Raw genomic sequence first — 115,343 nt, 5'->3', positions numbered from 1 at the left:
GGACCAGCGCCCATCCCGCCGAATTCGATATTTCGAGCGAGCCCAGTATACGGTCCGCCAGCTGCAACCAGGCGCGAGACACCGGATTGAGTTGGGTCGCAAATTCGTGAAGGAGGGCGAGTCGGTCGGTCATGGAGACGGTTAGTTAGGCTCCTAACTATTTCACCGCAACGGGAGGCGTCTTGCGATTTACAATCCAGCAATGCCGTAAATTGCAATCGGTGCAAGCAGAGTTGGCACCATCAACCCAGGTTGGCGCTTAGGGATCGATATGGATCGGCGTGCCATCGGCCACCGCTTTCCAGAGCTCCTCCATCTCCGCATTGGAAACGGCGATGCAGCCGTCCGTCCAGTCCCCTGGCACGCGCTTCGCGAAGCGGTCGCCCGGCTGTCCGTGGATCATGATCATCCCGCCAGGCGATCGGCCTTGCGCTGCCGCATAGGCCCGGTCCGCACGGTTGGGATACGAGATATGGAGCGAGAGGTGATAAGCGCTGTCGGGATTGCCCCAGTCGATGGTGTAGCGCCCCTCCGGCGTGCGTTCGTCACCCTCGAAGTGCTTGGGGCCAACGGGCTCGTCGCCGAGCTGCAGTCCTTCGATGACACGGACGATCCGCCCGCCGGACCACAGCTCCATCACCCGCGCCGCCTTGCGCACGTGGATCAGATCGATTTCGGGAAGGCCGTGCCCAGCCTCTCCGGCCGGGGCACCGCCTCCGAGCAGCAGCAGGAGCGGGGCGAACCATCGTGCGCCCCGCACGACAATCAGTCCGCGAAAGGATCACGCACGAGGATCGTATCCTCGCGCTCCGGGCTGGTCGATACCAAGGCCACGGGGGTCTCGATCAGTTCCTGCACGCGCTGGATGTACTTGATCGCCTGCGCCGGCAGGTCCGCCCACGAGCGCGCACCTGCGGTGGTGCCCTGCCAGCCATCCATTTCCTCGTAGATCGGCTCCACCGCGGCCTGATCGGCGGCGTGGCTCGGATAGTAGTCCAGAACCTTGCCGCGCAGGCGATAGCCGGTGCAGATCCTGACCTTCTCGAAGCCGTCCAGCACGTCGAGCTTGGTGAGCGCGATGCCGGTCACGCCCGAGATCGCGCAGGACTGGCGCGTGAGCACCGCGTCGAACCAGCCGCAGCGGCGCTTGCGGCCGGTCACGGTGCCGAATTCATGGCCTCGCTCGCCGAGGCGCTGGCCGGTCTCGTCTTCCAGCTCGGTCGGGAACGGCCCTGAGCCGACGCGGGTGGTGTAGGCCTTGACGATGCCCAGCACGAAGCCCGTCGCCGACGGGCCAAGGCCCGAGCCAGAGGCGGCCGTGCCGGATACTGTGTTCGAGCTGGTGACGAAGGGATAAGTGCCGTGATCGACGTCGAGCAGCACGCCCTGTGCACCCTCGAACAGGATGCGCGCGCCCGCTTTCTTCACCTTGTTCAGGCGGCGCCATACCGGCTGTGCGAACTGCAGAACGAAAGGCGCGATTTCGCGCAGTTCATTGAGCAGCGCCTCGCGGTCGATCGGCGGCTGTCCGAAGCCCGCGCGCAGCGCGTCGTGGTGCGCGCAGAGACGATCGAGCTGCGGCTCCATGGCATCGAGGTGGGCAAGGTCGCACACGCGGATAGCCCGGCGTCCCACCTTGTCCTCGTAAGCCGGACCGATGCCGCGCCCGGTGGTCCCGATCTTGCCTGCCCCGGCCGCTGCCTCGCGAAGACCATCCAGTTCGCGGTGGACGGGCAGGATCAGCGGACAATTGTCGGCGATGGCGAAGTTCTCGGCGTTAATCTCGACGCCCTGTCCGCGAAGCTTTTCGACTTCGCTCTTCAGATGCCAGGGATCGAGCACCACGCCGTTGCCGATGATCGAGAGCGTGCCGGTGACGATGCCCGAAGGCAGCAGGCTCAGCTTGTAGACCTGCTCGCCCACGACAAGCGTGTGCCCGGCATTGTGACCGCCCTGAAAGCGTACCACGGCATCGGCGCGGCTTGCCAGCCAGTCGACGATCTTGCCCTTGCCCTCATCGCCCCACTGGGCGCCGATCACGGTTACGTTGGCCATGGATATACTCCTCCACCCCGCCAAGGTGGATCCGGCATCGCCCTTCGACAGGACTCGGCGAAACGGATTGTCATCGGGGCACGGGCGCCCCAGCTTTTCGGAGGGCGCACTAAGGGGAAGGCGCCCCGCTAGTCAAGGGCGGAGAATGGTCCCGCTCAGAGCGGGACCGCTTCCGCCCCTTCCAGCCGGTGCGAACAGCCAAGCGCGATGGGCTCGTCCCCGTCGGCAAGCGCCGCGACCGTGACCCAGCCGATGGCGCGCTGCCGGGCGGCGACTTCACGATCATGTCCGAGGGGCAGGAACAGGCGGCGCTCCTCTCCCGCACCTGCCGCCAGTGCCTCTATCAGTGGATCGGGATATAGCGAGAAGCCCGTGGCAGCCTCCGGATCGCGGCCGGCCTGGCCAAGGATGGCGTAGGTGCCGCCGCGCCCCAGGCTGCCGGAAACACCGTCGGCGTAGATCGTGAAGCCGAACCATGACTGGTACTCGAAGCCGTGGCGCTCCGAGGGATCGAGGGTCAGGCGCGCCTTGTCGCCGACGCGCGCCGCGATGGCGCGAAGGCCCGCGATGCGGCTGGCAAGGACCCCGCGCTCCTCAGTTCCGTTCAAGTCGAAATCCTGCAGTCGCTCGATCGCGGCATCGAATGGGCCCACGGCGTAGAGCAGCGGGAGATAGGCCGCGCCGCCCGCATCCACGAGCCCGCCCGCGTCCTTGGCATCGAGCATCCGGCGCACTTTTTCGATCGACGAAGCCGGCAACGGCAGCGCGCCCGCACTCAAGGTGTCGACAAGGTCAGGCAGCGTGAAATCGACCGAAACGCCTGTAGCGCCGGCCGCACGAAGAGCCTCGATTGCGAGCTCCACGATCTCGGCTGCCCCGTCCGGGGAATCGGTCCCGATAAGTTCGGCGCCCACCTGCAGCCGCTCGCGCGCGGGGTCGAGACCGTCGCCCTTTACCGTCACGACCTGTCCCGAATAGGAAAGCCGCAGCGGACGGGGCGCCTGCGAGAGCCCGGTAGCGGCGATGCGCGCAACCTGCGCGGTCATGTCCGAACGCATCGCCAGCATGCGCAGCGACACCGGATCCATGAAGCGGAACATGCGGCGCACCTGCACGCCCGCCATGCGGCTGGCGAGAGCCTTCTCGAATTCGAGCACCGGGGTTTCCACGCGGGCGTAGCCATGGCTCGCCAGCACATCATGCGCGGCGCGGCGCACTGTCTGGGAAGCCCATGCCTGCTGCGGCAGACGGTCGCCCAAGCCCTCGGGCAGAAGATCGCGGTCGTTCTCGTGCATAGTGGCGGCGCCTTAGCGAGGCGCGGGCAATTTGTCGAATGGCGAAGCGGCTGCGGGGTGCCTTCGCCTGCCCCCTGCATGCGGCAATCCGCAGCAACCTTGCGCGCAAGCCGGGTGTTGCATTCTCATACCTCGAAACAGGAGACAGAGCATGCCCATGGATCCCGACGACAAGGACACGATGCCAGAGGATCAGGACGAAAACGCCATGGAAGAGGCGCAGGAAGATGCCGCGCAGGAGCGCGAAGAAGAAGGCGGCTACCAGTAAACCCGCCGTCTGCTTGCGAGACAGCGGAAAAGAGGGGCCGGCGTTCGCACGCCGACCCCTCTTCCGTTGAGAGCCTGAATTAAAGGTCAGGTCAGAACGACAGCGCCTTGACCGTCTTCACACCCGGGAGGGCGCGAGCCGCTTCGAGCACTTCCACCCCGACCGGGCTGTCGACCGAGAGGAGCAGCACCGCCTCGCCGCCGGCCTCGCGGCGACCGAGGTTGAAAGTGCCGATGTTGATGCCGTTTTCACCCATCAGCGTGCCGATGCGGCCGATGAAGCCCGGCGCGTCCTCGTTGACGATATAGAGCATCGAGCCCTCGAGCTCCGCCTCGACCTTGATGCCGAACATCTCGACCAGGCGCGGCTCGACGTTGTTGAACAGCGTGCCTGCGACCGAGCGCTCACCCGCCTCCGTCTTCACCGAAACGCGGATGAGCGTGTGGTAGTCGCCCTCGCGCTCGGTCTTGACCTCGCGCACTTCAAGGCCGCGCTCCTTGGCGAGGAACGGGGCATTGACCATGTTCACCGTGGCCGACTGCACGCGAAGGAAACCCGCGAGGACGGCCGCGGTGATCGGCTTCTGGTTCAGCTCTGCGGCGGCGCCTTCCACGTGGATCGAGATGCGCGGCACCGAGTCCACCGTCAGCTGTCCGACCATCGAGCCCAGCACTTCGGCAAGCTTCATGTAGGGCTTGAGCTTGGGCGCTTCCTCGGCGCTGAGCGAAGGCATGTTGAGCGCGTTGGTGACACCGCCGTTGACGAGGTAGTCGGCCATCTGCTCGGCCACCTGTAGCGCGACGTTGACCTGCGCTTCGGTGGTCGATGCGCCAAGGTGCGGCGTGCAGATGAAGTTCGGCGTGCCGAACAGGGGCGATTCCTTGGCCGGCTCGGTCTGGAACACGTCGAGGGCGGCACCGGCGATGTGGCCGGAATCGAGGCCCGCCTTGAGCGCTGCCTCGTCGATCAGGCCGCCGCGCGCGCAGTTGACGATCCGCACGCCCTTCTTCGTCTTGGCAAGATTCTCGGCCGAGAGGATGTTGCGGGTCTGGTCGGTCAGCGGCGTGTGCAGGGTGATGAAATCGGCGCGCGCCAGCAGCGTGTCGAGGTCGGCCTTTTCCACCCCCATTTCCACGGCGCGCTCGGGCGTCAGGAACGGGTCGAAGGCAACGACCTTCATGCGCAGACCAAGGGCCCGGCTGGCGACGATCGAGCCGATGTTGCCCGCGCCGATGAGGCCCAGGGTCTTGCCGGTGACTTCGACGCCCATGAAGCCGTTCTTCGGCCACAGGCCCGCCTGGGTCTGTGCATTGGCTTCGGGGAGCTGGCGGGCCAGCGCGAAGATGAGCGCGATGGCATGCTCGGCGGTGGTGATAGAATTGCCGAACGGAGTGTTCATCACGACGACGCCCTGCGCCGAGGCGGCGGGAATATCGACGTTGTCGACCCCGATGCCTGCACGGCCGACGACCTTCAGGTTCTTGGCCGCAGCGAGCACTTCTGCGGTCACCTTGGTCGACGAACGGATCGCGAGGCCGTCGTATTCGCCGATGCGGGCGATCAGCTGCTCGGGCGTCTCGCCGGTGATGACGTCTACGTCGCAGCCCATCTCGGCGAAGATGCGGGCGGCGTTGGGGTCCATCTTGTCGGAAATGAGGACTTTGGGCTTGGTCATGGGAATATCCTTGTCGTCATCCCGGCACAGGCCGGGATCGCAGGCCGCAGTTGCGGCGCCATGTGGAGAGCGGTCCCGGCTTTCACCGGGACGACGTTAAACTTTAGGCGGTCGCCCGCGCTTCTGCCTTGACGGTGGCATAGGCCCAGTCGAGCCAGGGACCGAGATCCTCGATGTCCTGGGCATCGACGGTGGCGCCGCACCAGATCCGCAGCCCCGCAGGCGCGTCGCGGTAGCCGGCAACATCGTAAGCGGCGTCCTGCTTCTCGAGCAGAGCGGCGAACTTCTTGATGAAGTCCGCGTCGGCGCCTTCGACCGTCAGGCAGACCGAGGTCCTGGAGCGGCTCGCCTCGTCGATGGCGAGATGGCCGAGCCAGTCACGCTCCTCGACGATCTTGCCGAGCGCGGCCGCATTGGCGTCGGAGCGGGCTTTCAGGCCCTCGAGACCCCCGAGCGACTTCGCCCATTCCAGCGCGAAGATCGCGTCCTCGACCGCGAGCATCGAAGGCGTGTTGATGGTCTCGCCCTTGAACACGCCCTCGGCGAGCTTGCCCTTGGAGACGAGGCGGAACACCTTGGGGAGCGGCCAGGCCGGAGTGTAGGTTTCAAGCCGCTCGACCGCGCGAGGCCCGAGGATCAGCACGCCATGGCCGCCCTCGCCGCCAAGCACCTTCTGCCACGAGAAGGTGGCGACATCGATCTTGGACCAGTCGATGTCGTAGGCGAAAACGGCCGAGGTCGCATCGGCGAAGGACAGGCCTTCGCGGTCGGCCGGAATCCAGTCGGCGTTGGGGACGCGCACGCCCGAAGTGGTGCCGTTCCAGGTGAAGAGCACGTCCGTGCTCCAGTCCACCTGGGTGAGGTCGGGAAGCTGGCCGTAGTCGGCGCGGATCACAGTGGGGTCAAGCTTGAGCTGCTTGGCGGCGTCCGTCACCCAGCCCTCGCCGAAGCTTTCCCAGGCGAGCGTTGTCACGCCGCGCGCGCCGAGCATGGTCCACATGGCCATCTCGAAAGCGCCGGTGTCCGAGCCGGGAACGATGCCGATGCGGTGGGTCTCGGGCAGCTGCAGCACTTCGCGCATCAGTTCGATGCTGTAGGCGAGGCGCGACTTGCCGATCTTCGCGCGGTGCGAACGACCCAGCGATTCGACGTTCAGTTTTTCGGGGGCATATCCGGGCGGCTTGGCGCATGGACCGGACGAGAAGTGCGGACGCGCAGGCTTGCGCGCAGGTAAGCTAATTACATCAGTCATTTCTGACTCTCCTTGCAGAGAGCTCGCGCGGCGTTGGGACCGCGTGGCCCGGAGCCGCTCCTAATGTGAGCACAGGATATGTCAATCGCCTTGCAGGCCGTGCGGCTGTGCAAAACGACCGGCCGCGTATGGCGCAGGGCCAAGCGGTGGGGCACGGGTAAGCGCAGGTTAAGCGGAGCCCCCGGAAGTTTGACCCCATGCGGAAATTTCTCCTCACCCTTCCCGTGATCGCCCTGGTGAGCGGATGCATCGACAGCCCGGAACCGCCGCGGCGCAAACCGTCGCGCACGGCGAATCGGCCTGCAAGGCAGCCGGATGCGAACGTGCGGCAGTGCCTTTCGAAGCTGGGCGGGCAGCAGGCAGTGTTCACGCCTGTTGAAGACAGGCACTACGGCAGCGCCTGCTCTACCGTCGGCACGGTGAAGCTGGCGGCGCTAAACACCGACAACGCCACCGTTTCCCTTTCCGGACTGGGCCCAGTGACCTGCAGCATGGCGACGCCTTTCGCCGCCTGGGTCCGCTACGGGGTGGACCGCGCGGCGCAGCAGATCCTGGGCAGCCGGGTTATCAAGGTCGAAACGTTCGGAAGCTACTCCTGCAGGAACGTCGCGGGCACCAACCGCCGCTCGGGCCATGCCACGGCCAATGCGATAGACGTATCGGGCTTTGTCCTGGGCGATGGCCGCCGGATCACCGTCCTCGACGACTGGAACGGCGGCACCTCGGCTGAACGGCGGTTCCTGCGGGTGGTGCATGACAGTGCCTGCAAGCGGTTCGGCACCACGCTTGGGCCCGGGTACAACGCAGCCCACGCCAATCACCTGCATCTCGAGGCGGACGGCGCGGATTTCTGCCGCTGAGCGGGGTCATGACGAAAAGCGCATGTTTCCCCGGGAAAACACCGCTATGGTCCCCTAATGGCATCTTCCTCGCCCTACGCGCTGGCCGTGCGCAGCTACGGATCGGCAAGCACGCTCGACCGGCACGGCTTCGCGCAGATCGTGCTCCCGCTGACCGGGGCGCTGGAGATGGAGATCGGCGGGCGCGGTGCTGCGATCGCGCGGGGTGATCTTGCCTTCGTGGAGGCCGAGACCGATCACGACCAGCAGGCGGACCGGGCGAACAGCGCCTTCATCCTCGATCTCGATCCAGACAACCTCGCACCTGCTTTGCGCGACAGGCTCTCGCTTCTGCCCTTTCGTCCGCTGCCGCCAGCGGCGACCAAGCTGGTCGACTTCATGGCCCTGACGATGGGAGATGGCCTTCCTCCCGCCAACCTCGAGCGCTGGGTGCCCCTGCTTCTCGACACTCTGGAGGGCTGCGCGCCGCGTGCGCAGTCGCGGCTTGCGGTGCTTCTGGCAGCCGTGGAGGCAGCTCCAGGCGCCGAGTGGAGCGCGGCCGCCATGGCGGCGCATGCTCGCCTCAGCGTCAGCCGGCTGCATGCGCTGTTCCGCGAGGAACTGGACACCACTCCGCGCGCATGGCTTTCCGCCTTGCGGCTGGCCCGGGTGCGTCATGAACTCGCATCGGGCACGCAGCCGATCGCGCAGCTGGCCCATCGCTTCGGTTACTGCGACCAGAGCGCTCTCAGCCGAGCGGTGCGGGAGGCGACGGGTCTTCCGCCGGGAGCATACCGCAGGCGCATGCAGGACCAGGCGAAGGCGACGCAGCCTTTTGAGGAGCCAGCGCCAAGAACCCGATAGGATACGCCAAGACACCTGCCCCCCGCGCGTGGGACCGCCCGTCATCTCGCGAAATGCGCAAAGGAGCAGGAAATGACGCAGAGATCGGACAGGGCGGAAGGGATCGCCTGCGGAATCGGCGCCGGGGCGCTCTGGGGTCTGGTCTTCCTCGTGCCGGAAGTGGCGCGCGATTTCGGAGCGCTGCATCTCGCCGCCGGTCGTTATATCGCGTACGGCGTGATCGCATGCGCGCTGCTGGCCCCGCGCTGGAAGCGCATCCTGCCTCATCTCGCGCTTCGTGACTGGTGGATACTGCTGGCGTTGGGGATGCTTGGCAACACGTTCTACTACGTGCTGCTGGTTAGCGCGGTGCAACTGGCCGGGATCGCGCTCACTTCGCTCGTAATCGGCTTCATCCCCGTCGTGGTCACGCTTGTCGGCAGCCGTGACAAGGCGGCGCCTTCGCTTGCGGGCCTGGCGCCGTCGCTGCTGCTGGGGACGGCAGCCGCGCTTTGCATCGGCTGGCAGGCCGCTCGCGGCAGCGCCGCAGGCGGCGAGGCTGCCGGACAGCTCGCAGGCCTGCTCTGCGCGATAGGTGCGCTAGCCTCGTGGGCAGGGTTCGCGGTCGCGAACAGCCGTTGCCTGTCGCGACTGGTCGCGATTTCCGCGCACGACTGGAGTCTGCTCCTGGGTGTCGCCACGGGCGCTCAGGCACTGCTGCTCGTACCGGTCGCCCTTGCGCTGGAGCCGCAGGGTCACGACGCCATGGCCTGGACTCGGTTCGCTGCTCTCAGCCTTGGCGTCGCGGTCTTCGCCTCCATCGTAGGTAATGCGCTGTGGAACAGGATGTGCCGGCTTCTGCCGCTCACGATGGTCGGACAGATGATCCTGTTCGAGACGCTCTTCGCGCTGCTCTACGCCTTCCTGTGGGAACAGCGCCTGCCCACCGGCGCAGAAATTCTGGCGATCGTCCTGGTAATCTCCAGCGTCTTGTCGTGCCTTTCGGTTCACCGCTCGCCGGGTGCACAGGATTCCGCAGGCCCGTCCACGCCTGAGAAACAATCGGCGCGGGCGCGGCGTTCCGGAGGAGAAACCTGCAAGGAAGCCTCATGACCCGAACGCTCGAACAACTCTCGGAGAAGATGCGCGACATCGACTTCGCGTTTCTTTCCACCCGAACCAGCGGCGGTGCCATCGCCGCACGGCCCATGAGCAACAACCGCGAGGTGGACTACACCGGCGATGCATGGTTCTTTGCCGAAGATACGACCCGCATGGTTAGCGACATCGAAGCCGATCCGAACGTGGGGCTGACCTACCAGGGGAGTGCGGGCTTTCTCGGCATGCGCCCGTTCTTCCTTGCGGTGGAAGGCCACGCCACCCTGATCCGGGACAAGGCGCTGTTCGCCGACCACTGGACGCGCGGCCTCGAACGGTGGTGGCCGGACGGCATCGACACTCCCGGGCTCCTTCTCATCCGGGTGACCGGCGAGCGGGCGCATTACTGGGACGGCGAGGACGAAGGCGAACTGGAACTGCCCCGACGATCCTGAAGAGCACGGCGGGGCGAGCGATCAGGCAGCGAGTTCGGATCGATTGCGCCCCGCGTTCTTGGCCCGGTAAAGGGCGAGGTCCGCGTTTCGCAGGGCCTCGTCGTCACCCTGCCCGCGAGCCAGCGGAGCGATCCCGGCGCTTACGGTGACGTGGATGATGCCATCGGCACGATCGTGGACTTCCGCCCGCTCGGTCCGCTTGCGAATGCGCTCGCAGACAAGCCGCGCCTGCTCCGGCCCCATGCCGCCCAGCACAACGGCAAACTCCTCGCCTCCGAGCCGGGAAACGAGGTCCCCTTCCCGGACCGATGCACGCAGCACATCGGCGAAACGCTGCAGCACAAGGTCTCCGCAGGCATGCCCGAAGCGGTCGTTGATGCGCTTGAAATGGTCGAGGTCGAACACCGCCACGCAGCCCAGTGCCTCGCTTCCATCGCCGGACGCAAGCAGGGCCGGCAGCGCCTCCTCGAAGGCGCGACGATTGTAGAGGCCCGTAAGCGGATCGGTCATCGCCTGGTGGGTGAGGTCTTCCATCAGCTTGCGGCGTCCGGTGACTTCGCGCACGATGCTGACGTTGCCGATCACCGCCCCCTTCTCGTCGAGGACCGCGCGCATGTGGCTTTCCATCCAGATCCAGTCGCCGTCCTTGCACAGCACCCGGTACTCCGCGATCGCGGTCTCGTCGGGGCTGGCCAGGACTCGTCTTCGCGCCTCGAGAACCGCCGGGAGGTCTTCGGCCGAGACAAGGTGGAACATGATCCGGCCGGTCAGTTCATCGGGGCGATAGCCCCACACCCGCTCGGTCGAGGGAGAGGCGTAGCGAAGAGTGCCGTCCACGCCCAGACGAATGATGATGTCGCTGGTTCGGTCGAGCACGACCCGGTGCAATGCCTCGGCAGCGTTCATCCGCTCGAACAGCCGCCTACGGGTGCGCAGTTCGGCCGCAAGCGGAAGGAGGATGAGAACGATCGAGGCGAAGTATACCTGCAGCACCTGCAGCCTGACCGCTATGTCTCCGCGCAGCAGCATCGTCGGCCCGTGCCCGGCGATCGAAAGCGGCAACGCGATCGCCAGAAGCACCACGATGGACACTATGGCGCCAAACCGTCCCAGCCTCAGCGTGGCGGCGATCATCGGCATGAAAGGAAGGATGACCAGCGGGATCCTCTCCTGTCCGAACGCCGCCAGCGATGCCGCGGCTACGAGGCCGATCAGAACCAGCGCCTCGCGCATCCGGCTGCTGCCCGCCGTCGCGATCCACTGACGCGTCTGCCCGCGCAGGGTGAGCAGCATGGGCGGCGCGAAGGCCACGAGCCCGAGCGCGTGTCCGGCGTACCAATCGCGCCACGCGATCCCGAACGATATGCCCCGCGCCTGGTGGACGCACCATGCTGCCAGCAATGCGGTTGTCGCGGGTACCGCAAAGCCTCCGATCGCCAGGAACCAGCCCACCTCGGGGACGGACTGGAATCGTCCGAAACGGGGATAGGCTCGTTTTATCAGCCACGCGGCGAAAACAGCCTCCGCCACGCAGATCAGCGGCAGAGGGATCGAGGCCCAGCCCCGCATCCCGAAGAGATGCGAAGCAAGCATCGCAGTTGGAAGGCAGAGCAAGACAATGCCCGTCCACCTTCGGCGCGGCCGCGCGCAAAGCGCCGCGAACAACACGCTGCTCGCCAGCCAGACGATCGCCACACCCCCGTCGAAGCGGGTCAGGATCAGCGTTGCAGCCGCACATGGGAAGTATGCGATGGAAGTGAGCGCCGCTTCGCGAAAGTGTCGAAAACCAGGATGAGCGGCGGAACGGTCCATGCCTTTCTTATAGGAAACCATGATTAGAATTCAGTAAAGACCCTCTCTTGCGTCTCGCCGCCCAAGCACAGGCGATGAACGGAGGAGAACGGGACCTCGCTCTTCGCGCCATTCCGGATCTTTGCGACGGAACCCATGCACTCCGGCCGCTTTTCCCCTACCTCTAGGATCGCCGGAGTGTTAGAAGAGGAAACGTGAGCACCGCCATTCCCTATCGCTATCAGGTCGGCATCGAGTCCGACGACATCGACTTCATGGGTCATGTCAACAATGCCTCTTACCTCAAGTGGGTGCAGGCCGCCGTGCTTGATCACTGGAAGGCCCTGGCACCGTCGGAGGCAGTGGCCCAGCACCTGTGGGTCGCCCTGAAGCACGAGATTACCTATCGCAAGCCCGCCTTCATCGACGACGACGTGATCGCAACCGTCCTGCTCGAAAAGGTGCAGGGCGCGCGTGCCATGTACGAGACCGTGATCCGCCGCGGCGAGGAAGTGCTCGCCGAGGTCAAGTCAAGCTGGTGCTGCGTTGATGCCGAGACGCTCCGCCCTGCCCGGATCGCGCGGGACATCATTCAGCGCTTCTTCACCAGCGAAAGCGCCGATCCGGCCTGATCCCGGCGGCGTCGATTGTCAGGCGGGCGAGCCGGGATGATCCCACGGCCGTCTCGTCCTGACCCGTTTCAGTCTTGCGCCGATCGTCGGAATCGCGTCAGGTCCTTCGCCCTGCCCAGAGATTCCAGGTAAATGCCCTTTTTCCTCCGCATCCTCCTTTCCATCGCCCTGTTCACGGTATCGTTGCCGGCCTGGGCGCAGCAGACAACCCCAGCCGATCTCACACGCCAGATTGCCGAGGCCGAGGAAGCGCTGCGCAGCGTCGATTCCGCTCTTGATGGAGCGGCCGATGCCAAGGATCGGGCAGAGCTGCGCACCAAGGCGCTGACAGCCCAGCAATCGGTTCGTTCGTCCGAAGCGCAGTTGACCGATCAGCTCGCGCTGGTCGACGCCCGCATCGCCGGCCTTGGCCCCGTGGCCGAAGGCACTTCCGAAGCACCTGACATCCAGCGGCAGCGTCAGCGCCTCGGCCGTGATCGCACACGGCTGGACGCGGCGATCAAGCGCAGCCGTCTTGCCGAAGTGGAAGCGCAGCAGCTCGTCGACGAGATCGATCGCAGCCAGGCGGAGCAGTTGAACCAGACGCTATCGACGCGCGTACACTCTCCGCTGGCGCCCGCGTTCTGGAGCGCGCTGTTCGCATCGATGCCGCGGGACCTGCGCCGGATCGACGTTTTCGTGACGCAGGGCTTCGCGCAGATACGCCAACAATGGCACGGCGGCCTGCCCTGGCAGGCGCTGGCCGGCGTGGCGCTGGCCTTCGCGCTTCTGTTCCCGCTGCGGGTAACGGGCCGTCGGCTCGGCCAGCGCTATCTGATCGGCACGGCTCCGGGCCACCGCGTGCGACGTTCCGTCTACGCGGTCTGGCGGGTTCTTGTCGGTACCGTCTGTCCGCTGCTCGCCGCCTTTGCGCTGGTCCAGGGTTTCCGCTGGGCAGGCCTGTTCCCCGCGCGCTGGGATGAGCTTCTGGACGGCTTCATCGCCGCGAGCACGTTCACAGCTTTCATCGGCGCGCTTGCAGGCGCCCTGCTGATGCTTCGGCAGCCCTCGTGGCGCATCGCGCCACTGACGGACGAGACGGTCCGGCGCCTTCACCCCATGATCCTGCTGCTGGCGGGCATTTCCTTCGCCAGCATCCTCCTGGATTCGTTCAACGCCGCAGTCCGCGCCAGCCGAACCGCCATCGCCGCATGGCAGATGATCGAAGCGATGGTTCACCTGGTCTGGGTGGGGGCATTCCTGCTGCTTCTTGCTCGCCTGCGCGCGAGTCACGCAGCGCGGGAGGACGACCAGAAGCCTGCCGCCGGTGCCGGCATCGCACTGGCGACGCTGGTGACATGGGTCCTTGTGATCGCCGCGCTTGTGGCCCTCGCCGTGGGCTATGTCGGGCTCAGCCTGTTCGTGGCGCGCCTGATGATCTGGGTGACGATCCTGGGAGCAGCGCTTTACCTGCTGCTGGGCACCGCCGATGATGTCGCCACCACGCTGTTCAACCGCGACAGCCCATTGGGCGAAACCCTGACGCGCAGCGTTGGCCTTCGCCCCAGCCTGATCGACCAGTTCGGGGTTCTCGTATCGGGAGCGCTGCGGATCATGCTGGTGCTTGCCGCGCTTGGCCTGCTGATGACGCCGTTTGGAGGGAACGGCGGTTTCGGCACCCTTTTCGGAAGCCTTGGCACCTTTGCGCGCGGGATCGAAATCGGCGGCGTGTCCATCTCGCCCGGCGCGATCATTCGGGCTCTGGTCGTGCTTGCCATCGGCCTTTCGCTGGTGCGCGCCTTCTCAGGCTGGCTGGAGAGGCGCTACCTTCCGGTGACGGACCTCGACGGATCGGCGCGCAACTCCGCCGGGCTTGTCGCCCGGTATGTGGGCATCGCGCTGGCCATCATCTGGACGCTGGCTTCGCTGGGCATCGGCGTGGAGAAGATCGCGCTGCTGCTTTCGGCGCTGTCGGTCGGCATCGGCTTCGGCCTTCAGGCCATCACCCAGAACTTCGTCTCCGGCCTGATCCTGCTGGCCGAACGCCCGATCAAGATCGGGGACTGGGTGCGCGTGGGCACGGACGAGGGCGACGTCAAGCGGATCAGCGTGCGCTCAACCGAGATCACCCTGGCCGATCATTCCACGCTGATCGTCCCGAATTCCGAGCTGATCACCAAGTCGGTGCTGAACAAGACGCTGTCGAGCCCACTCGGACGGATCCAGATCCAGTTCTCCGTCCTGCTCGGCACCGAGGTGGACAAGGTGCTGGGGATCGTCCTGAGCGCCTTCGCCGAGGAAACCGCCGTACTCGACGATCCCGCCCCGTCCGCCTTTGTCGATTCGATCGCCGACGGCCGTATCCTCTTCAACTGCTTCGCCCATGTCGGCTCGCCGCGCGACGTGTACGGCGCCCGCAGCCGTGTCTTCCTCACGCTGCTGCGCCAGTTCGCCGCCAACGATATCGACATCGGCACCGTGCCGCAGAAGCTGGAGCTTCTCGCCGATCATGCGCTTCCGGCAGTGATGCCGCGGCAGAAGAACGAAGACCCGGGCGAGCCCTCGCCATCCCAACCTTGAGGTTGCCCTTGCCATAATGCGGTGCGATAGGGGGCGCGGGTGTCCGCTCCTTAGGGACGGGCAGGTTCTTGCGATGGTCGGGCCGCCATCGCCGCAGACCCGTGCCCGGAGCCTTCATGATGCCACCCCGCCGCAAATACGTGAGCGCCCTTCGTCGTTTCCTGACCGGGCAATCCTCGGCCGGACTGGTCCTCATGGCTGCGGCAGCGCTCGCGCTGGTAGTCGCCAACTCACCCTTGGCCCATGACTACGAGGCGCTGTTCCACGCCCAACTCGGGCCCTTGTCGCTCCACCAGTGGATCAATGACGGCCTCATGGCGGTGTTCTTCCTGCTCGTTGGGCTCGAAATCAAGCGCGAGGTCATGGACGGACAGCTTTCAAGCTGGCCGCGGCGGGTCCTTCCCGGAATCGCAGCGGCAGGCGGCATGGCGATCCCCGCGCTGATCTACGTGACCTTCAACCCCGGCCCCGGGATCGAAGGCTGGGCCATCCCGTCTGCCACCGATATCGCCTTTGCGCTTGGCGTCATCGCCCTGCTGGGAAGCCGGGTTCCGGTGTCGCTGCGGGTGTTCCTGACCGCGCTCGCGATCATCGACGATCTTGGGGCGGTCATCATCATCGCGCTCTTCTACACCAGTAAACTTTCCTGGCCCGACCTGGCGGGCGCAGCAGTCGCCGTCGCCCTGCTTTTCGCCATGAACCGAATGCGCGTGTACAGGCTCCTGCCCTATCTCGTGGTCGGCGCCATCCTCTGGGTGCTTGTCCTGCGCTCGGGCATCCATGCGACGCTTGCCGGTGTGATCCTTGCTTTCGCGATCCCGCTGCAGGGTACGCCCGGCCGTCCGGACGCGGAGAGCGAGAGCCCGTTGCACCGGCTTGAACATGCCCTGCACCTGCCCGTGGGCTTCCTCGTGGTTCCCATCTTCGGCTTTGCGAACGCAGGCGTTCCATTCCTGAACCTCTCGGCCGAAGCCCTTGTCGCACCAGTGACACTCGGCGTCGCGCTTGGTCTGCTCCTTGGCAAGCCGGTAGGCGTCATGGGATTTTCCATGCTGGCGATCCGTTTGGGAGTGGCGGACATGCCCGCCCATGCCGGACGGTTGCAGATGCTCGGCGCGTCACTCCTGTGCGGGATCGGCTTCACCATGAGCCTGTTCATAACGCTGCTCGCCTTTCCCGCTTCGCCGCTTCTGCAGGCGGAGGCGAAACTCGGCATCCTGGCTGGCTCGCTGGTTTCGGGATTGCTGGGCTACGGTCTCCTGCGCGTATCCCGCCGGGACGAGCCCGTCACCCCGAGCCGCTGAGCACGATCCGGGCCCGGTCCGCATCGTGACCCATTGGGCTGGCAAGTTGTTGGACATACGCGCTTCATAGTGCACTATCCGCTGAGCCGATCGCTGAAAGAGGCATATCGAGATGCGCAATATCCAGATGAGGATGGCGGACGGGCGCGTCCAGAACGTCGTCGACAGCGGCACTTACAAGGGCTGCAGGTGAAATCGGGATGCGCGTCGCCGTATTTGGAGTACGCAGTTACGACAGGCAGTTCCTGACCGCCGCGAACGCGCGGCACAGTCACGACCTGCTGCTGATCGATGCCGGGCTTTCCCCCCTCACCGTCTCCCTCGCCGCGGGGTGCGAGGGCATCTGCGTGTTCGTCAACGACAGTCTCGATGAACCGGTGATCGAAGGACTGGCGGGGCTGGGCGTGAAGATCGTGGCCTTGCGCTGCGCCGGTTACAACAACGTCGATCTCGCCGCAGCGGCGCGGGCCGGTATCGCTGTGACACGCGTCCCCGCCTACTCGCCGCACGCCGTCGCCGAATTCACCGTCGGCCTGCTCCTTGCCCTCGATCGCAAGATCCACCGGGCATGGTCGCGCGTGCGCGAGAACAACTATGCGCTCGACGGCCTGGTGGGGCGCAACCTGCACGGCCGCCTGGTCGGCGTTGTCGGCACGGGGCAGATCGGCGCCCTCGTAGCAAAGACGCTGCGGGCCGGCTTCGGGTGCGAGGTTCTGGCGAGCGATCCGGTGGCGGACCCGCAACTGGAAGCCATCGGCGTGCGCTATACCTCTCCGGAGGTTCTCCTGCGCGAGGCAGAGATCGTCACCCTTCACTGCCCGCTTACGCCCGAGACCCGCCACATCGTCAACGCCCGCTCAATGGCGGAAGCGCAGCCCGGCCTCGTGCTCGTCAACACCAGCCGCGGCGCGCTCATCGATACCCGCGCCCTGATAGACGCGCTAAAGAGCCGAAAGGTCGGCGGCGTTGCCCTCGACGTTTACGAGCAGGAAGCCGGCATTTTCTTTGATGACCTTTCAAGCGAAATCATCGACGACGACGTCCTGCAACGGCTCCTGACCTTTCCGAACGTGCTTGTCACCGGGCACCAGGCCTTCCTCACCGAAGAGGCCCTGACGGCCATCGCCGAGACAACTCTGACGAGCCTGTCGGATTTTGAAGCCGGGCGCCCTCTCGTCAATGCCGTGGTGGTGCCTTCGGCAGGGTGATCCTCGTCTGGTCCGCACGAAATTCGTGCTGCCGCTCCCGGAATTTGCGCTAGTGTGGTAATGCGTCGCAAACTGCAAGGACGCAAGGACCAAGGGAGCCTGCCATGAATGCCAAGTACTTCGCCCCGCTGCTCGCGCTTTGCGCTTTCTCCACTGCGCAGGCCCACGAGGTGTGGATCGAACGCGATGGCACAGGGCCGGCCCGGATCTATCTTGGCGAACCCGCCATGGCATTGCCGGAAGGCGGCGACCCGGAGTTCGAGAACCTGAAGGCTCCTCGGCTGCTGGGTGGCGGCAAGGCTGCCCTGGTTCGCAAGGCGGGCTACCTTGAAGTTGCGGCACCCGCCGGAGATGTTCGCGCGCAGGATGACGCCGTCTTCAAGCCCTGGGGCGCGGACGACAAGAAAGAAGGCATCGTCTACTATGCCCGCGCCGGCCGGGCCGAGCCGCGCGCAGTGATGCCCTTCGAGATCGCGCCGGTTACCGCGGGCGGCAATACGTTTACCCTCGTGCGCGATGGCAAGCCGGTGGCCGGCGCCGACGTGACGGTCATCTCGCCGGAAAAGTGGTCCAAGACGTTCAAGACGGGCCATGACGGCACTCTCACTGTCCCTATGCTGGGCAAAGGCCGTTATCTGCTGACGGCCTCGCACAAGGAGGAAGGCAGCTTCGACACGTCGCTGGGCAAGGTGGCGGTGCTCTACCGCACGGCGACGACGACCTTCGTCGCGGAGTGACCGTGAACGGCAGCGCCACCGCCGGGCGCTGCCGCAACCCGACCATCCTCGAGGCGTTCTCGGCGTGAAGGGAACTGTCTCATGATCACTGTCCACCACCTCGAGAACTCGCGTTCGCAGCGCGTCCTGTGGCTGCTGGAAGAGCTTGGCCTGCCTTACGAGGTCAGGCGTTACGAGCGGAATAAGGCGACGATGCTGGCGCCGCCAGAACTGCGGGCGGTTCACCCTCTCGGCAAATCGCCCGTCATTGTCGACGACGAGGACGGTGTTTCGCGGACAGTGGCCGAGACCGGCGCCATAATCGAGTACCTGGTCGACAAGGCAGGCAAGGCACTGCGTCCCGCCGGCGATGTCGAGAAAGCGCTGCGGTACCGGTACTTCATGCACTACGCTGAAGGCTCGCTCATGCCGCCGCTGCTGATCAAGCTCGTGCTCGGCCGCGTTCCGCTTTTCGGCCGGAGCGCCCAGAAGCGCATCCAGCCGATGATCGATGTCCATCTCGATTTCGTGGAAAGCGAACTCGCATCGCGTCCCTGGTTCGCAGGCGAAACATTCAGCGCCGCGGACGTGATGATGAGTTTTCCCCTTGAGGCCGCGCGCGGCCGTGCGGGCCTGGACCGGTCACGACCTGCGACGATCGAATGGCTGGCGAAAATCCATGCCCGGCCTGCGTACCAGGCCGCACTCGCCAGGGGCGGCCCTTACAGCTACGCCTGACGCGTACCGGCTTATGGCAGGCGCAGATGCTCTGCCAGAAAGTCGAGGAACGCCCGGATGCGCGAGGCAAGGCGCTGGTGTCCCACGTACAGCGCATGAATTTCCTCGTGATCGCCGGGATTGAAGGGGCTGAGGATCTCCACCAGCCTGCCCGCGGCGAGGTCGGCGCCGACATGGAAATGGCCGAGCCGGGCAATGCCGCCTCCCGCGACTGCCATGAGGCGAACGACCTCGCCCGAGTTGCCGAGAAAGGCGGCTTCGATGGGCCGCTGCGCGATCGCCTCGTCGATCCGGAACGGCCAGGTGTCGATGGATCGCCGGAAGCTGAACTGCAGGCAGGCATGGCTCGCCAGGTCGCGCGGGTGGACAGGTTCGCCATGTTCGCGAAGGTAAGAAGGCGCGGCGACCACCGCCATGGCACTGCGGCCCAGCTTCTTCGCCTTGAGCCCGGTATCGCGTAGCGGCCCGATGCGGATCGCAACGTCGGCCTTTTCCTCCACCAGATCGACCAGCGTGTCCGAAAGGGCGAGATTGATGGTCACCTGCGGATGAAGCGCGCGGAACGCGGGGAGAATGGGTATGAGGCACTGGGTCCCGAACGGGACTGACGCGTTTATCCGCAAAGGACCGCGGGGCGCATCGCCGGCCTCCGCTAAGCCCCGCTCCGCCGCGTCGATCTCGGCGACAAGCCCGGCCACGCGCTCGCGGTAGAGTTCCCCTTCCGCCGTCAGCGCAAGTGCCCGCGTGGTGCGCGACACGAGTTGCGCACCGAGGCGTGCCTCCAGGCGCGAGATCCCGCGGCTTACCGCCGATGGCGTCAGCCGCAGCGCCTTGGCGGCACCTGCAAAGCTGCCGTTCTGCGCGACCGCCAGGAATATCTGCATCTCACCAAAACGATTGTCCATTATCGATCCGTGATTTCGACTCAGTTCTAAGATGCCCGCATCATCCCTGTTCATCAATCGGTGGCACCTCTAAATCTCCGGTTCGTTATCAGGAAAGGACCACTTCCATGGATCTGAAGCTTACGGGCAAGACTGCTCTCGTCACCGGCTCCACTGCTGGCATCGGTCTTGCCATAGCCGAGCGCCTTGCTGCGGAAGGCGTCGAAGTCATCGTATCCGGCCGCAATCAGGGGAAGCTCGATGCCGCAGCGGCAAGGGTGGGAGCCCTCGGCAAAGTACGCGGAGTCCTCGCCGATGCGGCTACCGCTGAAGGCGCGCAGGCCCTGATCGCCGCCGCGCCTGAAGTCGACATCCTCGTCAACAACCTCGGCAGTTACGAAGCCAAACCCTTCGTAGAAATCACCGACGAGGACTGGCACCGCTTCTTCGAAGTCAACGTCGTCAGCGGCGCACGCCTGGCACGGCACTATTTCCCGCGGATGCTTGCGAACGACTGGGGCCGCGTCATCTTCATCGCCAGCGAGAGCGCACTCGTGATCCCGGGTGAGATGGTCCACTACGGCATGACCAAGACGGCGCAGCTCGCCATCGCACGCGGCCTTGCCGAACAGACCCGGGGTACGGGTGTCACCGTCAACTCGGTGCTGCCAGGCCCCACGCGCTCGGAAGGGATCGTCGACTTCATCCGCTCCGTCGTCGACAACAAGGACGCACCGGAGGCCGAACGCGAGGCCGAGTTCTTCGCCAAGCTGCGCCCGCTCTCGCTCATCCGCCGCCTTATCGAGGCAGATGAGATCGCGGCACAAGTGGCCCTTCTGGCCAGCCCCCTCGGCGCCATCACCAACGGCGCCTCGATCCGGGTGGAAGGCGGCATCGTCCCGACCATCGCCTGATGCCGGGTCGGGGCGGTAAATGGAGACGTTGCTCCGCCCCGACCTTCGCCTCGTCGCAGATATTTGCGCAAATCGTTTGCAAGCGGGCGTCGATTGATAAAGGACGCAAACCACCATTTACGGAGGTTCCCTTGGTCGGGTCGCTGTCCAACCGCATCGTAATGCTCTGTGGTATCCTGTGTCTGCTGCTGGTCGTCTCGGCGGCTCTCCTGCTGGAAACCGCTTCGCAGACGCACGACAGCCTCACCTGGGTGACACATTCGGGAGAGGTCACGCAGACGGCGAACGCCACTCTGCAGCACCTCCAGCAAGCCGAATCGGGTCAGCGCGGGTTCACCCTGACCCGCAATCCGGAGTTCGGCGAAGCCGTTCAAACGGAGCTTGCCGCAGCACAGCGCGCCGCGAACGAATTGATGATCCGCACGGCTGACAACCCGGCCCAGAATGCAAGGGCCGCGCATATACGCACCCTCGTCTCGCAACGGGTCAATGAGCTGGAAGGCAATGCGCGGCTTGCCCGTGCCGGGGATTTCTCAGGCGCGCAGGCCAGCGTCGCAACCGGGCGCGGCCGATATCTGATGCAGATGGTCGATGCTCGGGTGGACGACTTCCTCAACGAAGAAAGCGCCCTTGCGGCCCAGCGCACCCACCTCGTCGAACGGCGTGTCAGCCAGAGCCGCTGGCTAGTCCTGGTGGCCACACCCGTGATGATCGTCTTCATCGTCTACATGGCGGTGGCGCTGATCCGCCGTATCCGCACACCGGTGGACAGGATGATGGCGGTGATGGAACGGCTGGGCTCGGGTGAGCGGAACGCCCGGATTGATGGCGCCATGAACTCCGACGAGTTCGAGCGCCTCGCAAACGGCCTCAACGCCATGGCCGGTGAACTCGAGCACGCCGTGGCCGACCAGATCGACAGCGAGGAGCGCCTTCGCATCGCCAATCTGGAGCTGAGCGAGAACAGCGAAGTGCTGCGCGAACGCGGCGAGGTGATCGAGCTGCTCGGCGGCATGGCCCACCGCATGCAGGCGGCGCGGACCGACGAGGAGCTCGCCTCGATCATTCGCGTTTTCGTGCCGCGCGTCCTGCCCGAGATCCCGGGGGCGCTCTACGCTCACAACAATTCCCGCAACCTGCTCGTCCCGATTGCTGCATGGGGTGGCCTTGAGGTCGCCAGTGCGGGGTTCGCTCCCGACCAGTGCTGGGCGCTTCGCCGGGGACAGAGCCACTTCGTGGTGGAGCCCGGTTCCGACATCGTCTGCGCTCATGCCGTGCACGGAAACGATGCGGCTCACCACTACCATTGCGAGCCGCTGCTGGCCGGTGGCGAGGTGATCGGCGTGCTTTACCTGAGGGGCGTGGTCGGTGCCGAAAACCGCTTCCGCCTGACCGTCCTCACCGAAAACATCGCATCGGCTCTCGTGAACCACCGGCTTCAGCGCGGTCTGCGCGAGCAGACCATCCGCGACCCGCTGACCGGGCTGTTCAACCGGCGCTACATGGAAGAAACGCTGGCCCTGGAGATCGCCCGGGCCTCGCGGTCGAAAAGTCCACTCAGCCTGGTGATGTGCGACGTCGACCACTTCAAGCGGTTCAACGATGAATTCGGACACGATGCCGGTGACGCGGTCCTGCAGGCCGTCGCCGCGGAAATGCGCGGTCGCTTCCGCGACGGGGACGTGATCTGCCGCTTCGGCGGCGAGGAGTTCACGATCATCGCTCCCGGAACTTCGGCGCGAACGCTGGCCCACCGGGTGGAGATCGTTCGCCAGGGGATCGGCGAGCTGATGGTCCAGCAGGGCGGACGGACGCTGGGGTCGCTAACGATGTCCTTCGGCATTGCCACGTGGGAGGAAGCCATGGAGCGGGACGGCTCCACTCTCATCAAGGCCGCCGATGCCGCGCTGTACCGAGCCAAGCGCGAAGGCCGCAACCGCGTGATCCTCGATGCGCGGTCCGAGGCTTTGCCGGATACGCAGCCTGAAATATGATCAAGAACTTGCGATCTGATTGGATACTGCACATATTGCATCCGAAAGGATCGTCATGGCTACCGCATTCCTTGCTCCCGCGCCCGATCGCAAGAACCTGACAGGCCCTGCCCTGCGGACCTTCTTCCGCATTGCGGATGCGTGGGGCCTCAAAGAGCAGGAACAAATGCGGCTGCTCGGACTGGATAGCCGTTCGACCTTCCAGTCCTGGAAACGCGGTGCGGTATCGGCGATCCCCAAGGATGCTCTTGAGCGCATTTCATATGTCCTGGGCATCTACAAGGGCCTGCAGATCCTGTTGCCCAAAACGGCGGACGAATGGGTTCGCAGGCCTAACGCCCATCCGCTTTTTGGCGGCCGGTCGGCGCTGGACCGCATGACATCGGGCAACGTCGCGGACCTTTTCGTAGTGCGTCAGTACATAGATGCCCAGCGCGGCTGATCGGCCGCGGTCGATGGATATCCCGCTGTCGTCCGTTCGATGGAGGCCATGCTACCGCATCGTGCCAACCCGGTTCCCGCCCGTCTCCGTGTTCGACGACGTTGCTGATCCCGCCGATCTCGAGGCGGTCTTCCTGCTCGAGGCAATGACCAACGACCGGCTCCGCGAGGAAGCTGGCGACCTCTCGCTCGTCCCGCCGGAGGAGCGCGTTTCAGGGCCGGGCTCTACCCCGGTCATGGCTGCGTTCACCCATCTCAATCCTGGAGGCGACCGCTTTACCGATGGCAGCTTCGGCGTCTTCTACGCTGCCCGGTCGATTGACACTGCCCTTGCCGAGACGAAGTTTCACCGCTCGCGGTTCATGGCCTGGACCCGCGAGCCCGGGCAGGAACTGGACATGCGGGTCTACGCGGTGAATCTGGATGCCCGCATGCATGACATCCGCCGACTGCGGGATGCTCTCCCCGACGTCTACGATCCAGACAGCTACGGAAGTTCGCAAGCGCTCGCCCTGAAGCTGCGCGCCAAACGCTCCGACGGGATCGTCTACGGCAGCGTGCGCCATGAAGGCGGCGAATGCGCGGCGGTGTTCCGGCCGCGACTGTTGTCGAACTGCCGACAGGAACGGCACTTGTGCTACGTCTGGAACGGAGAGGCGATCACCACCGTCTACGAGAAACGCGCCTTCGAAGGACCGAACCTCGCCTAGCTTTGCTGGCGAAGCTGGTCCTCGAGATAGTCGACCAGCGGCTGCTCGAACTGCGGGTTGATGGCGAGGAAATGACGCCGCCGATCCTGCTCGTCGGGCAGGCGGCACAGCACGCCCTCATCCACGAGGCGGCGTACAAGCCGAAGGGCGGTGCTCATGGGTGCGCCCGAGGCAATGCAGGCGCTCGACACGGAAACGCGCCGCCCTTCTATCTTCGCAAGGTGCAGGTCGAGCAGCATGGCCCAGGCCGGATCGCCAAACAGCTCTCCGCCGCCGATCTCGCGACGCTTCGTCTCCTTGCGCAGCAAGTCGCGAATGAAGCTGTTGAGCGGGCGTGGGTCTGCGGCATCCTTGGGAGCGGGTTGGGGAACAGCACCGGACCGATCTGTCTCCGCCGCCGACCTGTCTGCTTCGTGCGACAGCGCAAACCGTACCGGATCGTCCATCAGTTGGGCGATCCGCTGCAATTCCTCGCTCAGGTCGGAAATCCTGTCGAGCAGGATACGCCGCGCGCCGGGCGCCGCGGGCACGCCTTCTATCCGCTGCAAGGCCCGGCGCAGGTCCACCCGACTGATCGGCTTTTCCAGAAAGTCGATCGCCGAAGCCCGCATAGCGTCGATGGCCACGTCCTTGGTGGCATAGCCCGTCGCCATGATGAAGCGCAGCTGGCGGCCGTCCGCCTCCGCCCTTTGCGCCATCTGCTGGATCAGCGTGATGCCATCGAGCCCGGGAAGGTTGTAGTCCACGATGGCAATCGAGATGCCATGGTCGGAAAAGAGGCTTAGCGCTTCCGCAGCCGTCGACGCCACGAAGGGCTCGTACCCCATCTGGCGAAGACTGAAGGCACACTCCGCGCCCCAGTCCGCATCGTCGTCCACGATGAGGACGGGTTCTATCTGCTGGAAGTAGCCTGCCTCGATGGCCTTCGGGATTTCCGAAGGCGTAGGCCCCGGAACATGCGAGGCAAAGGCGCCGGACGCGCCTTCGTCACTGTCCGGACCGTTCGGCCCCAGTATCGACCCCAGTCTCGTTCGCCAGTTCTTCGGCATGCACCATCCCGCCTGTTTATCGTTAGCGAATGCCTTATCACATTCCCGGCAAGTAATGCTGCATGGCTACGAAGACATTTGCAACAGCTACGATGGCTGAAGTGTCCGTTCTTCGCGACATTGCCCCTGCCCTGTGGCTCGCAGCCAACAGGAACAGCGCGAACGCGAGCTGCGTTGTTATCGCGTTCGCGCTCGCGATGACCAAATCCCATGACACTGGCGGCCAGCGACTTGATCTGCCAACCGGTGAAGGTGCGCGCGCTAAGCCTGGATATCCATGAAAAGTCGTGCACTTGATTGTTCGGCTTTCGTCAATCAATCAAGAGACGAGAGCCTATCGTCGCCGTGGTGCAGCGATCAGCCGCGAGCTGGTCTGTGCGAAAAAGTGCGGGAGGATTGCAGCATAACGCCGTTCCATTTGTCCGAGCGCACGTCAAAGCTGCTGGAGGATGGCACGCGCCTCTATCCGGTGGCCATGGCTCTTTGCGCGGCAGTCCTGGGCCTTACAGCGCCTCAGGCGCCAGGTGCCGGCGTTCTGGGCGCAGCTGCGGCCGGGGCTCTCTTCGTGCTGGACAGTGCTTTCCTTGTCCTCTGCGTCGGCGCGGTTCTGACGACCGGGCTCTTCCTGGTGCCCGATGCCCAGACATCGACCGCTTACTGGCTGGACCTTCTCATCGTCCTGGCGGCTGCCGCAATGCCGCGCCGTTTTGCGCCTGCACTGCTTCAGGCCTCCCGCTGGTCGTGGTTGGCCGCGATGGTGACCGGCAGCATCGCCCTGAGCCTCTACTTCACCCTGCCCAGCCCCTTCGAGCATGCGGCGCTCGCTTTGGCCTGTATCTGCGCTGCCTTCATCGGAGCAGGCATCACCCGTCACCTTGCGGTCGTGGACGCCCGGTTGCTGGCGTGGGGTGACCGGGGCCTCTCGGAAGTAACCCGAGACCTGCTGCTGGGCCGCATCACAAGCGGCATGCTGCATGATCTGGCACAGCCGCTGAACGTAATCTCGATGGCGAACGCCAACATGGACTACATCATCTCCCATCTGGAGATCGATGACGAGAACAGACACCAGCTAGAGGAGCGCGTGAAGCGCATCGCAGGCCATACCGAAGGCGCTGCGGGGATTCTCAGCCTGTTCCGCTGGTTCGGGCGTGACGGTGGTGACGGCGATGCCACGCTGACGGTTCGCAGTTCGCTGGAACGTGCGCTCGCAGCAACCAGGTCGAATGTGCGCCACCAGGGCGTAACGATCAGACTTCAAGGCGATGCGCTCGACTGGCCGGTGCCGGAGCAGCATGGAGCCTTGGAAATGATGGCGGTGGCAGCGCTTCTCAGTGCATTTGCCGGCTTCGTCTCGAAACGTGGAGAGAAGCTGGCGGGAGACGTGATCCTGCAAGCCACGACGACGCCCGCCCACATCGTGATCACGGTCGAGTGCACCGACGAGGACGGGCGCCCCCTTCCAAGCCGCCGCATCGACGAAGCCACGCTCTGGCTTGTAGAACAGGTCGCCCGTCAGGCCTCGAGCCAATTCCGGTGTCTTGTGCGTGACAGTCGGCCGGCCCGCTTCATCATCAGGCTGGGCCGCACCGATATCTGACTTATCATCTGCCCGAGCCGCCCGAGAAGTGAAGCGGCAGTTCCAGCTCGACCCTGGCACCCTCCCCCTCCCCTGCAACGAGCCGTACGGTCCCGCCTGCTCTTTCCAGCGCCTCCCTGCAGATCCGCAAGCCCAGCCCCGTGCCGGTCTGCGGCTTCGTCGTGAAAAACGGCTCGAACAGCAAAGCGGCAGTTGCATCGGTCAGCCCTGCACCATTGTCGGAGACTTCGCATCGGACCGTCCCGTCCTCCACCTTGATGTCCACCAAGATACGAGGAGCGCCCTGCCAGCCTTCCTGCTGCCTCAATTCGATGCTTTCCGCCGCGTTGCGCAGTATGTTGACGAAGACCTGCTCGGCCTCGATCTGGCACATGCCCACAGTGGCGACCATGTCGGTTCCATGCTCCTGGACTGCGATCTCGGCCGCTTCGAGAACGGGTTCCATGAACTCAATCGCCTGGCGCGCGGCGATGCCGAGGTCGGCAGTGGATTCGTCTCTGCTTCGACCTGATGCATAAGCCAGCGTGCGGTCGATGATCGTTTGAGCCCGTTGCACCTGCTCGGCGATGCGTTCGATTGCCCTTTCAAGCTGAGATCGGGAAAGCTCAGGGTGAGCTAGCATCAGGCGCATGTTCTCGTTCGCCATGGCGATCGAGAACAAGGGCTGACGCAGTTCGTGAACAAGCGCGGAAGATCGTTCCCCAAGGTCCGCGAGGCGGGACCTGGTGGCAAGCGCCTCCAGCAATTGCTTGGCATGTGGAACATCGAAGTCGCTGCAGGTCGCGGACAGCGGGGCGCCGAAATCGAAGTTCGCCGGTATACTGCCGTTCAAGTCGTCGCTCCCAACTTATGCGATCTCATTCGGCTTCATGGCAACGGTGCCGCCTGTGCTGCGGGCTCTTCAGTTTCACCCATCATGTTGCGCAGCATGGCAATCAGCACCTGCGGTCGTACGGGTTTGGTGAGGACATGATGTTCCGGCATTGGAAGTGAGGGATCTCTGGAAAGGGGATCGCCCGAAATGAACAGGTACTGGAAAGGCCGGGCCCGAAGGTCCGGGCTCTGCTCTATGCGATCGATGATCGACAGCCCGGATTCGCGCCCCAGCCGCACATCGCAGGCGAGCACGTCGATGGCCGGATTGTCTATGAGGGCCTGCATCGCCTGATCGAGATCGGCTACACCGATAGCGGGAATGTGGTGAATATCCATAAAGGTAAGCAGTTCCTCAAGAATCGCGCTGACATCGTCGACGAGGAGAACCCGTGCTTCTTTGTTATCCATGCCACCCTCCTCTGGCCGGAAACGCGAGCGGCTTTGGACAAGCGTTTACGCAGCGGCAGGAGAACCCCGTCGATATCGAGGCCCCGACCTTCGTGAATCCAAACTGCAAGACTGCCGCCCATGCGTTGGCCTTCGCTGCCCACCTTCGGCAAAGGTATGTATCGCAAACGGCTTTCGACTGCTGCCAGGACTAAGTCCGCTCCGGCTGTTTCACTTTGTTCATGTGCAATTTGACCTTCCGCAGTTCCGCTGACGTCATGGCCTACTGCGCTTGCCATGGTGTGCACCGAGATCATCGGTCGCATATATGCCGTTTGACGATCCTTATACCCGTAGCGCTACGGCGAAGGAGGGACGGAAGGCGTGGCCGCAGGACTGATATTCAGGCCGTCCGAGTCCAGCCGCACATCCAGAGGCACGCCTTCGACCTTCGTGCTGAGCACTGCCTGCCCGTCCTCTATACGGACGTGGCTATCCTGGCCCACCGGGATGTCGCTGACTTCGGGTACATCCAGCGGCTGCACCGGTCCTTGTGGATTGGCCGGTCTTGCAGGAGGCGGCGATCTTTCGCCCAGCGCCGAGCGCATGAAATCACGCCATATCCGCGCAGGCACGGTGCCGCCGGAAATGCCCCGAAGCGGCGAATTATCGTCGTTCCCGACCCACACGCCCACCACCAGATCGCCCGAGTAGCCGACGAACAGCGCATCGCGATTTTCCTGGCTGGTGCCGGTCTTCCCGAAGTTGGGTCCGCGCAACATGGCGCCTCGCCCTGTCCCGCGGTTGATCGTGGCGCGCAGCATCTCCTCGATTGCTGCATGATTGCGCGAGGAAAGGCTGCGCTTTCCGTCGAGCAGCCAGTCGAACCATCCCGCTTCCGGAACCGGAAAGGCGCGCGGTGCAACCGGGAAGCTGTTTGCAGCAACGCCTGCATAGGCCGCAGTCAGTTCCAGCAAGGTCATGCTTGCCGTTCCCAAGGCGAGGCTTGGATCGCCTGCAGGCAGGGGCGCCTTGATGCCAAATCGCCGGGCGACGTCGATCACTGCCTCATCCCCAACCTGCGAGAAAAGGCGCACAGCCGCGACGTTGCTCGATCGCGCGAACGCTTCTCGCAGCGTGATCACGGGCGAATAAACCCCGCCCGCGTTCTGGGGGCGGTAGGAGCCAGTTTCGATCGGCGTATTGGCGATGGTATCATCCGGAGACATGCCGGATTTCAGCGCTGCAAGATAGACAAAGAGCTTGAAAGTGGATCCAGGCTGACGCCGCGCCTGCGTCACGCGGTTGAAGGGGCTTTCGGAATAGTCCTTCCCGCCTACCATCGCCACGACTTCACCATTTCGACGCATCGCGACCAGGGCCACTTGCGCCCTCCCCGCGCCGCCTTGGCGAATGGCACGGTGCGCGGCGGCCTGGAGCCGGGAATCCAGCGTTGTGCGATAGGTCTGGCCGGCGTAGCCAGCTGCTTCGATCTGCCGGGCCTGCGGCAAGGCCCAGTCTGCAAAGTAAGTGCCTGTCGGCAGTTCGCTTCGCTGCCGCACGTCCAGCTTCGGGGTAGCCACTGCCCTGGCTTGCCGCGCCGTCATGTAACCAGCTTCCACCATCGTATGCAGCACCAGCCGCATGCGCTTTTCGGAGGCGGCAAAGTTGTTCGTAGGAGCAAGGCGCGACGGAGCCTTCATGAGCCCGGCCAGCAATGCCCCCTGCCCTGCGGTCAGTTTCTCCGGCTGCCGGTGGAAGTAGTGCATCGAGGCCGCACGCAGACCATACGTGTTGTCGCCGAAGTAGGCATTGGAGAGATACCGCTCGAGGATCTCGTCCTTGGTCAGCCACGCCTCCAGCCAGAACGCGATCAGAAGCTCGCGGGCCTTGCGGCTGAGCGACCGCTCGGCGGTCAGGAACGTGAACTTGGCAAGTTGCTGGGTGATGGTGCTGCCGCCCTGCGTGCTGCGGCCCGTCAGATTGCTCCATGCCGCTCGCGCAATACCCCGGGGATCGATGCCCCAGTGCTGATAGAAGCGTCTGTCCTCGATCGCCAGAAATGCCTCGACCACGTGCGGCGGCAGCCGCGACACGCTGACGGGTGCATCGATGATGGCGCCGTTGCGGGCGATGGGCGTCCCGTCAGCCGCAAGGAGCGTGATTTCCGGCGGTGCGATCGGCTGTAGCGACTTGGAAAGGGGAGCCGTAATCGCAAGGTAGCCGACCGCGCCGATGAACAGGAAGAGAAGGATTGCAATGCCAAGCCGAACCCGTTTCCAGATAGATCGTCTGTCACGGGCAGTGGCGGCAACCACGCCCGGTGCAACGGGTTCTTCCGGTCTTACCGGTTCGGCAATGACATGTCCTGACAGCTCCATGGCTGCCCACAGCTAGACGATTCTTCCGCGCCATGCATCCATGAAGCGCTCTGCCTCCGGATGGCCGTCGATGACAGCCTTTAGATACGGCCTCAGGTCCCAGCCACTGTCGCGTGCTGGGGATAGGGCATGACCAGCGTTCCGTCCGGAGCGGCAGTATAAGTCGTCTGCGTGGGGTATGGTATGGAGATGCCTTCTGCCGCAAAGCGCTTCATAATCGCGACGAGCAGCCGGTCGCGCAGTGGATGGGCGACCCCCCAGTCCTTTCCGGGAACGTCGACAAGCAGGGAGAAGTCCAGCGAGCTTGCGCCGAAGGCTTCAAACCCGGCGCGCGCGGCCTTGCCGCCCTCCGCCTCAACCAGCTCGGTCAGGATCGCGGGAATTCGCGACAGGACCTCTGGCGGCGTCTCGTATGCGACGCCGATCGTGAATGGTAGCCGGATATGATCCCGCCCGCTTACGTTCAGGATTTCCTTGTCCAGCAGGTTCTTGTTGGCAATGATCCTGAGTTCCCCGGTGTAGGCCCGGATACGCGTGGATTTCAGCCCGATGGCCTCGATCGTGCCTGAACTGCTGTCGAAGCTGATTTGATCGCCCTTGCTGAACGGACGATCGAAGATGATCGCCAAAGCCGCGAAAAGGTCCGCGAAGATACCCTGCGCTGCAAGGCCGATAGCGATGCCGCCAACACCCAGGCCCGCGACCAGGCCGGTTACGTTTACACCCAAATTGTCGAGCAGCACCACCGCCGCCACGGCGAACACCACGACACTTACAAGGAGGCGGATCAGCCCCATCGCATTGATGATCGCCTCACCCTGGAAGTGCTCTGCCGAGGTGCGGTGCTCGATGGCACCCAGAATGAACTCCCGCGCCCAGATCGCCCCCTGCACCACTGCTGCGAGCGTGAAGAAGAAGGTGACGAAGCGGTCAAGTGTGGGCGGAGTTTGAGCATACCCATCCACGGCGCGGATCGCGACCATGATGATGAAGTAGTTGGTCGTCTTCGAAACGACGCGGCCGACGATCAATAACCAGTCACCGCGTCCGCGCTCCGGGCTGCACAGCTTCGTTCCAAGCCGCCGCAAGGCATAAAGCGCAATGACGATTGTAACTGCGATCACGCCCGCCACGATAATCTGTAACCAGTATGTCTCGAACCACGAGAGAGTGGAGGCCCATATCTCCTGCATCTGGGCCGAGAAATCCCGGGCAACCTTGCCGGCGGAAGCGGAAACGGAGGATGGTTGGCTTTGGGTAACGCTCATCGCGTAGTCATCGTCCTGCACTGCGCCGCCGGCCTCACCGGCGACAGCTGGAATCATGCCGACCGCACATATGTGGGCCGTCCCAGATGATGCCGCAGAAGGCGGTCACCTAGGGTTGCGCGGACCAATGCAAGCGTTCTGCGTACGCCTTGGTTCCCATTCACAAGGCCAGGGTTCGGAACAGGGCCCGAGATCGGGGCATTTCCTCCCACGTCCCGGCTGCCGGATTGCCGATGCCGAAAGAAGGCTTCCGATGGTCTTGAACCCTTCATCGGAGCCCCTGAGCAAGACGAGGACGCTGCCATTCCGACGTTGTCGTTCCATGTGAAACAATGGGTTCACCGAGATGTACAGGTAATTGTATAGTTTTATAGAACTAGTTATACATGACAGAATAAAGTGCTGATATTCCGGCCTTAATCTGACGAGGGAACGATGTGAAAACTGCGGAAAGAGCCTTCCCTGCTGCAGCCCTAGCCATTGGACGGCTAGACGGAGCGCTCAGTCTGGCCTCAGAGACGACGCAGTCGATTTTCGCATCAGCGCTCCTGCGCGGCATAACCACGACTGCCCTGCAACATGAAGGTCACGCCTTTACTCAATCTCGGTTCTACGCGTGGTTCGCCGGGCTCACCACTCTCACGGACGAGCCTGCACATACCGCCCGTCCTCCCAAGGTCGTCTGCGAGGCGGTCTTGACCGAACTGGCGCACAGTAGCTGGGGTCCACTCGCAACGGCGGCAACCCGGTTGAAGTGCCTGCTTCTCGCGCCGCATGATCACAGCGGCGATGACGCGCACAAGGATGTTCATCTCGTGATCGAGGAGGCAAGGCGGATCGTTCGCGAGAGCACGGACAATCGGTCGCCTTTTACTGCGCTAGCCTCGCTCCGCAATGCAATCCTTGAACATCCCACCTTCGCTCCTTCGGAGACGGCGGATCCTTTCTCGTGGAGCGGTGAAGCAGGCCTTCGGCTCTCACCATTCTGGGCTGTCGATATCTTTGCGGGAGAATGTCTTTCGGCTGCAGGGTGGCTGCGTCCTTCCCTTCCGCTGACGGGCCTGATCCGCCGGGAAATATTGTGCCGGAGCGATCCGGCGTCGGCAGATACAATGCAGGCTCATGCGCTGGAAGAAGCAGCCTCTCACCTGAACAGGCAGCTGCTCGAAGCCGTGCACGCGGAAGAGACGATCCGGCGCCGTCTGGCGGATCGGCGCAGCACTTCAAGAGCCCCCGCCCTGCTTGCGATGCTTGCAGGCTTTGGCGCCATGCGTTCGAGCCAGATCGAGCGCCTTCTTGGTCTCACTCGTCTTGGCGCGCGCTCTATTCTGAGTAGCCTGGAAAGCGATGGTTTGGTGGAGCGTCGAACCTTAGCCGGCGCCCACCTCTACTCCGCTACACTCCACGCCTCGTCTCTCGGGGACTTCGTTTCTCCGTCCCTGCCGTCACTCAGCTCTGCCGCGCTGGATGCGTTCGACGTATCTTTAGCCGAGATCGACCGCCTGCTCGGGAGGTCGTCTGCCGGGACAGATGACTGAGAGTTGTCTGGAACCTGAAATAATCGCGAGAAATCGCTGAGCGTCGTTGAAAAAACATTTCCTCAGAAGCTCCGTGAGCGCCATTTCGGAGCAGGGCGGCATCTTCACCTGTCTAACGGCTCTATGCACTCCGTGGCCTTCTGAGAGCATTTTCGACGGAGCAGGCCTCTCTTGCCAGTGTATTTCGTGCTTCTGGCTCGTTCAATGCACCTTCAGAGTACAGGTCAGTGCTCGACGAGCGAGCGGATCGCGGAGAGCAACTCATCTGTCGTAGCGCCCGACTTCGGGAGGACGCGAAGCGACAGGCCGCTGCGGGCCGACCGGCTGTAACGCAACATCGGCTTCCCGTTGGCGGCTTTCAGAACAGTCTCATTTACGCTCTCGCTCTTTTTGGTCACTGTCGCCTTCAGGAGGCGTCGCGCCACTTCAGGACCGGTTAGCCGTGTCCCAAGGTCGGCGCGCTCACTACCGATCGACTGGGCCTCCAGAGCCATCAACGCAAGAGCGCCCGTGTCTCCGGTCAGCGGCTTAATGTCCCGGGCCACCCGCACAGTGATGTCATGCGTGTCGGCGAATGCTGCCACGATCTCGGGCGGCAGGCGAGCAACGTCCAGAAGGCGGCTCAGCCAGGAGCGGGAGATCTTGAGATGTTCCGCCATTTCGCTTTGCGATCCGTCATAGAATTCCTGAAGAGCGCGCATGTACTCCTTGGCACGCTCCCAATCGGAGATGTCCTTGCGGGAGCGGTTCTCGATGTCGGAGACGCGGAATGCCTCCTCGTCGGAGACATGCTGGATTGTGACCAGGTATTCGAAGTCAGGGTGATGATGGTCGCGCAGCCATTGCACGGTCCACCAGCGGCGCACCCCTGCGATGATCTCAAAGTCGTGGTCCGGGTCGTTCTGCAGCCGACGAACGATCGCAGGGATGCGCTGCTTCTTCGCTGAGAGGAACGCATCGATGAGGTCCCGGCACGTCTCTTCATTCAGGTGATCCAGGTCACGGTTGTGGAGACGCCAAGGCCGGCACCGGGCAGGGTCGACCCACTCGGTTCGATCGGTCACGACCTTGCCGGCGGCGAGCCTAGCAAGGGTCTGGCTCCGGCTTGCCATGATGCTCTGCGACGGCGCGGAGGCATCCAGCTCCTCATTTTCAAGCCCCTCGGTGAGGCTGCTTCCAAAGCCGCGATTGCCCTTGCTCATAGTCTCTGTCCTTCCTCGAAGCGCTTCTGCCCGATGCTCGTTGCCACGTGGCAACTTTCGAACCGAACCGCTTCCTCTTGCCGTCAATTCGCAACTGAACTGTGGCAAACCCTTGATTTTCTGCCCTTCTCACCACGTTGCCACGTGGCAACGCTCAGGTGAAGTCACTTGCGCGGCTCACCCAAGTGCGCAGGACATCCTGCTCGATATCGTGGCACACATCGTTCAGGAACCGCATGCAGCGATTATGCACCTCGTGGGACGTCACCGGCCTGTCCAGCTCGTACACTGTCTTCATCCGGGAACTGGCGTTGTCGATCTCAGCGCTGACCTTCAGCACCGAACCGAGCATCGAACCGCCGAACACCTGCCGCATCATGCTTAGGATTTCACGATGCATCGACTTGCTGTCATCCACTCGGCTGCCGACAAGGCGGATGAAATTGTAAGCTGGCTTGATCCGACCACCCAGCTGTTCAAGCTGCTTCATCGTGGTGCGGGCCATGTCGATGAAGGATACCGTCGAAGCGAAATCGATCACGCTCGGCGGCGCCGGAATGACCATGGCGTTCGCCGCCTGCAGCACAGCCATCGACACCATGCCAAGCGCCGGCGGCGGATCCATGATAACCACGTCGTAATCGTCGACCACAGTGTCGATGGCCTGCGCGATAAGATCGATCACGTCGAAGCTCTGGTTCTGCGCGAGGTAGCCGGCAATCTCGTACTCGAGATTGTAGAGCTTGAGATTGGCTGGGATCAGGTCGAGGCCGTGAAAATGCGTCTTGCGGATGATCGAGCGGACGCCGAGCAGTTCCGGATTATGGAAGTGTCCGTAGAGCGTGTCGTCCTCGCTCAGATCGACGTCGGGGCGATAGCCGAACATCATGGTCGAGCTGGCCTGGCTGTCGCAGTCGATGAAGAGAACGCGATAGCCGCGAATCGCGAAATGCTGGGCAAGGTGCAGCGCGAGGGTAGACTTGCCGACGCCGCCCTTGAAGTTGGAGATCGAGATTATCGCCGGCACATCGTCGGCAGCACGCCACGGCCTGGTGCCGAACACAGCACGCATGTGGTCAAGCTCTTCCAGTGTATATTGCACGCGGTGCCCCGATGCAGTTCGATCACGGGCGGGCAGCCTGCCGTCCCGCTCGGCCTCGCGAATAGCCGAAGCCGTCCGCCCGACCAGCGAGGCAGCCTTCGATATGGCGAAAGAAGGTCCGACCTTGTGCCCCGTCTCCGGATCGAGTGCACCGTCCCGAATACGTTTGAGGATCGTCAGAGCCTTGCGGTGAAGCAGGTCGAGAGTATCGTCGAGCAGCTCGTCACCGAGAGGGGCGGGACGCGCGTCAGATGCAGGATGGGTCGCCATAAGTACCAGTCTTGTGGGATTGAGCCTTATCCCTACCCAACTTGGAAGTTTCGAGCAACGATCGTCCATCAATCTTGCAAACAGGCAGATGATCTCCGTGCCGTTTAGGTTTTCTCGCCGCAAGCAGCTGCATTCGAACAAGTCAGAAAACGAAGAATCACCGATGATCTCCGTGCCGTTTCCGAGTGACAGAATGACATGTCTTACGCTTCGATAGCCCACGCAGGCACCGTTCTCCTGCCATGGCGTCCCACCGATGATCTGGGTGCATGGCGATGATCTCGGATCCGTTACGACCGATGATCTCCGTGCGAAGCGATGATAGCGGTGCGCTTGGACGATGATCTCGGAGCCATCAGGACCGATGATTTAGGAGCGCATACCTAATACAGGAATCCCTAATCAAAATCCGATTCGCAAATCGTCGACTTTGATGAAAACGGAGATTGAACAGGGGCATGTCGAAAACAGCACCGAGATCATCGGCGGTTTTGTAGGTTTGAGCGTGGCAAACGGGGCGAAACTGCCAACCGGCTTGCCAAGTGAGGCGAAACCTGTTGTCTAAGGGGTAGACGGCAGCCTCTTGAGTCGGGGCAGGACAGGGCGCGAATGAACGGTGACAGCAACAAGCCGATAGGGCATCAGTACGCCCTTGCCATGCTGGACGGCGGCGAGGAGCAGGTCCGTTCGCTTGCCCGCCACGCCGGATCGCAGGTCACAATGGACGCGTTCCTTCGTGTTCAGGACGAAGAACCGGTTCCCGCGTTTCTCCATTCTGCGCTGTGCGCCATGTCGCTGCCCACGAAGCGTCCCAAGGACGAAACACAGCCGATCCTGCGCGAAGACGGGAAGTATGCGCTGGCGATCAATCCGCGCCCGGTGCTGCAGACAGTAGATGGCAAGCCCGTGCTCAGGAGCCTCGGCGTGCCTTATGGGGCCTATCCGCGCGTCGCGCTGATCTACCTGCTCTCGCAGGCGGTCACGAAGCGATCGCGCGACGTCTATCTCGGCCGTAACTTTACCGAGTGGATGCGGCGCCTCGGGTACCAGACTGTTTCCTACGGACCGCGCGGGACTGCGAACCGCATGCGCGAGCAGGTGGACCGGCTCCTCGCCTGCGAATGGCAGATCAGGTGGGACGGGACCGAGGCGGACGACAATGCCTTTGCCGTGCGCGACGTGAAGATCTCGAACGAGTATGCCGGCTCGCTGGAGAAGAACGGCGCCTTCGCGCGCGAGATCCGCATGTCGGAGGTATTCTACAGTCACCTTATCGAACATGCCGTGCCGCTGAACGAAGTGGCGATCCGCGAGCTCAAAGGCACTCCCACGGCTCTCGACCTTTATACCTATCTTGCCTATCGCCTGCCGCGCATCAGCAGCGGCAAGGGGCAGACGATCTCGTGGGACCAGCTCGCGCGTCATCTCGGCAACGAGGCGGACAGCAAGCGGTTCCGCCAGACCGTGCGAGAGACGATGCAGCTCGTCTCGGCCGTATATCCCAATGCGAATGTGGACCTTTCCGGCCGCAAGGTCGTGCTGAACCCATCGCCTGCGCCGCTGGAACGCAAGCTGGTCGGGCCGCATTTGCGCCTGCTTGGAGCGGCTCCCGCAGAAACGGCACCGAGATCATCGGTTGCTGCGAAAGCTGGGACGCCATCCGGATCCCGCAAGCGGGAAGGGGAGGGTACGGAGCCGCTGCTGGAATTCCCGTCCGGCAGTCTCAGCTTCGGCACGCGCGAAGCTGCCTTCCGCAAAATAGGGGTCGACAGGGGGCACCCCTGGTCGGTGGACAAAATGGCCGATGCTTTCCGCGCCGGTTTCCCGGGCATCGAGCGCAAGCGCAGCGAAGCAGAGTGGCTGCGCGTCTGGGAAGCGTTCGTCGTCAGTTATGTGAAGCGTCGGAGCGAATCCGAAGGCGCCTGACCGATGATGTCCGAGCCGTTGCCATGTGGCAACGGCACAGGACGCCAACCGGATCACACCTGATGTTTGCTTACGATTTTCCAGAAATTGTGCGTTGCAGGCGTGGCCCTGCGCATGTTGAACATGAGGAGCTGGCTTGAAAAGGACAGCTCTATGTTCCGGAAGGTCAGCGTATCGACATGGATATCGCGCGAGCGAGCGGGACAGGATGGTGATGCCAAGGCCTGCCGCCGTCAATTCCACAAGGGTCCCGAAGCTGCCCGCCTCAAGCGTCACCTTGGGACGAAAGCGTAGAAGCTCACAATGGGTCATGATTATCTCGTTGAACCCTGCGCCGTCATGAAACCGAACAGCACGAGCGGCTCGTCCTTCACGTCGGTGAGGCCTATAGAATAGGACACGCTGGGCATGGAATGGTCGCGGCGCATCGCCAATACCATGCCTTCACGCTAAAGGCTGCAGCTGCTCCAGCCCCTTCGGCAATTCAAGGGGAGAGAAGGCGCGCACGATTCCGATGTCGAGCGAGCTCCGGGTGGATGGGAAAGCACGGGCGAAAACCTGCTGTCGCCTCCAACACCTTCTGGTCGCTGGGTGCACAGCGTACCAGCGACATCGCTCTTTCACAGTACCGCGACGGGGCATCGGGATATCTCGACGTAGTGACCGCGCACCGACGCGCTCGAGGCGCAGCGAGCCTACATCATCGTTCAGGCCCGGCGCATGCAGGCCGACGTGGCACTTGTGGGCGCGACCGGCGGCGGGATGCCGGAGGCTGCGGCGTTGCCTTAGGTCAGTTCAGCCGCAGTTCGCCTTGCCGCCGGTCGGCGATCGGGGGAGCGCCGACCGGCGGCAAGGTTCTCCCCATGAGGCAGCGGGCCCGCCCGGCGAGAGCGTAGACGACGTGTCGTCCTGCGCCGCGATTGTGATGATCGATGCGAAAGCCCTGATAGTGACGGCGGATCAGCCCCGCCTTCACAAGTTCGGACACGGCCCGGCTGAGGTTCGTTTTGCCCGATTTGCGGATCCGCTCCTGGACTTCGGAAGCGATCGCGGCTTCAAGCGCCTGCGGGCCCGCCTTGGCCGCTTTCGACACCATCATCTCGGCGCGGACCTTGTCGGTGAGCATGAGGCGCTTTGGATCGCGCGCGCCCATGGGGGCCAGCGCATCGCACAGCCAATCCCGCAGCAGCGTTGCTGAGCCGCCCTGCATCACAAAGGGGCCGGCGCTGCCGTCGGGGCGGGCGATCTCGGCGATCAGGCTGAGCACCATGAAGGCATAGCGGGGGCGGGTACTGGTATGCGCAACACAGTCGAGGAGTTGCGCCATGTCGCTGGCCTGGCCGCATTGCCGGATGGATGGCGTGTCAAGGAACATAGCCAGGCAAAATAGAGCACATAAACGGAATCGTGAGAATCCCTCTTTCGCGGCTTCCGTCGCTTTGTCAGCAATGACACTTTACCAGGGCCAAAGTGTCACGAGCGAACCTTCGTGCGCTTGCAAGCGGCGAGGCACGACACGTTCCCGAGAGCTGCGAATCTTAAGGGCGAACGTTCCACCAAGGGAACTGTTGTGCCATCGATCTCCCGTGCCTGGAGCTATTCCGACCAATGCTTCCGGTGATGCCGTCGACCGATAGTTCTAAGATCATCCCGTGGGTTAGAGGCACCCGGTGAAGTGTCACTCTCGTCATTTCGGGAGGAACAATCTTAGAATCGGCCTACAAAAATCGCCAGAGCGACGACGGATGGATCAATGATCGCCTTGAAGATGTTGGTTGGCGTGGCTTCATTCCCCTGAGATCGACCCGTATGTTCCTCGAGTTGATTGCGCCGAAGTAAACTAACGCAATTGGCCGGATAGGTCTGAAGGCTACAAGCCAGAACAGGCACCATCCTGCTTCATCGCAGGGCGTCCGAGATCGCTTTGCGCCCTGCGGCACTGACCAGACCGGCCAGGCCGCGGAGCGTCATGGGCGTCGAACGGTAAGAGCTATGGTTTGGGGAAGAGATGTGATGAGGCTGCTTTCGTCTGTACTGCTGTGTTCGGCCTCCCTGGCTGGCCTTTCGGCTCCCGCCTTCGCGCAGGACACGGCTCCGGCTGCGGAGGGCGAAGCATCCATCGGCAACGTCATCATCGTGCAGGCGCGGCGCCGCGACGAGGCAGTTCAGGATGTTCCCGCGGTCATCGACACCGTGACGGCAGACGATATCGGCAAGCTCAACCTGCGCGACTTCCGGGAAGTTTCGACGATCGTCCCCGGCCTCCAGCTCAGCACCGACGCGAATGGCGTCGGCGGCGGCGGCCGCCTGCGCGGCGTCAACTTCGACGTTTCGGCAAGCGGAAGCAATCCGACTGTCGAGTTCTATTTTAACGATGCCCCGATCACGGCCGGCGTGTTGCTGCAGCAGCTTTATGATATCGGCCAGATCGAGGTTCAGCGAGGTCCGCAGGGCACTCTTCGCGGGCGTGCTGCGCCTTCCGGCTCGATCACCATCGGCGCCAAAAAGCCGAACCTGTATGAGATCGGCGGCTTCACGGACCAGACCGCGAACGACATCGGCACCATTAACGTGAAGGGTGGCTTCAATCTGCCGGTGATAGAAGGCATCGCGGCGATCCGCGTCGCGGGCGTCTGGGACGAGAACGAAGCCGACCGCGTGCGCCCTGTGACGGCTTCGCGCGATCCCTTTTCCCGCACCAAAAGCGGTCGTGTTTCCGCGCTCGTCCAGCCCACCGACTGGCTGAAGCTGGAAGGCATGTACCAGAAGATGGACCGGCGCGCCTATGTCTATGACCAGGTCGCCTCGTTCAGCGAGGGAAACCCGGACGCGGCGGCCAGTCCGGTCTACATCGATACGTCGGACCGACGCTCGATCATGGAAGCCCCGCGCCCGATCCATCAGGTATACGACATCTACAACTGGCGGGCGGAAGCCTCTGCCATGGGCCAGGTGCTGATCTACCAGGGGCAGCACCATACTCAGAAGATCACCGGCGTCGAAGTGATGGACGAGGCCAACTTCTTCCCCGGGTCAGTCAATCAGGACACTTACTCGCACCCATCGGCGACATCCCATGAGATCCGCCTGCAGAACGATGCGCGCATCGCCGACATTTTCGACTACGTGGTCGGCTTCTTCGACTACAAGACAGACAACCCCACCGAACTGACTCGGCCGACGGTGCTCGGCTTCCCGACCAGTGCGAACACGGGCGCGATCTTCGGCATCGTAGAGACCGCGATCGAGCGCACCGGGACAAGTCACGAGCAGTCGTTCTTCGGCAACGTCACTGCGCATCTGGGAGAAGGCACCGAAATCTCGGGAGGCCTGCGCCACATCTCCTACAACTCGCAGAATGGCCTGTTCGTCAACGGCGTGCAAAGCAGTGCAGTGGGGCAGGACGCGAAGAAGTGGATTTACTCGGCTTCGGTCAAGCACAACTTCTCGCCCGACTTCATGGTTTATGCGAGTACCGGAAGCTCGTGGCGGCCTGGCATCAATGTCGTGGGCGATTTCAGCCGAAGGCAGTCGGAGCTGGAAGAGAGCTTCATCAATCTCCCGCCGGAGACATCGAAGTCCTACGAACTGGGCTTCAAGAGCACGTTGATGGGCGGCCGGCTAAGGCTCAACGCCACGGCTTACCACCAGAAGTTCAAGAACTACCCGTATCGGACCGGCGGCCGCGGGGTGTACTATGTCGACTACACCACGGATGTGCCGGTGGTGACCCAGTTCAACTTCGTGGGCGCCGTTCCCGTAGAGGTCAACGGCATAGAGGGCGACATCGCCTTCGACGTGATGGACGGCTGGAACATCGGGCTCGTCGCCAGCTACTCGCTCGGCAAGATCAAGGGCGGGCTCGTCCCGTGCAACGACCTGAACGGCGACGGCATCCCCGATCAGGTCACCTCTGCGCCGACGCTTGGCGACCTCCAGCAGGCGGTGGGCAGCGACAATCTCTCGGCCTGCCGGGTGACGCAGAGATCGGGCTTCCAGGCGCCTTTCAGCGCCACGCTCACGAGCGAGTACAGCTTCGCGGTCAGCGATTACATGGATGCCTACTTGCGGGGACTCTTAAATTTTTCGGGTAATTCGCGCGTGGACCCGGTGAACGTCTACGACGACGTGAGCTCGTACGGGCTTGTCAATCTCTTCACCGGCATCCGCGACGCGAAGGGCGCCTGGGAAATCTCGCTTTTCGCGAAGAACCTGTTCGACACGACCAAGACCCTGACGCGGACCGATCCGCTGTTCACCTCCTACCGCAACGTGGCCGCGGGAGGCGCGGCGACGACCTTCACCAGCACCTATACCGGGGTGACCACGACCGCCCCGCGCGAGTTCGGCATTAACGTGCGCTTTGCTTTCGGATCGCGCTGATCTGCCCAGGCAGGTGGACCATCTGCTGTCCGCCTGCCGCGCCCTCAGGAAGCGGGAACCCGTCTCATGTCAGCAAGATGGCCTCTTACCGCCCGGTGATCGCGCGAAAGTAGCGGCATTGCGCGACGATCTTTGGCTCACCGATGGAACCGAGCCGAAGACGGAAATGCGATGGCCGCCGGCTCGGGGCGGCCACATGGGCATGGAGAGGTTCGATGGATGCGATGCTGCAGCAGATGATTGACCGCGAGGCGATCCGAGCATGCCTTGCCCGCCTGGCGCGGGGCGAGGACCGGCGGAGCGCAGAGCTTATCCGACAATGCTGGTGGCCCGACGCGCGCTTTGACTATGGCGTGCACAGCGGCGACGTCGCGGCCTATCTTGCTTGGGTCGTACCCGGTGCGAGGGAAATCCGCGACACCCAGCACATGCTCGGCCAGACCCACATGGAACTATCCGGCGAAACTGCGACGGCTGAAACGCACGTCTTCTCGCATCACCGGATCGACACGGCAGAAGGTGCCCGCGACACCTGTGTCGGCGGGCGATATCTCGATCGGTTTGAAATGCGCGCCGATAGCGCGGGCACACGCGAGTGGCGCATCGCCGAACGCATTATGATGTACGACTGGTCCCAGGACTGGGGCAGGGCAGCCGACTGGTCGCAAGGCATCATGGGCTACCCTTTCAGCGGCGCACATTTCGCTGGTACAGCCATTTCGGACTTCTCGGAACATTGGTTCTCCACGGTGACGGGAGAACATGCATGAGCCCTTCGCTGGCAGGCAAGGTCGCGCTCGTCACGGGGGCCAGCCGCGGCATTGGAAAGGGGATCGCGCTGGTCCTCGCGGAGCAGGGGGCTCTCGTCTACGTCACCGGACGAACCGTGCACGAAGGGGACTACTACCTGCCCGGGACGGTAGGCGGCACGGAGGCGGAATGCGACGTGCGTGGGAAGGCCAGCGGTGGCGGAGGGATCGCAGTTGCCTGCGACCACGGCGATGATGCGGCAGTGGAAGCCCTGTTCGCCCGGATCACCGCCGAGCAAGGCCGGCTGGACATTCTCGTCAACAATGCGTTCACGCTTTCGGACGACCTGCTCGAGCCGGGGGGCTTCTGGGAAAAGCCGCTTTCGAACCTTGAGATGTGGGATGTCGGCGTAAGGTCGAACTATGTCGCCGCCTGGCACGCGGCCCGGATCATGGCACCGCAGAAGTCCGGGCTCATCGTGGCGATTTCGGGCTTCGCGGCAGTGACTTATACCTATGGTGTGATCTTCGGAACCTCCAAGTCGGCCGTCGATCGCATGGCGCGCGACATGGCCATCGAACTCGAACCTCATGGGGTCGCCTCGCTTGCGCTTTGGCAAGGGCTCACACTGACGGAGAAGGCGAAGGACAACCTTGCGAGGATGGGTGACAGGATGACGCGATCCATTACATCGATGCACGGCAGTTCGGTCGAGCATCCAGGCCGCGTCGTTGCCGCCCTGGCGGCCGACCCGCAGGTCATGAGGCGGTCGGGAGGGGAGTTCGTCACGGCCGAACTGGCGCAGGAATACGGGATCAGCGATGTGGACGGCAGCGTCATCGCCTCTGCCCGCGCCACTCGCGGCTCACCCATCTGGAAGCCGATCCGGGAGGTCGATTATCGTGGCGGCTGAGCACCCGATCGATAGCGAGGCGCGCGTGGCCGCGCTGCTCGACAAGCAGGACATCCGCGAATGCCTTGTCCGCTTCTCCCGCGGCATGGACCGCTTCGACAAGGAGATTTACCTTTCCGCTTTCTGGGGTGATGCTCAGGTAGCTGCAGGGCCCTTCGTCGGCAACGCGGCGGACTGCTGGGACTGGGCCGTGCCGATGCACGAAGCGGGGCAGATCATCACCCAGCACGCACTGCTGCAATCCACCATCGACCTTGATGGCGATGTCGCCCATTCGGAAACGTACTACCAGTTCATCGGGCGCAATCGTGACGAGACGCTTTGGATTGCGGGAGGCCGGTACGTTGACCGCCTCCAGCGGCGCGAAGGCGTCTGGAAGATCGCGCTGCGCACGAACGTGATCGAGTGGGGATGCCTGCCCGCGCCCATGCCGGTGCCCTTCGCGGACGTGCCCGGGATCGCTGCGAACGGCGTCCCCTCGCGCAGCAGGGACGATCCATCGTACCAGCGCCCGCTGATGAACCGGCGCAGGCCGACAACCCTATGATCAGTGCCGAAACTCGGGTTTGATGTTTGCCTGACAGAGCCTTGTGACGGCGATCTGAAAACCCTTCAGCTGCGCAACGCGCGTGGATAACTTCCATCGTCGGCTCCGAAAGCCATTAACGCGCCTGCCGCATGCCGCTAGAAAGCGCCGCGAAAAGGAGACCGTTCGATGAAGACCCGCGCCGCCGTAGCCTTTGAAGCGAAGAAGCCGCTCGAGATCGTCGAGGTTGATCTCGAAGGGCCCAAGGCCGGCGAAGTGCTCGTCGAGATCATGGCCACCGGCATCTGCCACACCGATGCCTACACTCTGGACGGGTTCGACAGCGAGGGATTGTTCCCCTCGATCCTGGGCCATGAGGGGGCTGGCATCGTGCGCGAAGTCGGCGCGGGCGTGACTTCGGTGGTCCCGGGCGACCATGTGATCCCGCTCTACACCCCGGAGTGCCGCCAGTGTAAGTCGTGCCTTTCCGGCAAGACGAACCTGTGCACAGCGATCCGCGCCACGCAGGGCAAGGGCCTGATGCCGGACGGCACCACCCGGTTCTCGTACAAGGGCCAGCCGATCTTCCATTACATGGGCTGCTCTACCTTCTCGAACTTCACCGTCCTGCCCGAGATCGCGGTCGCGAAGATCCGCCAGGACGCACCGTTCCAGTCCTCGTGCTACATCGGCTGCGGCGTCACCACTGGCGTCGGAGCGGTGATCAACACGGCGAACGTCCAGGTCGGCGACAACGTGGTGGTGTTCGGCCTCGGCGGCATCGGCCTCAACGTCATCCAGGGCGCGCGCCTTGCCGGTGCCAACAAGATCATCGGTGTCGACATAAATCCCGACCGGGAAGAGTGGGGCCGCCGTTTCGGCATGACCGACTTCCTCAACACCACGGGCATGAGCCGCGAGGATGTGGTCGCCAGGATCGTGCTGATGACCGATGGCGGGGCGGACTATACCTTTGATGCCACCGGCAACACCGAAGTGATGCGCACCGCGCTGGAAGCCTGCCACCGGGGGTGGGGAACCTCGATCATCATCGGCGTGGCGGAAGCGGGCAAGGAAGTCGCCACCCGGCCTTTCCAGCTCGTCACCGGTCGCAACTGGCGCGGCACCGCTTTCGGCGGCGCCAAGGGCCGCACCGACGTACCCAAGATCGTCGACATGTACATGACCGGCAAGATCGAGATCGACCCCATGATCACGCACGTCATGGGCCTCGAGGAGATCAACACGGCGTTCGATCTCATGCACGAAGGCAAGTCGATCCGCTCGGTCGTGGTCTTCTGATGGAGGTCGTCTCCACCAATCGCAGCCACGGCGGCGTTCAGGGCGTCTACCGTCACTCCAGCGCCGAAACGGGTACGGAGATGACCTTTTCCGTCTTCGTGCCGGACCATGCGCCGGGGCAGAAGCTGCCGGTACTCTGGTATCTTTCCGGGCTTACCTGCACCCATGCGAACGTCACCGAAAAGGGCGAGTATCGCGCAGCATGTGCGCAGCATGGTGTTATCTTCGTCGCACCTGACACCTCGCCGCGTGGCGAGGGCGTTCCTGACGACGAGGCCTACGACTTTGGCCAAGGTGCCGGTTTTTACGTCGATGCTGCGCAGCAGCCGTGGGCGCAGCATTTTCGGATGCGCGCCTACGTCGAGGCGGAGCTTCCCGCGATCGTAGCGGCTCGGTTTCCCGCCGACATGGAGCGGCAGGGGATCACCGGCCATTCCATGGGCGGGCATGGTGCATTGACGGTGGCGCTGCGCAATCCGGGCCGCTTCCGCTCGGTCAGCGCCTTTTCACCGATCGTCTCGCCGCTCAACTGCCCCTGGGGAGAGAAGGCGATGACAGGCTACATTGGCGAGGATCGTTCCGCCTGGCGGGAGTACGATGCCTGCGCCCTGATCGAGGATGGAGCCCGTCTCCCGGCCCTGCTCGTCGACCAGGGAAGCGCCGACGGGTTCCTGGAAAGCCAGCTCAAGACGCAGCTCCTTGTGGAAACCTGCGAAAAGGCGGGGCAATCCGCGACGATCAGGATGCAGGAGGGGTACGATCACTCCTATTACTTCATCTCGACGTTCATGCCCGAACATGTCGACTGGCACGCAACTCACCTGAAAGGCTGAGGCCCTTTCGCGCGCCAAGTTGAGGAAGTGCATGCACGCGGCATGCTTCGTTGAAGGAGGGCGCGCGCGGTCGGTTCACGGCTGCGAAAATGCCGGGCCTCGTAGCAGCCGCCGGGATCGTAGGAAAGCCGGCCGCCGAAGCGCGTTACCTTTCGCCTGCTTGCTCGGCGTAGAGCGTGAACTGGGCGTGGAGCCCGCCTGCGGAAGATTGCCCGACCCAAAGGTCGAACAATCCCGGCTCGGCGATGCGGCGGTTGCCTGCGCCCACGAACTCGAGGTCCGAGCGCGAGAGTGTGAAGCGCAACGTGCGGCTGGCTCCGGGATCGAGCGTCACCCTCTCGATCCGCTTGAGTTCGCGGATAGGCCGCGTGCGGCTCGCCACGCGGTCGCGGATGTAGAGCTGCACGACCTCGCTGCCGCTGCGTGGCCCTTCGTTGGTGATCCGCACGCTCACGTCTATGCTGCGGTCCCAGCGCAAGGCGGTGTCGGACAGCCTGAGCCGGTCCAGAACGAAGCGGGTGTAGCCAAGGCCATGCCCGAAGGGATAGCGCGCGCTGTTGTCGGTAGTCGTGTAGCGCGCCTTGTATTCGGTGCTGCCCTGGCCGAGCACCGGTCGCCCTGTGGATTTGCGGTCGTAGAAGAAGGGCTCCTGTCCGGATTCCCACGGGAAGCTGACCGGCAGCTTGCCTGAGGGATCGACCTTCCCGAACAGCACGTCGGCAATGGCATGTCCCGCTTCCGAGCCGAGGAACCATGTCGCCAGCACTGCGCTGGCATTGGCGACCCCGTCGTGCAGGGCAAGCGCACGCCCGTGGCGCAGCAGCACGACCACCGGCTTTCCCGTCGCGGCAAGCGCGTTGGCAAGCTCCTGCTGCGCAGCCGGTATCTCGATGGCGGTACGTGACTGCGCCTCGCCCGACATGTCCTGCGCCTCGCCGATGGCAAGCAGCACGACGTCGGCAGCCTTCGCCGCCTTCACGGCCGAAGCGATCCCGCCGTTTATACCGTCGTGGATGTTGCACCCCCGCACAACGGCAAGCCTGTTTTCGGCCGGCAGTGCGGCGCGGATACCGGCTGCGATATCCACGCCTTTGCCCGGATCGCCATAGAAGGCCCAGGGACCGTAGAGGTTGTCGCGGTCTTCCGCGAAAGGGCCGATCAGGGCGATCTTGGGCGCCTTGTCGGCGTCGAGCGGAAGAACGCCGTCGTTCTTCAGCAGTACGATCGAGCGCGCTGCGGCTTCGCGTGCGAGGGCCCGGTGCGCGGGCGTGGCGATGCGCGAGGCTTCGGCTTTCTCGTCGAGCGAGCGCCAGGGATTTTCGAACAAACCCATTGCGGCCTTGACGTAAAGGATGCGCCGCACCGCCACATCCACGGTCGCCATCGGCACCGCCCCGCTCTTCACCAGTTCGGGAAGGTAACGGATGTAAAGGCCGCTCTGCATAGACATGTCGACGCCTGCCAGAACCGCGAGGCGGGCGGCATCGCGGTCGTCCTCCGCAAAGCCGTGCGCCACCAGTTCCTCGTCCGCGGTGTAGTCCGAGAAGACGAAGCCGGTGAAGCCCATCTCCGTGCGCAGGATGTCGGTGAGCAGCGCGCGGTCGGCGGTGGCGGGAACGCCGTTGATCTCGTTGAAAGCGGCCATCGTCGTGAGCGCCCCAGCACCGAAGGCGGCCTCGAAGGGCGGCAGGTGGGTTTCGCGCAGGCTCTCGTCGCTGATATCGACGCTGCCATATTCGAGCCCCGCCGCGACGGCGCCGTAGGCTGCGAAATGCTTCGGACAGGCAAGCATGGAATCCTCGCGCCGCAGGTCTCGCCCCTGGAAGCCGCGGATCTTTGCCGCGACCAGCATGCCGGTAAGCGTCACGTCCTCGCCCGAGCCTTCCACCACGCGGCCCCAGCGCTGGTCGCGCGCGACATCGGCCATCGGTGCGAAGGTGAGGTGTAGCCCGGCGGCGGTGGCCTCAATTGCCATGGCGCGCGCGGTGCGTTCGGCAAGCTCCGGATCGAAGGCAGCGGCCTCACCCAGCGGAACCGGGAAGATCGTCTTGAGCCCGTGGACGACGTCGGCGGCGAACAGGAGCGGGATGCCAAGACGGCTTTCCTTCACCGCCATCTCCTGCGCGCGCCGGGCGCCGGCAACGCCGATGCCGTTGAACAGGCAGCCCACGCGCCCCTTGCGGATTTCCTGGGCAAGGCGCTTCTCGTCCTGGATGCCGACCGAAGGATTGGGCGGATTGAAAGGGCGGAAGCTGTCGGCAAGGCAGGTCATCTGACCGGCCTTTTCCTCGATCGTCATGCGCCCGATCAGGTCGTCCACGCGCGCAATGTCTTTGGCGGCCAGCGCGCGGCGCGGGACGCCCAGGCACAGCGCGCTGGCGATGATCGCGCCCAGCAGGCCACGTCGATCAAGTTCGGGGAGGTGCGGGCTTGAAGGTCTGGTCGAATGCATTCGACCGCTCAAAACGATCTGGCCCGGCATTGTTGCAGTGCAATAGGCAGAACGAGGGCAGCGCGGGACGGATTGCCGCCCTGCCGACGATCCTGTCAGCCTTGCGCGTCCCCCCGAAGGTAGCTTTGTGCAGCGTCCGCGTCCTGCACGTCGTAGGCGTGCCACGTCTGGTCCTCGTGGTCGAAGACCTGCACGAGCCCATCGGTCACCTGCGCGGCATAGAAGCTGGACGAGCCGCGATCGTACCCGCGCGCCTTTGTGCCGTCGATCTCCATGGAGATGAAGGTGTCGTCGGCGGCATCGTGGATCTCGGGGAGCATGCCGGCGAACTCGGCCTTCCGGTCGCCGTCATACCCTTTCAGCCGGTCGCCGCGTGCTTCTGCGGCAATCCGCAGGTCGCGCCCCTGCGAATGGTCGTAGAGGCCGGCGACCTTGCGCCTTGTGACGAAAGCAAAGACCGAAGCGGCGACGAGAGCGCGGGTGTGTGAAAGCATGGCCTTCCTTGCCAGCGGGACCGGCTGAAGATCAAGGCACGATTGCAGAGCCGATCATGCAGGCGCTGTTCCGCTCTCCCGCCCGGTCACGGTGTGAGCATGGCGATGAGAATATCGATCTCACCGCCAATAACGGTCGCAGCGTCGGCGCTCTTCGCTCCGCTGAACTGACGGATCTGAGACGTGGCGAAGCTGGAGAACAGGGCGGCCTCTGCCTGCGTCACGGCGCGCTTCCCACCCGCCAGCGCCCGGAGCGTCCCGGCCGAGCTGCGGCCGCGCAGATAGCGCAGCTGCAGCCCGAACTGGCTGAGCGAGGGATCGCGGGCGACTGCTACATACAACTCGTCGCTACCGCGGATGCGCACGCGGCCGATCATGTCGACCATGCCGATCATAGTGTCGCGCACTGCCTCCGGGCTGTGATCGTTTGGTGGGTTGTCGCTGCTACCCTGCAGCCGTTCGAGGTTGGCGGCGTAAAGACCCTCGAACCCGGCTTCCAGCAGGGCAACCTTGGTCGGGAACTTGTGGGACACCGTGCCGAGGGTCAGCCCGGCCCGTTCGGCGACGGCCCGGTGGGTCAGCGACGCGACCCCGCAGTCACCGATGATCTCTCTGGCCGCGATGACGATCCGGGCGGCCGTCTCATCGCGCTGGGGCAGGCGAGGCATGGCGCGCAAGGCCTCGCCGCGGGCGAAATCGCGCCAGGGCGTCGCGGGGGCGGGGCCGCGGGTCAGCCAGGCGCCCAGCGTGCGCGCCATTTCGTCGAGCGAGGCGCGGTCCACCAGGCGGCGCCAGCGGATCATGTGCAGGAAGCTCTCGTTCTCGAAGACGCGCCGCACGATCTGCGTCCCCTCGCCAAGGCCCAGGCGCTGACCGGCCTCTTGCCAGAATCCGTCCCACAGCCCGTGCCATCTTGCGGCCAGCGGCTGGAGGAGCGGGCTGCTATCGGTCAGGAGCTGGCATTCGCGCCATGCGAAGGCGAGCGAACGTTGCGCGTTGGTCCACTCGTCCGCCATCTCCGCGAACAGGCCGGGCAGCGCATCAACGCTGGGGGAAAGCCCCGCAAGCTGCGCCAGCCGATCGTCGCGCCAGGACAGCGCCCGTTCCAGAGCGAACTCCTGGCTTGCAGCAAACAATTGTTCCAGAGATCCAAAGTGATGGTAGATCGAGGATACCGGTGCATCGGCAGCGAGGCTGATGCGCCGCGCCGACATCGCGGCGCCTCCGTGCGATTCCCACTGATCGTGAACGGCTCGAATGAAGCGATCGGATGACGATTTCATGACGGTTTTATTCAAGGCAGGCGGTCCAGATGCACAACGCGAAGCAGGCCAGCCTAGCAGAGCCGTTCCGCTCAATCGAGCGCTGTGGCGCAATGTGGGTTCCGGTAGATTGACGCAAAAACTGTCACGCAAGGTACATACAGCCGTTCTAGTCGCCCCCCAGCTTCTTCATGGGGGAACCATCGTGACACTGCATACGTCCACATTCCTGCGTTCGACCGCGCTTGCCGGCGCCCTGGCGTTCGCTTTCTCCGCTGCCGGCACTGCCCACGCCGAAGACGCGGCACTGCCCGCTGACGCAGCGGCCGGTTCGGCGGCCGAGGATGCATCCGTTGCCGAAGGCGGCGACATCATCGTCACCGGCTCCATCGTCTCGTCGCAGCAGGATTCTATCGAGGCCAAGCGTGTTCTCGACAACCTTGCCGACGTAGCCGCCTCGGACGCGGTCGGCCGCTTCCCGGACCAGAACGCCGCCGCCGCGCTTTCGCGCTTGCCCGCCGTCGCCGTCCAGCGCGACCAGGGGCAGGAGCGCTACATCCAGGTGCGCGGCGCCCCGAACAGGTGGACCTCGGTAAGCATCGACGGCGTGCCCATGGCGGGCGTCGACGAAGGCGGCGATACCCGCGCGTTCCGCTTCGATGCCATTCCCGCCGTCCTGCTCTCGCAGATGGTCGTCAACAAGTCGCTCACCTCGAACCTGCAGGCCGATGCGGTCGTCGCCACGATCGACCTCAAGACCTATTCGCCGATGGAGCAGCGCGGGCTGCACGTCTCGGGCGACGTGGGCTATGGCTGGATGGACCTTGGCGGCGGCGAGCAGCGGCAGGCTTCGGGCCGCCTTTCGTGGTCGAACGACACCTTCGGCTTCGTGCTCGGCGGCTCGCACTACCGCCGCAAGCAGGTGACCGACAACCGCGAAGTGGGTGCTTACGACGCCAATGGCCCGACCGAGTTCGACGTCCGCCAGTACGAACTGGAGCGCTGGAACAACGGCCTCTTCGCCGGGGTGGAGTACCAGCCCGAAGAAGGCAAGCGCATCTATGCCAAGGCCATCTTCTCGGAATTCAACGACAACGAGCAGCGCAACCAGTACGAGTTCCGACTGGACCGCGCCACGGGCGGCACGCGCTCGCTTTCCTCGGGCAACCTGACGGGCGTGCCGCTGCGCGGCAGCTTCAACTTCGGTGAATACCGCAACCGCAACTACATCGGCACGATCGGCGGCGACTACGAAGGGGACGACGGCTTCAACGCCTACTTCAAGCTGAACTACGCGCGGACGGAAAACACCACTTACCTGCCGCTCGTCCAGGCCTCGACCAGTGGTGCGAACAATCTCGATCTCAGCTACGACAACTCCGATCCGCGCTTCCCGATCGTCAGCATCGATGGCGGGTTCGACCAGGCGAGCCTGAACAATGCGGGCGCCTACGTCCTGCTCGGGCACCAGAAGACCGTGTCGGAAAGCTACACCGCCAAGCTCGACCTTTCCAAGCAGATGGGAGACCTGACGCTGTCGGCCGGTGGTCTCTACATCGACCGCGACATCACGGGCAACGCGCTGTCGATCTCGAACATGGTCATGCTGGCCAGCGGCGCGGGCGTTGGCCAGCCCTTCGACATCAACAGCTACGTCAGCGACAGGGCCTGGGAAACCGGCTTCCCGCTCGGCGTCGACCTCAACTACGTCGACAACGTGGCGATGCGCCGCGATATCGACAGTCTCCTCGGCAGGCTGGAAACCGCGGGTCTCTACGACCCGGCAAAGAACATCCCGGCGACCGACCGCTACTTCCAGCGCGAGAAGACTCTGGCGGGCTATGTCATGGCCAAGGTGGAAAGCGGACCGCTGACCGCGGTGGGCGGCGTTCGCGTCGAGAACTACGTGCTGGACAACAGCGGCTCGGTCCTGGCGGGCGGAAGCTACACCGGTCTTTCGCGCCACACCAACAAGACCGACTTCTTCCCCAGCCTCAACATCAAGTATGCGGCCACGGACAACCTGGTGCTGCGTCTTGCCGGGCAGCGCGGCGTGTCGCGCCCGGCATACGGCGCCATCCGGGTCGGCGCGTCGATCAACGACAGCAACAGCCCGGGCACGATCGGGGGCGGTAACCCGTTCCTCAAGCCCGAGTATACCTGGGGCGCGGACGCCAGCGTCGAGCTGTACCTGCCCGGCAACGGCCTGCTGTCCATCGCCGGGTTCTATCGCTCGGTCGACAACGTGCTTTACCAAACCCAGCAGCCGGTGGGTTCGGACTTCTATGACTTCGGCGGTATCGACCGCTCGGCCTACCTGCTTTCGGGCACCTACAACGGCGACAACGGCAAGCTCTATGGCGTCGAGTTCAACGTGCTCAAGCAGTTCGACTTCCTGCCCGGCGCGCTGGACGGCTTCGGCTTCCAGGGCAACCTGACCCTGCTCGATGGCGATTTCGATACGCCCACCGAAAAGAACGTCTCGTTCCAGGGCATGTCGGACACGATCGCCAACGCGTCGCTGTTTTATGAGAAGTACGGCGTCTCGGCCCGCGTCAGCTATCAGTGGCGCTCCGACTGGCTCGACACGCTGGGCGGCATGGGCAGCGGCGAATACCGCAAGGGATACGAGAACCTCGACGTCTCGCTGCGCTATGCGCTGACCGAGAACTTCACCCTCTTCGCCGATCTCGCCAACCTGACCGACGAAACGTACATCGCCTACCAGGGCACCACCGCCACGCCGACGGAAGTCGAGCAGATCGGCGCGCGCTACCTGTTCGGCATCCGCTTCAACTACTGACCGGGAGGACCTGAAAAATGCACAAGAAGACCACCACTGCCCTGATCGCACTGACCGTGGCGCTCGCCGCGTCGCCGGCCCTGGCGCGTGAACTGGCGACGCTTACGCGTGTCGATGCGCAGACCGTCGAACTGGCCCGCGAGGATACGAGCCCCGTTTCCGTGTGGATCAGCGCCGATCCCAAGCTGGACAAGCGCGACCAGCGCTTCGCCAGCGCCAGCAAGGACGCAAAGCTTCGCCTGGCGATCCCGGCTAGCGAACGCCGCTATGTCATCCTGGAAGGGAAGGGCGGCAAGCAGACCGTCGTTGCCGAGCGCGTCGTCGCGGTGCAGCAGGGCAGCAACTTCCGCGACATCGGCGGCTATGTCACGAAGAGCGGCAAGACGGTGAAGTGGGACAAGGCGTTCCGCTCGGGCGCGATGCCGCTGCTGACGGACGCGGACTATGCGCTTCTCGGCCAGCTGGGGATCGGCAACGTCGTCGACCTGCGCAGCATCGAGGAGCGCCAGGTCGCCCCCGACATGCTGGACGACAAGACCGGCGCGCTGTTCCTTGCCAACGACTATTCGCTCAAGCCGCTGATGGCGAACTTCGGCAAGGGCGGCGGCGAGAACATGTACAAGGGCATGGAAAAGATGCTCGCGCCCCAGTATCGCGCGATGTTCAAGCGTCTCATCGCCGACGAGGGCGCCGTGCTCTACCACTGCTCGGCCGGGCAGGACCGCACCGGCATCGCCACGGGCCTGCTCTACGACGTGCTGGGCGTGGACCGCGATACCATCGTCAAGGACTATCACCTGTCCACCGCGCTGCGCCGTCCGCAGTACGAGATGCCGAAGGTCGATCCGAAAGACTATCCGGACAATCCGATCGTCCAGTACTACTTCGCGCGCAGCGCCGAACAGCGCAACCAGGCCGAACCCCTGTTCACCAAGAGCGGCGCGTCGCACCTCGTGCAGTTCTTCGCTTACATCGACAGCGAATATGGCGGCTCGGAAGGCTACCTGAAGCAGGTGCTCGGCTTCACCGACGCCGACATCGCGAAACTGCGCGACAACATGCTGGAGGGTTGATGTGTGAAGGGGGAGCTTCGCTACGAAGCTCCCCCTTGCTCGCCGTCTGTGCGTGCCGCCCGTGAAGCGCGCGCCCGCTTCCCTGATGGCTGCGACCCGGCAGGTCGCGCGGCTTCACGAGGGCGCGGGATCAGAAACGGAAGCTGATCCAACCGGCGAGGAAGTCGGAACTGCGGTAGCCCGCCTCGGTGAGCGAGGGGCCGGCCTCCAGGTGCTCGTAGCGGCCGGTGAACTGGACACGCGGGGCGATGCTCCATGCAAGCTGCAGGCGGGTGAGGTTGGCGACCTTGCGCGCGGCCACGTTCTGCGTTCCCGCGAAAGGCTGGCCGTTGGCGCGATAGACCGCGTCGCTCGCGGTATCACGCCAGGCCATCTCGTATTCGGCCGTCAGGCGCGCGTTCTTGAACGGCGTGAAGCTGATGTTGGGCGATACCGAGACGAGGTTGGATGGCGTGAGGAACAGCTGGTAGCTGAAATAGATGTTGTTGCCGAAAGGCGCATAAGCGTTGCGCAGCTTGCCGTCGCCATAGCCGCCGCCGCCGCTCGCATAGTCGAGATGCACGCCCACGCGCGGCGCGGTCTTGCTCTCGCCCAGGCGATAGGTCTGGGCGATGAAGGCCTGCCAGGCCGAGATGTCCTGATCGATATAGTGTCCCCACTGCCGGTTCACCGACCAGTCGAGGTTCACGCGTCCCACGTCCCCGCGCAGCCAGCCGCCCAGATAGTAGCGCGTGGCCGGACCGACGCGCCCGCCCCAGGCGCCGACATCGTTCTCGCGCCGCCACAGGAACGTGTCGAAGGCGAGCGTCGATTTGCTTCCGAGGATTGTCTTGGGCAGCACCATGCCCACGGTGGCGCCGGAGAACCGGCGCGCCGTATCGTGCTGGTCGTCGCCAAGGCCGCCGTTGCCGTACTCGGTCGGGCGGAAGTCGAAGGCGCCGAACCGCAGCTTCGATCCGCGGGCATAGAAGCGCCAGCCGTTCAGGGTGTAACGAATGGTGTTGTTGTCCCGCTGCGAGGTGAGGAGGTTCGGTCCATCGACGAACTCCTGCCGGCCGTAGCGCAGGCCCACATCCACGCCGCCCACTTCCGCCATGCCTTCCACGAACGCCTGCTGCACGACGAGATCGTTGCGCAGCGAAGTGGTGGGCGTGCCGATGTTCTCTCCCGCAATGCCGCCATGCGCGATCTCGCCGTAGAAGCGCAGGTGCTTGCCCACGTGCAGGTCGGCGCCGCCGACGATGCGGTTGATGTCCTGGCGCTGTGCCTCGGCCTCGCGCAGGTTCGGGTTCGTGGTGTGATTGACGCGCAGGCGCAGCTCGCCGGAAAGGGTGATGTAGACTTCGCCGTCATCGTCGAGCGGGATGTACTTCAGCCGGTCGAGCGGATCGTCGCGTTTCTCGGGATCCGCTTTCGACGTCCAGTCCTCCGCCCAGCGGGAGAGCGAGTAGCCGTCCTTCACGGCCGCATCGCCGTTCAGCGCGAGCGGGTAGGCCGGCTTCGCCTCGTCCGCGCGGGCAACCGCAGGGGTGAGGGCGGGGGCCGTCAGCACGGCGAGCGAAAGGGTGGCGGCACGCAGCCGCGAGCGGATGAGAGGCATGGGCGATCCTGTGGGCGGCGCGCGCCGGATGACGCGCGCCTGCTGATGTTGTGGGATTATTCGGCCGGAACGGCATGCGCCGCGGCAGGAGAGGCGCGCCCGTCGAGCGCCGCGGCAAGCGCTGCACGGTCGAGGCGGCCTTCCCAGCGGGAGACGACCACGGTCGCCACGGCGTTGCCGACGAAGTTGGTCAGGCTGCGGCACTCGGACATGAAGCGGTCTACGCCCAGGATCAGCGCCATGCCGGCGACCGGCACCGAAGGCACGATCGACAGCGTGGCGGCGAGCGTGATGAAGCCGGCGCCGGTCACCCCTGCCGCGCCCTTGGACGAGAGCATGGCGACACCCAGAAGCAGTAGCTGCTGGCCGAGTGTCAGGTCGACGTTGCACGCCTGCGCGATGAACAGCGCGGCCAGCGTCATGTAGATGTTGGTGCCGTCCAGGTTGAAGCTGTAGCCGGTGGGGACGACGAGGCCGACGACCGCCTTGGGGCAGCCCGCACGTTCCATCTTCTCGATCAGCGCGGGAAGCGCGCTTTCGGAGGACGAGGTGCCGAGAACCAGCAGCAGCTCGCCCTTGAGGTAGGCGATCAGCTTGAAGATGGAGAAGCCGCAGAGCCTTGCGACGGCGCCCAGGACCACCAGCACGAACAGGATCGAGGTGGCGTAGAACGTGGCCACCAGCTGGGCGAGGTTGGCGAGGCTGCCGACGCCGTACTTGCCGATGGTGAAGGCCATCGCGCCGAATGCGCCGACAGGGGCCAGCTTCATCACGATGGAGACGAGCTTGAAGATGACCACCGAGATGTCTTCAAGCAGCGAGAGCACGGGAGCGCCGCGATCGCCGATCGAGGCGAGCGAGATGCCGAACAGGATCGCCACCACCAGCACCTGCAGGATGTTGTCCTGTGCAAGCGAGGAGACCAGCGTGTCGGGGATCATGGCGTTGAGGAAGCCGAGCAGCGTCGTCTCGTGCGCCTTCTCCGAATACTGCACCACCTTGCTGGCGTCGAGCGTGGCGGGGTCGATGTTGAACCCCTCGCCGGGGCGCACGACGTTCGCCACTACCAGGCCCACGATCAGCGCGAGCGTCGAGAAGAACAGGAAGTAGGCAAAGGCCTTCGCGGCGACCCGGCCGACCGAACCGAGGTCGCGCATGCCGGCGATCCCCGTGACGATGGTCAGGAAGATGACCGGCGCGATGACCATTTTCACCAGCTTGATGAACATGTCGCCAATGGGCTTCAGCGATTCACCCGTGGTCGGATAGAAATGGCCCAGCAGCACGCCCGCGGTGATGGCGATCAGCACCTGGACGTAAAGGTGGCTGTACCAGCGGCCGGGACGGGGATGGGACTGAATATCGGTAGAAACGTGCTGCATGGTGCGACCTGTCATCCTCTTTTCCGGCAACGCCCTGGGCCATGCTCGGATGCGGCAATTTCGCCGAAGGTGCAGTGCGCGCAAAGGGAATTGATAAATTCGCCGCTTGACCCCTTTTCAAGCACTTAACCGCACTGGCCGACGCCAGTTGTCCAGCTTCCTGCCCCCTCGAAGACGCTGGAGTGCAGAAACTTGCACATTCCGCGAAGTGCGGTAAGGGGAGTCGCGTGATGCGATCCAGGCTTCTCCTCTGGCTTGCCGGCGCGCTGGCTCTGGCGCTGCTTGTCGCCTTTCTCGTCGGCCTGGCGGTACGCGGCACCGTTACTGCGCGCTTTGCCGAGCAGGCGGCCGCCGACGCACGCCTGCGGCAGGCGCTTCTCGAGAACGAGGTCGCGCGCTTCCGCCTTTTGCCCCTGGGCCTTCGCGACGACCGGGACCTTGTCGCCCTGATGGAACGCCGCCCCGGTGCGCAGGCGGTGATGAACGCGAAGCTGGAGCGTCTCTCGCGCGAGTTCGGCTCGCCGATCCTTTATGTCGTGCGAGGCGACGGGCTTACGCTGGCGGCAAGCAACTGGCGCGATCCGCGCAGCTTCATCGGCAAGGACTACAGCTTCCGTCCTTACTTCCGCGCCGCCATGCGGACCGGCGCCGGAGAGCAGTTCGCACTCGGCACCGTAAGCCACAGGCCCGGCCTGTTCTTCGCCCGGCGTGCCGCAGGCGGGAGCGTCGTCGTGATGAAGATGGAGTTCGACCGCGTGGAGACGCAGTGGCGCGAAGGGCGGGGCGAAACCTTCGTGACGGATCGGGACGGGGTCGTCCTCGTGACCAGCCGGCGCGATTGGCGCTACGCGGCGACGCGGCCGCTCAGCGCCGAGCGCCGCGCTGCCAAGCGCCGGACGATCGGTGTTCCGGCCCTGGGTCCGGCTCCATTCGAGTTGCGCGGCGGCGGCAGGATCAGGATGCCGGGCATCGCAGGCGACCACCTGCTCGCCTCGACATCGCCCGATGCGTCGGGATGGCGGGTCAATCTCGTGGTGGCGATGGGGGAGGTGAACGCGACTGTGCGCGCGGCGCAGCTGGGTGCGGCCTTGGCAACGCTTGCGCTGGCCGGGCTGGCGCTGTTCCTGCGCGAGCGCGGGCGGCAGCGCGCCGAACGGACGGCCCAGCTCGAGGCAGCCGTTGCCGGGCGCACGGCCGACCTGCGGCGCGAGATCGAGGAGCGCGCCGCTGCGGAGGAACATGCGGCGCAACTGCGCGAAGGGCTGCGGCAGGCGAACAGGCTGGCGACGCTCGGCCAGGTCACAGCCAGCGTCGCCCACGAGACGGCGCAGCCCGTCGCTGCGATCCGCAACTACGCCGCCACCTCGCGGCAGCTGCTGGACATGGGAGCGAGCGACGAGGTGCGCGCCAACCTTTCGGCGATCGATCGCCTTGCGGAGCGCATCGGCACCGTTACCGCCGAGTTGCGCGGCTTTGCCCGCAAGGGTGCACGCGCGGGCGGGCCGATCGCGCTGGACGAGGTCATCGACGGGGCCTGTCTCCTGCTGAAGGAGCGGCTTTCGCATGTCGTCTTCGAGCGACCGGCCATTCCTTCGCGACTGACCGTCTTTGGCGGTCGGGTGCGGTTGGAGCAGGTGCTCGTCAACGTGCTGCAGAACGCGCTCGAGGCGCTGGACGGCAGGCCGGACCCCCGACTTGCCATCACCCTTGAGGTTGACGGCGACATGGTGCGGCTGATCGTGGCCGACAACGGTCCGGGCATCTCGCCCGAGCTTGCGGGCCGCCTGTTCACGCCCTTTGCCACCAGCCGTCCTTCGGGCCTGGGCCTGGGTCTCGTCATCGCGAAGGACATCGCCGAGGATTTCGGCGGCAGTCTCAACCTCGTGCCCTCCGATGAGGGCGCATGCTTTGCGATCACGCTGCGGAGGGCTTCATGACCGGCGATGCGCGCCTGGTGGCGCTGGTGGAGGATGACGACGATCTGCGGGCTTCCACCGCACAGGTCCTGACGCTTGCGGGCTTCAACGTGGAGGCCTTCCCCGCCGCCGCCCCCGCGCTGGAGGCGATCGGCACCGAATGGCCCGGTATCGTCGTGACGGACGTGCGCATGCCGCACATGTCGGGCATCGAGCTGTTCCGCACCCTGCACGAGCGCGACGGCGACCTTCCGGTCATCCTCGTCACCGGGCACGGCGATGTCACCATGGCGGTGGACGCCCTGAAGGCGGGCGCGTGGGATTTCCTTACCAAGCCTTTCGACCCGCAGGCCCTCGTCGCCGCGGCCGACCGCGCGGCCATGGCGCGTGGTCTGGTCCTCGACAACCGGCGCCTGCGGGCCGAGGCGCAGGCGGAAGAGATGACGGGCCTGGTCGGGCAATCGCCCGCCATCCGGCGCCTGCGCGAGATGATCCCGGCGCTTGCCAATGCGGACATGGACCTGTTCATCGAAGGCGAGACCGGTACCGGCAAGGAGCTGTTCGCGCGCCTGATCCACCGGGCCGGAAAGCGCTCGCGCCAGCGCTTCCTCGCGATCTCCTGCGGTGCGTTGCCGGACGCGCTGGAGGATGGTCTGTTCGCCGCCGGGGGCGAAGGCAGCATCGCGGCGGCCAATCGGGGCACGTTGCTGCTCGACGATATCGATCAGGCGTCGCGCACATTGCAGGCCCGCCTGGTGCCGCTGGTGGAGGAAAGGGCGCTTCGCAGTTCCGGCGTGCGCGAGCCGATCCCGCTCGACCTTCGGATCATCGCGACAGGCGGGGCGGATGCCGATGGCGAGCTGTCCGAAAAGATCGCGCCCGGCCTTTTCTATCGCCTCGCCGCGCTGCGCCTGCGCATGCCACCGCTGCGCGAGCGGCGCGAGGACATCCCCGCCCTGTTCGCGCATCTGGCCGGTGCCGCAGCGGGACGGCTGCGCCAGCCCTCGCCCGAAATGACGGCATCGGTGCGCGATCATCTGTCCGGCCACGACTGGCCCGGCAACGTGCGCGAACTTGCGCATTATGCCGAACGCTTCGTGCTGGGCCTTGCCGATGCCGCGCCCGACCCGTCCCGTGAGGGCGACGCACCGGCCGAGACGCTGCCGCAGCGGCTGGACGCTTTCGAACGCGACGAGATCGTGGCCGCCGTGCTTGCCGCGAATGGCGAGATCGGCGCGGCGATCGCCCGCCTCGGCATCCCCCGCAAGACCTTCTACTACAAGGTGCACAAGCACGGGATCGACTTGCCGGCCCTCCGCAAGGGCGCACGCTGACCGACGGGAACGGCGCTTCCGCGCCGCGCCTCTAAACCGTCTCCGACTTCTGACCCCGTGCGGCGTCAGTTGCGGGTGAGGGTGGAGCCCAGCGCGCGGCGCCAGCCTTCCAGAAGGCCGCTGCGAACATCGGCATCCATCGCCGGCACATAGCGCCGATTGCTGGACCGGGTCGCTGCAAGGGCCGCCAGATCGGGCCAGATGCCCACCGCCAGCCCCGCCAGAAAGGCCGCGCCCAAAGCAGTCGTCTCCAGATGTTCGGGCCGCTCGACGGGAAGCTGCAGGATATCGGCCAGGAACTGGCACAGCCATTCGTTGGCCGCCATGCCCCCGTCGATGCAGACCGCATGGGGCGTGCTGCCACCGTCGGCCACCATCGCCTCGATGAGGTCCAGCGTCTGGTAGGCAACGGCCTCCAGCGCGGCGCGGGCAAGGTGGGCCGGTTCGGTGTCGAAGGTGAGGCCGGTGATCGTCCCGCGCGCTTCGGGGTCCCAGTGCGGCGCGCCAAGACCCACGAACGCCGGCACCATGTAGACGCCGTGGTTTCCTTCGATCCGGGTCGCCATGTCGTTCGTCTGGCTGGCATGGGTGATGATGCCGATGCCGTCCCGCAGCCATTTGATGGCCGCACCTGCGGCGAAGATCGACCCTTCCAGCGCGTAAGTCATGCGCCCGCCGATCCGGTATGCGGGAGTGGTCAGCAGGCCGTGATCGGATGCAACCGCTTCCTCGCCCGTGTTGAGCAGGATGAAGCACCCGGTGCCATATGTCGACTTGATCGTTCCGGGCGCGAAGCAGGCCTGCCCGAACAGCGCGGCCTGCTGGTCGCCCGCGATGCCGCCGATGGTGACGGGCGCGCCGAAGAGATCCGCCGTGGTTGTGCCGAACACGTGGCTGCTGTCATGGACCTGCGGCAGCATGCCCATCGGTACGCGCAGGAGAGCGCAGAGCTCCTCGTCCCATCGCTGGGCATGGATATCGTAGAGCAGCGTGCGCCCCGCATTGGTGACGTCCGTCGCGTGGACCGCGCCGCCCGTCAATCGCCACAACAGGAAGCTGTCGACCGTGCCGAATGCGAGTTCGCCGCGTTCGGCCTTTTCGCGGGCGCCTTCCACCTCGTCGAGGATCCAGGCGAGCTTGGTGCCGGAGAAATAAGGATCGAGCAGAAGGCCGGTCTTCCGGCGCACGAGCTCCTCGTGGCCCGCTTCGCGCAGGGCGGAGCAGGTCCTTGCGGTGCGGCGGTCCTGCCAGACGATGGCACGGTGCACGGGTTCGCCGGTCGTCTTGTCCCAGACGACGACCGTTTCGCGCTGGTTGGTGATGCCGATAGCGGCGAGATCGCCGGCGGCGAGGCCCGCCTGCTCGATCGCTTCCTTCACGGTCGCGAGCACGTCGCGCCATATATCCTCGGGATCGTGCTCCACCCACCCGTCGCGCGGATAATGCTGCGTGAACTCGCGCTGGGCAGTGGCGACCGGCTTGCCCTCGGCATCGAACACAATGCTGCGGGTGGACGTGGTGCCCTGATCGATTGCGAGGACATGCGAAGCTGCTGGCACTCTCGTCTCTCCCGTCCGTTCGACCACGTTGAAGTCGAGTGGCATGGTGGTCAGTTGACTCAATCGTTGAGATTGATGCTGGTAAGGCCAATCTACTACTCATATAGAGCATGAGGTCAATCTATGGCCGATGCCCAAGCAGCAAAAGGATGATCGATGTCCTCTCCCGCAACTCTCGCCCAATCCTCTCCTGCGGACGAGACCATCTATGATCTCCTGATCGTGGGAGGTGGCATCAATGGCGCAGGCATCGCACGCGATGCCGCCGGGCGGGGACTTTCCGTGCTGCTGGTGGAGAAGGAGGACCTGGCCCAGCATACCTCGTCTGCAAGCACCAAGCTCATCCATGGCGGCCTGCGCTACCTTGAATACGGCGAGTTCCGTCTGGTGCGCGAAGCGCTGATCGAGCGCGAGCGCCTGCTGGCGATGGCTCCTCACATCATCTGGCCGCTGTCGTTCGTGTTGCCACAGGTCAACAGCCCGCGTCCGGCCTGGCTCGTGCGGCTCGGGCTGTTCCTCTACGACAACCTGGGCGGCCGCAAGGTGCTACCGGCCACCCGGACCATCCCGCGTCTCGACCATGACGTCCGGGGCAACGGCCTGAAATCGGGAGCCGTGAAGGCCTTCGTCTATTCCGACTGCTGGGTGGAGGACAGCCGATTGGTGGCCCTCAACGCAATGGACGCAAGCGCCCGGGGAGCGGACATCCGCACCCGCACGCAGCTTGTCGGGGCACGCCGCGACGGCGGAACATGGACGGCCACTGTCACCGATGATCTCGGTGCGCGAGAGGTGCAGGCGCGCATCCTCGTCAATGCGGCAGGCCCTTGGGTGGGCGACGTGATCGGCCGCGTGCCCGATGCGCGCAGCGAGCGGGGCGTGCGCCTCATCAAGGGCAGCCACATCGTCCTGCCTCGCCTCTACGAAGGCGACCACGCATTCCTGCTGCAGAACCCCGACAAGCGCGTGGTCTTCGCGATTCCCTACCAGGGCGAATATACCCTGGTGGGCACCACCGACGAGGCGTGGAAGGAGACGCCCGGTGCCGCCAGCATTTCGGCGGAAGAGACGAGCTATCTCCTCGAAACTGTGCGTCGCTACTTCACCAGGCCGGTCTCGCAGGCCGATCTCGTTTGGAGCTATGCAGGCATCCGTCCCCTTTACGACGACCGCGCAAGCAGTGCCTCGGCAGTTACGCGCGACTATGTGCTGGACCTTGATGCAGAGGACGGCGCCGCGCCGATGCTCAACATCTTCGGCGGCAAGATCACGACGTACCGCAAGCTTGCCGAACACGCGATGGAGAAGCTGGCAGCGTTCCTGCCGACAGACAAGGGCGCATGGACGGCAGGTGCGACCTTGCCGGGCGGCGACATGCCCGGCGGCGACTTCGAGCGGTTCCTCGCCTCATTGACCGACACTTACGCGCAGTTGCCCCCGCGTCTGCTGCGCCGGCTTGCCCGAGCCTACGGCACCCGGGCATCGAAGATTCTCGACGGCGCCACCGATCCTTCAAGCCTGGGCCGGAACTTCGGAGGCGATCTTTACGCGGCCGAAGTCGATTACCTCGCCGATCACGAATGGGCGCGCAGCGGAAGGGACATCCTGTTCCGGCGCTCCAAGCTAGGGCTTCACCTGGGCGGCGAAGTGGAAGCCCAGCTCGATGCGTATCTTTCCGCAAGGTGAGCAGTCCAATGTGGTCAGTCCACTATGGACAAGCGGCTGCTGGCTGACTAACGAGAAGGGAATACCGGGAGAGAAGAGCATGACGGCAGGCGCAGGGAGCGCGGTGGGCGCGCATCGGCAACCCTCAGGGCACCGGCAGCGGATCGGAGGCCGTGCATGAGGACGGTGCGCAACCTGCGCTGGTGGATCGTCGGGCTCATCTGCCTTGGCACGATCCTCAACTACCTCGCGCGCAACTCGCTCGGAGCGCTTGCCCCTGAACTGACCAGGGTGCTCGATATCTCCACGCAGGAATACAGCTACATCGTCGGTGCGTTCCAGCTCGCCTACACGCTCATGCAGCCGGTGTGCGGCTGGATCGTCGACCGGCTGGGGCTTCAGATCGGCTTCGCGGTCTTCGCCGCCGCCTGGTCGCTCGCCAACATGGCCCATGCCTTTGCGGGGGGCTGGATGGGCCTCGCCTTTTTCCGCGGCCTCCTCGGCATGAGCGAGGCCGCCGCGATCCCTTCGGGGATGAAGGCCATCGCCGAGTGGTTCCCGGCGCGCGAACGCTCGGTCGCCACCGGCTGGTTCAACGCGGGCACCTCGCTTGGCGCGCTCATCGCGCCGCCGCTGGTGATCGCTGTCTCGCTCGCGGCCGACTGGCGGGCGGCGTTCCTCGTGACCGGCGGAGTGGGCCTGTTCTGGGCCTATGGATGGTACCGGCTATACCGGTCGCCTGCGAAGCACCCGGCAATCTCGGCCGAGGAACTGGCCTATATCTCGCATGACCGCCCGGTCGTCCCGGCACGCCGCGCTTCCGCCCGGGAGATCGTGTCGAGCCCGCGTTTCTGGGCCATCGCCATTCCGCGCTTCCTGGCCGAGCCCGCCTGGCAGACGTTCAGCTTCTGGATCCCCCTCTATCTCGCCAACGAGCGAGGCATGGACATCAAGCAGATCGCCATGTTCGCATGGCTGCCGTTCCTTGCGGCAGACCTTGGCGGAGTGCTGGGCGGCTACCTTTCGCCGTTCTTCATGAACCGGTTCGGGATGCAGCTGATCTCCTCGCGCGTGCTGGCGATCAGCCTTGCGGCCGTGCTGATGATCGCGCCCGGCTTCATCGGCCTTGCGGGCGATCCCTATCTTGCCATCGCGCTCTTCTGCATCGGCGGCTTTGCGCACCAGATCATCTCGGTGCTCATCAACACGCTGAGCGCCGATGTCTTCTCGCCCGAGGAAGTGGGCACCGCCAACGGCTTCGTCGGCCAGGCGGGATGGCTGGGCGGATTGCTGTTCTCGCTCCTGATCGGGCAACTGGCGGACACCGTGGGCTACGCGCCCCTGTTCGCCTGCCTTTCCGTTTTCGACCTTATCGGCGCGGCCGTGCTGATCGTCATGATGGGCCGCCTGCGCCCCGCCGTCTCGGAGTAAGTCCCATGCGTCACGCAACCCTGTCCCGCCCGCCGCTGTTCCATGTCGCCGAGCGGGCGACTGGGCGGGTCACCCTTGCCAGCGACACGATGGCGACGGCGCACATCTTCGTGCTCGAGGAAGACGTCGTGCGCCTCCTGCTGCTTCCCGAAGGCACGGTGAAGGGCCCGCCGAGCTGGGCCATCGCGCCCGGTGCCGAGGACGTGGCCGAGCCCGGGCGTGACCGCATGAGCGTGGAAGGGTTCTCCTGCCCCGACTGCCTCGTCACCGAGGGCGGCGGACAGGTCGTGGTGGAGACCGCGCGTATCCGGCTCACCATCGCGCTCGAAGGCTTCCACTGCCGCTGGGAGCAGCGCGACGGCGAGGCATGGCGCACGATGATGACCGATCGGCCCACGCAGAGCTACGACTTCGGCTGGTGGGACGGACGCGTCCACCACCATGTGGCCCGCCCGGCGGGAGAGCGCTACTATGGGCTTGGCGAGAAATCGGGCGAGATGAACCGCGCCGGCCGGCGGTTCCGCTTCACCAACCTCGACCCGATGGGCTACGATGCCGAGAGCTCCGATCCCCTGTACAAGGCGATCCCCTATATCCTCGTCGCCGATGCGCAGAATGCCTGCCACGGGGCCTTCTACGACATCATGGGCGAAGTCACCGTCGACCTCGGCCAGGAACTCGACAACTACCATGGGCACTTCCGCTCGATGGTGGCCGAAAGCGGTGACCTCGACCTCTACATGATCGCCGGGCCGGACGCGCTGTCCGTCACGCGCCGGTTCACCTGGCTGACGGGTCAGCCTGCGCTCATGCCGCGCTGGTCCCTCGGTTATTCCGGCTCGACCATGACCTACACCGACGCACCGGATGCGCAGGCGCGCATGCAGGACTTCGTCGACAAGCTGGAGCAGCACGATATCGGCTGCACATCGTTCCATCTCTCCTCGGGTTACACCTCGATCGGGCCCAAGCGCTACGTCTTCAACTGGAACCGCGACAAGTTCCCCGACCCGGCCGCGTTCGTCGCCGGCTACCGCTCCGCCGGGATCGAACTGGTCCCCAACATCAAGCCCGCGTTCCTGCGCGACCACCCGCGCTTCGGCGAACTGGCCGAAGCTGGACTGATGGTGAGCGATGAGGAAGGGCGGCCGACGGAGGTGCAGTTCTGGGACGAGGTGGGCGCCTTCATCGACTTCACCAAGCCGAAAGCCGCCGCATGGTGGCGCGCGCAGGTGAAGGCGGCGCTCCTGGATTACGGTATCCGCTCCACGTGGAACGACAACAACGAATACGGCGTGTGGGACGCACGGGCACGATTCGACTTCTTCGGCAGCCCGCGTCCTGCAAGCGAGGCGCGGCCTTTGCAGTCGTTGCTGATGATGCGCGCCTCCCGCCGTGCGCAGATGGAGAATGAGCCCGGGCAACGCCCCTATGTGGTCAGCCGGTCCGGCATGGCCGGTCTCCAGCGCTACGCGCAGACCTGGACCGGAGACAATCGGACCGACTGGAAGACCATCCGCTACAATGCCCGCATGGCGCTGGGCCTTGCCTTGTCGGGCGTGTCGAACAGCGGGCACGATGTAGGCGGGTTCGCCGGGCGCAAGCCTGAGCCGGAACTGTTCCTGCGCTGGGTGCAGGCGGGCGTGCTGATGCCGCGCTTCTCCATCCACAGCTGGAACGATGACGCGAGCGTCAACGAGCCGTGGATGTATCCCGCGCATCTTCCCGCCATCCATCGGCTCATGGCGCTGCGCCAGAAGCTGATTCCCTATCTCGCGGACCTGCTGTGGCGCTACCACCACGACTACGAGCCCGTCGAGCGGCCTCTCTGGCTCGACTTCCCTGAGGACGAGGCCAGCTGGGCTGATGGCGATGCCTATCTCCTTGGCAGCGGCCTCATGGTCCTGCTCGCCTGCGATCCGGGGGTGGAGAGCGTGTCCACCCGCCTTCCGCAAGGCGCCGACTGGATCGACCCCTGGACCGGGGATCGCCACCGGGGCGGCAGCGACGTCGTCCTTGCGGCCCCGCTCGACGGATTGCCGCCTGTCCTGGCCCGCGTCGGCAGCGCAATCCCGGTGGACCTTGCCCAAGGGGGAGTGCGACCGCAGCCCTTCGCGCGCGGTCTCTGGCTGTTTCCACCAGCGGGTGAAGGCGAGTTCGACTGGTCGTTCCATGAAGACGACGGCGCAACCGACAAGCCTGCCGCGCGGTGGAGCGGCACCTGCCGCTCGGATGCCGAAGCCGTTGAGGTAACGGTCGGTTGCGATGCGCCCGGCACCTTCGGCGATGGCGAGATCACCATCGTCCTGCCGCTGGGTGACCGGCGTGAAATCTCCGTCTCCGGCAGGAGCTTCGACGCGCTCGAAGTGGAGGGGCGCCGCGCCGCGCGGGCGAAGGTGGCCTGACCAGCCTGCGACGTTGATGTGAATGCCAGAGCGCTAGCCATTCTAGTGGTTAGCGCTCCCAACATCACGTTTTTTAGACGGCGGCTGCTGCTCGGCTAAATGTCACTATTGGGCAAACATTTCCGTTGCTATTGGTAAGGTCAGTTGATAATCCTCTTCTCAACGGCTGACACAGCCTCCGAAGGATCGCCTTCGTGAACAGTAGGGGAGGGCACGCAATGAAACTCTGGCATTACCTTTGCGCCACAACCATCATCGCCGGTTCGGCAGCCATGGCCTTGCCGGCGCTCGCGCAGGACGTTGCAGATGCGGCTCCCGATGCAGCTTCGGGTGCGGACATCGGCGGCGACATCATCGTGACCGCGAACAAGCGCTCGCAAAGCGTGCAGGATGTGCCGCTTGCGGTCTCGGTCGTCGCTCCTGCGCAGCTCGCGGCTTCGGGCGTCAACGAATTCCAGGACATCTACAAGGTCTCGCCCTCGATCCGGATCAGTCCGGCGCAGCAGCCGCAGAATGCCAACATCGCGATGCGCGGCGTCGGCACGCTGGCTTTCAGCATCGGCGTGGAGCCGAGCGTGGCCGTCCTGATCGACGAAGTGCCGCTCGCCTTCCAGGCGCGAGCCTTCACCGACCTGCCCGACATCGAGCGGCTCGAGGTCCTGCGCGGCCCGCAGAGCACGCTTTACGGCAAGTCGGCCTCCGCCGGCCTCATCAACCTGATCACCCGTGGCCCAAGCGATACCTTCGAAGCGAAGGTCAACGGCAAGGTGACCACGGACGAGGAATACAACGGCAGCTTCAGCGTATCGGGGCCCATTTCCCAGACGCTGGGCTACATCCTCTCGGGCAGCTACTCGACGTGGAACGGCAACGTCCGCAACGTCGTCCTCGACAAGGACGTGGCCAGCCGCGAGGCCGTGAGCGTACGCGGCAAGCTGCGCTGGGAGCCGACGACGGACATCGCGATCACGCTCGCCGGCAACTACAACGATGGCTCGACCCATTCGGGCCTGCCGTTCGTGCGGATGGACCCTACCGCGCTGCTGCTCAACACGCCTGGCCTGACCAATGACGTGACGTTCCCCGGCGTGGAGCTTGGGCCGGACAACCAGAAGGTCGTCGACAACGTCGATTCGGGCACCGATTACCACGGCGGGGGCGGATACCTGCGCGGTGAGTTCGGCCTTGGCGACATGAACCTGATCTCGATCACGTCGTACGACCGCTTCAAGCTCAACGACTTCACCGACCAGGATCACACCGCCGCTCCGTCGCCGCTCGGAAACAACATCGAGCGCGGGACCTTCAATTCGGAAATGGTGACGCAGGAAGTGCGCCTGCAGAGCCCTGCTGAGAAGCCTTTCAGCTACACCGTGGGCGTCTACTACGCGAACACCAAGTTCAACCGCCCGTTCCAGCGCGGCCCGGCATTCTCGCTCGCGCAGTGGTACGCCACGGCGAAGTCCCGCCAGATTGCCGCCTTCGCGCAGGCCGACTGGAAGATCCTGCCCGAACTGATCCTGACCGGCGGCGCGCGCCTGCAGAACGAGAAGGTTTCGTACTCCTTCCTCGATATCCAGAACGGCAACGCCTACTTCAGCGGCAACGCTTCCGATACGGCCGACACCTACAAGGCGAGCCTGCGCTACGAGATCACGCCGGACATCAGCGTGTTCGGTACTTTCGCGACCGGCTACAAGGGCCAGACCTACGACCTGTCGACCGGTTTCAACGCCGCGCGCGCCGCAGCGGGCCCGGTCAAGCCGGAGACCTCGACCGACTGGGAGCTTGGCCTGCGAAGCCAGTTCCTCGACCGGGCGCTGACCGTGAACGTCACGCTGTTCGACACCAAGTACAAGAACCTGCAGGCACAGTCGATCGAGACCGTGGGCGGGACGCAGTTCTTCCGCCTCACCAACGTGGGCGGCCTGCATACGCGTGGTGTCGAGGTCGACGTGATGGCCCGTCCTATCGACGATCTGAGCCTGAGCGGCTCGGTGGCCTATCTCGACGCGTGGTACTCCTCATTCCCGAACGCGCAGTGCTATATCGGGCAGACGGCGGCGCAGGGCTGCGTCGGCACCCCGGCGCGTCAGGACCTGACGGGTGCGAGCCTGCCCGCGCCTGACTGGAACGTGCAGGGCAACGCGGATTACTCGCCCTCGCTCACGGACGACCTGCGCGGCATCCTGCAGGCGAACTTCCAGTACCAGAGCGCAAGCCAGGAAGCCGATCCGCGCATCCGCCAGTCGGGCTTCACCGTCGTCAACCTGGGCATCGGCGTGCGCGCCGAGGACAACGCCTGGGAAGTCGTCGCCTTCGTCAACAATCTGTTCGACGAACAGTACTATGCATCGCTTACCAATCGAGGAAACCTCTTCGGAAACAAGGTCGCTATCGAAGCGATCCTCCCGCGCGACTTCCGCCGTTATGGCGGTGTCCGGTTCGGCCTGAATTTCTGAGGAGGGATCGGGAGTGCGCGCTCCCGATCGTAACCGGGGCACGGGCGTCCTCCCGCCCGTGCCTCATCCCCTTGCAAGGAGTTGATCCGGCCATGTCGAAGGTTCCGCTCCCGCTGCTTCTTCTCGCCGCCGCGCCGCTGCTTCTTGCGGGGGCGATGCAGCAAGCTCCGGCAATTCCCCCGCCGGATGGCCCTGAACTCGCCGCCCTCGGGTCGCATCCGATCGGCGTCACGACGCTTAAGATCGTGCAGAAGGGTCAATTCGATCCGCTGCAGGGCAAGGACCGTCCGGCGTCGGTCGACCGTCGCCTGGATCTGACGGTCTGGTATCCCGCCGAAGCCGAAGGGCCTGGCACGAGCTATCGAACCGCTCTTCCCGGCGAGGACGGGCGCGACGTTCCTTTCACGGTTCCCGGTGTGGCCACGCGGGATGGCCGGGCCGCAAAGGGGCGCTTCCCCCTCGTCATTCTTGCGCATGGTTACAGCAACACGCCCGAGGTCCTCTCCTGGCTGGGGGAGAACCTTGCGAGCAAGGGCTATCTCGTCGTTGCGCCCGCTTTCCGAGATCCGCCGATCAACATCCGCACTGCCGCCGCGCGCGCGGCGCCGCTCTCCCGCCGTCCGCTCGACATCGCCTTCGTGGCTGCCGAGGCGGGCCGGCGCGCAGAGCGGCGCGAGGGCATCTTCGCCGCGGCAGACGTGAGCCGTACCGTGCTCATCGGTTATTCCATGGGGGGATACGGCGTGCTCACGGCGGCAGGTGCTGCGCTGGACCCGTCGATGGCAGGCGCCACCCGCGACATCCTGAAACCCTATGTCAGCGGCGCGCCACGCGCGGGCGAACTCAAGGTCCGGAACCTCAAGGCGGTCGTCGCGATCGCACCGGCTGGCGGCGCGCAGAACCTCAGGGTGTGGACGGACAGGAGCGTGTCGGATATCGCGGCGCCCACGCTCTACATCGCCGGGAGCCAGGACAGAGTCGTAGGCTATGATCCGGGCGTGCGCTCGCTGTTCGAAAAGCAGGCCCGTGCGCCGCGCTACCTGCTGACATTTCGCGAAGCCGGTCACAGCCTTGCCCTTGTGGGCGCGCCGCCGGAAGCGCGATCGAGGTTCTGGGATTTCGAATGGTTCGAGGACGCGGTATGGCGCAAGGACCGGCTCATCGCCGTGCAATCCCACTTCATCACCGCCTTCCTCGACCGCTACGTCAAGGGGGAGGGCGCCAAAAGCGCCTACCTGGACGGTCTGGTCGTCAACTCGAACGAGGGCACCTGGCCCGAGGCGCCGGGCGGACGCCACGCAGGGTTCAGCCCCGGCGCTCCGGAAGCGAGCCTCTGGAAGGGCTTCCAGCCCAACAAGGCGGCGGGCATGTCGCTGGAGTTCAGGCCTGGGTCTTGAAGATTGGCATCAATCGGGAGTTGTGAATGCGAAAGTCGATGATGATCCCCGCAGCGCTTGCCGTGATGGCTTCGGTTTCGGCTGCCGCCAACGCGCAGGAACCCGTGGCCCGGCCGCTCGCGACGGTCGAAGGCGGCACGGTGGCGGGCATCGACGCGGACGGGATAACCGCGTTCAAGGGCATTCCCTTTGCGGCCCCGCCAGTGGGTGAACTGCGCTGGCGTGCGCCGCAGTCGGCGGCGGCGTGGAGCGGCGTGCGGGACGGCGCGGCTTACGGCCACGACTGCATGCAGAACTATAGCGCGGTTCCCCTGCCGCCGGGTTCCGCACCGGCGGAAGACTGCCTCTACCTCAACGTCTGGCGTCCCTCGGGCGAGGCGAAGAAGCTGCCGGTCCTCGTCTGGATCTATGGCGGCGGTTTCGTCAACGGTTCTGCCTCGCGCCTGATCTACACCGGCACCCGTCTCGCGCAGCAGGGGGTGATGGTCGTCAGCTTCAACTATCGCCTCGGCCGCTTCGGCACTTTCGCCCACCCGGCGCTGACGAGGGCGAAGGAGGACGGCGGCCGCCTGGCGAACTACGGCTACATGGACCAGATCGCGGCCATGGAGTGGATCAAGCGCAATGTCGCGGCATTTGGCGGCGACCCGTCGAACATCACCATCATGGGCGAAAGCGCGGGCGGCATGTCGGTCCACAACCTCATGACCTCGCCGATGACGCAAGGCCGCGATCTGTTCCACCGCGCGGTTGTCATGTCCGGCGGCAGCGGCTCTGCAATCAGGGCCGAGACGCTGAAGGACGCCGAGGCGATCGGCGCCGCCTTCGGCAAGGCGCAGGGCATCTCGCCCGGTGACCCGCAGGCGGGTGCGAAGCTGAGGGCGATCCCCGCCAAGGAAGTCACCGGCGATATCAAGCTGGGAACCGTGCTTGTGGGCGGTCCGCGCACTTTCAGCAGCCCGTTTCCGCACGGCGACGTCGCTGTCGATGCAGGGGCCGCCTACCGCTCGGCAAGCTTCGCGAAGGTTCCGGTCATGATCGGCGCGACCAGCGGCGACCTTGGCGGGCGCGACGGCATGATGATCAAGGGTGCGCGGGACGTTGCCGGCAATATCGCGGCTGCGGGAGTTCCGACCTGGTACTATCGCTTTTCCTACGTCTCGGACGCGGCCGCCACGCCCAAGAGCGATGGCGCGATCCACGCCGACGATCTTCCGTATTTCTTCGATACCGTCGACATCAAGTATGGGGCCGCGACCATGCCGGCCGACCAGCAGATGGGCCGCACGATTGCGACATACGTCGCCAACTTCGTGAAGACCGGCGATCCCAACGGGAAAACAGTGCCGCAATGGCCGCGCTACGCCGGGGCTGGTGGGCAGATGATGGACTTCTCCCTCGATGGCGCAGCCAGGCTTGGCCCCGATCCCTGGGCCCAGGGGCGCTGAACGGCGAACGACGCATTCCCCTGCTGACGGCAGAAACCTTGCCGGGCGGTCATCACCGCCCGGCATCTTTCTTGCGCATTGGATAGGCTGCCGGCTTCCGTCGATTGGCTAACGCGCGAGCAAGGACGCCAGCTGTGCAACCTCATCCGGCTGCGGATCCCAAGCCGATGCCACGATGCCGTCCCGGCCCAGAACCGCCGCGATGACGCCTGCGACCTCGTGGCCGCGCCAGGTATCGGAGAGCGCGCCTGCCTTGGGATCGTCGACTGGGCCCCAGGATGCCTCGTTGTCGCCTCGAACATGGCGCAGCCAGGCGGCAAGCGCTGCGAGGATCGCAGGGCATTCGCGGCCGAGGGCACGGTTCTCGGCAAGGGTCTCCAGCCAGCGTTGCGGAACCTTCTGGCTTCCGTCCATGGCGATCTGGATGAGCCGGTGGTTCAGCGCCGGATTGCCGAACCGCTCCAGCAGGGCATCGGCATAGGCATTCAGGTCCTGCCCCGGAGCTGCGGAAATGGTCGGCAGAGCCTCGACCCGCATGAGCCGCTCGATCAGTGGGCGGATGGCCGGGTCCGACACGGCTTCATGGACGAAGGAATGGCCGTGCTCGAGGCCGAGATAGGCCAGCGCGGAGTGAGCGCCATTGAGCATGCGCAGCTTCGCAGCCTCATAGGGCGCGACGTCGGAGACGAGGTCCGCTCCCACGCGCTCCCATCCGGGGTGCGCCCCCGCGAAACGGTCCTCGATCACCCACTGGCTGAACGGCTCCGTCATCACTGCCCCATCGTCTTCCAGGCCGATCGCGGCGGCAACGGCCTTGCGGTCGGCGGCGGTGGTGGCAGGCACGATGCGATCGACCATGGAACAGGGGAAGGTGCATTCGCGCGCCACCCACCGGGCGAGCGCCGGATCCACCTGCGTCAGGTATTCTGCCGTGAGCCGCTCGAGCTGGCGGCCGTTATGGGCAAGGTTGTCGCACGAAAGCAGCGTCAGACCCGGCAGCCCGCTGTCGCGCCGACGGCGCAGACCCGCCTCGAGGAAGGGATAGATGCTCCCCGCATGTGCGAGGAACGGGTCTAGCGAACCGTCCGCAGCGCGGCAGTAGCCTTTTTCGGTGATAGTGAAGGTGACGATGCGGGTCTCGGGGGCGGCAAGGGCGCCGATCACGGCTTCGCCATCCTCGCTCGCGACGATCACGCGCTGCACCGAGCCGACGATCCGCGTGGCATTCCCCTGTGCGGAGCATTCCGTCACCGTGTAGAGCCCATCCTGCGGGTTCATCTGGCGCGCGACGCTCGGGGATCTCAGGGATACGCCAAGGATGCCCCAGTCCGCGTCGCCTGCGGCCATGGCAAGGTCGGTGTACCAGGCCTGGTGGGCCCGGTGGAACGCGCCGATCCCGAAATGGACGATGCCGGCCGCCTGCGCCGCGCGGTCATAGCCGGGGCGCAAGACGCCAGCGGGCACGCCGGGCAGGTTGGCGGACGAGAGACGCGGGCTCACAGCTTGTACGCCTTGCGCACGAGGCCTACGGTCAGATCGTGCGCCAGTTCGGCCGCTTCCCAGTCCTCCAGCCGGTGTTCACTCACCAGCTGCGCAAGGAAGCCGCAGTCGATCCGCCGGGCCACATCGTGGCGGGCGGGGATGGAAAGGAACGCGCGGGTATCGTCGTTGAAGCCCACCGTGTTGTAGAAACCGGCCGTTTCGGTGGTCATGGCGCGGAAGCGGCGCATGCCTTCGGGACTGTCGTGGAACCACCATGCCGGGCCCAGCTTGAGGCACGGGTAGTGCCCAGCCAACGGCGCGAGTTCGCGCGCATAGGTGCTCTCGTCCAGCGTGAAGAGGATGATCGACAGGTTCGGCTCGTTGCCGAAGCGATCCAGCAGGGGCTTGAGGTTCGCGACGAACTCGGTCCGGACCGGGATGTCGGCGCCCTTGTCGCGGCCGAAGCGTTCGAAGATCCCGGCATTGTGGTTGCGGAAGGAGCCGGGATGGATCTGCATGACAAGCCCGTCCTCCACGCTCATGGCTGCCATTTCGGTGAGCATCTGGGCGCGAAACAGCTCGGCGTCCCCGGCCGTGAATTCGCCGGTCGCGACGCGGGCGAACAGCGCCTCGGCCTCGGCAAGCGGAAGGTCTGCCGTGCAGGGCGTCGGGTGGCCATGGTCGGTCGACGTCGCCCCCATGGAGGCGAAGAAGGCGCGGCGCTGGCGGTGTGCCGCAAGGTAGCCGTGCCAGGTCAGGCAGTCTTCCCCGGTGATCTCGGCAAGCCTGCGCAGGTTGTCGCGGAAACCCTCGAACTCGGGGTCGATGACGGGATCGGGGCGATAGGCGGTGATGACACGGCCTTGCCAGCCGCCGACCCGCGCATTCTCTGCACGGATCGCGGCATGGTGCTCCAGCGTGTCGAGCGGGCTTTCGGTCGTGGCGATCACTTCGATGCCATATCGGTCGAAAAGCGCGCGCGGGCGGAACGCGTCGGTCGCCAGCTTCTCGGTGATGGAATCGAAGTAAAGGTCGGAGGTTTCGGCCTCGAGCTGCACGTCGATCCCGAATGCGACCGAGAAGACCCAGTCCAGCCACATGCGCGAGGGGGTGCCGCGGAACAGGTGATAGTTGCGTGCCAGAAGGCGCCAGGCCTCGCGCGGGTCAGCATCGGGGTTGCGGATGCCGAGCGCCTCCAGCGGAACTCCTTGGGAATAGAGCATGCGGAAAACATAATGGTCGGGCTTGAGCAGCAGGTCCGCCGCGTTGCCGAAGCTCTGGTCCGAAGCGAACCAGGCTGGATCGGTGTGCCCGTGCGGGCTGACGATCGGCAATTGCGCCACGCTGTCGTACAGGGCGCGGGCGAGCTTGCGGGTGTCCGGCTCGCTCGGCAGCAGCCGGTCCGGATGAAGATGAAGGGGACGTGCCATGCTGCTGTTCCATTTTCCGAAAGCCGGGTGCGGACGTAATCGCGTCTCCGTTCCGTTCATACCGCGAATTCGCTGCCCTTCAAGTCATCTGACGTATTGCATCAATGAGGTAAGGCCAATAAGGTGCGTCCAGCAAGGCGAGGCACAGCGGGCAGGGGTCCGCGCGCGCTCATGGGAGATCACACGGTGAAGATCACTTCGGCCAAGGTCATCGTGACCTGCCCCGGTCGCAATTTCGTGACCCTCAAGATCATGACGGACCAGGGCGTCTACGGCATCGGCGATGCGACCATGAACGGGCGGGAGAAGGCAGTGGTCTCCTATCTGGAGGACCACGTGATCCCCTGCCTCATCGGCATGGACCCGCGCCGGATCGAGGACATCTGGCAGTACCTCTACAAGGGCGCATACTGGCGGCGCGGCCCCGTCACCATGCGCGCCATCGCGGCGGTCGACGTGGCGCTGTGGGACATCAAGGCCAAGATGGCGAACATGCCGCTCTACCAGCTGCTGGGCGGGCGAAGCCGCGACGGCGTGATGGTCTACGGCCACGCCAATGGCAGCGACATCGCCGAGACGGTGGACGCGGTCGGCCAGTACATCGACATGGGATACAAGGCGATCCGCGCACAGACCGGCGTGCCGGGCATCAAGGACGCCTACGGCGTGGGTCGCGGCAAGCTCTACTACGAGCCCGCCGATGCCGCGCTGCCCTCCGTCACCGGATGGGACACGCGCAAGGCCCTGAACTACGTGCCCAAGATGTTCGACAAGCTGCGCGAGGTCTATGGCTTCGACCATCACCTGCTGCACGACGGACACCATCGTTACACCCCGCAGGAAGCGGCGAACCTTGGCAAGATGCTTGAGCCCTACCAGCTGTTCTGGCTGGAGGACTGTACCCCTGCCGAGAACCAGGAAGCGTTCAAGCTGGTGCGCCAGCACACCGTCACCCCGCTGGCGGTGGGCGAGATATTCAACACGATCTGGGACGCCAAGGACCTGATCCAGAACCAGCTGATCGACTACATCCGCTGCACCATCGTCAGCGCGGGAGGCGTCACGCACTTGCGCCGCATCGCGGACTTCGCCGCGCTCTACCAGATCCGCACCGGAAGCCATGGAGCGACGGACCTTTCCCCCGTCACGATGGGGACGGCGCTGCACTTTGATACGTGGGTTCCCAATTTCGGCATTCAGGAATACATGCGTCACACCGAGGAGACCGACGCGGTCTTCCCGCACGACTACCACTTCGAGAGGGGCGAGCTGTTCTGCGGGGAAACGCCGGGCCACGGCGTCGACATCGACGAGGAACTGGCCGCGAAGTATCCGTACAAGCCCGCTTATCTCCCGGTCGCCCGCCTCGAGGACGGGACGATGTGGAGCTGGTGACGAAAGGCAGGCACTGACATGGCGCGCGTGGTCTGCCTCGGCGAGGCTATGGTGGAGCTGTCCGCCGCTTCGGGGGCATGGAACGTCGGGTTTGGCGGAGATACGCTGAATACCGCCGTCCATCTCGCGCGCGCCGGGCACGACGTCGCCTACATGACCGCGCTTGGGCCTGATCCCTTCAGCACGTCCCTGCGCGATTCATGGGCGCAGGAGGGGATCGACACCTCTCTCGTGCTGACCCATCCGGAGCGCCATGCAGGGCTCTACGCGATCACCACGGATGCGCGGGGAGAGCGCAGCTTCACGTACTGGCGCGAGGCCAGCGCGGCGCGGGCGCTGTTCGAGATCGACGGTGTGGAGGCGGCGGCGGCAATTGCCGAACGGGCCGACCTCCTGTGCTTCTCGCTGATATCGCTTGCCATTCTGCCGCCGCAGGGGCGCGAGGCGCTTCTTCGCCTTGCCCGCCGCGTGCGCGAGTGCGGTGGGCGGGTGGCCTTCGACGGCAACTATCGCCCCCGGCTCTGGCACTCGTTGCAGGAGGCGATGGCGGCACGCGACGAAGCGATCGCGCTGGCCGACATTGGCCTTCCCACCTTCGAGGACGAGGTGCTTCTCGGCGGCGCGGCCTTTCCCGATGCCGTCGCCGACCACTGGCGAGGGCTTGGCTGCGGCGAGGTGATCGTGAAGCTTGGGGCGGCAGGTTGCCTGCTCCCCGACATGTCGCCCTGTCCCGTTCCGCTAAAGCTCAAGCCTGTGGATACGAGCGGGGCGGGTGACGCGTTCAACGGCGGATATCTGGCAACGCGCCTGCGCGGAGCGGAGCCGGCCGCCGCGGCGCTGGCGGGCCATGCCCTTGCCGGCTGGACGGTCATGCGCGCGGGAGCGATCCCCAAGCTCGACGGCCATGCACCGTACGCCGATCCGCGCTGCTGAGACGCTTTGGCAAAGTGGTAAGACGTCTTGCGGATTCGCACCGCCTGTGACATTCATGCGGCATGGCGGAACGCTTGAAGCTTTACCAGCGCGTGGCGCAAGAGATCGAGCAGGGCATCAGGACCGGGCAGTACGCCGTCGGCAGCCGCCTTCCTGCGGAGCGCGATCTTGCCGAGAAGTTCGAGGTGAGCCGGCCCACGATCCGCGAGGCGATGATCGCGCTGGAAATCCGGGCCCTGGTCGAAGTGCGCCATGGTTCGGGCGTCTACGTCGCTGAGAACCTGCCGGTCGATCGCCTTCCGGCGGAACTCAACGTGGGCGCCTTCGAACTGATCGAGGCCCGCCTGATGTTCGAAGGAGAGGCGGCGGCGCTGGCAGCGACCGTCATGAGCGACGAGGAAGTGGCGAACATCGGCGCCATCCTCGAGCGTATGGAAGGGCTCGATCCCGCATCGGCGGAAGAGCTTGCGCTCGACCGGCAGTTCCACATGGCCATCGCCGAAGGCACGCAGAGCTCGCTGGTGGCCCAGGCCATCGAGCATCTGTGGGACCTTCGCGAGCAGTCTCCGCTTTGCCGTCACATGTTCGAGCAGGCGCGCCGGGTGGGGATCAATCCACGGCCGGACGAACATCGCCAGGTCTTCGAGGCACTCAAGGCGCGCGACGGTGAACGGGCCCGGGCCGCCATGCGCGGACATCTCATGCGCGTGTCGGAGGATCTGCTGGCCGTGACCGAGCTGGAGCTGATAGAAAAGGCCAAGCGCGAGATCGGCGAGAAGCGCAGGCGCATCGTCGGCGCTCCCCTTTCCGCCAGGCTACCGGCCTGATTGCGGGCGGAACGGCGCGAACAGGCGTTCGCCCCTGAACGCCGCCGTCCAGAGCCTGTTCGCCCGCCGGACTGACGGAATGCCTTGATCTCGGGGCGAATACACCGCAAGCGGTGCCTCCCCCGTTGTTCAATCCGGCAGATCAATGCAAGTCAGTTCCAGTCGCGTTGCTTCCACCTCGAAACGGGGTTTCGATCCCCGCTCCGCGTTCGGCCTTGCGGTTGCGGTGCTGTTCTTCATTGCCAGCGGCACGGTCGCTTACATGAACGTGCGCACGCTGCGGGACGATTCCCAGCGGATCATGCATTCGCACGAAGTGATCGTGGCCATGAACGATCTCCTTTCGTCCGTGCAGGACGCCGAGACCGGACAGCGCGGCTTCCTGCTGACCGGCAAGGATCGCTATCTCGATCCCTACAATGCCGCGGTGGCCGACGTGGATGCCCGGTTCAACGCGATCGCGGCGCTGACGCGCGACAACCCGGACCAGCAGCAGCGCCTTGAGCCGCTGCGCCATCATATCGACGCCAAGCTCGCGGAACTGCGCGAGACCATCCAGACGCGCCGCACCAGCGGCGTCACTGCCGCCCTCGCCATCGTCGAGACGGATCGCGGCAAGATCGAGATGGACGAAGTTCGCCAGAAGCTCCTCGAAATGCGCCAGGAAGAAGCGCGCCTCAGGGCCGTGCGCATCGGGGAAATGGAGGCGGCGTATCAGTCCGCATGGGTCAGCGGCCTGCTCTCGTGTCTCCTCGGCGTCGCGCTCACGCTGGTGATCGGACTGCTGATCCGCCGCGCGACGGTGGCCGCCGAGCGGCAACAGTGGGTGCAGGCGGGACAGGTGGAACTGGGCGCCGCCATGCTGGGGGACCTCAACACCGACGAGCTGGGCGAGAACGCGCTGGCTTTCCTGGTGCGCTTCACCGGCGCGCAGGCCGGCGCCATCTTCGCCGCGGAAGGCGGACACTACCGTCGCGTCGCGTCCTACGGCGTCCCGGCGGATGCGCAGCTGGTAGAACGGTTCTCGCTCAAGCAGGGGCTCCTGGGACAGGTGGCCGCCGATGGTCAGCCGGTGCTCCTGGCCGACATTCCCGATGGCTATCTAACCATCGGATCGACGTTCGGCAGCGACAAGCCGCGCCACCTCCTGATCGCCCCGGCCTTTGCCGACCAGAACGTGCAGGCCGTCGTCGAACTCGGCTTCCTGCAGCCCGTCGACGATCAGGTGCTGTCCTTCCTGGCCGAGGTGTCGACCGCGCTTGGCGTTGCCATACGGTCCGCCCGCTACCGCGCACAGCTTCAGCACCACGCCGAGGAACTGCAGGTCCAGAGCGAGGAACTGCGCGTATCGAACGAGGAACTGGAAGAGCAGGGGCGCGCCCTCAAGGAGTCGCAGGCCAACCTCGAACAGCAGCAGGTCGAACTGGAGCAGACCAATTCGCAGCTGGAGGAGCAGGCACAGCTGCTCGAGAACCAGCGCGACGATCTCGCCCGCTCGAACGCGGCGGTCGAACTGAAGGCGCGCGAGCTGGAGCAGGCCAGCCGCTACAAGTCCGACTTCCTCGCCAACATGAGCCACGAGCTGCGAACGCCGCTCAACTCGTTGCTGATTCTCTCGAAGCTTCTGGGCGACAACCGGGGCGAGAACCTTTCCGACGAGCAGATACAGTACGCCCGCACCATCGAATCCGCGGGCAACGATCTGCTGGCGCTCATCAACGACATTCTCGACCTCTCGAAGATCGAGGCGGGCCATCTGCAGGTCCGTCCCGAAGCTTTCCTGGTCGAGCGTCTGGCCGGCGACCTGCGGCAGGTGTTCCAGCCGGTCGCTGCGAGCCGCGGGCTGGAGTTCGCGATCGCCATCGATCCGGCCTGCGCGAATACGATCGAAACCGATCGCCAGCGTCTTGAGCAGATCCTCAAGAACCTGCTTTCCAACGCCTTCAAGTTCACCGAGGAAGGCAGCGTCAGCCTGGCGATCGAACCGGACGGGGAAGACCGGCTGCTGATCTCGGTGACGGACACGGGCATCGGCATTCCGGAAGAACAGCAGCAGGCGATCTTCGAGGCGTTCCGGCAGGCCGACGGCACCGTCAGCCGCAAGTACGGCGGCACCGGGCTCGGCCTCTCGATCTCGCGCGAGCTTGCCCGGCTTCTTGGCGGTTCGATCAGCCTCACCAGCGTCGCGGGCCAGGGCAGCCGCTTCACGTTGTCGCTGCCCGTCGTCTACGATCCGGGCGAGATCAAGGCGCGTCCGGAACCGGTGGCGACCGTTCCCGCCAGCGCGCCCGCACCGGCCGCGCCCGCGCCCGCCCCTCGGCCCTTGCCGATCCCGCGCCAGGTCGAGGATGACCGCGACACGCTGATGCCGAGCCAGCGCGTGCTGCTGGTGGTGGAAGACGACGCGGTCTTCGCGGGCATCGTACGCGACATTTCGCGCGAGATGGGCTTCCAGTGCCTCGTCACCGGCACTGCCGAGGAGGCATTGCAACTCGCGCGCACGTTCAAGCCCCATGCCGTGGTGCTCGACGTCGGGCTGCCGGACCAGTCGGGCCTTGCGCTGCTCGACCGGCTCAAGCGCGATGTGGAGACCCGGCATATCCCGGTCCATGTCGTCTCGGGCAGCGATCATACCCAGACCGCGCTGGCGCTCGGCGCCATCGGGTACCTGGTCAAGCCGGTGAAGCGCGAGGAGCTGGCGGGCGTGCTGGACGCTCTGGCAAGCAAGCTTTCGTCCTCCAGCCGCCGAGTGCTCATCGTCGAGGACGACGACGTGCAGCGCGACGCGGTGGGCCGCCTGCTGGCCTCGGGCGACGTGGAGACGGTCGGCGTCGCGACGGCGGCCGAGTGTCTGGAGCAGCTGCGCACGCAGACGTTCGACTGCATGGTGCTCGATCTCAACCTTCCGGATGCGAGCGGTTTCAGCCTGCTGGAAACGCTCAGCGAGGAGGGGACCTATGCGTTCCCGCCGGTGATCGTCTACACCGGGCACGACCTTTCGCCCGAGGACGAGCAGCGCCTGCGCCGCTATTCCGATTCCATCATCATCAAGGGGGCCCGCTCTCCGGAACGGCTGTTGGACGAGGTTTCGCTGTTCCTGCATCAGGTGGTCACCGAAATGCCGCCCGAGCAGCAGACGATGATCCGCCAGGCCCGCAACCGTGACGCCATCCTCGAAGGGCGGCGCATCCTGGTGGTGGAGGACGACGTGCGCAACGTCTTCTCGCTCACCAACATCCTCGAGCCGCAGGGTGCGCTCGTGGAGATCGCCCGCAACGGTCAGGAGGCGCTCGACGTGCTGGAGCGCGCGGCGGGCGACGAGGGCAAGCGCATCGATCTCGTGCTGATGGACGTCATGATGCCGGTGATGGATGGCCTTACTGCCACGCGCATCATCCGCCAGGACCCGCGCTGGTCGAAGCTGCCGGTCATCACGCTTACGGCCAAGGCCATGCCGGACGATCAGGAACGCTGCATCGAGGCGGGCGCGAACGACTACATGGCCAAACCCCTGGACGTGGACAAGCTGCTCAGCCTCGTCCGCGTCTGGATGCCGCGCTGACCTGCCATGGAAGAGGAGAAGATCGAGGATATCGAGATCCGCCTCCTGCTGGAGGCCCTGTACCGGCGTTATCACTACGACTTCCGGAACTATGCGCAGGCCTCGATCAAGCGGCGGTTGCGCCAGGCGCGCGAGCGCCTTGGCCTGCGCACTTTCTCGGCGATGCAGGACAAGCTGCTGCACGATCCGGCCGCCGCCGCCCGCGTGCTGCGGTTCCTGACCGTGCAGGTCTCCGATCTCTTCCGCGACCCCGGCTATTTCCGCGCGATGCGCGAGAAGGTGGTGCCGCACCTTCGCACCTACCCCTCGCTAAAGGTATGGATCGCAGGGTGCAGTGCCGGAGAGGAACTGCACTCCTTCGCCATCCTGTTCCGCGAGGAGGGGCTCGAGGATCGCACCCTGTTCTACGCGACCGACATCAATCAGGAAGCCTTGGAGACCGCAGCGCGCGGGATCTATCCGCTGGAACGGATCGCCGCATTTACCCAGAACTACCGTCAGGCGGGCGGCAAGGCTTCCCTTTCGGACTATTACACAACCGGTTATGGGGGCGCGGTGTTCGACAAGTCCCTGCGCGAACGGGTGGTATTCTCCGATCATAGCCTCGTCACCGATGCGGTCTTCTCCGAGATGCAGCTGATCTCGTGCCGCAACGTGATGATCTACTTCGACAAGCCGCTGCAGGACCGGGCCGTGGGCCTGTTCCGGGACTCGCTGGCGCGGGGCGGGTTCCTTGGCCTTGGTTCCAAGGAGAACCTGCGGTTTTCCGCGCATGCCAGCGCTTTCACCGAGTTCGTGCGCGAGGAAAAGATCTACCAGCGAGGCAAGGGTTGATCGCCGCCGAGGCCCGTGCCGTGGCGATCGGAGCGTCCGCCGGGGCAATCCAGGCCCTGCTCCAGATCCTTCCCGTCCTGCCGGCGGACTATCCCCTGCCGGTGCTGGTGGTGGTGCACCTGCCGCCCGGTCGCCGGAGCGAGCTGGTCACGCTTTTCGCCGCGAAGTGCAAGCTGCGCGTAGCCGAAGGCGAAGACAAGGATCCGATCGCCCCCGGCACGGTCACGTTCGCTCCGCCTGACTACCACATGCTGGTGGAAGCAGGCGGCACGGTATCGCTCTCGCGCGATGAAGCCGTGTTCTTCTCCCGTCCCTCCATCGACGTATTGTTCGAAAGCGCGGCGGATGCTTATGGTCCCGGGCTCGTCGGCGTGGTGCTGACGGGGGCCAACGAGGACGGCGCGCGCGGCCTTGTCGCCGTGGCCGAAGCAGGAGGCGTGACGATCGTGCAGGATCCGGCGACCGCCTATGCCCGCGCAATGCCGGAAGCGGCGCTGGCGAAGTGCCGGCAGGCGCAGGTGCTTTCCATCAAGGACATCGCCGCAGCCCTTCTCGAAGTTGGGCAGCCATGATGAGCGCGCGCCCCGATGCGCCCGAGCCGGTGCATGTCCTGCTGGTCGACGACCTGCCCGCGAACCTGCTCGCGCTAGAGGCCTTGTTGCGGCAGGACGACGTCGTGCTGCTCAAGGCGACGACGGGCGAGGAAGCGCTCGAACTGCTGCTGCGCCACGATGTCGCTCTCGCCCTTCTGGACGTGCAGATGCCGGGCATGGACGGCTTCGAACTTGCCGAACTGATGCGCGGGAACGAGCGGACGTGCCATGTTCCGATCATCTTCGTGACGGCGGGAAGTTCGGACACGCAGCGCAGGTTCCGGGGCTACGATGCAGGCGCGGTGGACTTCATCGCCAAGCCGATCGAGGCCCATGTGCTGCGCAGCAAGGCGGCGGTGTTCTTCGACCTCTATCGCCAGCGACGGCAGATCGCCTCGCAGCGCGACGAACTGGCCGCGATCACCACGGCGCTGCGCCAGGCGGACCGTGCCAAGGACCAGTTCCTGGCAGTGCTGGCGCACGAGCTGCGCAACCCCGTGGCGGCGCTGATGAGCGGGCTCGATCTCCTGAACCGCCCGCGTGAACCGGAGCAGGCGGAGGAAATCCGCCGCCAGATGGAGCGCATGCTGTTCCATCTCGCCCGATTGGTCGAGGACCTGCTGGATGTCTCGCGCATCAGCGAGGGCAAGGTCTCGCTGAAGACCACGCGGGTGGAGTTGAAGCAGATCGTGCTTTCGGCGGTGGAAGGCGTGCGCCACACGCTGGACGCGTCCCGCCACACGCTCCATCTAGACCTGCCGGAGGAGGAAGTCTGGCTTGAGGCGGACTACACCAGGCTGGCCCAGGTCGTTGCGAACCTGCTCACGAACGCTGCCAAGTATACGCCTGCCGGCGGCCGGATCGAGCTTGCCGCGCGCGTGAGCGGCGCCATGGTGGAGATCACCATTTCGGACAATGGCGTGGGCATCCCCCCGGCCATGCAGTCGCAGATCTTCGAGATCTTCACGCAAGTCGAAGATCATCGCGCGCGGGCGCAAGGCGGGCTCGGCATCGGCCTTGCGCTGGTGAAGCGGCTCGTCGCCCTGCACGGCGGGACGATTGCCGTGGCAAGCGCGGGTCCGGGCCGGGGAAGCACGTTCACGGTGCGCCTGCCGCTGGGGGCTGCGCAGGGCTGAGGCTCAGCCCGCCGCCGCTCTCGCGCCAAGGGTCAGGACGATGACCGCGCACGGGGCTCCGATCACCGCAAGCCAGATCCACGCGCGAAGCACGCTGCGCGCGTGGAACACCCACATGGCGGCGATAGCAAATACCGCGAAGCTGGCGATGGTCGTGCCGGTCGCCGCCTCGACGGGATCGGCGCCCATGCGGATGAGCAGCACGGACGTGGCTGCGGTCAGCAGCCCGGTCAGCGCGAAGGCGCCCAGCGTTGCCCCGACGATGCGCGAGACGAGGGAGACGCCCTGCGTGCTGATGGCCCTCATGGCCTTGCCCCCCAGCGCTGGATACGCTCGCGGTTGGTGTTTGCGGCCACGGTGGCGATGCCTGCCACGGTCAGCCAGCCGAACCAGGCCAGCGTGCCTTCCAGCCAGCCAAGGCCTGCGACCGATACCAGGAAGGCGAGCCCTAGCAGCGTGAAGCCCCCGGCGCGAAGGTTTCGCGATGCCGCGGCGGGCAGTTTGCGGCGAAGCCAGTCGTGCTGGTGCTTGCTCATGGCGACGAGCAGCAGGGCCAGTCCGGCAAGGTTCAGGAGCAGGGCGGGGATGTGCATCATGCGAAGGCGCCCCTGGCCTCGCGCGGCGTGCGGCGAGGAGGCACTTTCGCGCGCCGCGTCAGCACCCGCCAGGCGGCGAAGGCGAACAGGGCAGCGGTGGCCAGCATGGAAAGATCAAACGCGGCGAAGAGCAGGTCGCCGCGCATCAGGCTGGCGACGAGGCCGCGCGGCGTGGTCAGCGCGTTGATCACGGGCACGGCCGCGAACAGCGCCGCGCAGGCGGAGAGGCCTTCGACCCAGCCCCTGCGCGCCGGGCGAGCCATGGCCCAGACGAGCACGCCGCCCCAGACCATGAACAGGCTGTTGATCTCCCAGTCGGCGCGCTGTTCCAGATCATGCGGCAGCAGCCGGTTGGCGAGGAAGTAGGCGGCGATGCCCGCCGGCGTACCGGTGATGACGGCGATGTTGAGTCGCTCGGCCAGCCAGAAGCCGAAGTACGGGCGATCCGGGTCGGGCAGGCGGGTGCGCCGCTTGACCGTCCACAGCACGAGGCCGGTGCCGACCATCACCGTGCCGAAAAGGCCGGAGACGAAATAGAGCAGGCGCAGCCCCCAGCCGGAAAACCGCCCGGCATGCAGGTCGATCATCACGCGCTGCGTGGTGGTGGCCCCGCCGGCGGCGGGCGGAACGGCAAGCACCTTGCCGGTCACCGCGTCGAGGTGCACCGAGCCGCGCGCTCCACCGAACTCGTCGTACTGGGGATAGGCATCGAGCGTCGCGCCCGCGCTGCCGGGGTTGTTAACCGTGACATAGCCGGCCTTGTAGCCGGGAACGGCATGGTTCACGCGCGAGACGAGGTCGCGCAGCGGCATGACGGGCGCCGGTCCGCTGCTCACCTCGGCTGCCGGAGCGGAGGGGAAGGCAGCCTTGTAGTACGCCTGCTCGGATGGGAAGCTGGCGCTGATCGCCCAGGGGAACAGCGTGAACAGCAGCGAGACCAGTCCCGTGTAGGTGATCATGAGGTAAAACGGCAGCGCCATCACGGCCGTCACGTTGTGCGCGTCGAGCCACGAGCGCTGACCCTTGCCGAAGCGCAGGAGGAAGAAGTCGGCGAAGATCTTCTTGTGCGTGATGATGCCGCTGACGATGGCGACCAGCATGGCCAGCGCGGCGAGGCTGACGAGGTAGCGCGCCCACATCACCGGCATGTAGTGGAGGTCGAAATGCATGCGGTAGAGGAAGAATCCTCCGCGCGTGTCCCGGGGTGCCGTTTCAGCGCCGGTCTGCGGATCCAGCATGACTTGCGTGCGGTCACCCCAGGCCGCGCCGGGCTTTGCCCATGACACGGTGAAGCCATCCCCGCCCCGCCCGTCGGGGATCGCGATGGTCCACGAACCCGCGCCCTGCGCGCGCTGGCGCAGGATGGCGTCTGCCCCGTCGAGCGCGCGGGCGGATACGGGCCCGCTCTCGATCTCCGGGCGCATCCAGTGCGAGATTTCCTGCTGATAATAGGCGATGGTGCCGAACAGGAAGATCACGAAGAGAAACCATCCGGGAAGCAATCCCGTCCAGGTGTGCAGGCAGGCCATCGACTGGCGGAACGTGGACTTCATGGGGCACCCCGAAGGTGCTGACCGCGCGCAGGGGCGGCTGCTCGTGGCAGCGCGCGCGAATCCCGTCCCGCACCTGTGCTTTGCGATCTCATGCGACGCTAATGACAATCATCCGCATCTATGGCCAGTCGTTTTTTGTCCTTCCGACGCAGGTCGGTCGTGTATGTCGGGAGCAGGCATCCTGCTGAACGCGAGTGAGGGCGGGCGCGGGAACGGTTCGCGCCGCGGGGCATTTCCAGCTTGGCCCGCAAGCCCTCCGGGCCGCTCGGTGCAGTCTGCCAAGGTTTGTTACAGGACGTGTCGCAAGGCGAAATACGCGGGCAAACCCGCGGGAATAGTAGGCGAGTGTCGGGATAGTCGAAGGAGTTGGCTGTGTTGCATCGCAGGACAGAGCGGGTGGCAGAGGGCCACAACACGCAAAAGATCTGCTTCTTCTTCAACGCGCAGTTGCATCATGTCTACCACGCCATGCCCCTGGCGGTGGAGCTTTCGCGCGACCAGCGCTTTGCCGTGAACATCGTGGCAATGACGGACGAGCACCTCGCTCTCGCGCGTGAGATCGCGCATCGCCATGGCGCCGTGCGCATCGGGTTCATCCGGGCAGGCGGTCCCGTGCTTGCGGCCGTTACGCGGGTTGCGGGCGGAGCCACGCCGCCCAAGCTCCCCGCGCTTGCGGCAGCGCGGAGCCTTCTGGCCGGTTATGACGCGATCGTGGTGCCCGAGCGGACCTCGCTGTTGCTGCGCCATGCGGGGCTTCGCAGGACCACTTTCATCCACACCTGCCATGGCGCCGGAGATCGCGCGGTCGGCTACGACAGGCGCATCCGCCAGTTCGACTTCGTCCTGCTTGCCGGGGAGAAGCAGCGTCGCCGCATGCTGGACGAGGGCCTGATCCGTGAAGGGCACTATGCCGTTGTCGGATACGGAAAGTTCGACCTTACCGAAGGGCGGCTGCCCGACCGCCTTTTCGCTCAGGACAGGCCGATCGTGCTCTACAATCCGCACTTTTCGAAGCGCCTGTCGTCGTGGCCGAGCATGGGGATCGACATCATCCGCCAGTTCGCGCAGGACGACCGCTTCAACCTGATCGTCGCGCCGCACGTCAGGCTCTTCGACAATCGCCGGAAGCGCGCGGCGATGGAGCGCCGTCTGGCCGAGTTCGCGGGCAACGGCCATATCCACATCGACCTTGGCAGCGCGGCCAGCGTGGACATGCGGTATGCCAAGGCCGCGTCGGTCTATCTCGGCGACGTCAGCAGCCAGGTCTACGAGTTCGTGGTCCGGCCGCGCCCTTGCCTGTTCCTCGACAGCCATGGCGCGCAGTGGCAGGGCGATCCCAATTACCGCCACTGGAACTACGGGCCCGTCCACCAGAGCGCGGACGGCATCGTCGACAAGGTGGCCGACGCGATCGCCACGCACGATCGCTATCTTCCCGCCCAGCAGGAAGGCATCGCCGAGACGTTCGATCGCGAGGACGTTCCCGCCTCGGTGCGCGCGGCGGAAGCCGTGGCGGACTTCCTGTCGCACCGGCCGTCGAGAGCAAGCGCGCCCGCGCCTCTCGTGCGAAAGCGCCCATCCAAGAAGCCGATCCTCGCGCATGAATGAACAGGCACCGGGCCTGATCTGGGTCGTTGCGCGGGTCCACAAGCCGGATGAGGGCGGGGTGCAGACCTATGTCGCCGAAGTGGCGCAAGCCTATGCGCGTATGGGACTGCGGGTGACGGTCTTCGCGAAGTCGTCCGCCGGGCCACGCCGGGTGGAAGATGGCGCGGTGACGCTCGTCGATGTGGGCGCGGCATCGCAGTTGCAGGTCTACCTGCGGCTCGGCCGGGCGATGGCGCGGGCATGGCGCGCGGGAGAAAGGCCGCAGGTGATCCATGCGTGCACCTGGCGTGCGGGTTTGCCGGCGCTCCTGTTTCCGCGCCCGCTTCTCGTCACGGTCCATGGCCGGGAGATCGGGCGGCCCTCGGGCACGGCCTATCGCCTGATGCGGGCAGTACTCTCGCGTGCGGCGCGGATCGTCGCCGTCAGCGAGGCCACGCGCGGGCTGATGCTTGCCCGAATGCCGTCCGTCGCCCGGCGCTGCATCACCGCTTGGAACGGCAGCAGCGAAGTGCCGGAGCAGCCTGCCGGGATCGACAGCGATGTTGCGCGCGTCATCACCGTCTGCCGGCTGGTGCCGCGCAAGAACGTGCCCGCGGCTGTGAAGGCCAGCCTGCAATGCTTCGCAGAGGGCATTCCCCTGCACCATGCGGTAATCGGGCGCGGTCCGGACGAGCACGCCGTTCGGCGCCTGGTCGAGGAATATGACGCCGGACACGAAGGCGCCCCGGGCAAGGCACCGGTCGAGCTGACGGGCTATGTCAGCGACGAGGAGCTTGCAGCCCGCTATCGAACGGCGGACATCTTCCTGCACCCGCAGGTCGCCCTTGAGGGCGGAGCCGAGATCGAAGGTTTCGGCCTCGTGATTGCCGATGCCATGGCGCGGGGCATCCCCTGCATCGTGGGCAGGGATGGCGGACCGGGCGAACTGGTGCGCCACGGGATCGACGGGATGGTGGTGGACGGGAACTCGCCCGATGCCATCGCGCAGGCGCTTGCCCGGCTTGCCTCAGATGCAGACCTGCGGCGGCGCATGGGCGCAAGTGCACGCGCGTTCGCGGCGGAGAACTTCAGCTGGGACCGACACTGCCGGCTGGCCACGGACGGTCTTCTCGCACCACACGAAGCAGTACCGGAGGGCCGACCTGCCGCTTCTGCCGCAGGATAGTCCCGTAGGTTCGCTCGCTTGAAGGGAAGGTCAGCGTTGCGCGCCCACCGGAGCGCTCATCACGATCTTCATCATCACGCGGGTGGACCGCACGGCGCTCTCCAGCGCGCTGGCGGGCCCTTGTGCGCAATCGACGCAGCTGCCGACTTCCCTGCTGCCATCCATCAAGGCGACCAGCATCGCCTCGTCGCGCGTGAGGCTGGGTCCCGTTCCCGCGGCGAAGGGGCGGCGAAGAGCGCCTTCGAACAGGTTCAACAGGCTGTCGAACGTCGGCACCATCATCTCCCAGTGCCGGATGGCAAGGAGGCGGTACAGCCGGGCCTGTGCGGACAGTCCCTTGTCGCGTGCCGATCGCCAGCGACGGGCCACGGCGGGGATGAGGGCGGGGAGCAGGATCGGCGCCACGAGCCGAACCGAAGGCGGCATCCGGGTGATCGGGCTGTGCATCATCGTCGCGTTCTCCTCAGCCTGAGTCATACGCCAGATGCGAACGACTCGCAACAGGGCGCTTGTCCTTTCGTGGGACCTCTCGGGCATGCGGTCGCAAACAAGCAGGCGGTTGGAAGAGCCGCGCAGGAACCTCATCGCCGATCGCCGGATTTAGCAAGGCATGGACCGAACCGACACACCGCCGCTGCGTTCCGCCTCGCGTTGGCCGAGCGTTCTATGGCTCATCCGACATGGCCAGAGCGCCGGCAATGTCGCGCGCGACGAGGCGCATGAAGGTGGCCTTCATCGCATCGCACTGGATCACCGCGATGTCGATGTGCCGCTCTCGGCGCTGGGGCGCGAGCAAGCCAGGGCGCTGGGCCACTGGTTCGCGCAAGGCGAGGAAGGGCAGCGCCCCGAGGTGGTGCTTTCCAGCCCTTATGCCCGGGCGGTGGAGACCACCGAGCTGTTCCGCGAGGCGGGCGGCTGCCGCGCGGATCTTGGCATCTGCATCGACGAGCGGCTGCGCGAGAAGGAGTTCGGCGTGCTTGATGGGCTGACCACGCTGGGCATCCAGGAAATGCAGCCTGATCAGGCCGAGTTCCGCCGCTTGCTCGGCAAGTTCTACCATCGCCCGCCCGGGGGGGAAAGCTGGGTCGATGTGATCTTCCGCCTGCGCGCCGTGCTCGATACGGTTTCGCTGCATTATGCAGGCCAGCGGGTGATGATCGTCGCGCATCAGGTGGTGGTCCTGTGCATGCGCTATGTGCTGGAACAGATGACCGAGCGCCAGATCCTCGCCATCGACGCCGAGGGCGATGTCGCGAACTGCGCGGTCACACAGTACCGCTTCGATCCGGAGGCCGGGCGCATGGCGCTGGAACGCTACAACGTGGTCGCCCCGATGGACCGCGAGGGAACGCCCTCCACCAGGGACCCCGACCAGATGGTGGCCGCGCGTGGCTGACGCCTTCGCGGGCGTCACGCCGGAGGCGACGCGGCTGGATCAGGCGTGGATCCGCGCCAATCCCCTGCCGCAGCCAGAGGGCGAGGTGGACAAGAACTCGCGCGGGCGCGTCCTCGTGGTGGGCGGTTCGGTCCAGGTCCCCGGCGGCGTGCGTCTGACGGCCGAGGCGGCCTTGCGTACGGGAGCCGGCAAGGTGCGGATCGCTACGGTCCAGCCCGCCGCGCTGGCTCTCGGCGTTGCGATACCCGAAGTCGCGGTTCTATCGCTGCCCTGCGATGTTCAAGGGGAGATCGAGGCCGGGGATGGGATTGAGGGCGAGCAGCTTGCGCGCTGCGATGCCGTGGTGGTCGGCCCGGCGATGGCGAGCGCGGAGCAGGCGTCGCGGCTGGTCGGCGCGATGCTGGAGGACACCCGGTGGAGCGGCGGGCTCGTGGTGGATGCGGCAGCGCTCATGGGTCTTGCCCCGCATGCCGACGCGCTGCGCCGGCGGAGCACGCCTGCGATCCTGACGCCGCATGTCGGCGAGATGGCGGCGTTGCTCGAGTGCGATGCGGAGGCGATCGCGGGAGACCGCACCGGCGCGGTACGCGAGGCGGCGCAGCGTTACGGCGCGGTTACCGTCCTGAAGGGCGGATCGAGCCTGATCGCGGCCCCCACAGGCGAATTGTTCGTGTTCGAGGGCGGCAATGTCGGCCTTGCCACGGGCGGGTCGGGCGATGTGCTGGCCGGGATAGCGGGCGCGCTTCTGGCGCGAGCTTGCGATCCGCTGATGGCAGCGCTCTGGGCGGTCTGGCTCCATGGCGAGGCGGGGCGGCGGTGCGCGGAAGCGATCGGTCCGCTGGGTTTCCTCGCCCGGGAACTGCTGAGCGTCATTCCGCCGGCGATGCGCTCGGCAGGCGAAGATTGAGCGGGCCCGGCAAGCGGCGTTGTAAGCCTCGCCCATGTACGGCAAAGGGCATGCCGATTGCCTGCATCCACGAGGCCCAGGGGAACCATCGCTCCGTGTCGATCCATCCGACCAGACATCGCATGACCCGCATCGCATCGGCCGCCCTGCTTGCGGGAGCGACTTGTGCCGTCCCGTCGGCATCCGCAGACCCGGCGCCATTCGAACTCACCGGTCCCGAGCTCAGGATCGAGGTCACGCGGGGAGAGCGCACGCTGCCCATCGCGCGGGTCCCCAGCCTTGCGGCGGGTGACAAGGTCGTCGTCCACGGTAACTTCGCCGAGGATCAGGGCGCGAAGTTCCTGCTCGTCTCCGCCTTCCTGCGCGGTGCCACGAACCCTCCGCCCAAAGACTGGCTCGATACGGCCGAGACCTGGAAATCGAAGGAAAAGGACAGGGCCCTCACGCTGACGGTGCCAAAGGGAGCGCGGCAGATGGTGCTGCTGCTCGTGCCCGAGACAGGGGGCGCGGAAGGCGTGCTGGTCGATGCCGTGCGCGGCAAGCCGGGCGAATTCGTCCGCGCCAGCCAGGACCTGAACCAGGCATCGCTCGACCATTCGCGGCTTGTCGCGTTCATGGCCGCGATCCGCGCGCAGGGCGATGCCGGGCCGGAGTACCTTCGCACGATGGCCCCGGTCCTGGCGCGAAGCCTCTCGATCAGGCTGCAGGAGGACTGCCTTTCGAGGGTGATCGACCAGCAGGCTTCGTGCCTCGTGCAGAACCGGGAAACGCTGGTCCTGAACGACGTCCATTCCAGCTCGATCGCCGATACGCTCACCGGCACGCCCACGGACCTTGCCCTGCAGCTCAGCGCCACGCGCGAGGGCGGGGCGGGCTACTACAGCGCCTATATCGGCGTGGCGCGCGACATCGCCCGCATCTTCGGCGCGTTCAACAACCCCCAATTCAACTACCTGCCCACGCTCACCGTGCGCCGGAACGCGGCCATGGAACTGCTGCTGAACAGCGCCCCTTCGTTTCAGAAGCCCAAGTCGGTGATGGTCGTGGCGATGCCCGCGGTGGAGGCGGACATCCCGCCGCAGCTGCCCAGCACCGCCAAGGGGCCTTCCTGCGCCGGGCCTGCGGGCGCGCTGCTGCCGGTGGAAGGCGCGCCGCTGGTCTTCTCGACCGGGTTTGCGCACGAAGTGCAGGCGCGCCTCACGTCCGCTTCGGGTCAGGTGCTGGAAGTGGCAGCGACCCCGCGCGCGGACAAGGGCGGCTACCTCGTCGCGACGGACAGCCTTCCGGCCGCTTTCACCGGCCCTATCCGCGCGCACCTGCATGGCAAATGGGGCTTTGCGGCGTTCGACGGGCCGGACTTCGAACTGCAACGCCCCGATGCGAGTGGGTGGGCGGTTTCCGGCGGCGATGGTGTCGTGGTCGGGCGCGAAAGCCAGGTCGTGCTGGAAGGATCGGCCCCGGCCTGCGTCGAGGAAGTGCTGCTGCGGCAGGGGGATGCAGGGCCCGTCCCTCTGAAGTGGAGCGCCGAGGGAGGGCATCGCCTTGCCGTGACCCTGCCGCTGGAGCGCACCCGTCCGGGCGAGGTCCGGATCGAGGTTCGCACCCGGGGCGTCGGGCAGGCCAGTGCGGTGGTGCTGAAGGCGCGCGCCGAAGCGAGCCGGATCGATGGCATCGATGTCCATGCCGGTGACAGCGAGGCGCAGCTTACCGGCCAGCGGCTCGATCAGGTGCGTTCGGTGACGCTGGGCGAGGTGGAGTTCCGCCCCGACCGGCTCACGCTTGAAGGTTCGGTCGATCGCCTGCGGCTGCTGGCGCAAGGCGGCGGTCGTGCTCCGCTGCAAGGGTCGGGAGCACAGGCGACGGTGAAGCTGGAAGGTGGCCGCAGCCTTTCCGCGGCCGTGCGCATCGCCCCGCCGCGGCCCGCAGCTGCGCTTCTCAGCCGGACGGTGAACCCCGCGCCTCCTGCCAAAGGAGCGATAGCGGTGGACATCGGCAGCGCGGGCGATCTGTTGCCGGACACCGGCGAACTGGTGTTCTCTGTAAAGGCGGGCGCTAGCACGAAGCTGGCGGCAGCTGACGTGATCGAGATCGCGCCGCTGGACACGGAGGCTGCGGTCCGGCTTTCGGCAGGGAGGGGCTTGATGCTGGAAAGCGCTGAGGTGCTGGTGGCGCGCTTCAGGGGCGCAGACCTTCCCCCCGGCACGTTCGGGCCGCTCAGGTTCCGGCTCGTCAGCGGCGGCGTGGCGGGAGACTGGCAGCCGCTTGCCACTCTGGCCCGGCTGCCCCGGATCGAGGCGGTGACGTGCGAGAGCGAGCAGTGCGTGGTGAAGGGAAGCGGCCTGTTCCTCGTCGATGCGATCGGGGCCGACCCGGGGTTCGCCAAAGCGGCGACGGTGCCTTCGGGCTACACGGGCGCCAGCCTGCAGGTTTCCCGGCCTGCCGGGGGCATGCTGCACCTGCGCCTTCGCGACGCCCCGTCAGCCATCGTGCGAGTGCCGGTGGGCTGACCGAAGCGCGCTTGCGGGCGCAGAGCTCGCGCTCAGCCTAGCCGCGCTCAGCCTGCCAGCGAGACCAGCCGGTCGGGCGTGAGCATCTCGACCTTGGGACATCCAAGCTGCGCCATGGCCGCTTCCAGTTCAGTGCGCAAAAGATGGATCATGTGCGCCGCGCCCGCCATCCCGGCAACCGCGAGGGCGTGCATCTGCGGGCGGCCGACCAGCACTGCGCGTGCGCCAAGCGCCAGGGCCTTCACCACGTCGGTCCCCTGCCTCACACCGCCGTCGAGCAGCAGGGGCACGGCCCCTCCGGTCGCCTCGGCCACCGACTGGATCAGCTCCACGGGGCTCGGCAGGCCATCGAGCACACGGCCGCCATGGTTGGAGACGATGAGACCATCCACGCCTTCCTCCACCGCCCGGCGCGCGTCGTCCGCCAGCACCATGCCCTTGACGAGGATCGGCAGGCGAGTGGCGGCGCGCAGCCACGCAAGGTCTTCCCATCCCGGTGCTGCGGCGGCAAGGGGCGTTCCCAGAAGGATCGCACCGCCCGGTGTCGATGTCTGCCGGGGGCGCGGCATGCCGGCAAGGTTCACCGCCTCCACCCCGTCGGGCAGGACGATGCCCGAGGGTTTCAGACCGGCATCGATGGTCAGGACGATCGCTTCGTAGCCCGCTTCCTCGGCGCGGCGAACCAGTTCGAGGCTGTGCCCGCGTTCCTGCTGGAGGTAGAGCTGGAACCATAGCGGCGGCGCGGGGCGCGCGAATTCGGCGGCGAGAAGGCGGGCGCATGCGGCGATGTCTTCCAGCCGGACGCTTGAAAGCGTGCTGGCCACCATACCGGTATCGAGCGCCGTGGCCGCGCGCGCCGTGGCCAGTTCGCCGTCGGGATTGGCAAGGCGCTGGTAGGCGATGGGTCCTAGCATGATCGGCGCCGCGTGCGAGCGGCCGAGCAGTTCGATGCGCGTGGTCCCGGAAAGGTCGGCCATGGCGCGCGGCAGGAGCCCGATGCGATCGAAGGCCGCGCGGTTCTCGCGAAGCGTGATCTCGCGTCCGGCCCCTTCCTGCACATGACGCCAGACCTCGGGCGCCATGTGAGCGGCGGCACGGCGCTCGTAATCGGCCAGGCTGCGCAGGTCTGCGGGGATCTCGGCCAGCGGCGGGAGAGGCGCGGCGGCCTGCCCGTCGCTCATGTGGCGGACCACTGGCGCAGCAGGTTGTGGTAGACCTGCGTCAGCGTATCGACCGAGGAATGCTCCGGATGATCGGCGGCGACGGACTGGATCGCACCGTCCAGCTCAAACATCAGTCGCCGCCGCTCGGGCGAGGCGATGAAGCTCTGCGTCCAGAAGAACGAGACGAAACGCGTCCCGCGCGTCACCGGCTCGACACGGTGCAGGCTGGAGCCGGGGTAGACGATGAGGCTCCCCGCCGGAAGCCTGGCGGTGTGGGTGCCGAACATGTCCTCGATCACCAGCTCACCGCCCTCGTACTCATCGGGATCGCTGAGGAAGAGCGTGCCGGAAACGTCCGAGCGCAGATGCTCGCCGGTGCCCGGAATGGGGAAGATCGCATTGTCGACGTGGTTGCCGTAGTGGCCGCTCCCGTCGTAGCGCGAGAAGCGCGGCTGCAGAACTTTGGCGGGAAGCGCGGCGGCGATGAACAGCGGCGTCTTTCCCAGCCTGTCGAGCACGCGGTCGGCCAGTTGCCTTGCCAGGGGATGGTCGAGGGGAAGCTGTTCGTTCTCCTTGACCCGCGCGGCGCGGTGCCCGGCAGTGGCGCGCCCGTCCGCCCAGTCGGCTCTTTCCAGCGCGTCTCGCATCTCGCGCACTTCGGCGGCGTCGAACAGTCCGGGAATTTCGATGACCATGGGAAGCTTCTTCGCCCAGGATGCACGGGCTGGCAATGATCGGGGTCAACGGGAAAACCCGGCGGCGCGCACTCGGTAGCGCGTCGCCGGGTCCCCGGTTGGGACGGGACGGTTCAGATCTTCCCGATCAGCGTCAGCACGGCCGAGCGGGCGTCGCCCGGAGTGGCCCAGCCGTTGTTGCGGATGCGAGTGTAGTACAGCTTGTCGCCGATGTTCTTGACGTTCAGCTGCGCCGAGAAGTTGGGCGAGATCTCATAGGCCAGGTAGCCCTGGTGGATGAGGAAGTCGTCCGAACGGATCGCCGATGCCGTAGGCGTCGCCGCCGAAAGCAGGAAGCTGCCCTGGTACGTGAAGCCGTAGCCCACCGTCAGGCCGAAGGGCAGGCGGTAGGTGGTGAACAGGCTGCCCGAGTGCTTGGGCGTCTGCGTCAGGTACTGGCCTGCGCCCGGGTTCGGGTTGGCGGGCGTGTTGGAGCAGCTGCCCGAACCCGGATTGGCGAGGCACCTGTCCGAGACCGACTGCAGAAGCTCGGCGTCGAGGTAGGTATAGTTCGCCGTGATCGTCCAGTTCGGCGTGATCGCGCCGGACGCGCCGAGCGCGATGCCGTCCACGCGCGACTTGCCGTCGAGCTGCTGGTTGGGCACGGTCGGATCGCCCGAGACGACCGCGTACTTGTCGCGCTCGTTGCGGAAGGCCGCGGCCGTCAGCAGCAGGCCGCCGTCGAACAGCTCGCCCTTGACGCCGATCTCGTAGTTCTTGGCCGATTCCGGGTTGATGTTGCAGGTGGCGTTGGTGACGCCGGGCGTCTCCGCCGTGCACGAGCCGTTGACCGAGTTCTTCGACGGTGTGCGCGAGTTGCCGTAGGCAGCGTAGATGCTCACCGCTTCCACCGGCTTGTAGTTGAGGCCGACGCGGTAGGAGAACAGCGTGTCGGCGTTGCGGGCTTCCGCTCCGGCGATCGTGACCTGCCCCAGCGGCACGGCCACGCCCGCGACGGTGCAACCGCCCACGGTCGTGCAGATCGTGTCGGCGCGGTTGGTGCCCACGTTGCGCTCGAGGCGGGCGCCTGCGCTCAGTTCGAACTTGCCCAGCTTCATGGTGTCGAACAGGTAGCCAGCGACGTTGGTCTGCTCGCCGATGGTGTGGCCCGCGCGGATGAAGTTCACCGGGCCCACGTAGACGTTGCTGCCATACGTGAAGTACGGGCTCGCCGGGCCGGTGACGACCTCGTTCGGGTTGGCGATGTTGACCAGCGGATAGCGTGAGTAGGGCACGGAACCGTCAGCCCCGCGAAGCGAGTTGCCGGTGTAGAGGTCGTACTTTTCCCAGGTCACCGCGCCGCCGACGTCGATGGTGTGCTCGATGGCGCCTGTGTTGAACACGGCCTTGATGTCGAGCTGGTCGAACATGAGCTGGTTGCGCGTGTCGCGCGTGTTGCCGCGCGGACCGCCGATCAGGTAATAGCCTGCGGGCAGCAGCACGGTGCCGGCAGCGCCCACGTTCACGGTGCACGCAGCGCCCGTCGGGGTGAGGCCGCTCTCCAGGCAGTAGGTGCCCTGCGGCGGGCTGACCTGCGTCAGCTGGCGCGAATCCTGCCAGCGCGCAAGATTGCGGACGGAGACGAAGTCGCTGAACTCGTGCTCGAAGATCGCGGTCAGCTGGTCGACGTTGATGCGCTGCTTGTCGAAGTTGCGATAGCCGAAGTAGTCGCTGCGATCGACGCCGGGGACGCCGCCGCCCAGATAGTACGGCACGCCGTACTGCGGGATGTTGTTGTCCTCCTGGTGGTTGTACTGCAGCGTCAGGCGGGTCGGCCCGTCGATGCCCACGGTGAGCGAGGGCGCCACGCCCCAGCGCCTGTAGTCCTCGACGTCGCGGCCGGGCACGTCGTTGCGGTGCCACATCGCGTTCAGGCGGAAGGCGACCACGTCGGCGACGCGCTTGTTGAGGTCCACGGTGGCGCGGTAGTATTCGTCGGTGCCGATGCCTGCGGTGGCGACATAGGCGTCCTCCGCCTTCGGGCGCTTGGTCACGATGTTGATGTTGCCGCCGACCGAACCGGCGCCCGAGATCACCGAGTTTGCACCGTTGGTAACTTCGACCTGCTCGAGGTTGTAGGAGTCGGTGCGGGTGATCTGCGCACTGTCGCGTACGCCGTCGACGGTGATGTCGTTGCTGGCGCTGTAGCCGCGGAACGTGATGTTGTCGCCGGGGCCCGTGCCGCCTTCACCGGCGCCGAAAGTGATGCCCGGCACGGTCGAAAGCACGTCACGCAGGGTGAGGAGGTTCTGCTGCTCGATCACCTCGTTGCTGAGCACGGTGATCGTCTGGGGCGTGTCGCGGACAGGGCGGGTGCGCTTGGGCGATTCCAGAACACGGCCGGGTTCTTCGGTGATCGCGGTGTCCGAAACCGTGACGCCGCCGAGGCTGCGCTCCGTCTCGGCCTGCTGCGCGTGAGCAGCGGCCGGCGCAAAGGCCGGAGCGATGCAGGACAGCGCCAGGAAGGTGCGGCGCGCGGCCGCCTTGGAAGGCTTGAGTGACATGTTTTCCCCTCATGTGTCGCACTTGACGCGAGGGCTGATATTGAGAGTCACTCTCATTAGCAAGCGTCGTTTTCAAAATTGTTCTTGTCGTTATTCAGTTCTGAATACACGTCAGTGTGTATCGGCGGCTGGTGAATGGACGCGGGCGCGCCCGACCCTTCGTCAATCGTCTTCGATCATCGCTTCAAGGGCGGGGGACAGCCATTCTTCCAGCTCGTCGCCCGTGCGGGTGAGAAGGCGGACGGCGAGCTTCTCGCGGCAGGCGAGGTTCTGTGCGGCAAGGGGCGCGTGAACGCCCAGCGCCGTCGCCCACGCATCGGCTAGCATGGCGGAAGGGTGGATGACGCTGACCGAAACGGCATGCTCCACCGGCAAGCCGCTGCGCGGATCGATCGTATGGCGCCCGCGCACATAGTCGCCCGAGGTCGCAACGGCGAGCTGGTGCAGCGCGATCCGCAAGAGTTCGGGCTCGCAGGCCGGCGTCTCGACCTCCACCCACCAGGGATCGCCGTCCGGCCTCAGCCCCATGCCGACAAGCTCCCCTCCGATCTCGACGAGGGCATGGTCGCAGCCCCTTTCGCGCAGCAGCAGCGCCAGCGCATCCACCGCGAAGCCCTTGGCGATGCCGGAAAGGTCGAGCCGCAGCCCTCCGGGCTGTCGAAGCCGCGCAGGCTCGTGTTCGTGGAGGAGGCGGCCGTAACCCGACACCGAAAGCGCCTGCGCGATTTCTTCGGGACCGGGCGGGCGGGCGACTTTCACCGGGCCATGCCCCCAGATGTCGACCAGCACGCCGACTGCCGGGTCGAACGCTCCGGCGGAGCGCTCCGCCACGTCGAACGCGGCATCCATGACCCGGGCGAAGTCCGCAGGAAGGGAGAGCCATGCTCCCGCAGGCGCCGCGTTGAAGCGGCCGAGGAGCGAATCGGCGCGCCAGTGACTCATCTGCCCGAGGATGTGTTCCAGCCGCGCTTCGATGGCGGCAGCGGTCGCCCCCCGGTCAAAGCCGGGCGGCGCTGCCACGCTGACGCTCCAGCTGGTGCCCATGGTTTCGCCGCCCAGCCGCACGATCGCCGCGTCCTGTCGCCAGGTGGCGAAGCACGCGGGATCGATCGCAGGCGGTACGGCGAAACGCAAGGGTCGGACTTCAGCCGCTAGGCCCGGTTCAGGGCGCGACGACCTCGAGCGTGCTGCCGAAGGTCATGCGACGGGCAGAGGCGCGCTTGTCGCTCGGCTTGGCGTCCTCGGTCGTGGCGCTCATCCAGTACATGCCTGCGACGGGCCACTTCACGCGGACCATGCCGTCCGCACCGGTGGTGAGTTCCTGCGCATGTTCGGCCTCGCGGTACTTCTTGCCGCCGGGCACCAGCGTCACCTTCACGCCCGCCGCCGGCTTGCCGTCGACCAGGAAGCGGAACTGCGCCTCCTCGTCCGAGACGAGCGCATCGGGGTGGGTGACGGGATCGAACTCCAGCCCCTTGCCGGTGGGAGTCAGCACGCCCTTGGTCGGAGCATCGGCGCTGACGTAGATAGCGTAGGTGGACAGCGATTCGGTCAGCTTCACCTCGGTGGCGCCGGCAGGGATTTCGGCCACGCTCGCGACCATGCGCATCGGCTGGCCGCCTGCCTGACCGCCCGCCGAACCCGGCGCTCCGGGAGCGCGGGCAGGAGCCGCACCGGCAGGAGCTGCGCCAGCGGGAGCCGCGCCGCTAGGCCGTGCGGCACCGGGCGCCATCGGCGGACGGCGGCCGCCCACGCGCCACTGCTCGCCGTTCAGCTTGAAGGTGCCGCCGATCATCGAGCGCTCCATGCCGATCTTCCAGGTGCCCGGCTTGTCGATCGCGACGTCGAAGGTGCCGCGATAGCGCCCCTTCGACGGGTTCTCGACCTTGCCTTCGCTGCCGTCAGGCGCCCAGACCTTGACCGCCGCCGGGTCCAGGGCGACGTGGTCGGGATAGAACAGGTCGTTGGAAACCGCGGCATCGACGGTCACGTATTCGCTCGTGCCGGCAAGCGTGGTGGTGGATGGCAGGAGCCACTGGCGGTGAGCCATCGCCGGAGTGGCAAGCGCCGAGGATGCGGCGGCGGCGGCGATCAGGACAGTACGAAAGCGCATGGAAGTTCCCCTGTTGACTGGTTCGATGAAAAGGATCGGTTCAGCGGATGGTGATGGTGCCAAGCTCGGTCTTGCCCGAGGCCGAGCCGCCCTTCGCCGGGACCGAGAACGGCACCGACACCAGTTCGCGCCCGCCGGTCTCGCGCGCGGCCTCGACCTTGAAGACGTATTGTCCGGCGGGCAGGTTGGCGGGGATCGGCACGGTGTAGCTGCCGGGCGCGCGGGTTGCGCCGCTCACGCCGTTCGCCGGAAGCTTCATGGTGTTGCCTCCCTTGCGCCACCAGCTGCGCAGGTCCGCCAGCCACTTGGTGCCAGGTTCGCGGCCGCCCTTCTTGACGTCGTACCACACGAAGACGGTGCGCGCGCTGCCGCCGCCAACCGGCTCCAGCCAGCCTGCCACGTAAGGTCGGTGGTATTCCGCCACCTTCACCTGCGGGATGGTGATCGTCACCGAGGCCGCCAGAGCGGGCGTTGCGACAAGTCCGGCGGCCAGCAGCGGCATCGCGGGCAGGATCTTCGATGATGTCATCACGGGCTTTCTCGTCAGTGGATGAAAAGGATCGCCAGCAGCACCGGCGCGATGAGGCTGAGCAGCACCAGCGGCCATGTCATCGGCCGGTGCTTCGCGTGGAGCTGAAGCAGCAGCAGGCCGGTCAGCGTAAAGACCACGCAGGCTACCGCGAACAGGTCGATGAACCAGAACCACGCGTCGCCGGTGTTCCGCCCCTTGTGCAGATCGTTGAGGTAGGAAATCCAGCCGCGATCGGTCACCTCGGCCGAGACCGCACCTGTCGCGCGGTCGATGCTGACCCAGGCGTCGCGGCCCGGTCCCGGCATCGCGACATAGACCTCATCATCGCCCGTCCAGTCCGCCGCCCGCCCCGCCGGGTCGAGTGGAACGGCCTTCGCGACGGCGCTGGCGACCTCGGCCGGAAGAGGAACCGTGGCGTCGCCGGGAGCGGGCAGGGCGGCGAGAAGATCGGCCGGGAGCCGCCCCTCGCTCCTGGTCACGACCGGTTCGGCCGCGATCGATGCCGCGTGGTTGAGCGTGATGCCCGTCACGGAGAACAGGAACATGGCCGCCAGCGAGATCGCCGCGCTCACCCAGTGCCAGGTGTGCAGCTGCTTGAGCCAGATGGCCCGGGCCTTCTTGTTCTTGCGCTTCGGCGGTGCCGCCGGGCGGGTGCGCGCAGGCTGCGGCGCGCCGTGCCCGCCGTCTCCGGCGGGGCGACGGTCGTGCGAGCCACGCGAGGCGGTGTCGGCAAGAGCATCGGCGGCTTCCAAGTATCGCATCCTTCGCTGAACCGGGGGAGGGCGGCGCGGGGGGTATCCGTGCGTGGCGAGCCGAAGCCGCCTGCCCTCTGGACGAGCCGGTGCTTAGTGTATATGCAAATCACTCGCAATAGTGGTTGGCAGGAGATTACAATTGGCGACACTCGCGGCTTCCACTGCGGATGACTGGACCGGCGTTCCTGCCGCAGGCGCTGCCGGCGCCGCTTCAGGGCACCCGGCGGACCGTGAAGGTGCCATCCTTGCCCGGACCTTGTCCGAGCCTGTCGCTGCCACATCCCATTTCCACGAGCGCGGGTGTTACCGTGCGTCCGGCGGGGCGCGGCCGGTGGCGCTTATCGCCTCCGCGGGCGCGATCCTGGGTATCGTGGCTGCGATGGCGACACTCAACATCGTCGCCAAGCACAAGGAGCGTTCGCGCCTGACGACGATCGAGGTGAGCGAGCTTGACGTGACCCCGCCTCCTCCTCCGCCCGAACCGACGCGGCTGGAAACGCAGCCCGCCGCTCCCTCGCCCACCGTGGTTCCCCGACCGATGATCGAGGTGCCTTCGCAAGGTCCGGTGCAAGTGGCTGTCGATGCGCCGCCGCCCGCAGCTCCTCCGCCCAGCGCGCCCAGCCAGGGCACCGCTTCCGCCGCAGCGCCGGCCGTCTCCCCGCCGGCAGCCACCACCCAGGACGGCGGCGACCTGTCCAGCAAGGTGCTGTTCGCCAAGCCGCCCGCCTACCCCACCGACGCCCGTCGCGCGCGCGAGCAGGGGACGGTCAAGCTGCTCGTGCTGGTGGGTACGGACGGCAGGGTGAGCGACATCAAGGTCGCCGCGAGCAGCGGCAGCCAGCGGCTAGACCGTGCGGCGCTGCAGGCGGTGCGCCGCTGGCGCTGGTCGCCGACGATGAACGGGGGCATCGCCACCGCCGTGCGCGGCTATGTGACGATACCCTTCGTGCTGGTCAACGCGGCCTGAGTGCGCCGAAAGCCTCAGACCTTCTGGTCGAGAGCGGCCCGCAAGGTGCGCATCGCCTGTTCGAGCTGGGCCGAGCTATAGGGCTTGTCCAGCAGCACCGTGGGCTTGTGGCCGCTGGCAGCATCGTAGCCGCCGCTGGCGATGGCGTGGGGGATGGAGCGGCCGGCAACTTCGGCGATGACCGGGTCCGCCTTCTCGCCGCCAAGGTTGAGATCGATCACGGCGACGTCGTAGGAGGCGGTGCTTGCACCCTCCAGCGCGGCCGGGAGAGTGGCGTAAGGGCCCACCACCGAGCAGCCGAGGTCCGCCAGCATTTCCTCCAGCAGCATCGAGACTAGGAACTCGTCCTCCACCACGAGGACACGAAGGCCGTTGAGATCAGCTGGTTGGTCAGACATTCGATAGGCCTCGTGCGCGCGCGGCAGTGCGATGCCGTGGGGGCTTATTGGCAAAGCGAAGGCGCAGGGGCAAGGCCATTCAGCCGCCGATGATCTCGCGGATGCGACTTGCCAGCACGTCCATGGCGAAAGGCTTCGTCACCATCGCCATTCCCGGTTCCAGGAAGCCCGATGCCATGGCGGCGCTTTCGGCATAGCCGGTCATGAACAGCACCTTGAGGTCCGGGCGCAGGGCGCGTGCGGCCTCGGCTACCTGCCGGCCGTTCAGCCCGGGCAGGCCGATGTCGGTGACGAGCAGGTCGATGTGCCGTTCCGATTGCAGCACGGAGAGGCCCGAGGGCCCGTCCGCCGCCTCGATCGCGGTATATCCCAGTTCGTCCAGCACTTCGAGGATGAGGCCGCGCACGACCGGTTCATCCTCCACCACCAGCACCACTTCGCCATCGCGCGCGGCAGGCGGGGTTTCCTGCACCACGTTCTCCTCCTCCACCCGCTCCGCGCCGTGGTGGCGGGGAAGATAGAGCTTGATCGTGGTGCCTTCGCCTTCCTCGGACTGGATGCGCGTGTAGCCTTCCGACTGGCGCGCGAAGCCGTAGATCATCGAAAGGCCAAGACCCGTGCCCTGGCCGATCGGCTTGGTGGTGAAGAACGGCTCGAACGCGCGGGCGGCCGTTTCCCGGTCCATGCCAACGCCGGTGTCGGTGATGGAGAGGCAGATGTACTGCCCGGGCGTCACGTCGCGCTGGAGGCCCGCATCGTGGCCTTCAAGGTGGGCATTGCAGGTCTCGATCGTCAGGCGGCCGCCAGAAGGCATCGCGTCGCGCGCGTTGATGACGAGGTTGAGGATCGCGCTTTCAAGCTGGTTGGGATCGCAGCGGGTCTGCCACAGGCCGTTGGCGAGGACGAAATCGAGTTCGATGTTCTCCCCCAGGGTGCGGCGGAGCATGTCCTCCATCGAGGCGATAAGGGGGTTCGTCTGGACCGGGCGAGGATCGAGCGGCTGGCGGCGCGAAAAGGCGAGAAGCCGGTGCGTCAGCGCCGCCGCGCGTTCGGCCGAGGTACGTGCGCCTGCCAGCCAGCGGTCGAGGTCCTGCGTGCGCCCGTTCGCCAGGCGGCGGTGCATGATGTCGAGGCTGCCGGTGATACCCTGGAGCAGGTTGTTGAAGTCGTGCGCGATGCCGCCGGTCAGCTGGCCCACCGCCTCCATCTTCTGGCTTTGGCGCAGCGCTTCCTCGATGGCGCGCTGGTCCGTGATGTCGCGGCCCACGGCATGGATGCGGCGCCCGTCCGGCACCGCGGTCCAGGCGATGAGCCGATAGTCGCCGTCCTTCGCGCGGTAACGGTTCTCGAAAGCGATGGTGCGCTCTCCGGCGGAGAGCTTGCTCACTTCCGAGGCGGTCGCTTCGCGGTCGTCTGGATGGACGAAAGTGGCGATTCGGCGGCCGAGCATCTCGCCCTCATGCCAGCCCAGCAGCCGCTCGGCGGAGGGATTGACGGCGGTGATGAGCCCGGTGAAATCGCAGACCAGCATGAGATCGCGGCTGATCGACCAGAGCCGGTCGCGGTCCTGCGCGTAAGCTGCCTCGAGCTGTTTCTGTGCCTCGATCTCGGTGTTGGTGCCGACCCAGGCGGTGATCGCGCCGCGCGCGTCCGCCAGCGGCAGCGCGCGGGTGAGATGCCAGCGCCAGTCCCCTTTGGCATCGCGCAGGCGCATCTCGGTATCGAAGATTTCGCCGCTCGCGACCGCCCTAGCCCAGCGATCCAGCACGGTTTCGCGCTCGTCAGGGTGGATCAGCCGCGCCCAGCCATCGCCGTCCAGACTGCCGCGCGGCTCGCCCGAGTAGGCGTAGACGCGGTCGTTGAACCAGTCGAGCCGCCCGTCCGCCTGCGCCGTCCAGACCTGCGTCGGCATGTTCTGGGCGAGCGCGCTGAACTGCGCCTCGCTGGTTTCCAGCGCGAGCTGGGTGCGGCGACGCTCGGTGATGTCCTGCACCACGCCTACCATGCGCAGCGGGGCGCCGTCGGGCCCAAGCTCGAAATCGGCCTTGCGCGAGATCACCCGCTGTTCGCCCGTGTCGGCGCGGTGGATGCGGTATTCCACGTCGAGCACGGCTGCGGCGTCGTGGCGGCGTCCCGAGGTGGAAATCAGCTCGCGGTCTTCGGGCACCACGAGCCGCTCGAATATCTCGGGCTCCATCGCGCCGCCCTGTTCCACGCCGAAGATGCGGCAGAACTCGTCGGTGCCGGTGATGGTATTGGTCCGCACGTCGATGGAGAACAGGCCCACGCCGCCCGCCACCTGTGCGCGGCGCAGCTGGTCCTCGCTGAGCCTGAGCGCGGTCTGCGCCTCGTGCTCGTGAGTGCGGTCGCGCATGAGCTTGACGAAGCCGATCACCGCCCCCGCGCCGTCGTGCAGCGGGCTCATCTCGCTCAGGCCCCAGAAGCGCTCGCCCGATTTGCGAAGGTGCCAGCGCGCATCGTGGGCGCGCCCGGTCTCCAGCGCCTCGCGCCGCTTGGCCGCGGGGCGGCCGACCGCGCGGTCCTCGGGCGTGAAGAAGACGTCGATGGGCCGGCCCAGCATCTCGGGCTCCGTCCAGCCCAGCATCGCGGCGGCGCCCGTGTTCCAGAGTGTGATGCGCCCGTCGAGATCGGTGGCGACGATGCCGTAGTCGATCGCGCCGTCGAGGATCTGGCGGTTGTACTCCTCCCGCTCGCGCAGAAGCCCCTCGGCGCCGACGCGCTGGATGTGCGCCCAGGACCGCTCCGTCACCTCCTGGATGACGCCGAGTTCGTAGGCGCTCCAGACGTGAGGTTTGCTGTCGTGGATGGCCATCAGCGCGGTCAGGTGGCCCTGCTTCACCAGCGGCATGCAGATCGTTGCGGCAAGGCCGATGTTCTGGAAAGTCTGTGCCTCGTGCGGCGCGAGTTCCGCGCGGTTGTCGTTGATGATGAGCGGGCGACCGGCGGAAAGCTCGCGTACGGCCCGCTCGCCGAAGTCGGCAAGCTGGTAGTGCCCCAGGATAGAGGGAGAGCCCGGCGCGTGCCAGTTGCCGCGGATGGTGAAGCCTTCGCCGTCCGCGTCCATGTCGGCATAGGCGCAGTTGCTGATGCCCAGGTGCTGGGCGGTGAGGCGAGTGGTGATCGCCAGGATCTGGTCCGCGCCCCGGCAGTCCGCGACCATGCGGCTCAGGTCGTCCAGGAAGCGCAGCCGCGCCTCGCGCTCCTGCAGGGCCTCGGCGGCGAGATGCGCCTCGGTGGTTTCCACCACGATCGCGAGGACGCCGGCGGGCTGGCCATCGTCGCCCGGAACGGGGGAATAGTCGAGGTTCATCCACACCCGCTCGGGCCTGCCGTCGCGGTGGAGAGTGAGCATGTGGTCGCGGTAGCTCAGGGTCTTGCCGGCAAGGCCCACCCGCATCACGTTGTCGTTGAACTCTGCGACTTCGTCCCAGCCGTCGCGAACGTTGGAGCCGAGCAGGCGGCCATCGCGCGCACCGGCGAACCGGGCGTAGGCGTCGTTGTAGAGCATGACCCCTTCGGGCCCCCACAACAGCACCAGCGGCACGGGCGAGGGAAGCATCATGCCCACGGTATTGCGCAGGCTGACGGGCCAGTCTTCGATCGGCCCGATCGGAGTGGAAGCCCAGTCATGCGCAGCGATGCGGCGGGAAAGCTCGCCTTCGAGCCCCATGAACCCCGCGCCGTCCTCAATCTTGCGCGTCATTGCCCCACTGCATCCCTTTGCGCACGCGTCGCGCAGCCCCCGCGCCATCCTGTGCACGGCTGAACACATCGCCCGCCGAAGGGTTCCGGGTCAAGTGCAGATCGATTGCAGACCGTTCGTCGCCGTGGAACAACGCCATGGCCTTCCACGGAAACCGGGCGGGCACGGCATGCGTAGAGCAGGGGTGGAGCGGCGCGCGTTCGCGGGCGACGCATACGAAGGAGATGGAAGCCATGCCGGGCGGCGGAGAATACGAGCCCCAGGATTCGCGCAAGGTTACCGGCACTGCCGGCGATCCGGGCAAGTCGTGGCGGGAACAGGAAGACGCGCGCGAAGGTCGCGGCGAGTACGAACCGCGCGACCAGCGCAATGTCACGGGCCAGCCCGCGACCGAGGCCGACCGCTGGCGCAACGAGGAAGCCGAGCCCCCGAAGGCGGCCGGTGAGCCATCCGAGGATGTGCGCGCGAAAGCGTCGGACGCCTGACCGTCAGCCGTTGGCGACCCGCGAAAGCGCGCGGGGCGTGAACGGCGCGTAGACGGGCGGCTGAACGGGGCTGGGGCCAAGGTTGGCCCCGATGCTGGCCCGACCCCGGCCCTTGCTCTTGGCATCGTAGAGGTTGCGGTCGGCGCGAAGGTATGCGGCCGGAAGGTCGGCCGCGGGGAACTCCACCGCGGCGCAGCCGATGCTGAGCGTGCCCGGTGTGTCCCTCCCCGAAGTTTCGTTGCCCCCGAAGCTCCGGCACAGGGCCTGCGCGAGATCGAGAGCGGAAGCCTCGTCGAAGCCGGGAAGGAGAACGGCGAACTCGTCGCCTCCCAGCCGTCCGACTATAGCCGAGCCGGGGCACCGCAGTTGGAGATACTCCGCGAGAGAGACCAGCAGGCGGTCGCCCTCCTGATGGCCGAAGCGGTCGTTCACCGCCTTGAAGTGGTCGATGTCGATCAGCAGCAGCGCGCCGCGCCCGTGGGTGCCGCCCTCGGCCAGGGTCTGGACGCGGTTCTCGAAGCCCCGACGGTTGTAGAGGCCGGTCAGCGGGTCGCTTTCGGCCAGGCGAATGACATGGCCCTCGCGCCGCCGGCGCAATGCCGCCGCGATGGACATGGCCAGCGCCACGGCGACCAGAGCGCCCTCGAACAGCGAGACGACGATCATCGTCCCGGCATAGCTGGAAAGATCGACGAAGGCTCCTGGCGCAAAGGCGCACAGCGTCTTCACCGTATAGAAACTGCCGTGGATCAGGAATGTCCCCGCCAGCATGCGCGTCTCCGATGCGCCGGTTCCGCTGGTGCGTGGCAGGACGCTCGCCGCCTTCAGCGAAAGCACCGCCACCGCACCCGCGTTGAACAGCGACATCAGCTGGTCGCGCAGGGTCCCTGCCTCGTCCATCAGGGAAAGGCCCATGGCGAGGCAGCTGGCGACCGGCACGAGGAACCAGGCAGGCGCAATCCGGCGGCCCGCGAAAGCGGCGGCTCCGTGCAGGAAGGCAAGGTGCGCAAGCGGCACCATCGAGTTGGCGATCCAGACCCCAACGACGAACGAGCCTTCCTGCCGCATCGTCGAAAGCGAGGAGCCGATGACGATCGAGGAGAAGCCCAGCGCGAAGCTGAGCAGGAACGCCTCGCGCAGCGCGCGCCACTCCATGAACAGGAAGGCCGCCGCGACGAGGGCGATGCCGTTCGTCATCAGCAGCATTGTCTGCGCGTCTACCGCCATGATTTCCCGAACCCCGCTCATTTGCGCGGATGCCTACGGTATTATCCTAAACAAAAGGTGCATTTCGGGTGGCGCCGGCAATCCGGCGTCGGTTGCGGTGGATGCCATGGCGGGCGGGTTGGACAGTGGATCGAACCACGGGCCCGGCGCGTTTCATGGTCGTAGCGTTTCGGCAAAGGGCGCGGAGCGATGTTTCGCGCCGGCCGGTCCGCCATTCAAGAGAGACCGAAGGAGAGCATCCATGAACCGACGTGACCCCAATGCACACAGCCGCCAGGCTGGCGGGTATCGCAGCGACGACAGCTCGTGGGATTCGCCCCGGCAGGCCAACCAGTGGCAGGCAGATGCCGGTCGGCAGCAAGGCTCGGACTGGGATACCGAAGACAGCGGGCGGAGCGACTATTCCCGCCAGAGCCGTTCGCTGGAAGGCCGCTATGTAGGCGATCCGCGCGACGAGTCTTCGGATCGCCAGCGCGGCGAAAGCTGGGGCGGGGGCGAGCGCAGCCACCGCGATCGTGGCAGCTATGGCGCGAGCCAAGGCTCCAGCTACGGGTCCAGCTATGGTGAGAGCGGCGGCTACGGGCGCGGACGCTTCCGTGGCAGCGAAGGCGGCTATGACGCCCACCAGGGTCGTGGGCGCGCTGCCGACCGGGGCTATCGCTTCTCGGGCGAGCATTCTAGCGACTATCACCCGCACGACTACGACGCCAGCGGCGGCAACCGCTATGGCAACTTCACCAGCGAGGAGTTCGGCGGCCGCGACTTCTCGCGCAACGAACGTTCCGGCCTCTCCGGCGGCATGAGCCCCAGCAACAGCTACCGTCCGAGCTACGGCCCGGGAAGCTGGTCGAGCGGGCGCGATCATGACGACGATTCCGCCTGGCGCGACTATGGCGAACGCCGCGGCTTCCTGCAGCGCGCAGGAGACGAGGTTGCCAGCTGGTTCGGTGACGAGGACGCCGCCCGCCGCCGCGAGGCCGACCATCGCGGGCGCGGCCCGTCCGACTACACCCGCTCGGACGAACGCATCCGCGAGGACGTGAACGATGTCCTCACCCACGATTCGCGCCTCGATGCCAGCCACGTGCGCGTTCAGGTGAAGGATGGCGAAGTCACTCTCGAAGGCACGGTCGACAACCGCCTGGCCAAGCGCCGCGCCGAAGACCTTGCCGATGACGTGAGCGGCGTGCGCCATGTGCAGAACAACCTGCGCCTCTCCAGCACCGGCCTCTCAAGCACCGGCCTCTCCGGCACGGGCTCGCGATCCGAGGGGCTGACCGCAGGCACCAGCACGCCCGGCTACTCGCACACGGCGACGAGCGGAAGCTCCACCGGTGCCTCGTCGACGGGCTCCTCGCAGACGGGCTCATCGTCGATCGGCGGGACGAGCACGAGCGCTTCGGGCTCTGGCGGCACTAGCGCCAGCAGCACCGGAACGAGCGACACCAAGGGCGTGACCGGCGGCTGAGCCGTCGCATCGACCACATTCGTTTCCTCGGGAAGGGGAGCCTCACGGCTCCCCTTTTCGTTAGGCCTTTTCGCATCAGGCCCCGCCCGCCTGCACCGCAAAGGGCCGCCGGTCACCCCTTCCGCACGACGCAGCGGAAGCCGATATGCGAGGTGGACGTGTCGATCGCTTCGGGATGGCGCGCGGCGGGGCGGTAGCGTTGGCAGTAGTTCGCCGCGCATAGGTGCGAGCCGCCCTTGATGACCTTGCGGCCGATCCTGATCCGCGGCTGCGCGGGGTCGTAGCTGTCCCTCAGCCGGGCGCCGCGCGGATTTTCAAGCTTGCAGCACGAACCTGAGCCGCGCGGAAGCTCGGGCCGGTCGCTCCACCAGTCCTGCGTCCATTCCCAGGTGTTGCCGATCATATCGACGAGGCCATAGCCGTTGGCGGGGAACGTGCCGACCGGAGAAGTACGCTCCCACCCGTCGAGCAACTGGTTGGCGAAGGGAAACAGCCCCTGCCAGTAGTTCGCCATCATCGCGCCGCCGGGCGCCAGTTCGTCGCCCCAGGCATAGTCCGCGCCGTCCAGCCCGCCGCGTGCGGCATACTCGAACTCGGCCTCGGTCGGCAGGTCCTTTCCGGCCCATTCGGCATAGGCCTGCGCATCGGCATAGGCGACCTGCACCACCGGGTGATCCCAGAGGCCAAGGCTCTCGACATCTTCGTCCGGCCCCAGCGGATGCTTCCAGTCCGCGCCGAAAGTGAACTGCCACCAGTTCGCCACATTGCTGGTGTCGACCGGCGACGCGGTCTTGCGGAAGACGAGCGATCCGGCGCGGCCCATCTCGGGCGACATCCCGGGGTAGTCTTTGGGATCGGGCGCGATCTCGGCTAGAGTGGTGTAGCCGGTGGCCTCGACGAAGGCGGCGAACTCCCGGTTGGTCACCGGCGCGCGATCGATCAGGAAAGCATCGACGAAGACCCGGCGGGTGGGCGCTTCCTCGGGGTAGAAGCGGTCCGAGCCCATCGTGAAGGTGCCGGCGGGGATCGCCACCATGCCTTCGCGCAGGCGGGAAGGCTGGGGATCGACGGGTGCGATGTCGATGCTGTCCATGCGATAAGAGCTTTCCTGTCCCCTATTTGCCCTCTACTTACTGCGCGCGGCAGGGCACTTGCAATCGCGCCTTTCGCAACCGGGCCTTTCGCATCCCGGGAGCGGCCGCGACTTCATCGACCGGAGGCCGACCGCAAGGGCGGAGGCGACCCGGTCACGACACGAAAATCAACGGGGGGCTTACGCCTTGCGCGGCTGGATACTGTTTCAGCATGAACTCGACCCGGCGATCCCCGAGGTGCCGGAGGTGTTCCGCTTCCAGGAGGCCGCCGGGGCGCTGGGAGTGGAACTGCACGTCTTCCAGCCCCACCGCTTCGAGCTGGTGGTGGGGACCGGAAGCGACTGGGCGATGAAGTACCAGGGGGCGGCGGTGGAGCGCCCCGACTTCGTGATCTGCCGCACCGGGGCGGAGACGGACTACTTCACGCTGGCGCTGCTGCGCCACATCCAGCGGCGCGGCGTGCGGCTGGTCAACGGGCCCGAGACGATCGAGACCGTTTCCGACAAGCTGCACACGCTCCAGACGCTGAACCGGGCCGGGCTGCCGATCCCGCGCACGATGCTGGGCAATTTCCCCGTCGACATCGATCTGGTCGAGCGCGAACTGGGCTTCCCGGTCATCGTCAAGACGCTGAAGGGAACGCGCGGCGCGGGCGTCCTCAAGTGCGAGGATCGCAGCCAGTTCGAGGACCTTGCCGGCCTTCTCGAAAGCGCAGAGGCGAAGGCGGACTTCATCCTCCAGCACTATGTGCGCGCCAGCCACGGCCGCGATGTGCGCGTGCTTGTGGTGGGCGGGCGGGTCGTCGCCGCGATGGAGCGCCGCTCGCTGACGGGCGGGTTCAAGTCCAACGTGTCGCTTGGCGGAGTGGGCGTTGCATACAACCCGCCGCAGGAGATGGCGGAACTGGCGGTGCAGGCCGCCGACGTGCTGCAACTCGACATCACCGGGATCGACATCCTCTTCGACGAGGATGGCTATCGCATCTGCGAGGCGAACTCGGCGCCCGGCTTCCAGGGGCTCGAGCGGGCGACCGGGATGGACGTGCCCACCGCGATCCTGGAATGGGTCATCGCAACGCAGGACGCCGTGCAAGAGGCTGCGCCCGTCCTTGCCGAAAGCACCGCGCTGGCCGACATGGTCTTCGGCGGGCGCAGCGGCCTTCGCGCGCTGACCGATCGCAATGCGGAGTTCCGCCGCTTTGCCAGCGCGGTGGGCCTTCGCATGATCGCAAGCGGCATCGCCGCCCTGATGCAGGCGAGCTTCCCCGCCCCGCTGGTGGACCGACGCAGCCGCACGGGGCTTGGCCTGCGTTCCCTGTTCGAGGGACGCAGCGCGTCCGAGCTCTCCGTCCACGACGAGCGCGCGCAGGAGCGCACGCTGCTGATCGTGCTGGGCGTCGCCATATGGGCCGCCGTGCTGCCCTGGCTGGCCGGGGCGGAGCCGGTGCTCTCGGGCGTGGTGACGCTTCTGGCGCTTGGCTTCCCGGTCCTGTTCATGCTGACGGCGCCCGCCGGGCGCTTTGGCCGTAAGCGAAGGCGAAAGAGCGGCGCGGGAGGCCACGCATGATCGACTTCTCGGCGATCCCATGGGCGGAGCTTGCCCCCTTCATCGCTGCCGGCTTCTTCGCGCAGCTGGTCGATTCCGCGCTCGGCATGGCTTTCGGGGTGATCGCCAATGCGCTGCTGGTGGTGCTGGGCCTGCCGCCCGCGACCGCCTCGTCCGTCACCCATGCGGTGGAGGGGTTCACCAGCGGCGTCTCGGGCCTGGCCCATGGCCTGCAGCGCAATATCGACTGGCCGCTCTTCGCGCGCCTCGTCATTCCGGGCATCGCGGGAGGAATGCTGGGCGTCTGGGCGCTGACGCACCTGCATCTCACGTTCGTGCGGCCGGTGGTGCTGGTCTACTTCGCGGCGGTGGGCATCTACCTCATGTGGAGCGGCGCACGGCGGGCGCAGGCGTACCGGCGCATGCGCATGGTGGGGCCGCTGGGCTTTGCCTCGGGCTTCCTCGATGCGTTCGGCGGCGCCTGGGGCCCGGTGTCGACAGGCAGCCTCATCGCGCAGGGCATGACCCCGCGCATGGCGGTGGGCACCGTAAACGCGGCAGAGTTCTTCGTGAGCGTGACCGTGCTTTCGGCCTTCGTCGGCTCGCTGGGCGTCCAGTCCTTCGCGATGGCGGCCTCGGGGCTGCTCGTGGGCGGGGTGGTGGCAGCGCCGGTGGGCGCGCTGGTGACGCGGCGGGCGAACCCCAAGATCCTGACGCAGTGGATCGGCGGGGTCATGGTCCTGCTCGCACTGTGGGGACTGGTGGCGCTGGCCTTCGCCCCGGCGCCGCTGCTGCCGGGCGGGAGGTAAGGTTCAGCCCGTGCGCCCCGGCGCTCCTCGCGTGAGGCGCCCGCCGCTCAGCACTTTGGCGGCACGGGGGGCGACGCGCATCAACCCTTGCGCGATTCCCACCACGGCGGCGAGGATCAGGAACGGCTGCGCAAGCAGGTAGAGGGGATAGAGCGGGGAGCCGAGCTTGCCGGTCAGCTGCCCGATCATCGGCCCGAACAGCCACAGCAGAACGAGGTGGGCGCAGAAATAGAAGAACATGTAGGGCTCGATCCGGTGCAGGACCGGCGCCGCCCGGCTTCCCGCCACGGCCCATGCCAGACGCCACACGGCAAGCGAGGCGGCGACGCGCACCGCAAGGTCCAGCGCGGCGGTGGAGGCATCGTCGAAGGGGCGCACGTCGCCCACCGCCGTGTAGAGGTGCAGCGGCATGAGCACGGCGAAGGGCAGCACGACCGGCAACAGCGGCCATGCGGGCACGCGCTCGGCAAGCCCGGCCCGGCGGGCGACGATGCCAAGCGTGAAGAACATCAGGATCGAGGCGCGCAGGATGACCGGCGGGCCAAGCCCCAGCACATGGCATGCTCCCGCGCCGAGCGCGAGGAGAGCAAGGCTCCACGTGGGCATGCGCACGAGCAGCGGCGCAAGCACCATGCACAGGAACAGGTCGCGCAGAAAAGGCATCTGCACGTTGATGTCGGGCGGATGGCTGATGATGAGCACTTCCTGCAGCACCCAGCCGAGCGACTGCGGGACCGGCGCGGCAAGGCCCAGCAGCATCGCCGCGCCCGAGACGAAGGCGATGGCGATGAGGTTCCACAGCACCATCGGCAGCAGGATCGTGCGCGCCTTGCGGGCGATGTGGCTGCGCCATTCGCGCGTGCGGCCCGACCCCGCCACCAGCCATCCGGATATAAGGCCCAGCAGCGGCACCGCGCTGCGCCCGAAGGCTTCCATCAGCACCCAGCGCAGGATTTCCTGCGGCGTGCCGCGCGCGAGTTCGAGGCTGTGCCCGTCAAGCCCCGTCCACGCGTGGACATAGACGACGCCGGTGATGCATACCACGCGCGCGATGCGGATCGCGTCGGAACGCCGCCGCGCTTCTCGCTCGCCGAAAGTCTCGGCAGGGTCGCTCGCCTGTTCGCGGGGCAGGTCGGGTGCGGGTCGGTGAGCGGAATGCGGGATCGCACCGGCAAGGGTCGTTTCAGGCAAGCAGTGTCCCGCTCATGGTTGTCCTCTTCTTCCGCTCTTTTGCATCCACA

At 65.9% G+C, this 115,343-nt stretch carries 90 protein-coding genes and 1 pseudogene (1 of these 91 running past the window's edge); 50 read left to right on the top strand and 41 right to left on the bottom strand.

Annotated elements, in window-relative coordinates; all coding sequences use genetic code 11:
- From GR702_RS12475 to GR702_RS12450, 6 genes are all read right to left on the bottom strand, one after another.
- Positions 1-133: the 5' end (the start) of a MarR family winged helix-turn-helix transcriptional regulator gene (locus GR702_RS12475; RefSeq protein ID WP_160986217.1), read on the bottom strand. It extends 320 nt beyond the left edge of the window; 133 of the gene's 453 nt are visible here — the first part of the coding sequence; it begins with the start codon at positions 131-133; the stop codon falls past the left edge of the window.
- A 126-nt stretch (positions 134-259) separates the two neighbouring features.
- Positions 260-760: a L,D-transpeptidase family protein gene (locus GR702_RS12470; protein WP_160986216.1), complete on the bottom strand. Its 501-nt coding sequence runs from the start codon at positions 758-760 to the stop codon at positions 260-262.
- Between the two features lie 5 nt (positions 761-765).
- Positions 766-2,055 carry an adenylosuccinate synthase gene (locus GR702_RS12465; protein WP_160986215.1) on the bottom strand — a complete coding sequence of 430 codons (1,290 nt, stop codon included), beginning with the start codon at positions 2,053-2,055 and terminating at the stop codon, positions 766-768.
- Positions 2,056-2,210: 155 nt separating this feature from the next.
- Positions 2,211-3,350 (bottom strand): ATP phosphoribosyltransferase regulatory subunit, encoded by a 1,140-nt coding sequence (locus GR702_RS12460; protein WP_160986214.1) that lies wholly within the window; start codon positions 3,348-3,350, stop codon positions 2,211-2,213.
- A 359-nt stretch (positions 3,351-3,709) separates the two neighbouring features.
- Complete coding sequence (serA, locus tag GR702_RS12455) at positions 3,710-5,293, bottom strand: phosphoglycerate dehydrogenase (protein WP_160986213.1); 1,584 nt, start codon at positions 5,291-5,293, stop codon at positions 3,710-3,712.
- Positions 5,294-5,396: 103 nt separating this feature from the next.
- Positions 5,397-6,545 carry a phosphoserine transaminase gene (locus GR702_RS12450; RefSeq protein ID WP_160986212.1) on the bottom strand — a complete coding sequence of 383 codons (1,149 nt, stop codon included), beginning with the start codon at positions 6,543-6,545 and terminating at the stop codon, positions 5,397-5,399.
- 197 nt (positions 6,546-6,742) lie between these two features.
- Here GR702_RS12450 and GR702_RS12445 point away from each other — a divergent pair, with 197 nt between their 5' ends.
- The 4 genes from GR702_RS12445 to GR702_RS12430 all read left to right on the top strand — a co-directional run bounded on the left by GR702_RS12445 (position 6,743) and on the right by GR702_RS12430 (position 9,780).
- Positions 6,743-7,405, top strand: a complete 663-nt coding sequence (locus GR702_RS12445; RefSeq protein WP_160986211.1) for an extensin family protein — start codon at positions 6,743-6,745, stop codon at positions 7,403-7,405.
- A 57-nt stretch (positions 7,406-7,462) separates the two neighbouring features.
- Positions 7,463-8,248, top strand: coding sequence for an AraC family transcriptional regulator (locus tag GR702_RS12440; RefSeq protein WP_160986210.1), 786 nt, complete (start codon positions 7,463-7,465; stop codon positions 8,246-8,248).
- Positions 8,249-8,320: 72 nt separating this feature from the next.
- Positions 8,321-9,340 (top strand): DMT family transporter, encoded by a 1,020-nt coding sequence (locus GR702_RS12435; protein ID WP_160986209.1) that lies wholly within the window; start codon positions 8,321-8,323, stop codon positions 9,338-9,340.
- Positions 9,337-9,780 (top strand): pyridoxamine 5'-phosphate oxidase family protein, encoded by a 444-nt coding sequence (locus tag GR702_RS12430; RefSeq protein ID WP_160986208.1) that lies wholly within the window; start codon positions 9,337-9,339, stop codon positions 9,778-9,780. The genes GR702_RS12435 and GR702_RS12430 overlap by 4 nt, the downstream gene beginning before the upstream one ends.
- A gap of 21 nt (positions 9,781-9,801) precedes the next feature.
- Here the strand turns inward: GR702_RS12430 and GR702_RS12425 are convergent, their stop codons facing one another.
- Positions 9,802-11,592, bottom strand: a complete 1,791-nt coding sequence (locus tag GR702_RS12425) for a sensor domain-containing diguanylate cyclase (protein WP_160986207.1) — start codon at positions 11,590-11,592, stop codon at positions 9,802-9,804.
- 194 nt (positions 11,593-11,786) lie between these two features.
- Between GR702_RS12425 and GR702_RS12420 the strand changes: the two genes are divergently transcribed.
- The 6 genes from GR702_RS12420 (at position 11,787) to GR702_RS12395 (ending at position 18,728) form a co-directional block, all read left to right on the top strand.
- Positions 11,787-12,203: a thioesterase family protein gene (locus tag GR702_RS12420; protein WP_160986206.1), complete on the top strand. Its 417-nt coding sequence runs from the start codon at positions 11,787-11,789 to the stop codon at positions 12,201-12,203.
- Positions 12,204-12,335: 132 nt separating this feature from the next.
- The gene (locus tag GR702_RS12415; protein ID WP_160986205.1) at positions 12,336-14,762 is read left to right on the top strand and encodes a DUF3772 domain-containing protein; all 2,427 of its coding nucleotides are present in this window, start codon (positions 12,336-12,338) and stop codon (positions 14,760-14,762) included.
- Positions 14,763-14,878: 116 nt separating this feature from the next.
- On the top strand, positions 14,879-16,066 hold the full coding sequence (gene nhaA / locus GR702_RS12410) for a Na+/H+ antiporter NhaA (protein ID WP_160986204.1): 1,188 nt from the start codon (positions 14,879-14,881) through the stop codon (positions 16,064-16,066).
- A gap of 200 nt (positions 16,067-16,266) precedes the next feature.
- Positions 16,267-17,274, top strand: a complete 1,008-nt coding sequence (locus GR702_RS12405) for a 2-hydroxyacid dehydrogenase (protein ID WP_160986203.1) — start codon at positions 16,267-16,269, stop codon at positions 17,272-17,274.
- 104 nt (positions 17,275-17,378) lie between these two features.
- Positions 17,379-18,011 (top strand): DUF4198 domain-containing protein, encoded by a 633-nt coding sequence (locus tag GR702_RS12400; protein ID WP_160986202.1) that lies wholly within the window; start codon positions 17,379-17,381, stop codon positions 18,009-18,011.
- A gap of 81 nt (positions 18,012-18,092) precedes the next feature.
- On the top strand, positions 18,093-18,728 hold the full coding sequence (locus GR702_RS12395; RefSeq protein WP_160986201.1) for a glutathione S-transferase family protein: 636 nt from the start codon (positions 18,093-18,095) through the stop codon (positions 18,726-18,728).
- An 11-nt stretch (positions 18,729-18,739) separates the two neighbouring features.
- On the opposite strand, the gene GR702_RS12390 is transcribed toward GR702_RS12395, so the two are convergent.
- Positions 18,740-19,633, bottom strand: coding sequence for a LysR substrate-binding domain-containing protein (locus GR702_RS12390; RefSeq protein WP_160986200.1), 894 nt, complete (start codon positions 19,631-19,633; stop codon positions 18,740-18,742).
- A gap of 107 nt (positions 19,634-19,740) precedes the next feature.
- Between GR702_RS12390 and GR702_RS12385 the strand changes: the two genes are divergently transcribed.
- The 4 genes from GR702_RS12385 (at position 19,741) to GR702_RS12370 (ending at position 23,671) form a co-directional block, all read left to right on the top strand.
- The gene (locus tag GR702_RS12385) at positions 19,741-20,526 is read left to right on the top strand and encodes an SDR family NAD(P)-dependent oxidoreductase (protein WP_160986199.1); all 786 of its coding nucleotides are present in this window, start codon (positions 19,741-19,743) and stop codon (positions 20,524-20,526) included.
- A 161-nt stretch (positions 20,527-20,687) separates the two neighbouring features.
- Positions 20,688-22,520 (top strand): diguanylate cyclase, encoded by a 1,833-nt coding sequence (locus GR702_RS12380; protein WP_202408235.1) that lies wholly within the window; start codon positions 20,688-20,690, stop codon positions 22,518-22,520.
- A gap of 55 nt (positions 22,521-22,575) precedes the next feature.
- Entirely contained in the window at positions 22,576-22,962 is a 387-nt protein-coding gene (locus GR702_RS12375) for an MbcA/ParS/Xre antitoxin family protein (protein ID WP_160986198.1), read from the top strand.
- Between the two features lie 13 nt (positions 22,963-22,975).
- On the top strand, positions 22,976-23,671 hold the full coding sequence (locus tag GR702_RS12370) for an RES family NAD+ phosphorylase (RefSeq protein WP_160986197.1): 696 nt from the start codon (positions 22,976-22,978) through the stop codon (positions 23,669-23,671).
- On the opposite strand, the gene GR702_RS12365 is transcribed toward GR702_RS12370, so the two are convergent.
- Positions 23,668-24,720, bottom strand: a complete 1,053-nt coding sequence (locus GR702_RS12365) for a response regulator (RefSeq protein WP_160986196.1) — start codon at positions 24,718-24,720, stop codon at positions 23,668-23,670. The two genes, GR702_RS12370 and GR702_RS12365, sit on opposite strands and share 4 nt — an antisense overlap.
- Positions 24,721-25,138: 418 nt before the next feature.
- Here GR702_RS12365 and GR702_RS12360 point away from each other — a divergent pair, with 418 nt between their 5' ends.
- Complete coding sequence (locus tag GR702_RS12360; RefSeq protein ID WP_237449690.1) at positions 25,139-26,320, top strand: sensor histidine kinase; 1,182 nt, start codon at positions 25,139-25,141, stop codon at positions 26,318-26,320.
- A 4-nt stretch (positions 26,321-26,324) separates the two neighbouring features.
- Here GR702_RS12360 and GR702_RS12355 read toward each other — a convergent pair whose 3' ends face one another.
- The 4 genes from GR702_RS12355 to GR702_RS12340 form a co-directional block, all read right to left on the bottom strand.
- Complete coding sequence (locus GR702_RS12355; RefSeq protein WP_160986195.1) at positions 26,325-27,152, bottom strand: sensor histidine kinase; 828 nt, start codon at positions 27,150-27,152, stop codon at positions 26,325-26,327.
- A gap of 35 nt (positions 27,153-27,187) precedes the next feature.
- Positions 27,188-27,604: a response regulator gene (locus GR702_RS12350; protein ID WP_160986194.1), complete on the bottom strand. Its 417-nt coding sequence runs from the start codon at positions 27,602-27,604 to the stop codon at positions 27,188-27,190.
- Between the two features lie 338 nt (positions 27,605-27,942).
- Positions 27,943-29,964, bottom strand: a complete 2,022-nt coding sequence (locus tag GR702_RS12345) for a transglycosylase domain-containing protein (RefSeq protein ID WP_160986193.1) — start codon at positions 29,962-29,964, stop codon at positions 27,943-27,945.
- Between the two features lie 92 nt (positions 29,965-30,056).
- Entirely contained in the window at positions 30,057-31,232 is a 1,176-nt protein-coding gene (locus GR702_RS12340; protein ID WP_160986248.1) for a mechanosensitive ion channel family protein, read from the bottom strand.
- Positions 31,233-31,927: 695 nt separating this feature from the next.
- Between GR702_RS12340 and GR702_RS12335 the strand changes: the two genes are divergently transcribed.
- Positions 31,928-32,770, top strand: a complete 843-nt coding sequence (locus GR702_RS12335) for a hypothetical protein (RefSeq protein ID WP_160986192.1) — start codon at positions 31,928-31,930, stop codon at positions 32,768-32,770.
- A gap of 224 nt (positions 32,771-32,994) precedes the next feature.
- On the opposite strand, the gene GR702_RS12330 is transcribed toward GR702_RS12335, so the two are convergent.
- Positions 32,995-33,972, bottom strand: coding sequence for a ParB/RepB/Spo0J family partition protein (locus GR702_RS12330; protein WP_160986191.1), 978 nt, complete (start codon positions 33,970-33,972; stop codon positions 32,995-32,997).
- A 154-nt stretch (positions 33,973-34,126) separates the two neighbouring features.
- A complete protein-coding gene (locus tag GR702_RS12325) occupies positions 34,127-35,344 on the bottom strand; it encodes an AAA family ATPase (RefSeq protein ID WP_160986247.1) in 1,218 nt (405 codons plus the stop codon).
- 609 nt (positions 35,345-35,953) lie between these two features.
- Here GR702_RS12325 and GR702_RS12320 point away from each other — a divergent pair.
- Entirely contained in the window at positions 35,954-37,270 is a 1,317-nt protein-coding gene (locus GR702_RS12320; RefSeq protein ID WP_160986190.1) for a replication protein RepA, read from the top strand.
- Between the two features lie 243 nt (positions 37,271-37,513).
- Here GR702_RS12320 and GR702_RS22315 read toward each other — a convergent pair.
- Together GR702_RS22315 and GR702_RS12305 are read right to left on the bottom strand one after the other, a co-directional pair.
- Positions 37,514-37,582, bottom strand: a pseudogene (locus tag GR702_RS22315) (hypothetical protein); the annotation flags it as partial.
- 478 nt (positions 37,583-38,060) lie between these two features.
- Positions 38,061-38,597, bottom strand: coding sequence for a hypothetical protein (locus GR702_RS12305; protein WP_160986189.1), 537 nt, complete (start codon positions 38,595-38,597; stop codon positions 38,061-38,063).
- Positions 38,598-39,283: 686 nt separating this feature from the next.
- Here GR702_RS12305 and GR702_RS12300 point away from each other — a divergent pair.
- From GR702_RS12300 to fghA, 6 genes are all read left to right on the top strand, one after another.
- On the top strand, positions 39,284-41,653 hold the full coding sequence (locus GR702_RS12300) for a TonB-dependent receptor (protein WP_160986188.1): 2,370 nt from the start codon (positions 39,284-39,286) through the stop codon (positions 41,651-41,653).
- Positions 41,654-41,868: 215 nt separating this feature from the next.
- Complete coding sequence (locus tag GR702_RS12295) at positions 41,869-42,423, top strand: nuclear transport factor 2 family protein (protein WP_160986187.1); 555 nt, start codon at positions 41,869-41,871, stop codon at positions 42,421-42,423.
- Positions 42,420-43,316 carry an SDR family NAD(P)-dependent oxidoreductase gene (locus GR702_RS12290; RefSeq protein WP_160986186.1) on the top strand — a complete coding sequence of 299 codons (897 nt, stop codon included), beginning with the start codon at positions 42,420-42,422 and terminating at the stop codon, positions 43,314-43,316. Before GR702_RS12295 ends, GR702_RS12290 begins: the two co-directional genes overlap by 4 nt.
- Complete coding sequence (locus GR702_RS12285) at positions 43,306-43,863, top strand: nuclear transport factor 2 family protein (RefSeq protein WP_337192600.1); 558 nt, start codon at positions 43,306-43,308, stop codon at positions 43,861-43,863. Before GR702_RS12290 ends, GR702_RS12285 begins: the two co-directional genes overlap by 11 nt.
- 168 nt (positions 43,864-44,031) lie before the next feature.
- Entirely contained in the window at positions 44,032-45,144 is a 1,113-nt protein-coding gene (locus tag GR702_RS12280) for an S-(hydroxymethyl)glutathione dehydrogenase/class III alcohol dehydrogenase (RefSeq protein ID WP_160986184.1), read from the top strand.
- Entirely contained in the window at positions 45,144-45,977 is an 834-nt protein-coding gene (gene fghA, locus GR702_RS12275; RefSeq protein ID WP_160986183.1) for an S-formylglutathione hydrolase, read from the top strand. The genes GR702_RS12280 and fghA overlap by 1 nt, the downstream gene beginning before the upstream one ends.
- 145 nt (positions 45,978-46,122) lie before the next feature.
- Here the strand turns inward: fghA and GR702_RS12270 are convergent, their stop codons facing one another.
- The 3 genes from GR702_RS12270 to GR702_RS12260 all read right to left on the bottom strand — a co-directional run bounded on the left by GR702_RS12270 (position 46,123) and on the right by GR702_RS12260 (position 50,206).
- Complete coding sequence (locus tag GR702_RS12270; protein ID WP_160986182.1) at positions 46,123-48,429, bottom strand: glycoside hydrolase family 3 N-terminal domain-containing protein; 2,307 nt, start codon at positions 48,427-48,429, stop codon at positions 46,123-46,125.
- Positions 48,430-48,524: 95 nt separating this feature from the next.
- On the bottom strand, positions 48,525-48,923 hold the full coding sequence (locus tag GR702_RS12265; protein ID WP_160986181.1) for a hypothetical protein: 399 nt from the start codon (positions 48,921-48,923) through the stop codon (positions 48,525-48,527).
- A gap of 86 nt (positions 48,924-49,009) precedes the next feature.
- Positions 49,010-50,206 carry a TetR/AcrR family transcriptional regulator gene (locus tag GR702_RS12260; protein ID WP_272916671.1) on the bottom strand — a complete coding sequence of 399 codons (1,197 nt, stop codon included), beginning with the start codon at positions 50,204-50,206 and terminating at the stop codon, positions 49,010-49,012.
- Positions 50,207-50,390: 184 nt separating this feature from the next.
- On the opposite strand from GR702_RS12260, the gene GR702_RS12255 reads away from it, so the two are divergent.
- On the top strand, positions 50,391-52,988 hold the full coding sequence (locus GR702_RS12255; RefSeq protein ID WP_160986180.1) for a TonB-dependent receptor: 2,598 nt from the start codon (positions 50,391-50,393) through the stop codon (positions 52,986-52,988).
- Between the two features lie 17 nt (positions 52,989-53,005).
- On the top strand, positions 53,006-54,061 hold the full coding sequence (locus tag GR702_RS12250) for a tyrosine-protein phosphatase (protein ID WP_160986179.1): 1,056 nt from the start codon (positions 53,006-53,008) through the stop codon (positions 54,059-54,061).
- Positions 54,062-54,191: 130 nt separating this feature from the next.
- Here the strand turns inward: GR702_RS12250 and GR702_RS12245 are convergent, their stop codons facing one another.
- On the bottom strand, positions 54,192-55,661 hold the full coding sequence (locus GR702_RS12245) for an alginate export family protein (protein WP_160986178.1): 1,470 nt from the start codon (positions 55,659-55,661) through the stop codon (positions 54,192-54,194).
- Positions 55,662-55,717: 56 nt separating this feature from the next.
- The gene (locus tag GR702_RS12240; RefSeq protein ID WP_160986177.1) at positions 55,718-57,043 is read right to left on the bottom strand and encodes a dicarboxylate/amino acid:cation symporter; all 1,326 of its coding nucleotides are present in this window, start codon (positions 57,041-57,043) and stop codon (positions 55,718-55,720) included.
- Between the two features lie 230 nt (positions 57,044-57,273).
- Here GR702_RS12240 and GR702_RS12235 point away from each other — a divergent pair, with 230 nt between their 5' ends.
- Both GR702_RS12235 and GR702_RS12230 read left to right on the top strand, forming a co-directional pair.
- Positions 57,274-58,980 carry a sensor histidine kinase gene (locus tag GR702_RS12235; RefSeq protein WP_160986176.1) on the top strand — a complete coding sequence of 569 codons (1,707 nt, stop codon included), beginning with the start codon at positions 57,274-57,276 and terminating at the stop codon, positions 58,978-58,980.
- Positions 58,977-60,293: a sigma-54-dependent transcriptional regulator gene (locus tag GR702_RS12230; RefSeq protein WP_160986175.1), complete on the top strand. Its 1,317-nt coding sequence runs from the start codon at positions 58,977-58,979 to the stop codon at positions 60,291-60,293. The genes GR702_RS12235 and GR702_RS12230 overlap by 4 nt, the downstream gene beginning before the upstream one ends.
- Before the next feature lie 65 nt (positions 60,294-60,358).
- Here the strand turns inward: GR702_RS12230 and glpK are convergent, their stop codons facing one another.
- Positions 60,359-61,897, bottom strand: a complete 1,539-nt coding sequence (gene glpK, locus GR702_RS12225; RefSeq protein ID WP_160986174.1) for a glycerol kinase GlpK — start codon at positions 61,895-61,897, stop codon at positions 60,359-60,361.
- 111 nt (positions 61,898-62,008) lie between these two features.
- On the opposite strand from glpK, the gene GR702_RS12220 reads away from it, so the two are divergent.
- From GR702_RS12220 to GR702_RS12195, 6 genes are all read left to right on the top strand, one after another.
- Entirely contained in the window at positions 62,009-63,538 is a 1,530-nt protein-coding gene (locus GR702_RS12220) for a glycerol-3-phosphate dehydrogenase (protein ID WP_160986173.1), read from the top strand.
- 156 nt (positions 63,539-63,694) lie between these two features.
- On the top strand, positions 63,695-64,948 hold the full coding sequence (locus tag GR702_RS12215; protein ID WP_160986172.1) for an MFS transporter: 1,254 nt from the start codon (positions 63,695-63,697) through the stop codon (positions 64,946-64,948).
- Between the two features lie 5 nt (positions 64,949-64,953).
- A complete protein-coding gene (locus GR702_RS12210; RefSeq protein WP_160986171.1) occupies positions 64,954-67,353 on the top strand; it encodes a glycoside hydrolase family 31 protein in 2,400 nt (799 codons plus the stop codon).
- A gap of 218 nt (positions 67,354-67,571) precedes the next feature.
- Entirely contained in the window at positions 67,572-69,815 is a 2,244-nt protein-coding gene (locus GR702_RS12205) for a TonB-dependent receptor (RefSeq protein WP_160986170.1), read from the top strand.
- Positions 69,816-69,907: 92 nt separating this feature from the next.
- Positions 69,908-71,212, top strand: coding sequence for an alpha/beta hydrolase family protein (locus GR702_RS12200; protein WP_160986169.1), 1,305 nt, complete (start codon positions 69,908-69,910; stop codon positions 71,210-71,212).
- A 26-nt stretch (positions 71,213-71,238) separates the two neighbouring features.
- The gene (locus tag GR702_RS12195; protein ID WP_160986168.1) at positions 71,239-72,660 is read left to right on the top strand and encodes a carboxylesterase/lipase family protein; all 1,422 of its coding nucleotides are present in this window, start codon (positions 71,239-71,241) and stop codon (positions 72,658-72,660) included.
- Between the two features lie 108 nt (positions 72,661-72,768).
- Here the strand turns inward: GR702_RS12195 and GR702_RS12190 are convergent, their stop codons facing one another.
- Both GR702_RS12190 and uxaC read right to left on the bottom strand, forming a co-directional pair.
- Positions 72,769-74,160 carry a mannitol dehydrogenase family protein gene (locus tag GR702_RS12190; RefSeq protein ID WP_337192599.1) on the bottom strand — a complete coding sequence of 464 codons (1,392 nt, stop codon included), beginning with the start codon at positions 74,158-74,160 and terminating at the stop codon, positions 72,769-72,771.
- A complete protein-coding gene (gene uxaC, locus GR702_RS12185) occupies positions 74,157-75,572 on the bottom strand; it encodes a glucuronate isomerase (protein WP_160986167.1) in 1,416 nt (471 codons plus the stop codon). The genes GR702_RS12190 and uxaC overlap by 4 nt, the downstream gene beginning before the upstream one ends.
- Positions 75,573-75,758: 186 nt before the next feature.
- Between uxaC and manD the strand changes: the two genes are divergently transcribed.
- The 7 genes from manD to GR702_RS12150 all read left to right on the top strand — a co-directional run bounded on the left by manD (position 75,759) and on the right by GR702_RS12150 (position 84,852).
- Positions 75,759-76,967, top strand: a complete 1,209-nt coding sequence (manD, locus tag GR702_RS12180; RefSeq protein WP_160986166.1) for a D-mannonate dehydratase ManD — start codon at positions 75,759-75,761, stop codon at positions 76,965-76,967.
- A gap of 18 nt (positions 76,968-76,985) precedes the next feature.
- Complete coding sequence (locus GR702_RS12175) at positions 76,986-77,900, top strand: sugar kinase (protein WP_160986165.1); 915 nt, start codon at positions 76,986-76,988, stop codon at positions 77,898-77,900.
- Between the two features lie 62 nt (positions 77,901-77,962).
- On the top strand, positions 77,963-78,727 hold the full coding sequence (locus GR702_RS12170) for a FadR/GntR family transcriptional regulator (protein WP_160986164.1): 765 nt from the start codon (positions 77,963-77,965) through the stop codon (positions 78,725-78,727).
- Positions 78,728-78,872: 145 nt separating this feature from the next.
- Positions 78,873-82,289, top strand: a complete 3,417-nt coding sequence (locus GR702_RS12165) for a response regulator (RefSeq protein ID WP_160986163.1) — start codon at positions 78,873-78,875, stop codon at positions 82,287-82,289.
- A 6-nt stretch (positions 82,290-82,295) separates the two neighbouring features.
- Positions 82,296-83,123, top strand: a complete 828-nt coding sequence (locus GR702_RS12160; RefSeq protein WP_160986162.1) for a CheR family methyltransferase — start codon at positions 82,296-82,298, stop codon at positions 83,121-83,123.
- Entirely contained in the window at positions 83,120-83,695 is a 576-nt protein-coding gene (locus GR702_RS12155; RefSeq protein ID WP_160986161.1) for a chemotaxis protein CheB, read from the top strand. The genes GR702_RS12160 and GR702_RS12155 overlap by 4 nt, the downstream gene beginning before the upstream one ends.
- Complete coding sequence (locus GR702_RS12150; protein ID WP_337192598.1) at positions 83,695-84,852, top strand: hybrid sensor histidine kinase/response regulator; 1,158 nt, start codon at positions 83,695-83,697, stop codon at positions 84,850-84,852. The genes GR702_RS12155 and GR702_RS12150 overlap by 1 nt, the downstream gene beginning before the upstream one ends.
- Positions 84,853-84,855: 3 nt before the next feature.
- Here the strand turns inward: GR702_RS12150 and GR702_RS12145 are convergent, their stop codons facing one another.
- The 3 genes from GR702_RS12145 to GR702_RS12135 are packed head-to-tail and all read right to left on the bottom strand — an operon-like array spanning position 84,856 to position 87,001.
- Positions 84,856-85,158 (bottom strand): hypothetical protein, encoded by a 303-nt coding sequence (locus tag GR702_RS12145; protein WP_160986159.1) that lies wholly within the window; start codon positions 85,156-85,158, stop codon positions 84,856-84,858.
- Entirely contained in the window at positions 85,155-85,448 is a 294-nt protein-coding gene (locus GR702_RS12140; RefSeq protein ID WP_160986158.1) for a DUF3325 family protein, read from the bottom strand. The genes GR702_RS12145 and GR702_RS12140 overlap by 4 nt, the downstream gene beginning before the upstream one ends.
- The gene (locus GR702_RS12135) at positions 85,445-87,001 is read right to left on the bottom strand and encodes a PepSY-associated TM helix domain-containing protein (RefSeq protein WP_160986157.1); all 1,557 of its coding nucleotides are present in this window, start codon (positions 86,999-87,001) and stop codon (positions 85,445-85,447) included. The genes GR702_RS12140 and GR702_RS12135 overlap by 4 nt, the downstream gene beginning before the upstream one ends.
- Positions 87,002-87,373: 372 nt before the next feature.
- On the opposite strand from GR702_RS12135, the gene GR702_RS12130 reads away from it, so the two are divergent.
- Both GR702_RS12130 and GR702_RS12125 read left to right on the top strand, forming a co-directional pair.
- A complete protein-coding gene (locus GR702_RS12130; RefSeq protein ID WP_419880298.1) occupies positions 87,374-88,609 on the top strand; it encodes a glycosyl transferase in 1,236 nt (411 codons plus the stop codon).
- Complete coding sequence (locus tag GR702_RS12125) at positions 88,602-89,774, top strand: glycosyltransferase family 4 protein (protein ID WP_160986155.1); 1,173 nt, start codon at positions 88,602-88,604, stop codon at positions 89,772-89,774. Before GR702_RS12130 ends, GR702_RS12125 begins: the two co-directional genes overlap by 8 nt.
- A gap of 30 nt (positions 89,775-89,804) precedes the next feature.
- On the opposite strand, the gene GR702_RS12120 is transcribed toward GR702_RS12125, so the two are convergent.
- Positions 89,805-90,224 carry a hypothetical protein gene (locus tag GR702_RS12120; protein WP_160986154.1) on the bottom strand — a complete coding sequence of 140 codons (420 nt, stop codon included), beginning with the start codon at positions 90,222-90,224 and terminating at the stop codon, positions 89,805-89,807.
- Positions 90,225-90,384: 160 nt separating this feature from the next.
- Between GR702_RS12120 and GR702_RS12115 the strand changes: the two genes are divergently transcribed.
- The 3 genes from GR702_RS12115 (at position 90,385) to GR702_RS12105 (ending at position 94,584) form a co-directional block, all read left to right on the top strand.
- Entirely contained in the window at positions 90,385-91,170 is a 786-nt protein-coding gene (locus GR702_RS12115; protein ID WP_160986153.1) for a histidine phosphatase family protein, read from the top strand.
- Positions 91,163-92,077, top strand: coding sequence for an NAD(P)H-hydrate dehydratase (locus tag GR702_RS12110; RefSeq protein ID WP_160986152.1), 915 nt, complete (start codon positions 91,163-91,165; stop codon positions 92,075-92,077). The genes GR702_RS12115 and GR702_RS12110 overlap by 8 nt, the downstream gene beginning before the upstream one ends.
- 122 nt (positions 92,078-92,199) lie before the next feature.
- Positions 92,200-94,584, top strand: a complete 2,385-nt coding sequence (locus GR702_RS12105) for a hypothetical protein (RefSeq protein ID WP_160986151.1) — start codon at positions 92,200-92,202, stop codon at positions 94,582-94,584.
- A gap of 47 nt (positions 94,585-94,631) precedes the next feature.
- Here GR702_RS12105 and GR702_RS12100 read toward each other — a convergent pair whose 3' ends face one another.
- The 7 genes from GR702_RS12100 to GR702_RS12070 form a co-directional block, all read right to left on the bottom strand.
- A complete protein-coding gene (locus GR702_RS12100) occupies positions 94,632-95,765 on the bottom strand; it encodes an alpha-hydroxy acid oxidase (RefSeq protein WP_160986150.1) in 1,134 nt (377 codons plus the stop codon).
- The gene (locus tag GR702_RS12095; protein WP_160986149.1) at positions 95,762-96,442 is read right to left on the bottom strand and encodes a Fe2+-dependent dioxygenase; all 681 of its coding nucleotides are present in this window, start codon (positions 96,440-96,442) and stop codon (positions 95,762-95,764) included. The genes GR702_RS12100 and GR702_RS12095 overlap by 4 nt, the downstream gene beginning before the upstream one ends.
- Positions 96,443-96,555: 113 nt before the next feature.
- Positions 96,556-98,985: a TonB-dependent receptor gene (locus tag GR702_RS12090; protein ID WP_160986148.1), complete on the bottom strand. Its 2,430-nt coding sequence runs from the start codon at positions 98,983-98,985 to the stop codon at positions 96,556-96,558.
- 162 nt (positions 98,986-99,147) lie between these two features.
- Positions 99,148-100,119, bottom strand: a complete 972-nt coding sequence (locus tag GR702_RS12085) for an FAD:protein FMN transferase (protein WP_237449689.1) — start codon at positions 100,117-100,119, stop codon at positions 99,148-99,150.
- A gap of 28 nt (positions 100,120-100,147) precedes the next feature.
- On the bottom strand, positions 100,148-101,098 hold the full coding sequence (locus GR702_RS12080) for a DUF4198 domain-containing protein (RefSeq protein ID WP_160986147.1): 951 nt from the start codon (positions 101,096-101,098) through the stop codon (positions 100,148-100,150).
- A gap of 40 nt (positions 101,099-101,138) precedes the next feature.
- On the bottom strand, positions 101,139-101,627 hold the full coding sequence (locus tag GR702_RS12075; protein ID WP_160986146.1) for a DUF2271 domain-containing protein: 489 nt from the start codon (positions 101,625-101,627) through the stop codon (positions 101,139-101,141).
- A gap of 14 nt (positions 101,628-101,641) precedes the next feature.
- Positions 101,642-102,382: a PepSY-associated TM helix domain-containing protein gene (locus GR702_RS12070; RefSeq protein WP_272916670.1), complete on the bottom strand. Its 741-nt coding sequence runs from the start codon at positions 102,380-102,382 to the stop codon at positions 101,642-101,644.
- A 142-nt stretch (positions 102,383-102,524) separates the two neighbouring features.
- Between GR702_RS12070 and GR702_RS12065 the strand changes: the two genes are divergently transcribed.
- Positions 102,525-103,352, top strand: coding sequence for an energy transducer TonB (locus tag GR702_RS12065; RefSeq protein WP_160986144.1), 828 nt, complete (start codon positions 102,525-102,527; stop codon positions 103,350-103,352).
- 14 nt (positions 103,353-103,366) lie between these two features.
- On the opposite strand, the gene GR702_RS12060 is transcribed toward GR702_RS12065, so the two are convergent.
- Both GR702_RS12060 and GR702_RS12055 read right to left on the bottom strand, forming a co-directional pair.
- The gene (locus GR702_RS12060; protein ID WP_160986143.1) at positions 103,367-103,750 is read right to left on the bottom strand and encodes a response regulator; all 384 of its coding nucleotides are present in this window, start codon (positions 103,748-103,750) and stop codon (positions 103,367-103,369) included.
- 79 nt (positions 103,751-103,829) lie between these two features.
- The gene (locus tag GR702_RS12055; RefSeq protein WP_160986142.1) at positions 103,830-107,474 is read right to left on the bottom strand and encodes a PAS domain S-box protein; all 3,645 of its coding nucleotides are present in this window, start codon (positions 107,472-107,474) and stop codon (positions 103,830-103,832) included.
- Positions 107,475-107,611: 137 nt separating this feature from the next.
- Between GR702_RS12055 and GR702_RS12050 the strand changes: the two genes are divergently transcribed.
- The gene (locus GR702_RS12050) at positions 107,612-107,959 is read left to right on the top strand and encodes a hypothetical protein (RefSeq protein ID WP_160986141.1); all 348 of its coding nucleotides are present in this window, start codon (positions 107,612-107,614) and stop codon (positions 107,957-107,959) included.
- Positions 107,960-107,962: 3 nt separating this feature from the next.
- Here GR702_RS12050 and GR702_RS12045 read toward each other — a convergent pair whose 3' ends face one another.
- Complete coding sequence (locus GR702_RS12045; RefSeq protein WP_237449688.1) at positions 107,963-109,207, bottom strand: GGDEF domain-containing protein; 1,245 nt, start codon at positions 109,205-109,207, stop codon at positions 107,963-107,965.
- A 220-nt stretch (positions 109,208-109,427) separates the two neighbouring features.
- Between GR702_RS12045 and GR702_RS12040 the strand changes: the two genes are divergently transcribed.
- Positions 109,428-110,654: a BON domain-containing protein gene (locus GR702_RS12040; protein ID WP_160986140.1), complete on the top strand. Its 1,227-nt coding sequence runs from the start codon at positions 109,428-109,430 to the stop codon at positions 110,652-110,654.
- Between the two features lie 112 nt (positions 110,655-110,766).
- Here the strand turns inward: GR702_RS12040 and GR702_RS12035 are convergent, their stop codons facing one another.
- Positions 110,767-111,690, bottom strand: coding sequence for a formylglycine-generating enzyme family protein (locus GR702_RS12035; RefSeq protein ID WP_160986242.1), 924 nt, complete (start codon positions 111,688-111,690; stop codon positions 110,767-110,769).
- 244 nt (positions 111,691-111,934) lie between these two features.
- Between GR702_RS12035 and GR702_RS12030 the strand changes: the two genes are divergently transcribed.
- Complete coding sequence (locus GR702_RS12030) at positions 111,935-113,314, top strand: ATP-grasp domain-containing protein (RefSeq protein WP_160986139.1); 1,380 nt, start codon at positions 111,935-111,937, stop codon at positions 113,312-113,314.
- On the top strand, positions 113,311-114,102 hold the full coding sequence (locus GR702_RS12025) for a sulfite exporter TauE/SafE family protein (RefSeq protein ID WP_160986138.1): 792 nt from the start codon (positions 113,311-113,313) through the stop codon (positions 114,100-114,102). Before GR702_RS12030 ends, GR702_RS12025 begins: the two co-directional genes overlap by 4 nt.
- A 3-nt stretch (positions 114,103-114,105) precedes the next feature.
- Here GR702_RS12025 and GR702_RS12020 read toward each other — a convergent pair whose 3' ends face one another.
- Entirely contained in the window at positions 114,106-115,233 is a 1,128-nt protein-coding gene (locus GR702_RS12020; protein ID WP_160986241.1) for an acyltransferase family protein, read from the bottom strand.
- Between the last annotated feature and the right edge of the window lie 110 nt (positions 115,234-115,343).

The sequence above is a fragment of the Novosphingobium silvae genome, from assembly GCF_009856825.1.
In the GTDB taxonomy this organism is placed as follows: Bacteria; Pseudomonadota; Alphaproteobacteria; order Sphingomonadales; family Sphingomonadaceae; genus Novosphingobium; species Novosphingobium silvae.
Note: the sequence above shows the minus strand (reverse complement) of the source record. Positions and strands in the feature narration are given on the sequence as shown.

Excerpts from the sequence above, each read along its gene's own strand:
- GR702_RS12035 (WP_160986242.1), bottom strand. The coding sequence starts at position 111,690 with ATGGTGGCGATCCCCGCCGGCACCTTCACGATGGGCTCGGACCGCTTC.
- GR702_RS12245 (WP_160986178.1), bottom strand. The coding sequence starts at position 55,661 with ATGCCTCTCATCCGCTCGCGGCTGCGTGCCGCCACCCTTTCGCTCGCC.
- GR702_RS12370 (WP_160986197.1), top strand. The coding sequence starts at position 22,976 with ATGGATATCCCGCTGTCGTCCGTTCGATGGAGGCCATGCTACCGCATC.
- GR702_RS12105 (WP_160986151.1), top strand. The coding sequence starts at position 92,200 with ATGACCCGCATCGCATCGGCCGCCCTGCTTGCGGGAGCGACTTGTGCC.
- GR702_RS12465 (WP_160986215.1), bottom strand. The coding sequence starts at position 2,055 with ATGGCCAACGTAACCGTGATCGGCGCCCAGTGGGGCGATGAGGGCAAG.
- GR702_RS12415 (WP_160986205.1), top strand. The coding sequence starts at position 12,336 with ATGCCCTTTTTCCTCCGCATCCTCCTTTCCATCGCCCTGTTCACGGTA.
- GR702_RS12250 (WP_160986179.1), top strand. The coding sequence starts at position 53,006 with ATGCACAAGAAGACCACCACTGCCCTGATCGCACTGACCGTGGCGCTC.
- GR702_RS12260 (WP_272916671.1), bottom strand. The coding sequence starts at position 50,206 with ATGAAATCGTCATCCGATCGCTTCATTCGAGCCGTTCACGATCAGTGG.
- GR702_RS12205 (WP_160986170.1), top strand. The coding sequence starts at position 67,572 with ATGAAACTCTGGCATTACCTTTGCGCCACAACCATCATCGCCGGTTCG.
- GR702_RS12295 (WP_160986187.1), top strand. The coding sequence starts at position 41,869 with ATGGATGCGATGCTGCAGCAGATGATTGACCGCGAGGCGATCCGAGCA.
- GR702_RS12405 (WP_160986203.1), top strand. The coding sequence starts at position 16,267 with ATGCGCGTCGCCGTATTTGGAGTACGCAGTTACGACAGGCAGTTCCTG.
- GR702_RS12160 (WP_160986162.1), top strand. The coding sequence starts at position 82,296 with ATGGAAGAGGAGAAGATCGAGGATATCGAGATCCGCCTCCTGCTGGAG.
- GR702_RS12145 (WP_160986159.1), bottom strand. The coding sequence starts at position 85,158 with ATGAGGGCCATCAGCACGCAGGGCGTCTCCCTCGTCTCGCGCATCGTC.
- GR702_RS12460 (WP_160986214.1), bottom strand. The coding sequence starts at position 3,350 with ATGCACGAGAACGACCGCGATCTTCTGCCCGAGGGCTTGGGCGACCGT.
- GR702_RS12395 (WP_160986201.1), top strand. The coding sequence starts at position 18,093 with ATGATCACTGTCCACCACCTCGAGAACTCGCGTTCGCAGCGCGTCCTG.
- GR702_RS12400 (WP_160986202.1), top strand. The coding sequence starts at position 17,379 with ATGAATGCCAAGTACTTCGCCCCGCTGCTCGCGCTTTGCGCTTTCTCC.
- GR702_RS12270 (WP_160986182.1), bottom strand. The coding sequence starts at position 48,429 with ATGCATTCGACCAGACCTTCAAGCCCGCACCTCCCCGAACTTGATCGA.
- GR702_RS12140 (WP_160986158.1), bottom strand. The coding sequence starts at position 85,448 with ATGATGCACATCCCCGCCCTGCTCCTGAACCTTGCCGGACTGGCCCTG.
- GR702_RS12235 (WP_160986176.1), top strand. The coding sequence starts at position 57,274 with ATGCGATCCAGGCTTCTCCTCTGGCTTGCCGGCGCGCTGGCTCTGGCG.
- GR702_RS12200 (WP_160986169.1), top strand. The coding sequence starts at position 69,908 with ATGTCGAAGGTTCCGCTCCCGCTGCTTCTTCTCGCCGCCGCGCCGCTG.
- GR702_RS12325 (WP_160986247.1), bottom strand. The coding sequence starts at position 35,344 with ATGGCGACCCATCCTGCATCTGACGCGCGTCCCGCCCCTCTCGGTGAC.
- uxaC (WP_160986167.1), bottom strand. The coding sequence starts at position 75,572 with ATGGCACGTCCCCTTCATCTTCATCCGGACCGGCTGCTGCCGAGCGAG.
- fghA (WP_160986183.1), top strand. The coding sequence starts at position 45,144 with ATGGAGGTCGTCTCCACCAATCGCAGCCACGGCGGCGTTCAGGGCGTC.
- GR702_RS12095 (WP_160986149.1), bottom strand. The coding sequence starts at position 96,442 with ATGGTCATCGAAATTCCCGGACTGTTCGACGCCGCCGAAGTGCGCGAG.
- GR702_RS12045 (WP_237449688.1), bottom strand. The coding sequence starts at position 109,207 with ATGAGCGGGGTTCGGGAAATCATGGCGGTAGACGCGCAGACAATGCTG.
- GR702_RS12040 (WP_160986140.1), top strand. The coding sequence starts at position 109,428 with ATGAACCGACGTGACCCCAATGCACACAGCCGCCAGGCTGGCGGGTAT.
- GR702_RS12390 (WP_160986200.1), bottom strand. The coding sequence starts at position 19,633 with ATGGACAATCGTTTTGGTGAGATGCAGATATTCCTGGCGGTCGCGCAG.
- GR702_RS12440 (WP_160986210.1), top strand. The coding sequence starts at position 7,463 with ATGGCATCTTCCTCGCCCTACGCGCTGGCCGTGCGCAGCTACGGATCG.
- GR702_RS12240 (WP_160986177.1), bottom strand. The coding sequence starts at position 57,043 with ATGCAGCACGTTTCTACCGATATTCAGTCCCATCCCCGTCCCGGCCGC.
- GR702_RS12170 (WP_160986164.1), top strand. The coding sequence starts at position 77,963 with ATGGCGGAACGCTTGAAGCTTTACCAGCGCGTGGCGCAAGAGATCGAG.
- GR702_RS12125 (WP_160986155.1), top strand. The coding sequence starts at position 88,602 with ATGAATGAACAGGCACCGGGCCTGATCTGGGTCGTTGCGCGGGTCCAC.
- nhaA (WP_160986204.1), top strand. The coding sequence starts at position 14,879 with ATGATGCCACCCCGCCGCAAATACGTGAGCGCCCTTCGTCGTTTCCTG.
- GR702_RS12150 (WP_337192598.1), top strand. The coding sequence starts at position 83,695 with ATGAGCGCGCGCCCCGATGCGCCCGAGCCGGTGCATGTCCTGCTGGTC.
- GR702_RS12220 (WP_160986173.1), top strand. The coding sequence starts at position 62,009 with ATGTCCTCTCCCGCAACTCTCGCCCAATCCTCTCCTGCGGACGAGACC.
- GR702_RS12375 (WP_160986198.1), top strand. The coding sequence starts at position 22,576 with ATGGCTACCGCATTCCTTGCTCCCGCGCCCGATCGCAAGAACCTGACA.
- GR702_RS12265 (WP_160986181.1), bottom strand. The coding sequence starts at position 48,923 with ATGCTTTCACACACCCGCGCTCTCGTCGCCGCTTCGGTCTTTGCTTTC.
- GR702_RS12445 (WP_160986211.1), top strand. The coding sequence starts at position 6,743 with ATGCGGAAATTTCTCCTCACCCTTCCCGTGATCGCCCTGGTGAGCGGA.
- GR702_RS12025 (WP_160986138.1), top strand. The coding sequence starts at position 113,311 with ATGATCGACTTCTCGGCGATCCCATGGGCGGAGCTTGCCCCCTTCATC.
- GR702_RS12195 (WP_160986168.1), top strand. The coding sequence starts at position 71,239 with ATGCGAAAGTCGATGATGATCCCCGCAGCGCTTGCCGTGATGGCTTCG.
- GR702_RS12290 (WP_160986186.1), top strand. The coding sequence starts at position 42,420 with ATGAGCCCTTCGCTGGCAGGCAAGGTCGCGCTCGTCACGGGGGCCAGC.
- GR702_RS12435 (WP_160986209.1), top strand. The coding sequence starts at position 8,321 with ATGACGCAGAGATCGGACAGGGCGGAAGGGATCGCCTGCGGAATCGGC.
- GR702_RS12330 (WP_160986191.1), bottom strand. The coding sequence starts at position 33,972 with ATGAGCAAGGGCAATCGCGGCTTTGGAAGCAGCCTCACCGAGGGGCTT.
- GR702_RS12115 (WP_160986153.1), top strand. The coding sequence starts at position 90,385 with ATGGACCGAACCGACACACCGCCGCTGCGTTCCGCCTCGCGTTGGCCG.
- GR702_RS12340 (WP_160986248.1), bottom strand. The coding sequence starts at position 31,232 with ATGAGCGTTACCCAAAGCCAACCATCCTCCGTTTCCGCTTCCGCCGGC.
- GR702_RS12320 (WP_160986190.1), top strand. The coding sequence starts at position 35,954 with ATGAACGGTGACAGCAACAAGCCGATAGGGCATCAGTACGCCCTTGCC.
- GR702_RS12385 (WP_160986199.1), top strand. The coding sequence starts at position 19,741 with ATGGATCTGAAGCTTACGGGCAAGACTGCTCTCGTCACCGGCTCCACT.
- serA (WP_160986213.1), bottom strand. The coding sequence starts at position 5,293 with ATGACCAAGCCCAAAGTCCTCATTTCCGACAAGATGGACCCCAACGCC.
- GR702_RS12060 (WP_160986143.1), bottom strand. The coding sequence starts at position 103,750 with ATGTCTGACCAACCAGCTGATCTCAACGGCCTTCGTGTCCTCGTGGTG.
- GR702_RS12135 (WP_160986157.1), bottom strand. The coding sequence starts at position 87,001 with ATGAAGTCCACGTTCCGCCAGTCGATGGCCTGCCTGCACACCTGGACG.
- GR702_RS12100 (WP_160986150.1), bottom strand. The coding sequence starts at position 95,765 with ATGAGCGACGGGCAGGCCGCCGCGCCTCTCCCGCCGCTGGCCGAGATC.
- GR702_RS12280 (WP_160986184.1), top strand. The coding sequence starts at position 44,032 with ATGAAGACCCGCGCCGCCGTAGCCTTTGAAGCGAAGAAGCCGCTCGAG.
- GR702_RS12120 (WP_160986154.1), bottom strand. The coding sequence starts at position 90,224 with ATGATGCACAGCCCGATCACCCGGATGCCGCCTTCGGTTCGGCTCGTG.
- GR702_RS12210 (WP_160986171.1), top strand. The coding sequence starts at position 64,954 with ATGCGTCACGCAACCCTGTCCCGCCCGCCGCTGTTCCATGTCGCCGAG.
- GR702_RS12090 (WP_160986148.1), bottom strand. The coding sequence starts at position 98,985 with ATGTCACTCAAGCCTTCCAAGGCGGCCGCGCGCCGCACCTTCCTGGCG.
- GR702_RS12430 (WP_160986208.1), top strand. The coding sequence starts at position 9,337 with ATGACCCGAACGCTCGAACAACTCTCGGAGAAGATGCGCGACATCGAC.
- GR702_RS12380 (WP_202408235.1), top strand. The coding sequence starts at position 20,688 with ATGCTCTGTGGTATCCTGTGTCTGCTGCTGGTCGTCTCGGCGGCTCTC.
- GR702_RS12055 (WP_160986142.1), bottom strand. The coding sequence starts at position 107,474 with ATGACGCGCAAGATTGAGGACGGCGCGGGGTTCATGGGGCTCGAAGGC.
- GR702_RS12075 (WP_160986146.1), bottom strand. The coding sequence starts at position 101,627 with ATGACATCATCGAAGATCCTGCCCGCGATGCCGCTGCTGGCCGCCGGA.
- GR702_RS12300 (WP_160986188.1), top strand. The coding sequence starts at position 39,284 with ATGAGGCTGCTTTCGTCTGTACTGCTGTGTTCGGCCTCCCTGGCTGGC.
- GR702_RS12345 (WP_160986193.1), bottom strand. The coding sequence starts at position 29,964 with ATGGAGCTGTCAGGACATGTCATTGCCGAACCGGTAAGACCGGAAGAA.
- GR702_RS12215 (WP_160986172.1), top strand. The coding sequence starts at position 63,695 with ATGAGGACGGTGCGCAACCTGCGCTGGTGGATCGTCGGGCTCATCTGC.
- GR702_RS12050 (WP_160986141.1), top strand. The coding sequence starts at position 107,612 with ATGGCCTTCCACGGAAACCGGGCGGGCACGGCATGCGTAGAGCAGGGG.
- GR702_RS12305 (WP_160986189.1), bottom strand. The coding sequence starts at position 38,597 with ATGGCGCAACTCCTCGACTGTGTTGCGCATACCAGTACCCGCCCCCGC.
- GR702_RS12450 (WP_160986212.1), bottom strand. The coding sequence starts at position 6,545 with ATGACTGATGTAATTAGCTTACCTGCGCGCAAGCCTGCGCGTCCGCAC.
- glpK (WP_160986174.1), bottom strand. The coding sequence starts at position 61,897 with ATGCCACTCGACTTCAACGTGGTCGAACGGACGGGAGAGACGAGAGTG.
- GR702_RS12365 (WP_160986196.1), bottom strand. The coding sequence starts at position 24,720 with ATGCCGAAGAACTGGCGAACGAGACTGGGGTCGATACTGGGGCCGAAC.
- GR702_RS12425 (WP_160986207.1), bottom strand. The coding sequence starts at position 11,592 with ATGGACCGTTCCGCCGCTCATCCTGGTTTTCGACACTTTCGCGAAGCG.
- GR702_RS12165 (WP_160986163.1), top strand. The coding sequence starts at position 78,873 with ATGCAAGTCAGTTCCAGTCGCGTTGCTTCCACCTCGAAACGGGGTTTC.
- GR702_RS12350 (WP_160986194.1), bottom strand. The coding sequence starts at position 27,604 with ATGGATAACAAAGAAGCACGGGTTCTCCTCGTCGACGATGTCAGCGCG.
- GR702_RS12230 (WP_160986175.1), top strand. The coding sequence starts at position 58,977 with ATGACCGGCGATGCGCGCCTGGTGGCGCTGGTGGAGGATGACGACGAT.
- GR702_RS12080 (WP_160986147.1), bottom strand. The coding sequence starts at position 101,098 with ATGCGCTTTCGTACTGTCCTGATCGCCGCCGCCGCCGCATCCTCGGCG.
- GR702_RS12175 (WP_160986165.1), top strand. The coding sequence starts at position 76,986 with ATGGCGCGCGTGGTCTGCCTCGGCGAGGCTATGGTGGAGCTGTCCGCC.